At 38.4% G+C, this 115,343-nt stretch carries 119 protein-coding genes and 6 pseudogenes; 33 read left to right on the top strand and 92 right to left on the bottom strand.

The window, feature by feature from the left end:
* Nucleotides 1–306: 306 nt before the first annotated feature.
* The 5 genes from ACFO3D_RS16660 to ACFO3D_RS16640 all read right to left on the bottom strand — a co-directional run bounded on the left by ACFO3D_RS16660 (nucleotide 307) and on the right by ACFO3D_RS16640 (nucleotide 3,203).
* Nucleotides 307–684 carry a KGG domain-containing protein gene (locus ACFO3D_RS16660; protein WP_390298736.1) on the bottom strand — a complete coding sequence of 126 codons (378 nt, stop codon included), beginning with the start codon at nucleotides 682–684 and terminating at the stop codon, nucleotides 307–309.
* Between the two features lie 119 nt (nucleotides 685–803).
* Entirely contained in the window at nucleotides 804–1,151 is a 348-nt protein-coding gene (locus ACFO3D_RS16655; RefSeq protein ID WP_390298733.1) for a KGG domain-containing protein, read from the bottom strand.
* Between the two features lie 86 nt (nucleotides 1,152–1,237).
* Nucleotides 1,238–1,549 carry a general stress protein gene (locus ACFO3D_RS16650; RefSeq protein WP_390298730.1) on the bottom strand — a complete coding sequence of 104 codons (312 nt, stop codon included), beginning with the start codon at nucleotides 1,547–1,549 and terminating at the stop codon, nucleotides 1,238–1,240.
* A 205-nt stretch (nucleotides 1,550–1,754) separates the two neighbouring features.
* Complete coding sequence (locus ACFO3D_RS16645; RefSeq protein ID WP_390298727.1) at nucleotides 1,755–1,913, bottom strand: hypothetical protein; 159 nt, start codon at nucleotides 1,911–1,913, stop codon at nucleotides 1,755–1,757.
* A 27-nt stretch (nucleotides 1,914–1,940) separates the two neighbouring features.
* On the bottom strand, nucleotides 1,941–3,203 hold the full coding sequence (locus ACFO3D_RS16640; protein ID WP_390298724.1) for a hypothetical protein: 1,263 nt from the start codon (nucleotides 3,201–3,203) through the stop codon (nucleotides 1,941–1,943).
* A 216-nt stretch (nucleotides 3,204–3,419) separates the two neighbouring features.
* On the opposite strand from ACFO3D_RS16640, the gene ACFO3D_RS16635 reads away from it, so the two are divergent.
* On the top strand, nucleotides 3,420–4,154 hold the full coding sequence (locus ACFO3D_RS16635) for an ABC transporter ATP-binding protein (protein WP_390298721.1): 735 nt from the start codon (nucleotides 3,420–3,422) through the stop codon (nucleotides 4,152–4,154).
* Nucleotides 4,151–4,909 (top strand): ABC transporter permease, encoded by a 759-nt coding sequence (locus ACFO3D_RS16630; protein WP_390298717.1) that lies wholly within the window; start codon nucleotides 4,151–4,153, stop codon nucleotides 4,907–4,909. The genes ACFO3D_RS16635 and ACFO3D_RS16630 overlap by 4 nt, the downstream gene beginning before the upstream one ends.
* A gap of 6 nt (nucleotides 4,910–4,915) precedes the next feature.
* On the opposite strand, the gene ACFO3D_RS16625 is transcribed toward ACFO3D_RS16630, so the two are convergent.
* From ACFO3D_RS16625 to sspO, 3 genes are all read right to left on the bottom strand, one after another.
* Complete coding sequence (locus ACFO3D_RS16625) at nucleotides 4,916–5,533, bottom strand: NUDIX hydrolase (protein ID WP_390298714.1); 618 nt, start codon at nucleotides 5,531–5,533, stop codon at nucleotides 4,916–4,918.
* A 233-nt stretch (nucleotides 5,534–5,766) separates the two neighbouring features.
* Nucleotides 5,767–7,020, bottom strand: coding sequence for a YeeE/YedE family protein (locus ACFO3D_RS16620; RefSeq protein ID WP_390298711.1), 1,254 nt, complete (start codon nucleotides 7,018–7,020; stop codon nucleotides 5,767–5,769).
* 136 nt (nucleotides 7,021–7,156) lie between these two features.
* Nucleotides 7,157–8,194, bottom strand: coding sequence for a small acid-soluble spore protein O (gene sspO / locus ACFO3D_RS16615; protein WP_390298708.1), 1,038 nt, complete (start codon nucleotides 8,192–8,194; stop codon nucleotides 7,157–7,159).
* Between the two features lie 163 nt (nucleotides 8,195–8,357).
* Here sspO and ACFO3D_RS16610 point away from each other — a divergent pair, with 163 nt between their 5' ends.
* Together ACFO3D_RS16610 and ACFO3D_RS16605 are read left to right on the top strand one after the other, a co-directional pair.
* Nucleotides 8,358–9,242, top strand: a complete 885-nt coding sequence (locus tag ACFO3D_RS16610) for a GNAT family N-acetyltransferase (protein WP_390298705.1) — start codon at nucleotides 8,358–8,360, stop codon at nucleotides 9,240–9,242.
* Nucleotides 9,243–9,665: 423 nt separating this feature from the next.
* Entirely contained in the window at nucleotides 9,666–10,253 is a 588-nt protein-coding gene (locus ACFO3D_RS16605; RefSeq protein ID WP_390298702.1) for a cell wall hydrolase, read from the top strand.
* Nucleotides 10,254–10,301: 48 nt separating this feature from the next.
* On the opposite strand, the gene ACFO3D_RS16600 is transcribed toward ACFO3D_RS16605, so the two are convergent.
* Nucleotides 10,302–10,955: a Type 1 glutamine amidotransferase-like domain-containing protein gene (locus ACFO3D_RS16600; protein ID WP_390298699.1), complete on the bottom strand. Its 654-nt coding sequence runs from the start codon at nucleotides 10,953–10,955 to the stop codon at nucleotides 10,302–10,304.
* A gap of 57 nt (nucleotides 10,956–11,012) precedes the next feature.
* The gene (locus ACFO3D_RS16595; protein WP_390298696.1) at nucleotides 11,013–11,291 is read right to left on the bottom strand and encodes a DUF3231 family protein; all 279 of its coding nucleotides are present in this window, start codon (nucleotides 11,289–11,291) and stop codon (nucleotides 11,013–11,015) included.
* Between the two features lie 880 nt (nucleotides 11,292–12,171).
* Between ACFO3D_RS16595 and ACFO3D_RS16590 the strand changes: the two genes are divergently transcribed.
* The 3 genes from ACFO3D_RS16590 (at nucleotide 12,172) to ACFO3D_RS16580 (ending at nucleotide 14,304) form a co-directional block, all read left to right on the top strand.
* On the top strand, nucleotides 12,172–12,843 hold the full coding sequence (locus tag ACFO3D_RS16590) for a 5'-methylthioadenosine/S-adenosylhomocysteine nucleosidase family protein (RefSeq protein ID WP_390298693.1): 672 nt from the start codon (nucleotides 12,172–12,174) through the stop codon (nucleotides 12,841–12,843).
* Nucleotides 12,844–13,232: 389 nt separating this feature from the next.
* Nucleotides 13,233–13,523 (top strand): hypothetical protein, encoded by a 291-nt coding sequence (locus ACFO3D_RS16585; protein WP_390298690.1) that lies wholly within the window; start codon nucleotides 13,233–13,235, stop codon nucleotides 13,521–13,523.
* A gap of 307 nt (nucleotides 13,524–13,830) precedes the next feature.
* The gene (locus ACFO3D_RS16580) at nucleotides 13,831–14,304 is read left to right on the top strand and encodes a DUF4367 domain-containing protein (RefSeq protein WP_390298688.1); all 474 of its coding nucleotides are present in this window, start codon (nucleotides 13,831–13,833) and stop codon (nucleotides 14,302–14,304) included.
* Nucleotides 14,305–14,551: 247 nt separating this feature from the next.
* On the opposite strand, the gene ACFO3D_RS16575 is transcribed toward ACFO3D_RS16580, so the two are convergent.
* Complete coding sequence (locus ACFO3D_RS16575) at nucleotides 14,552–15,115, bottom strand: sugar O-acetyltransferase (protein ID WP_390298685.1); 564 nt, start codon at nucleotides 15,113–15,115, stop codon at nucleotides 14,552–14,554.
* A gap of 230 nt (nucleotides 15,116–15,345) precedes the next feature.
* Nucleotides 15,346–16,572 (bottom strand): GNAT family N-acetyltransferase, encoded by a 1,227-nt coding sequence (locus ACFO3D_RS16570; RefSeq protein ID WP_390298682.1) that lies wholly within the window; start codon nucleotides 16,570–16,572, stop codon nucleotides 15,346–15,348.
* Nucleotides 16,573–16,703: 131 nt separating this feature from the next.
* Between ACFO3D_RS16570 and ACFO3D_RS16565 the strand changes: the two genes are divergently transcribed.
* Entirely contained in the window at nucleotides 16,704–17,030 is a 327-nt protein-coding gene (locus ACFO3D_RS16565; protein ID WP_390298679.1) for a four-helix bundle copper-binding protein, read from the top strand.
* 230 nt (nucleotides 17,031–17,260) lie between these two features.
* On the opposite strand, the gene ACFO3D_RS16560 is transcribed toward ACFO3D_RS16565, so the two are convergent.
* The 8 genes from ACFO3D_RS16560 to ACFO3D_RS16525 all read right to left on the bottom strand — a co-directional run bounded on the left by ACFO3D_RS16560 (nucleotide 17,261) and on the right by ACFO3D_RS16525 (nucleotide 22,072).
* Entirely contained in the window at nucleotides 17,261–17,827 is a 567-nt protein-coding gene (locus ACFO3D_RS16560; RefSeq protein ID WP_390298676.1) for a GNAT family N-acetyltransferase, read from the bottom strand.
* A gap of 27 nt (nucleotides 17,828–17,854) precedes the next feature.
* Nucleotides 17,855–18,403, bottom strand: coding sequence for a GNAT family N-acetyltransferase (locus ACFO3D_RS16555; protein WP_390298673.1), 549 nt, complete (start codon nucleotides 18,401–18,403; stop codon nucleotides 17,855–17,857).
* Nucleotides 18,404–18,424: 21 nt separating this feature from the next.
* Nucleotides 18,425–18,922 carry a GNAT family N-acetyltransferase gene (locus tag ACFO3D_RS16550; RefSeq protein WP_390298671.1) on the bottom strand — a complete coding sequence of 166 codons (498 nt, stop codon included), beginning with the start codon at nucleotides 18,920–18,922 and terminating at the stop codon, nucleotides 18,425–18,427.
* Nucleotides 18,919–19,452, bottom strand: a complete 534-nt coding sequence (locus ACFO3D_RS16545) for a P-loop NTPase family protein (protein WP_390298668.1) — start codon at nucleotides 19,450–19,452, stop codon at nucleotides 18,919–18,921. The genes ACFO3D_RS16550 and ACFO3D_RS16545 overlap by 4 nt, the downstream gene beginning before the upstream one ends.
* A 19-nt stretch (nucleotides 19,453–19,471) precedes the next feature.
* Nucleotides 19,472–20,035: a GNAT family N-acetyltransferase gene (locus ACFO3D_RS16540; protein ID WP_390298665.1), complete on the bottom strand. Its 564-nt coding sequence runs from the start codon at nucleotides 20,033–20,035 to the stop codon at nucleotides 19,472–19,474.
* A 25-nt stretch (nucleotides 20,036–20,060) separates the two neighbouring features.
* Nucleotides 20,061–20,648: a GNAT family N-acetyltransferase gene (locus ACFO3D_RS16535; RefSeq protein ID WP_390298662.1), complete on the bottom strand. Its 588-nt coding sequence runs from the start codon at nucleotides 20,646–20,648 to the stop codon at nucleotides 20,061–20,063.
* A complete protein-coding gene (locus ACFO3D_RS16530) occupies nucleotides 20,638–21,192 on the bottom strand; it encodes a CBO0543 family protein (protein WP_390298659.1) in 555 nt (184 codons plus the stop codon). The genes ACFO3D_RS16535 and ACFO3D_RS16530 overlap by 11 nt, the downstream gene beginning before the upstream one ends.
* A gap of 679 nt (nucleotides 21,193–21,871) precedes the next feature.
* Nucleotides 21,872–22,072: a hypothetical protein gene (locus ACFO3D_RS16525; RefSeq protein ID WP_390298656.1), complete on the bottom strand. Its 201-nt coding sequence runs from the start codon at nucleotides 22,070–22,072 to the stop codon at nucleotides 21,872–21,874.
* A 130-nt stretch (nucleotides 22,073–22,202) separates the two neighbouring features.
* Here ACFO3D_RS16525 and ACFO3D_RS16520 point away from each other — a divergent pair, with 130 nt between their 5' ends.
* Nucleotides 22,203–22,583, top strand: coding sequence for an SLAP domain-containing protein (locus ACFO3D_RS16520; RefSeq protein WP_390298653.1), 381 nt, complete (start codon nucleotides 22,203–22,205; stop codon nucleotides 22,581–22,583).
* A 188-nt stretch (nucleotides 22,584–22,771) separates the two neighbouring features.
* The gene (gene helD, locus ACFO3D_RS16515) at nucleotides 22,772–25,063 is read left to right on the top strand and encodes an RNA polymerase recycling motor HelD (protein ID WP_390298650.1); all 2,292 of its coding nucleotides are present in this window, start codon (nucleotides 22,772–22,774) and stop codon (nucleotides 25,061–25,063) included.
* 336 nt (nucleotides 25,064–25,399) lie between these two features.
* On the opposite strand, the gene ACFO3D_RS16510 is transcribed toward helD, so the two are convergent.
* The 10 genes from ACFO3D_RS16510 to ACFO3D_RS16465 form a co-directional block, all read right to left on the bottom strand.
* Nucleotides 25,400–25,840 carry a YkgJ family cysteine cluster protein gene (locus ACFO3D_RS16510; protein WP_390298647.1) on the bottom strand — a complete coding sequence of 147 codons (441 nt, stop codon included), beginning with the start codon at nucleotides 25,838–25,840 and terminating at the stop codon, nucleotides 25,400–25,402.
* A gap of 4 nt (nucleotides 25,841–25,844) precedes the next feature.
* The gene (locus tag ACFO3D_RS16505; RefSeq protein ID WP_390298645.1) at nucleotides 25,845–26,072 is read right to left on the bottom strand and encodes a hypothetical protein; all 228 of its coding nucleotides are present in this window, start codon (nucleotides 26,070–26,072) and stop codon (nucleotides 25,845–25,847) included.
* 179 nt (nucleotides 26,073–26,251) lie between these two features.
* The gene (locus ACFO3D_RS16500) at nucleotides 26,252–26,614 is read right to left on the bottom strand and encodes a DMT family transporter (protein WP_390298643.1); all 363 of its coding nucleotides are present in this window, start codon (nucleotides 26,612–26,614) and stop codon (nucleotides 26,252–26,254) included.
* Nucleotides 26,607–26,936, bottom strand: a complete 330-nt coding sequence (locus ACFO3D_RS16495; protein WP_390298641.1) for a DMT family transporter — start codon at nucleotides 26,934–26,936, stop codon at nucleotides 26,607–26,609. The genes ACFO3D_RS16500 and ACFO3D_RS16495 overlap by 8 nt, the downstream gene beginning before the upstream one ends.
* Before the next feature lie 34 nt (nucleotides 26,937–26,970).
* On the bottom strand, nucleotides 26,971–27,513 hold the full coding sequence (locus ACFO3D_RS16490) for a TetR/AcrR family transcriptional regulator (RefSeq protein WP_390298638.1): 543 nt from the start codon (nucleotides 27,511–27,513) through the stop codon (nucleotides 26,971–26,973).
* 105 nt (nucleotides 27,514–27,618) lie between these two features.
* On the bottom strand, nucleotides 27,619–27,777 hold the full coding sequence (locus tag ACFO3D_RS16485; protein WP_390298635.1) for a hypothetical protein: 159 nt from the start codon (nucleotides 27,775–27,777) through the stop codon (nucleotides 27,619–27,621).
* A gap of 202 nt (nucleotides 27,778–27,979) precedes the next feature.
* Nucleotides 27,980–28,333, bottom strand: coding sequence for an aspartate/glutamate racemase family protein (locus ACFO3D_RS16480; protein ID WP_390298632.1), 354 nt, complete (start codon nucleotides 28,331–28,333; stop codon nucleotides 27,980–27,982).
* Nucleotides 28,278–28,424, bottom strand: a complete 147-nt coding sequence (locus tag ACFO3D_RS16475; RefSeq protein ID WP_390298629.1) for an aspartate/glutamate racemase family protein — start codon at nucleotides 28,422–28,424, stop codon at nucleotides 28,278–28,280. The genes ACFO3D_RS16480 and ACFO3D_RS16475 overlap by 56 nt, the downstream gene beginning before the upstream one ends.
* Nucleotides 28,421–28,663 carry a hypothetical protein gene (locus tag ACFO3D_RS16470; RefSeq protein ID WP_390298626.1) on the bottom strand — a complete coding sequence of 81 codons (243 nt, stop codon included), beginning with the start codon at nucleotides 28,661–28,663 and terminating at the stop codon, nucleotides 28,421–28,423. The genes ACFO3D_RS16475 and ACFO3D_RS16470 overlap by 4 nt, the downstream gene beginning before the upstream one ends.
* 183 nt (nucleotides 28,664–28,846) lie before the next feature.
* Complete coding sequence (locus ACFO3D_RS16465) at nucleotides 28,847–29,248, bottom strand: hypothetical protein (protein WP_390298623.1); 402 nt, start codon at nucleotides 29,246–29,248, stop codon at nucleotides 28,847–28,849.
* Nucleotides 29,249–29,370: 122 nt separating this feature from the next.
* On the opposite strand from ACFO3D_RS16465, the gene ACFO3D_RS16460 reads away from it, so the two are divergent.
* Together ACFO3D_RS16460 and ACFO3D_RS16455 are read left to right on the top strand one after the other, a co-directional pair.
* Nucleotides 29,371–30,246 (top strand): ATP-binding protein, encoded by an 876-nt coding sequence (locus tag ACFO3D_RS16460; protein ID WP_390298620.1) that lies wholly within the window; start codon nucleotides 29,371–29,373, stop codon nucleotides 30,244–30,246.
* A gap of 14 nt (nucleotides 30,247–30,260) precedes the next feature.
* Nucleotides 30,261–32,180: a vWA domain-containing protein gene (locus ACFO3D_RS16455; RefSeq protein WP_390298617.1), complete on the top strand. Its 1,920-nt coding sequence runs from the start codon at nucleotides 30,261–30,263 to the stop codon at nucleotides 32,178–32,180.
* 63 nt (nucleotides 32,181–32,243) lie between these two features.
* Here ACFO3D_RS16455 and ACFO3D_RS16450 read toward each other — a convergent pair whose 3' ends face one another.
* From ACFO3D_RS16450 to ACFO3D_RS16440, 3 genes are all read right to left on the bottom strand, one after another.
* Nucleotides 32,244–33,713, bottom strand: a complete 1,470-nt coding sequence (locus ACFO3D_RS16450) for a potassium/proton antiporter (protein ID WP_390298614.1) — start codon at nucleotides 33,711–33,713, stop codon at nucleotides 32,244–32,246.
* Nucleotides 33,714–33,828: 115 nt separating this feature from the next.
* Complete coding sequence (locus ACFO3D_RS16445) at nucleotides 33,829–35,502, bottom strand: ABC1 kinase family protein (protein ID WP_390298611.1); 1,674 nt, start codon at nucleotides 35,500–35,502, stop codon at nucleotides 33,829–33,831.
* A 121-nt stretch (nucleotides 35,503–35,623) separates the two neighbouring features.
* On the bottom strand, nucleotides 35,624–36,043 hold the full coding sequence (locus tag ACFO3D_RS16440; RefSeq protein ID WP_390298608.1) for a pyridoxamine 5'-phosphate oxidase family protein: 420 nt from the start codon (nucleotides 36,041–36,043) through the stop codon (nucleotides 35,624–35,626).
* Nucleotides 36,044–36,189: 146 nt separating this feature from the next.
* Between ACFO3D_RS16440 and ACFO3D_RS16435 the strand changes: the two genes are divergently transcribed.
* On the top strand, nucleotides 36,190–36,561 hold the full coding sequence (locus ACFO3D_RS16435; protein ID WP_390298605.1) for a DUF1360 domain-containing protein: 372 nt from the start codon (nucleotides 36,190–36,192) through the stop codon (nucleotides 36,559–36,561).
* Between the two features lie 74 nt (nucleotides 36,562–36,635).
* Nucleotides 36,636–37,562, top strand: coding sequence for a prenyltransferase (locus ACFO3D_RS16430; protein ID WP_390298602.1), 927 nt, complete (start codon nucleotides 36,636–36,638; stop codon nucleotides 37,560–37,562).
* 106 nt (nucleotides 37,563–37,668) lie between these two features.
* On the opposite strand, the gene ACFO3D_RS16425 is transcribed toward ACFO3D_RS16430, so the two are convergent.
* From ACFO3D_RS16425 to ACFO3D_RS16375, 11 genes and pseudogenes are all read right to left on the bottom strand, one after another.
* Entirely contained in the window at nucleotides 37,669–38,421 is a 753-nt protein-coding gene (locus ACFO3D_RS16425; protein WP_390298599.1) for a phosphotransferase family protein, read from the bottom strand.
* A gap of 113 nt (nucleotides 38,422–38,534) precedes the next feature.
* Nucleotides 38,535–39,338: a class I SAM-dependent methyltransferase gene (locus ACFO3D_RS16420; protein ID WP_390298596.1), complete on the bottom strand. Its 804-nt coding sequence runs from the start codon at nucleotides 39,336–39,338 to the stop codon at nucleotides 38,535–38,537.
* Nucleotides 39,339–39,353: 15 nt separating this feature from the next.
* Nucleotides 39,354–39,740 (bottom strand): VOC family protein, encoded by a 387-nt coding sequence (locus ACFO3D_RS16415; RefSeq protein ID WP_390298592.1) that lies wholly within the window; start codon nucleotides 39,738–39,740, stop codon nucleotides 39,354–39,356.
* Between the two features lie 551 nt (nucleotides 39,741–40,291).
* Nucleotides 40,292–41,276 (bottom strand): annotated as a pseudogene (locus ACFO3D_RS16410) (beta-ketoacyl-ACP synthase 3).
* Between the two features lie 235 nt (nucleotides 41,277–41,511).
* On the bottom strand, nucleotides 41,512–42,357 hold the full coding sequence (locus ACFO3D_RS16405; RefSeq protein WP_390298589.1) for an alpha/beta fold hydrolase: 846 nt from the start codon (nucleotides 42,355–42,357) through the stop codon (nucleotides 41,512–41,514).
* A gap of 136 nt (nucleotides 42,358–42,493) precedes the next feature.
* Complete coding sequence (locus ACFO3D_RS16400) at nucleotides 42,494–43,021, bottom strand: hypothetical protein (RefSeq protein WP_390298586.1); 528 nt, start codon at nucleotides 43,019–43,021, stop codon at nucleotides 42,494–42,496.
* Between the two features lie 133 nt (nucleotides 43,022–43,154).
* Nucleotides 43,155–44,165 (bottom strand): aminoglycoside phosphotransferase family protein, encoded by a 1,011-nt coding sequence (locus tag ACFO3D_RS16395; RefSeq protein ID WP_390298583.1) that lies wholly within the window; start codon nucleotides 44,163–44,165, stop codon nucleotides 43,155–43,157.
* 375 nt (nucleotides 44,166–44,540) lie between these two features.
* Nucleotides 44,541–44,702 (bottom strand): annotated as a pseudogene (locus ACFO3D_RS16390) (winged helix-turn-helix transcriptional regulator); the annotation flags it as partial.
* 286 nt (nucleotides 44,703–44,988) lie between these two features.
* Entirely contained in the window at nucleotides 44,989–45,555 is a 567-nt protein-coding gene (locus ACFO3D_RS16385) for an NADPH-dependent FMN reductase (protein ID WP_390298580.1), read from the bottom strand.
* Between the two features lie 11 nt (nucleotides 45,556–45,566).
* Nucleotides 45,567–46,625, bottom strand: a complete 1,059-nt coding sequence (locus tag ACFO3D_RS16380; RefSeq protein WP_390298577.1) for an LLM class flavin-dependent oxidoreductase — start codon at nucleotides 46,623–46,625, stop codon at nucleotides 45,567–45,569.
* A 30-nt stretch (nucleotides 46,626–46,655) separates the two neighbouring features.
* A pseudogene (locus ACFO3D_RS16375) lies at nucleotides 46,656–47,717 on the bottom strand (LLM class flavin-dependent oxidoreductase).
* Nucleotides 47,718–47,836: 119 nt separating this feature from the next.
* Here ACFO3D_RS16375 and ACFO3D_RS16370 point away from each other — a divergent pair.
* On the top strand, nucleotides 47,837–48,184 hold the full coding sequence (locus tag ACFO3D_RS16370; protein ID WP_390298574.1) for a winged helix-turn-helix transcriptional regulator: 348 nt from the start codon (nucleotides 47,837–47,839) through the stop codon (nucleotides 48,182–48,184).
* Between the two features lie 492 nt (nucleotides 48,185–48,676).
* A complete protein-coding gene (locus ACFO3D_RS16365; protein ID WP_390298571.1) occupies nucleotides 48,677–49,120 on the top strand; it encodes a GNAT family N-acetyltransferase in 444 nt (147 codons plus the stop codon).
* 114 nt (nucleotides 49,121–49,234) lie between these two features.
* On the opposite strand, the gene ACFO3D_RS16360 is transcribed toward ACFO3D_RS16365, so the two are convergent.
* From ACFO3D_RS16360 to ACFO3D_RS16350, 3 genes are all read right to left on the bottom strand, one after another.
* Nucleotides 49,235–50,380 (bottom strand): MFS transporter, encoded by a 1,146-nt coding sequence (locus tag ACFO3D_RS16360; RefSeq protein WP_390298568.1) that lies wholly within the window; start codon nucleotides 50,378–50,380, stop codon nucleotides 49,235–49,237.
* Between the two features lie 309 nt (nucleotides 50,381–50,689).
* Nucleotides 50,690–50,920: a hypothetical protein gene (locus ACFO3D_RS16355; protein ID WP_390298565.1), complete on the bottom strand. Its 231-nt coding sequence runs from the start codon at nucleotides 50,918–50,920 to the stop codon at nucleotides 50,690–50,692.
* Nucleotides 50,921–51,075: 155 nt separating this feature from the next.
* A complete protein-coding gene (locus tag ACFO3D_RS16350) occupies nucleotides 51,076–51,486 on the bottom strand; it encodes an Lrp/AsnC family transcriptional regulator (RefSeq protein WP_390298562.1) in 411 nt (136 codons plus the stop codon).
* Between the two features lie 128 nt (nucleotides 51,487–51,614).
* Here ACFO3D_RS16350 and ACFO3D_RS16345 point away from each other — a divergent pair, with 128 nt between their 5' ends.
* Nucleotides 51,615–52,394, top strand: coding sequence for an MBL fold metallo-hydrolase (locus ACFO3D_RS16345; protein ID WP_390298559.1), 780 nt, complete (start codon nucleotides 51,615–51,617; stop codon nucleotides 52,392–52,394).
* A 502-nt stretch (nucleotides 52,395–52,896) separates the two neighbouring features.
* Here ACFO3D_RS16345 and ACFO3D_RS16340 read toward each other — a convergent pair.
* The 7 genes from ACFO3D_RS16340 to ACFO3D_RS16310 form a co-directional block, all read right to left on the bottom strand.
* A complete protein-coding gene (locus ACFO3D_RS16340) occupies nucleotides 52,897–53,493 on the bottom strand; it encodes a hypothetical protein (RefSeq protein ID WP_390298555.1) in 597 nt (198 codons plus the stop codon).
* Nucleotides 53,494–53,680: 187 nt separating this feature from the next.
* Nucleotides 53,681–54,880 carry an alanyl-tRNA editing protein gene (locus ACFO3D_RS16335; protein ID WP_390298552.1) on the bottom strand — a complete coding sequence of 400 codons (1,200 nt, stop codon included), beginning with the start codon at nucleotides 54,878–54,880 and terminating at the stop codon, nucleotides 53,681–53,683.
* Between the two features lie 54 nt (nucleotides 54,881–54,934).
* Nucleotides 54,935–55,528 carry a YdcF family protein gene (locus ACFO3D_RS16330; protein WP_390298549.1) on the bottom strand — a complete coding sequence of 198 codons (594 nt, stop codon included), beginning with the start codon at nucleotides 55,526–55,528 and terminating at the stop codon, nucleotides 54,935–54,937.
* A 414-nt stretch (nucleotides 55,529–55,942) separates the two neighbouring features.
* A complete protein-coding gene (locus ACFO3D_RS16325) occupies nucleotides 55,943–56,929 on the bottom strand; it encodes a hypothetical protein (protein WP_390298546.1) in 987 nt (328 codons plus the stop codon).
* Between the two features lie 601 nt (nucleotides 56,930–57,530).
* Nucleotides 57,531–58,775 (bottom strand): MFS transporter, encoded by a 1,245-nt coding sequence (locus ACFO3D_RS16320; protein ID WP_390298543.1) that lies wholly within the window; start codon nucleotides 58,773–58,775, stop codon nucleotides 57,531–57,533.
* Nucleotides 58,776–58,944: 169 nt separating this feature from the next.
* On the bottom strand, nucleotides 58,945–60,333 hold the full coding sequence (locus tag ACFO3D_RS16315) for an MFS transporter (RefSeq protein WP_390298540.1): 1,389 nt from the start codon (nucleotides 60,331–60,333) through the stop codon (nucleotides 58,945–58,947).
* Between the two features lie 37 nt (nucleotides 60,334–60,370).
* A complete protein-coding gene (locus tag ACFO3D_RS16310) occupies nucleotides 60,371–61,237 on the bottom strand; it encodes an alpha/beta fold hydrolase (protein WP_390298537.1) in 867 nt (288 codons plus the stop codon).
* A gap of 226 nt (nucleotides 61,238–61,463) precedes the next feature.
* On the opposite strand from ACFO3D_RS16310, the gene guaC reads away from it, so the two are divergent.
* The gene (gene guaC / locus ACFO3D_RS16305; protein ID WP_390298534.1) at nucleotides 61,464–62,447 is read left to right on the top strand and encodes a GMP reductase; all 984 of its coding nucleotides are present in this window, start codon (nucleotides 61,464–61,466) and stop codon (nucleotides 62,445–62,447) included.
* Between the two features lie 88 nt (nucleotides 62,448–62,535).
* Here guaC and ACFO3D_RS16300 read toward each other — a convergent pair whose 3' ends face one another.
* The 4 genes from ACFO3D_RS16300 to ACFO3D_RS16285 form a co-directional block, all read right to left on the bottom strand.
* Nucleotides 62,536–63,054: an SRPBCC family protein gene (locus ACFO3D_RS16300; protein WP_390298531.1), complete on the bottom strand. Its 519-nt coding sequence runs from the start codon at nucleotides 63,052–63,054 to the stop codon at nucleotides 62,536–62,538.
* A 106-nt stretch (nucleotides 63,055–63,160) separates the two neighbouring features.
* Nucleotides 63,161–63,472 (bottom strand): ArsR/SmtB family transcription factor, encoded by a 312-nt coding sequence (locus ACFO3D_RS16295; RefSeq protein WP_390298528.1) that lies wholly within the window; start codon nucleotides 63,470–63,472, stop codon nucleotides 63,161–63,163.
* 118 nt (nucleotides 63,473–63,590) lie between these two features.
* Nucleotides 63,591–64,112 (bottom strand): LURP-one-related family protein, encoded by a 522-nt coding sequence (locus tag ACFO3D_RS16290; RefSeq protein ID WP_390298525.1) that lies wholly within the window; start codon nucleotides 64,110–64,112, stop codon nucleotides 63,591–63,593.
* Between the two features lie 118 nt (nucleotides 64,113–64,230).
* Nucleotides 64,231–64,845, bottom strand: a complete 615-nt coding sequence (locus tag ACFO3D_RS16285) for a DUF4352 domain-containing protein (RefSeq protein WP_390298522.1) — start codon at nucleotides 64,843–64,845, stop codon at nucleotides 64,231–64,233.
* Nucleotides 64,846–65,116: 271 nt separating this feature from the next.
* Here ACFO3D_RS16285 and ACFO3D_RS16280 point away from each other — a divergent pair, with 271 nt between their 5' ends.
* On the top strand, nucleotides 65,117–65,383 hold the full coding sequence (locus ACFO3D_RS16280) for a DUF1292 domain-containing protein (protein ID WP_390298519.1): 267 nt from the start codon (nucleotides 65,117–65,119) through the stop codon (nucleotides 65,381–65,383).
* A gap of 239 nt (nucleotides 65,384–65,622) precedes the next feature.
* The gene (locus ACFO3D_RS16275; RefSeq protein ID WP_390298516.1) at nucleotides 65,623–66,930 is read left to right on the top strand and encodes a S8 family peptidase; all 1,308 of its coding nucleotides are present in this window, start codon (nucleotides 65,623–65,625) and stop codon (nucleotides 66,928–66,930) included.
* A gap of 121 nt (nucleotides 66,931–67,051) precedes the next feature.
* Here ACFO3D_RS16275 and ACFO3D_RS16270 read toward each other — a convergent pair whose 3' ends face one another.
* Nucleotides 67,052–68,104 carry a metal ABC transporter solute-binding protein, Zn/Mn family gene (locus ACFO3D_RS16270; RefSeq protein WP_390298513.1) on the bottom strand — a complete coding sequence of 351 codons (1,053 nt, stop codon included), beginning with the start codon at nucleotides 68,102–68,104 and terminating at the stop codon, nucleotides 67,052–67,054.
* 638 nt (nucleotides 68,105–68,742) lie between these two features.
* On the opposite strand from ACFO3D_RS16270, the gene ACFO3D_RS16265 reads away from it, so the two are divergent.
* On the top strand, nucleotides 68,743–69,252 hold the full coding sequence (locus ACFO3D_RS16265) for a YfiT family bacillithiol transferase (RefSeq protein WP_390298510.1): 510 nt from the start codon (nucleotides 68,743–68,745) through the stop codon (nucleotides 69,250–69,252).
* Between the two features lie 138 nt (nucleotides 69,253–69,390).
* Here ACFO3D_RS16265 and ACFO3D_RS16260 read toward each other — a convergent pair whose 3' ends face one another.
* The 5 genes from ACFO3D_RS16260 to ACFO3D_RS16240 form a co-directional block, all read right to left on the bottom strand.
* Nucleotides 69,391–70,719 carry a D-serine ammonia-lyase gene (locus ACFO3D_RS16260; protein WP_390298857.1) on the bottom strand — a complete coding sequence of 443 codons (1,329 nt, stop codon included), beginning with the start codon at nucleotides 70,717–70,719 and terminating at the stop codon, nucleotides 69,391–69,393.
* A gap of 256 nt (nucleotides 70,720–70,975) precedes the next feature.
* Complete coding sequence (locus ACFO3D_RS16255) at nucleotides 70,976–71,845, bottom strand: phosphorothioated DNA-binding restriction endonuclease (RefSeq protein WP_390298507.1); 870 nt, start codon at nucleotides 71,843–71,845, stop codon at nucleotides 70,976–70,978.
* A 56-nt stretch (nucleotides 71,846–71,901) separates the two neighbouring features.
* On the bottom strand, nucleotides 71,902–75,174 hold the full coding sequence (locus ACFO3D_RS16250) for a helicase C-terminal domain-containing protein (protein WP_390298504.1): 3,273 nt from the start codon (nucleotides 75,172–75,174) through the stop codon (nucleotides 71,902–71,904).
* Complete coding sequence (locus ACFO3D_RS16245) at nucleotides 75,171–76,841, bottom strand: phospholipase D family protein (RefSeq protein WP_390298501.1); 1,671 nt, start codon at nucleotides 76,839–76,841, stop codon at nucleotides 75,171–75,173. The genes ACFO3D_RS16250 and ACFO3D_RS16245 overlap by 4 nt, the downstream gene beginning before the upstream one ends.
* 88 nt (nucleotides 76,842–76,929) lie before the next feature.
* Entirely contained in the window at nucleotides 76,930–78,132 is a 1,203-nt protein-coding gene (locus tag ACFO3D_RS16240) for a DUF6361 family protein (protein WP_390298498.1), read from the bottom strand.
* Nucleotides 78,133–78,474: 342 nt separating this feature from the next.
* On the opposite strand from ACFO3D_RS16240, the gene ACFO3D_RS16235 reads away from it, so the two are divergent.
* On the top strand, nucleotides 78,475–78,873 hold the full coding sequence (locus tag ACFO3D_RS16235) for a (deoxy)nucleoside triphosphate pyrophosphohydrolase (protein ID WP_390298495.1): 399 nt from the start codon (nucleotides 78,475–78,477) through the stop codon (nucleotides 78,871–78,873).
* Nucleotides 78,874–78,893: 20 nt separating this feature from the next.
* On the opposite strand, the gene ACFO3D_RS16230 is transcribed toward ACFO3D_RS16235, so the two are convergent.
* A complete protein-coding gene (locus ACFO3D_RS16230) occupies nucleotides 78,894–81,707 on the bottom strand; it encodes a DEAD/DEAH box helicase (protein WP_390298492.1) in 2,814 nt (937 codons plus the stop codon).
* Nucleotides 81,708–81,911: 204 nt separating this feature from the next.
* On the opposite strand from ACFO3D_RS16230, the gene ACFO3D_RS16225 reads away from it, so the two are divergent.
* Complete coding sequence (locus tag ACFO3D_RS16225; protein ID WP_390298489.1) at nucleotides 81,912–82,922, top strand: HRDC domain-containing protein; 1,011 nt, start codon at nucleotides 81,912–81,914, stop codon at nucleotides 82,920–82,922.
* A 131-nt stretch (nucleotides 82,923–83,053) separates the two neighbouring features.
* On the opposite strand, the gene ACFO3D_RS16220 is transcribed toward ACFO3D_RS16225, so the two are convergent.
* The 6 genes from ACFO3D_RS16220 to ACFO3D_RS16195 form a co-directional block, all read right to left on the bottom strand.
* Entirely contained in the window at nucleotides 83,054–84,256 is a 1,203-nt protein-coding gene (locus ACFO3D_RS16220; protein WP_390298486.1) for a hypothetical protein, read from the bottom strand.
* Nucleotides 84,246–85,094, bottom strand: a complete 849-nt coding sequence (locus tag ACFO3D_RS16215) for a hypothetical protein (protein WP_390298483.1) — start codon at nucleotides 85,092–85,094, stop codon at nucleotides 84,246–84,248. The genes ACFO3D_RS16220 and ACFO3D_RS16215 overlap by 11 nt, the downstream gene beginning before the upstream one ends.
* A gap of 3 nt (nucleotides 85,095–85,097) precedes the next feature.
* Nucleotides 85,098–87,032 (bottom strand): hypothetical protein, encoded by a 1,935-nt coding sequence (locus ACFO3D_RS16210; RefSeq protein WP_390298481.1) that lies wholly within the window; start codon nucleotides 87,030–87,032, stop codon nucleotides 85,098–85,100.
* 310 nt (nucleotides 87,033–87,342) lie between these two features.
* Nucleotides 87,343–87,810: an NAD(P)/FAD-dependent oxidoreductase gene (locus tag ACFO3D_RS16205; RefSeq protein WP_390298478.1), complete on the bottom strand. Its 468-nt coding sequence runs from the start codon at nucleotides 87,808–87,810 to the stop codon at nucleotides 87,343–87,345.
* On the bottom strand, nucleotides 87,807–88,961 hold the full coding sequence (locus ACFO3D_RS16200) for a flavin-containing monooxygenase (protein WP_390298475.1): 1,155 nt from the start codon (nucleotides 88,959–88,961) through the stop codon (nucleotides 87,807–87,809). Before ACFO3D_RS16200 ends, ACFO3D_RS16205 begins: the two co-directional genes overlap by 4 nt.
* Nucleotides 88,962–89,004: 43 nt before the next feature.
* Complete coding sequence (locus tag ACFO3D_RS16195) at nucleotides 89,005–89,925, bottom strand: alpha/beta hydrolase (protein WP_390298472.1); 921 nt, start codon at nucleotides 89,923–89,925, stop codon at nucleotides 89,005–89,007.
* 752 nt (nucleotides 89,926–90,677) lie between these two features.
* Between ACFO3D_RS16195 and ACFO3D_RS16190 the strand changes: the two genes are divergently transcribed.
* The 5 genes from ACFO3D_RS16190 (at nucleotide 90,678) to ACFO3D_RS16170 (ending at nucleotide 93,159) form a co-directional block, all read left to right on the top strand.
* Complete coding sequence (locus tag ACFO3D_RS16190; RefSeq protein ID WP_390298469.1) at nucleotides 90,678–91,169, top strand: DUF2975 domain-containing protein; 492 nt, start codon at nucleotides 90,678–90,680, stop codon at nucleotides 91,167–91,169.
* A 10-nt stretch (nucleotides 91,170–91,179) separates the two neighbouring features.
* Nucleotides 91,180–91,395 carry a helix-turn-helix domain-containing protein gene (locus ACFO3D_RS16185; RefSeq protein ID WP_390298465.1) on the top strand — a complete coding sequence of 72 codons (216 nt, stop codon included), beginning with the start codon at nucleotides 91,180–91,182 and terminating at the stop codon, nucleotides 91,393–91,395.
* A gap of 94 nt (nucleotides 91,396–91,489) precedes the next feature.
* Entirely contained in the window at nucleotides 91,490–92,290 is an 801-nt protein-coding gene (locus ACFO3D_RS16180) for a DUF817 domain-containing protein (protein WP_390298462.1), read from the top strand.
* Nucleotides 92,291–92,444: 154 nt separating this feature from the next.
* Entirely contained in the window at nucleotides 92,445–92,972 is a 528-nt protein-coding gene (locus tag ACFO3D_RS16175) for a hypothetical protein (RefSeq protein ID WP_390298459.1), read from the top strand.
* A gap of 19 nt (nucleotides 92,973–92,991) precedes the next feature.
* Complete coding sequence (locus tag ACFO3D_RS16170; protein WP_390298456.1) at nucleotides 92,992–93,159, top strand: hypothetical protein; 168 nt, start codon at nucleotides 92,992–92,994, stop codon at nucleotides 93,157–93,159.
* A 265-nt stretch (nucleotides 93,160–93,424) separates the two neighbouring features.
* Here ACFO3D_RS16170 and ACFO3D_RS16165 read toward each other — a convergent pair whose 3' ends face one another.
* Nucleotides 93,425–93,601 carry a hypothetical protein gene (locus ACFO3D_RS16165; protein ID WP_390298453.1) on the bottom strand — a complete coding sequence of 59 codons (177 nt, stop codon included), beginning with the start codon at nucleotides 93,599–93,601 and terminating at the stop codon, nucleotides 93,425–93,427.
* 147 nt (nucleotides 93,602–93,748) lie between these two features.
* On the opposite strand from ACFO3D_RS16165, the gene ACFO3D_RS16160 reads away from it, so the two are divergent.
* A complete protein-coding gene (locus tag ACFO3D_RS16160; RefSeq protein WP_390298449.1) occupies nucleotides 93,749–94,600 on the top strand; it encodes a DegV family protein in 852 nt (283 codons plus the stop codon).
* 56 nt (nucleotides 94,601–94,656) lie between these two features.
* Here ACFO3D_RS16160 and ACFO3D_RS16155 read toward each other — a convergent pair whose 3' ends face one another.
* Nucleotides 94,657–95,592 carry a nucleoside hydrolase gene (locus ACFO3D_RS16155; RefSeq protein WP_390298853.1) on the bottom strand — a complete coding sequence of 312 codons (936 nt, stop codon included), beginning with the start codon at nucleotides 95,590–95,592 and terminating at the stop codon, nucleotides 94,657–94,659.
* A gap of 181 nt (nucleotides 95,593–95,773) precedes the next feature.
* Here ACFO3D_RS16155 and ACFO3D_RS16150 point away from each other — a divergent pair, with 181 nt between their 5' ends.
* Nucleotides 95,774–96,172 (top strand): SRPBCC family protein, encoded by a 399-nt coding sequence (locus tag ACFO3D_RS16150; RefSeq protein WP_390298447.1) that lies wholly within the window; start codon nucleotides 95,774–95,776, stop codon nucleotides 96,170–96,172.
* A 137-nt stretch (nucleotides 96,173–96,309) separates the two neighbouring features.
* Here the strand turns inward: ACFO3D_RS16150 and ACFO3D_RS16145 are convergent, their stop codons facing one another.
* From ACFO3D_RS16145 to ACFO3D_RS16130, 4 genes are all read right to left on the bottom strand, one after another.
* Complete coding sequence (locus ACFO3D_RS16145) at nucleotides 96,310–96,795, bottom strand: DinB family protein (RefSeq protein ID WP_390298444.1); 486 nt, start codon at nucleotides 96,793–96,795, stop codon at nucleotides 96,310–96,312.
* 394 nt (nucleotides 96,796–97,189) lie between these two features.
* On the bottom strand, nucleotides 97,190–97,822 hold the full coding sequence (locus tag ACFO3D_RS16140; RefSeq protein WP_390298441.1) for a type 1 glutamine amidotransferase family protein: 633 nt from the start codon (nucleotides 97,820–97,822) through the stop codon (nucleotides 97,190–97,192).
* Nucleotides 97,823–97,896: 74 nt separating this feature from the next.
* On the bottom strand, nucleotides 97,897–98,859 hold the full coding sequence (locus ACFO3D_RS16135) for a helix-turn-helix transcriptional regulator (RefSeq protein WP_390298438.1): 963 nt from the start codon (nucleotides 98,857–98,859) through the stop codon (nucleotides 97,897–97,899).
* A 347-nt stretch (nucleotides 98,860–99,206) separates the two neighbouring features.
* Entirely contained in the window at nucleotides 99,207–99,344 is a 138-nt protein-coding gene (locus ACFO3D_RS16130) for a hypothetical protein (protein ID WP_390298436.1), read from the bottom strand.
* Nucleotides 99,345–99,639: 295 nt separating this feature from the next.
* Between ACFO3D_RS16130 and ACFO3D_RS16125 the strand changes: the two genes are divergently transcribed.
* Complete coding sequence (locus ACFO3D_RS16125) at nucleotides 99,640–100,038, top strand: hypothetical protein (RefSeq protein ID WP_390298433.1); 399 nt, start codon at nucleotides 99,640–99,642, stop codon at nucleotides 100,036–100,038.
* Nucleotides 100,039–100,291: 253 nt separating this feature from the next.
* Nucleotides 100,292–100,519: pseudogene (locus ACFO3D_RS16120) on the top strand (alpha/beta hydrolase); the annotation flags it as partial.
* A 118-nt stretch (nucleotides 100,520–100,637) separates the two neighbouring features.
* On the opposite strand, the gene ACFO3D_RS16115 reads toward ACFO3D_RS16120, so the two are convergent.
* The 9 genes from ACFO3D_RS16115 to ACFO3D_RS16075 all read right to left on the bottom strand — a co-directional run bounded on the left by ACFO3D_RS16115 (nucleotide 100,638) and on the right by ACFO3D_RS16075 (nucleotide 105,998).
* Complete coding sequence (locus ACFO3D_RS16115; protein ID WP_390298430.1) at nucleotides 100,638–101,381, bottom strand: ferredoxin--NADP reductase; 744 nt, start codon at nucleotides 101,379–101,381, stop codon at nucleotides 100,638–100,640.
* Between the two features lie 262 nt (nucleotides 101,382–101,643).
* Nucleotides 101,644–101,838: a hypothetical protein gene (locus ACFO3D_RS16110; RefSeq protein WP_390298427.1), complete on the bottom strand. Its 195-nt coding sequence runs from the start codon at nucleotides 101,836–101,838 to the stop codon at nucleotides 101,644–101,646.
* 232 nt (nucleotides 101,839–102,070) lie between these two features.
* The gene (locus ACFO3D_RS16105; RefSeq protein WP_390298424.1) at nucleotides 102,071–102,271 is read right to left on the bottom strand and encodes a hypothetical protein; all 201 of its coding nucleotides are present in this window, start codon (nucleotides 102,269–102,271) and stop codon (nucleotides 102,071–102,073) included.
* A gap of 123 nt (nucleotides 102,272–102,394) precedes the next feature.
* Entirely contained in the window at nucleotides 102,395–103,093 is a 699-nt protein-coding gene (locus ACFO3D_RS16100) for a DJ-1/PfpI family protein (protein WP_390298420.1), read from the bottom strand.
* Between the two features lie 164 nt (nucleotides 103,094–103,257).
* Entirely contained in the window at nucleotides 103,258–103,695 is a 438-nt protein-coding gene (locus ACFO3D_RS16095) for a GNAT family N-acetyltransferase (protein WP_390298417.1), read from the bottom strand.
* Nucleotides 103,696–103,847: 152 nt separating this feature from the next.
* On the bottom strand, nucleotides 103,848–104,174 hold the full coding sequence (locus tag ACFO3D_RS16090; protein ID WP_390298414.1) for a hypothetical protein: 327 nt from the start codon (nucleotides 104,172–104,174) through the stop codon (nucleotides 103,848–103,850).
* A gap of 210 nt (nucleotides 104,175–104,384) precedes the next feature.
* Nucleotides 104,385–104,807, bottom strand: a complete 423-nt coding sequence (locus ACFO3D_RS16085) for a hypothetical protein (protein WP_390298411.1) — start codon at nucleotides 104,805–104,807, stop codon at nucleotides 104,385–104,387.
* On the bottom strand, nucleotides 104,804–105,673 hold the full coding sequence (locus ACFO3D_RS16080; RefSeq protein ID WP_390298408.1) for a permease prefix domain 1-containing protein: 870 nt from the start codon (nucleotides 105,671–105,673) through the stop codon (nucleotides 104,804–104,806). The genes ACFO3D_RS16085 and ACFO3D_RS16080 overlap by 4 nt, the downstream gene beginning before the upstream one ends.
* Nucleotides 105,651–105,998, bottom strand: a complete 348-nt coding sequence (locus ACFO3D_RS16075) for a PadR family transcriptional regulator (protein WP_390298406.1) — start codon at nucleotides 105,996–105,998, stop codon at nucleotides 105,651–105,653. Before ACFO3D_RS16075 ends, ACFO3D_RS16080 begins: the two co-directional genes overlap by 23 nt.
* 1,246 nt (nucleotides 105,999–107,244) lie before the next feature.
* Here ACFO3D_RS16075 and ACFO3D_RS16070 point away from each other — a divergent pair.
* Nucleotides 107,245–108,467, top strand: a pseudogene (locus tag ACFO3D_RS16070) (IS110 family RNA-guided transposase).
* A gap of 136 nt (nucleotides 108,468–108,603) precedes the next feature.
* Here the strand turns inward: ACFO3D_RS16070 and ACFO3D_RS16065 are convergent.
* The 6 genes and pseudogenes from ACFO3D_RS16065 to ACFO3D_RS16040 form a co-directional block, all read right to left on the bottom strand.
* A complete protein-coding gene (locus ACFO3D_RS16065; protein ID WP_390298403.1) occupies nucleotides 108,604–109,059 on the bottom strand; it encodes a DinB family protein in 456 nt (151 codons plus the stop codon).
* Between the two features lie 290 nt (nucleotides 109,060–109,349).
* The gene (locus tag ACFO3D_RS16060) at nucleotides 109,350–109,850 is read right to left on the bottom strand and encodes a GNAT family N-acetyltransferase (RefSeq protein WP_390298399.1); all 501 of its coding nucleotides are present in this window, start codon (nucleotides 109,848–109,850) and stop codon (nucleotides 109,350–109,352) included.
* Nucleotides 109,851–110,042: 192 nt separating this feature from the next.
* Entirely contained in the window at nucleotides 110,043–110,696 is a 654-nt protein-coding gene (locus tag ACFO3D_RS16055) for a uridine kinase family protein (RefSeq protein WP_390298396.1), read from the bottom strand.
* Between the two features lie 461 nt (nucleotides 110,697–111,157).
* Nucleotides 111,158–112,045 carry a protein phosphatase 2C domain-containing protein gene (locus ACFO3D_RS16050; RefSeq protein WP_390298393.1) on the bottom strand — a complete coding sequence of 296 codons (888 nt, stop codon included), beginning with the start codon at nucleotides 112,043–112,045 and terminating at the stop codon, nucleotides 111,158–111,160.
* A 364-nt stretch (nucleotides 112,046–112,409) separates the two neighbouring features.
* Nucleotides 112,410–113,483 carry a hypothetical protein gene (locus ACFO3D_RS16045; RefSeq protein WP_390298390.1) on the bottom strand — a complete coding sequence of 358 codons (1,074 nt, stop codon included), beginning with the start codon at nucleotides 113,481–113,483 and terminating at the stop codon, nucleotides 112,410–112,412.
* Nucleotides 113,484–113,723: 240 nt separating this feature from the next.
* Nucleotides 113,724–115,197, bottom strand: a pseudogene (locus ACFO3D_RS16040) (UDP-N-acetylmuramoyl-L-alanyl-D-glutamate--2,6-diaminopimelate ligase).
* Nucleotides 115,198–115,343: the final 146 nt, after the last annotated feature.

The following is a 115,343-nucleotide window of genomic DNA, read 5'->3' as shown; positions in this document are numbered from 1 at the left end:
GACGTGAATTCTTCCAAAAACACCGCTCATCGACCTAATGAACGGTCGAACAAAGCGAGAACCCTTCCTAAACACCGCTCATCATCATTATAAGAGGTCGAACGAAGCGAGTACTCTTCCAAAACACCGCTCATCAACTTGATAAGCGGTCTTCTTCCCTACGGCTCCACTAATTCTGAAAAGGTTATACACTCTTCCCCGCAAAAAAATCAGGCTGTGATATGTGCTATCACAGCCCGAACGTTTAACTCTATTATTTTTCTGCTAAATGCTTGACGCTAAAATTACAAGTTGTTATGGTTGTAATTAACGGCGATCCTTACGCCTGTTACTGTTCCCAGAGCGTTGACGGGCACGACGGTTTCCGCCTTTTTCACCAATCTCTTCATAGAATTCCTGGTCATGATTGCGGGAAGTGGTGTTTCCGCCTTTTTGACCAATTTCCTCATAGAATTCCTGGTCATGGTTTTGGGAAGTGGTGTTCCCTCCCTTTTGACCAATCTCTTCATAGAATTCTTGGTCATGGTTCTGGGCGGTAGTTTTGCCGCCTTTCTTACCTATCTCTTCGTAGAACTCCTGATCATGGTTACGTGCTGTTTTTTCGCCGCCTTTTTTACCTGCTTCTTCAAGGGTCATTTTCCCGTTATCATTGTTGTTATAATTCTTTTTGTTGTTACGAGCCATTCTTAACATCTCCTTTCAGAGTAGTAGGTTTTTAGCGTTATAATGCTTTTTCAACAACACTCACAGACCATATCACTCGTTAAACGGAATTTTAAAACTTTATTCAAGAAATCTTCCCGTTATTTATTGTTGCGGCTGCTATTGTTGCTTTGGCGGGCACGTTCTTTTCCGCCTTTTTCACCGATTTCTTCATAGAATTCCTTATCATGGTTCTTGGAAGTTGTTTTTCCACCCTTTTGACCAATCTCTTCATAGAATTCCTGGTCGTGTGTTTCTGCAGTGGTTTTTCCACCTTTTTGACCGATATCCTGATAGAATTCCTTGTCATGATTTTGTGCAGTGGTTTTGCCGCCTTTTTTACCAATCTCTTCGAAGAATTCCTGATCGTGATTCTGTGCGGTAGTTTTGCCGCCTTTTTTACCTGCTTGCTCTACTGTCATGTTCTTGTTGTTATTGTTCTTAGCCATTCTGAACATCTCCTTTCGAGTTTAAATGATTAAAGCTTGCACATAATTTTTGTACCCACTGTCTGGAAACTTTAAAACATTCTCTTTTAAGAATTGTTTCGGTTGTTATTCTTGCTGTTGCTACGGCTCATATTGCGACTTTGACGGGCGCGTTCTTTACCGCCTTTTTTACCGATCTCCTCATAGAATTCCTGGTCATATTTTTGTGAAGTTGTTTTTCCACCTTTTTGACCGATGTCTTGATAGAATTCTATATTATGGTTCTTCGCGGTGGTTTTGCCGCCTTTTTTACCAATCTCTTCGAAGAATTCCTGATCGTGATTCTGTGCGGTAGTTTTGCCGCCTTTCTTACCTGCCTGTTCTAGTGACAGATTGCCTCTATTATTTCGTTTAGCCATTTTTAACAGCTCCTTTCAATAATAATAGGCTTTGTCATCGCCTTACAGTAACTAGATTTCCGCTTAAGCATTCAGTTAAACATAATTTTATTAGAAACATAGATTTATAACTACGTTGAAATAATAGGAAATATCGCCTAAAAACAAAAGCCCCTCCCCTTCCAAATAACAGGAATGGCCCGGATTCCTCCGGGCCTTCTACTGATTACTCTGTATATTTCTGCGTCATTTTATTGAATATCTTTTCGGTAGTGACCTCTTTTTCCTTCTTTTCCTTTTCTTCAAGTTCGAGTTCCAGCCGATCCTCATCGGACAATCTGAAAAAGTTTTCCTTCTTCTTGGACTTTTCTTCTTTAGGAAGCATTGCCATTAGCTCCTTCTATATTGGATTTTACAAACGGGCATTTATTTCCGAGTCCACATAATTCTTGCGTTTCATCCAGATAAATCCGTCGCCTTTTGTTATCACTGCCACATCAATTGGCGGTCCGACAGATTCAGTTGCTCTGGTTACCCTACGTTTAAAAGACGTAAGGTTAATGAGTGCTTCTGTCATTTCAGCCAACTCTTCCTTAGGCAAAGAACGAACGACACCCAGTAAAGGATTGACATGGTTGTTTTGCTGGTACTCTCTGACAGAATCCTCAATGGACTTATACATATCATTACCCATTTTTACCAGGTCATTAACCTGCTCGTCCGTAAAATTTATCGGCAAATGCTCCTGAATTTGTTCGTGGTAACGACCAAGCACATTATCGATGATTCCGAAGATTGTATCTTTCATGGTTGGTTCAATCCCTTCGATAAAGGAATCAACCATTTCAGTCTGGGCAAATGCCGTTATAGTTGCCGTTCCATCTTTTCTGTCCGATGTATAACTTATTTTCTTTTCCCGGAGTTTTTTATATTTAAGCTGTCCGAACACAAACCCTTCCAGCCGGTAATTCAAGAGATGCGGAAATATTTCAGACTCACCATATCCGGCTATCACTAGACCGGTGCTGCCAAGGCTGAAATAGTTACTTTTCACTGCTTCAAAGGCAAGTTCTTTCAATTTTTCTTCAAGAGAAGCAGGGATTTCATACCGTATAAGGTTATCCTTTATTTCCATGATCAACGAACCGAACTTATCACGGAAGGGAGCATACTCAATATCCAGATAATCTTCCTCCTGCTCCCTATACGTATTAATATTGCGCTCAACACAACCAGTCAGCCATTCTGTTACCGTTTCTGAACTGACTTCCTCTCCTTCTTCTTCTTTGTCACTAATATTTTCCTCTACTTCCCTTACGACTCGCTTCAATACATCAGAAAAAGTCCGATAAATAATAACTTCTTCCATATCGGGATGTTTAAAACGCTCATCTTGCCGCAGAAAATCCATAAAATCTTCCACGTAATACGAAAGATCATTAAATTTCCTGTCTCCCAGATACTCCCTATACGATTTAATAATGACATCCCATGGGACTTCCATAAATGAGGCTGCGCCGTATACCATAATTCCAATGGGGTGATCACTGGACAACGAAAATAACTTGTTTGCGGAGTTATAAATCTTTTGAATTCCTTCACGGCCGCTTGTAATGGCACTATCAGCTGCCAGCGACATTCCGAGTTTGTTCATGATCACTACTTCTGCTGTCATCTCACACCCGCCTTTTTTCCTTGATATAGACTATTTATCACTACCGGGCAAAATTGAAACAGTGAAAAAAAATTGCGATGCCACCTGAAATTCCTATCATTCGATAGTAATAATAAGCAGTGGTATATTACAATCGGCCCACACTGCAAAAAGGTAGCAACTGATTTAACTAAAAGGTTATACTTTTTAATGAAGCTCTAACAAGGACGTGACACTATGACTACAGAGGAGAAACAGACCGCAGTCCGGTTTGAACAGGTGAATTTTTCCGTTGGCGGAACACATATTCTAAAAAACATTTCTGGTTCAATCCGCAAAGGTAAAATCACGACACTTGTCGGCCCATCGGGGGCAGGAAAGACATCACTGTTCCGTTTATGTAATGGAATGCAGTCACCCGATACAGGCGAAATTCTTATTGAAGAAAAAAATATCAGTGATTACGATCCCGTAGTATTGCGAAGAATGGTAGGCATTGCCCTGCAGAGCGCCACGATGATTCGGGGAACCGTTGCAGAAAACCTTGCCCTTCCGCTCGAATTGCAGGGAAAAGAATTACCGAAAGACGATGCAGCTGAACTGCTTAACATTGTGGGATTAGAGGAGAATCTGATGAACCGAAAAGCAAAGGACTTATCAGGCGGACAGCGGCAGAAATTATCAATTGCTCGGACGCTCGTTAATCGTCCGCAGATTCTGCTGCTTGATGAAATCACATCTTCCCTTGACCGGGTATCACAGCAGGATATCGAAGAATTGATCATCCGGATTAATAAAAAATACGGTACTACCATTATCTGGATTACCCACAGTCTGCAGCAGGCACTCCATATCGGTGATTTTACATGGGTTATGATGGCCGGTGAAGTAGTGGAAACCGGAGAAAGCAGTCTGCTTGAAAATCCGCAGAATGATCGTGTCCGCCGGTTTGTGAAGGGGGAAGTTGAATGAGTTATCTCGAACTTGCACTCACACTCATTTTCGTATTAATTCCACTTTTACTATCCAAAACACTTAATCTTGGACTTGAAAAGGATACATTGATTGCAACGATACGTTCGATCATTCAATTGCTGGCTGTCGGTTACGTTCTTCAGTTTGTTTTTAATGCGGAAAACTGGATATATATCGTTCTGATGATAGCCCTGATGATTGCGGCAGCGGTTCAGAATGCCCGGAAAAAAGGTGCTTCCATCCAGGGTATTACTTGGAAACTCATTGTAACCTTTATTTTTATCGAGATACTGACACAGGGGATTCTGCTTGGCTTGAACATTACCCCTCTCACCCCCCAGTATGTAATCCCAATCAGTGGGATGGTTATCGGGAACTCTATGGTTCTCTCGATTCTTTTCCTGAATCGGTTTACCGCTGAAATGGAATCACGGCATGATGAAGCAGAGCTTGTCCTATCACTCGGAGGAACACCGAAACAGGCAATCCATAACCAGCTGATCGCTTCCATCCAGGCAAGTACCATCCCTACAATTGAAAGCCAGAAAACAATTGGGCTGGTGCAATTGCCGGGTATGATGAGCGGGCAGATAATCGCTGGTGCAGACCCTGTCCAGGCAGTATTATTCCAATTGCTGATTTTATTTTTATTGTTAACAACCGCAGTGGTAACAAGCGTTATTCTTGGTTATCTGTCGTATCCGACTTTGTTTAATGATCGCATGCAGCTGTTAGGAATTGAAAAAGAATAGGGATAACTAGTCCCTGATCAATTCCGCAAAATGAGAAAGGATTCTGGCGGTGAGTCCCCAGATAACATAATCATTATAAATATAGAAGTATTCCTCAATTTTACCGGTGCGCCAATTGTAGTTCTCACCACCGACAATAAGGTCAAATGGAAAATCATCTTCTGGCTTTACCGAAAGATTTACATGATGGATTACCGGTTCGGTTTCGAGGAAAAATTTAAGCGGAACAGTGAACACTTCCCCTACCTCAGCGGGATTCGGCTCGATTGAATCAGAATTATGAATCATTCCGGCAAATGGGTACACAATCATCCCAAACGGTGAGACCATATAATCGAGGGAATGCACATCCGAAATATCTTTTCTGGTTATTCCCAGTTCCTCGGTTGTCTCCCGGACTGCTGCATCGGCAGGACTCGCATCACGCTCGTCGATCCGGCCACCAGGGAAACATATTTCTCCCGGTTGCCGTCGAAGGGTTTCGGCCCTGGTTTCAAAAAGCACGTGGATTCCTTCATCTTTTTCTATTAGCGGCAGAAGGACCGCATATTTGGTGAACTCTTCACTGCCAAGAATGACAGGTGAGTGGTTTTTTATCTTATTAATAATAGTATCAGGTTCCATCTGCACACCTCCGTAATAGATATGTTATTCATTTTAACATTAGTTTGCAATTTAATAGAAAAAAATCAATTATCGGCTTAATGAGAGGTCGAAGGAAGTGAGAAGCTCTTCCAAACGCCTCTCATCCACTTGATGAGCGGTCGAAGTATCAATCGTAAAACTTCGGAGAACGAAAAAGCATCATGCAGCGTAATCAGCTACATGATGCTTTTTCATAATATCTTGTAAAACTTTTAACAGAACGAGTCTTTCGGTTTTGGTACAGATAATCCAAAAATCGGTCTTAGATAAAGCGCGATGAAAGTTCCACCAAGCGCCATGATTCCCCAGATGTAGCCATGCAAACTGAAGGAAGCAATTCCACCAAAATAAGCACCGATGTTACAACCGAATGCCAGACGTGCGCCGTACCCCATCAGCAGTCCGCCGATTACAGAAGCCGCCGCATTCTTACCAGTTATTTTATTGAATTTGAATAATCCGCCGGCAGCAGATGCAAGAAATGCACCAAGAATAACGCCGAAGTTCAGAACAGTGGTAGTATCGGCAAAAATAGATGAATTGAGTGCTACCGCGTTGGCACCCTGCCAGTATCCCCAGCCAGCAACATCAACGCCGAAAACCTGAGCAACTTTAGAGCCCCAAAGTGCAAATGCAGAAGTGATACCCCATGGTGCTCCACGAGTCATCAATGTCAGCGCATTAAGCACGGCTAGAACGATTGCTGCTGCAAATAACGGCCATGAGCCACGGAAAATCCGTTTCCAGCCTGATGTTGACGGAACAGGGGCCATTTTAGGTGCTCTGCGATTCTTTTCAATCCTAACCGTAATCCAAGCAATAAGACCAAATAGAATAATAGAGACAAGCCATGCTCCTCCATATCCAAGGCCTGTGGAAGTTGCCAGCGATACTGGCTGGTAGGATGGCAGATCTTCAGTCCAGAAAGGCAGGTGGGCTGCACCCACTGTCGCTCCGACTATAAAGAATAGCAGTGTGATAAACATTACCGAACGACCGCCGCCGATTGCGTACAGCGTCCCTGATGCACATCCTCCGCCAAGCTGCATTCCAATTCCAAACATGAATGCTCCAACGAAAACACTAACACCGATAGGAGACACATACCCGGCCACACCGTCTCCAAAGAAAGAATAGCCAAATGCCAAAATCGGGGCAAATAGGGTCACCGCTACAGCAAGCATCAGCATATGCGCTCGTAATGCTTGCCCGTTCCCCACTGACATGATTCTGCGAAAGGCTGAGGTAAATCCGAATCTGGCATGGAATAATGTATATCCAAGCAAAAGTCCAATAATCAACAGTAATGGCTGAACAATATTTTGTGTAAATATTAGATAAATCAGTAATACGGCACTGACAAGCAGTCCACCGATTATTAATTTGGTTTGCGGTTTATTTAAATCAGTATCGCCCCGTTTAACCGGGTCTCGTACTTCACTGACAGGTTGAACTTTGGTCGCCATGCAAACCATCCTTTCCTGATAAAATTAGTATGAATTAATACATCAATATATAATACCGACTTCTTGTGTTTGTGTCAAACGTAAAAAAACACAGCATCCGGTGGGCTCCGAAATACTGTGGATAGTACTCAATGTATTAGTGACGTTTTTTGGTTTTCTTATTATTATACTTTTCTCGCGGGGTTAATGGCTCATTGGCGAATTCATGATCAAATTCCTTCGACAAGTCCTTCCTCACTGCCTGCTCATCACTTTGTGAGTTACCCTGTTTTCTACCTGATTTTTTTCCCACATCACACACCTCCATACCACATAGTTTGCGTAAATTTGGAGTGGTTATTCGAATAGCAGGTCTATTACGCGTGGGTTTTTTGGTGTTCATAGCAATATACTTTACCGTTGAATTTCTTGTTTGACTGGCAATAGCGATTAACTTTTTCTGAAACAACTTTATCACAAACACAGCATTTTGCGGCAGCCTGTTGAGTTCCTTACTTTTATTTGCTTTATTTGTGTGTACATCCCTGATTTTTTTATCCGTAATATTTATCTTCTTAAGCGTACTATGTATTTTTGCGATATCTTTTTCTGTAAATAAAGGCTCTTTATATGTCATTTTAGCAATGGACAGTTTTCGCTTAATAGTTTCAGTCAAATATAAATCATATATTACAATTTCATCCGAAGATATTTCTCTTAAATCCATCCCAATTTTGAGTGTACATCGCTTTGTAAAAGAAATTACAGAAACAAAATAGCGATGAAACTTGTTGTCAATATAAGGTTTTAATGCTTCGATATGTCCATAGTTTTGCAGAACCGGGCTCATCATCTTAAATTTTCCATTAACTAGCCAGGTCTTTCTCTCCCTGCCACCATAAATTGTCCCCTGATAATTCTTTGTCTCAATAACAAAAATACCGTATGACGTAATAACAATGTGGTCAATCTGCGAATAACCGGTGGCTGACTTAGGGTTCTCTACCATAATATCTGATAAGTATTTATATTCCTTTGGGAACTGGGATAACTGAATATCAATTTTATGTTCGCCGATCTCCCCTTTTCTCGTGGCAATTCGGTTATTGTCCTTGCTATTGGGAGCAGTGGAACGGGTCTGTCTTTTTGCTGTTTTTACTTCAGCTTTCTTCTTAAATATATCTAATATCCCCATAATGAAACTCCCTTAATCTGTTTGTCCATTATATCGGCTTATTTATATTATGATTTAGGAATAACTCTAAAAATTAATATGAATTCAATTATTTTGTTTGCTATCATATAACCATTTATAATAACTATGGGAATAACAGATAATCAGAGAGAGTGAGATACATATGAGCATAAATATACGACAATTGAATCAGTCTGATTACTCTTATTTGGAAACGATGCAGACTGGAAAAGATAATGATTACGTACTTCAGATTTTTGACCGGCTTATAACCGGTAATAACCGTCTATTCGGCTTATTTCTCGACAATCAGCTGGTCAGTGTCGGAGGTTATTCTATTTTCGCCGGCAGGTATGCGATGCTGGGAAGATTAAGAAGTGACTTGCGCTTTCGAGGTAATTCTTATGCGTCCAAGTTAATGGCATACATGCGGGATGAGGCATTGAACCTTGAAGAGGTTCAATGGGTTGGTGCCAATACCCAGGAAGAAAATTTTGCAGCACGAAGAGTAATGGACAAGAATGGATTTAAAACTTATTCACGATTACATGGGGCAATGACAAAAGACACATCAGCTCTGGAGTCAGGCACCAATCCGTGGAAACCGATCCAGAATCTCCAACGAAAAAAAGATTGGCTTAACAAAATGTATCCGGCGCTATCCGAGGTTTTTCCATATCAATGCTTTTATCCTTTTCCAGTATCCAGCGATTTGTTTCAGGATGAAGAGGTGAACCAATGGTCCTTTTATGAAAATGAAACCGGGAGTCGCGTGGTTATTATAAAAGAAGACCAGAAAAAATACCATTTTCTCCAAACTATTTATCCATGGGAAGACATCGATTCGCAGCCTGGATTATGGGAGACCATCTCCCGAGAGTACCGGGATATGACGGAACGGAGCGAAGATGAAACCTATATATGGCTGGATATGACTAAAGAGCAGGCTAACCGCCTCCCCACCTATCATCAGTTTAAACTTCCATCTCCCTGGATTCTCCATGGTGTCAGCAAAGCGGAATGGTTAACGATGAAAAATATAAGTTAGACTTGAAAATAAGCCGGAAGAGTGAAAATGCTCCCCGGCTTATTTTTCAGTGAAAATCGCACCCCTTCTCCCTCAATAACTTATTCACCCAGCTCCGGTCTAGCATACCATTATGAATTTCTTCCAACGTTTTTTTCTCAGATTCACTCTGGGCCTTTGCAAGACTGAGAACCTGTTTGTCGTTCTCAACCCTAATTGATGTTACAATCATGTAACACTTGTTAAAGACGGACCTTAATATTCCAATCAAACCAGACATTAGAACTTTTAACACGAAGGAAAATATTCCCTGCAAACGCTTGGTTGCTTAGGTAATCTAGCATATGCCGTTTGTAGGAGCAATAGTTAATTTTTGGTTAATGCCAGAAAATATTACATTTAGTAGTCTTTTAGTATAAGTAAAAATACTAGGAGGCTGCCTCATTGAATAAATTAAAGAAACTTTTACCTGTATTTATTCTTTCATTTACCATATTAGCATTACCGGCTGGCGCCGATGCTTCTACCTATAAAGTCCAAGAAGGTGACACTTTCTGGACCATTGCAAAAAATTTCAGCATATCACTTACTAATCTGCAGATTGCCAATCAGCAATCCGGCAATCTTATTTATGAAGGGGAAACAATCTATATCCCTGATTCTGTTTCCTATGAAAATAAGAAACTTTTAGCTAAACTCGTTCACGCTGAAGCAAAAGGCGAACCGTACGCTGGAAAGGTTGCAGTAGCTACTGTCGTCCTCAACCGTGTGAATCACAAAGAATTTCCTGATTCAGTCAAAGGTGTTGTTTATAAAAAAGTCCAGGGCACCTATGCGTTTACTCCAGTTAAAAACGGTGCAATTAACCAAGGATATACTGCCGAAGATATGCGTGCCGTAAATGAAGCCGTTGCATTTAGAGGCCAAGGTGGTAATTCTATTTACTTTTATAATCCGGAAACCGCAAGTAGTGACTGGATTTTCACCCGTGAAGTTACCAAAACAATCGGTAACCACCGTTTTGCAAAATAAGTAAGGAAAGCCAGACCCAAAGAAGCTGAACTCCATTTTTACCGGAGGTCAGCCTTTTTTACTTTCATTGATGAAAGAATATACCTTTCCTCCATCGGTCTCTTTCCTTATCTCGTTTTGAAAATAAATCCCTGCTCCATCATCGATTCCATAGCCAACCGGGACACCTGTCCTGTTGATTGCTGCTTTAAGATTATTTTCTTCCTGCCATGTGGAGTAATGCGCACTAATTACACAATTATGTATGAGTCCAAGCCCTTTCAGAAAAAGATGTTTCTTTTCCCTGTTATCAACTGGTGCAATTACGCAGTGTGCAGGACTGATCAGTGCTCCAGCTGAAAATCCGGCAACAGGCGCACCACTTTGGTACATTTCTATTATCCGAGTGCCAATTTCTGTTTCTACAATGGAATTTCTGTACCGCTCTGTGTCTCCTCCGCCAATAATAATTCCTGTACAAGTTGAAAGTTCGTCCACTAGTTCACCAGGATTCTTAGAGAGCGGAAGATACGCAAAATCAGGAATTCCATTTTCCTGAAGAACCCCTGTATAATTTACCATGTATTCCTTCCATCCATCTCTTTCGATAAATAAGACAGCGACCTTTCCCCGTTCATTCAAAGCACATTCAGCAAATCTTCTGCCCAGTCTGTTCGTAAAAGGAGGTCCCGCTCCGAACATGAATAAATGCCTGTCTCCCATAGTCTTCTCCCCCTGTTTTTTTAGCCTACTATAGCATTTAACATAGCAATGTCAACATTAATTTCTCCGGTCAAGCGTTTGCGGCGGCTTCTCCATCCAACCATTCTTGATAGCGAGCTTAGCGCCAGAAATCTCGTACTTCCCGACACGGGTAAGCAGTTCTGTATACTCTCCCACCAAATCACTACGCATACTTGTCGCAATCCCTTTTCCCAAACTGGTCATTGATATAGTGATAAGTGCTGAACTTATTCCCATCATCAACTTTTCCGAAAATGGCGCCTCTGTACTGTCAAGGACGATGGAATCCTCCCCAAATGATGAGTGAAGATGCAAAGTTTAGTGTAGTACTACTGTCCGCTCTTAAATAAAACCCAACATTCCCCATATTTAACGGGTTCGGTTTTGGAGTACAAAATATAAAAAAACAAACCTTTTAGCAGTCCAATTAACATACAAATTGGACTGCTTATTTTTTTTGATTTAACAACGCTTATACAAGAAATTATAGCAAATCGAAAACCTAATTAGCAGGTGTTTTAGCAAGATGACAATAGCTATTGTTAACTGCATAATTCGGTTGCTAAAATGCTCTCCAATTACGTGGCTAACTTTCCATAAAAAATACAGGTAAAATGGATATTTATGTTAAAATAATAATATGAATGTGAATAATCGTACTTAAACTCCCATGAAAATAAAAACTATTGAAAATCTAAAAAAGTGCATATTTAAATTGACCCAACTAAATGTTTTTTTAAAAAAGGCTGAGCCTGAAGTAACCTTTGTAAAATTGTATTGAATGTAATTGATCTCTTCCTTCTATGTTTAATAGAAATAATTAAGCAGGCTGGTGCAAAAACCAGATTAGGATTAATCTCCCATGAGTGCTACCCATATAAGGTGCGACAGTCAGTGATGCACCGTGGTCGTTGGAGTCAGACTAACGGATGGGCTCTACGGCACCATAGTTCATCGACCTTCTTCGCCAGCCGTACAATAAAGTATAGACAAAGACATACATTTTCATGCTCTGTGGTGCAGGGCTGGTCTTGCGCTGCATGTGTGACTAACGGGCAGGTTAGTAAAAAAAGGATATTTACATATTAATAACGAATTGATGATGAACACAGTAAAAAAGGATAGTGATTAAAAGAATTCAGACCGTGTATAGACATTCAATAGTGACAAATTATATTTGTAGGGTGATAAGTCGATGATAGGAATAAGTATTGCAACGAAGTGGGAATATGAAGCGACATTGGAATACTTTAGCATAAAAGATAACGAACGTTTCGGTTATCCTTATGGCGAGTATTTCACAAGAACAATTAATGATACTGAACTTGTTTTTTATAGTACCGGTGTAAGAAAAGTAAATGGTGTTGGTGGTAATCAGTATATGATTTCTAAATTTAATTTAACTAAAGTAATCGTTGCTGGAACATGTGCAGGAATAGATGATAAATTCAGTAATTTGGATATTTTTGTACCCGATAAAGCCGTTCAATATGATTGCACAGTAAAAGAAATTGAGCCTCTTATTAAACAATCCTTCATAGTCGATATTGCTCTATCAAAATATGGAAATGATTTTTATACCGGAACAATTGCCACCGCCGATAAAGCACTAGTTATGTGGAAGGACTATTTAGAACTTAAAGAAAACGAAATAACAATAGCCGATACAGAAGCGGGTGCAATTGCTTATATCTGTAAGAAGAATGATGTTGAATGCATTATCATTAAAGGAATATCTGATTTTCCAACAGATGAAAGAAACTCTGATAAATTCGAATCGAACATTGAACAAATTAATGTTTATTTAGAAAACACACCCAAAGTTATGAACAAAATATTTGGCGAATATTTAAAAAGATTTATTTAAATAAATTTAAAGTTAATAGAAAGATTATGATTGTTGATGAAACTTGTCTTTTATTGAACTATCGTTCTACGTTAGTTCCAAATCCATTATTTTTTGTGCTTACGGTAAATATATTGTAAGACCATTACACATATCCCCATTATAATAAAGGCAGGAAAGTTGGGGCGGAATACTTTACTTGCAGATAAAAATGGTGAATGGACAAAAAAGATAACTCAACTCTTATTAAGCTAAAGGGTGCTTTAGTGGAACAAGGAGTTGTCGATTGGCTGGCATCTCCTTCTGTTGAAGTAACGGAGCAGGATTATGGAACAAGGGGGGTATCAAATGATTAAAAAAGGTTGATGCTATTTCTGTTAATCGGATTATACCTGACTGGATGCTCAGAATTGTATTCAGAAAGTTCTAGTGGGTATTATGTAGGGGAGAGTGAAAATTGGAAGGTGGTTTATGATAGAGATAAAAACTTGATTATCGAATACATTGGTGATGGGGCAATTCCACAAGAAAAAATAGAGTTATCCAGGAAATTTAAGGAGATGAAATTTACCACGCCATTTCACCTATCTGAAGAAGGAAAGAAGACTATTGATTTTCAGTTTAGCGAAGAACCAACCAGCTATGAAATTACTATACAGTGGAAAGAACATATCGAAAGTTTGAGCTTAAAAGAAATGTAAGTAAAGTAATCGCCTTATGTTCTTCAACTAAAGAGTGCAAGAGTTAAACAAGAGATCATCAAATCGATGGTCTTTATTTTTATGAAAAATGGTTGGAATATTATGTTAATATTGATTTATGACGATCTTGTGCTAACGGGCAGGATTGTTGAAGAAGGATATTGATATAATGTTCAATTTAAGGAATATAATTTATTTGCGATAGTCTGCTTTAATTTCAAAGATCAAAATTCGTTTAAGGTAATTGGTAATTTTATGGTAAAATGAATGTATAGTGATTAAATATTTAAAAAACGAGGGTGATGATGTGAAGAAAGTATTATATTTATTGATAACAGCTGGGATGCTGTTGGTTGGTTGTGGAACAAATGGGAATAAAAACTTGGATTTAGTTTCTTACGATAATGCTGAGATTAAATCTGAGATTAAAAAAGATGATTTCCACCCTAAATTACCCACCGAAGTTCCATTTAAAGTAGAGGATGCAGAAGCATCAGCAGACCCTTTCAATGATAAGATGGTAACTGTTGATTTTTTTGGCGAAGGCAACCACCTAAGTTTGACAATTTTCAAAGGAGAAACCAGTTATCAGGATGACAACGAATACGAAGAGGTAAAAATCGGCGAAATTAAAGCAAAGTATAGGTTAAATAAAGCTGATACCAAAACACTGAAGTGGGAAGAAAATGGTATTAGCTATAACCTAGGTTATTTAAGTCAGCAGTCTGAAGAAAAGGTCACTAAAGAAGAATTGATGGCTGTAGCGGAGTCCTTCGAATAACCGATTCACTGAATGATTAAAAGAATCTAAACAACGAATATGTGCTTGTTGCACTAAAGGGTGCTTTAGTTCAACAAAACAATGTAAAACAGAACGCTTGGATAATTTAATATTCAAGCGTTTTTCTTTACCTATTGTAATGTTTATTACTTTGTTAATCGGTGCGATAATTCTGTTGTTATTTCGTCTTCTAAATACGTTTTTGTACTACAGAATCGAACTACTTATCCCCATATTGCCCTCCTTTTTATTCAACAGCTATCCGCTTAATAACTTGAGCAGGATTTCCGCCAATGACCACGTTATCCGGTACATCCCTGGTCACTACAGCACCGGATGCGATGACCGAATTGTCACCAATTTTCACACCAGGATTAATGACAGCTCTTCCACCAATCCACACATTGTCACCAATTGAAACAGGTTTTCCGTATTCTGCACCTGTTGCCCTCGCCGTAGGACTTAGCGGATGGGTTGCTGTATAAATATGTACACCCGGTGCCATAAGACAATTATCTCCAATCTTTATTTCACAGACATCCAGGAAAACACAGTCAAAATTGGCAAAAAAATTCTCGCCCACGTGAATATTATAGCCATAATCACAGCGGAATGTTGGCTCAATAAACAGATCGTCGCCGGTAGTCCTAAACAGTTCTTTTAAAATTTCCACTCTCTTTTCCGGCTCTTCCTCGGTTGTTTGATTTAAGTGCCTTGTCAACCTCCTCGCAAATTCTCTTTCTGCAACAAGCTCCGGATCTGCTGCATTATATAATTCACCGATAAGCATTTTTTCTTTCTCGGTTTTCATCGTATATGCTCCTTTCTATGGTGAAGACGAGTTGGCTTGCCGTCGTCTGGTTTACTGTAGATTCACTCAGTCTACCGTAGATTTCTATCTCCTATTTCCGCTCAATCAGTCCTAAGATCCTAGCTGCCTTAATTCAAAACCTACTATTTTCCCCATGAATTAACCCTCCTTGTAACTGAAGTATCCATTGTTAAAATTCGACTTCCATGGTAAAAGTCCTTCTTTGAATGTTAAAAAGCCTTCGTAACAACTGGAAGATTGTCGGTGCTGAATAAAGAGGTGAGTGTTCGTACGTAACTAGATTCCGACAACTCTGACAGTCCCCATTTTTGCAGGGTTCTCAAGTTTACAGCTCCCATGACCAGCGAAGAGAACTCACTGACATTTATCTTTAGCTCCACATCGTATATACCTTCATTCCGTACTTCCTTAAGAGTACCCTTAACCACGTCGATAATTATCGCTGAACTATTCTGCGGGAAAAACTCATCGGTAATGCTCAATTTTAAACTTACTGTCTCCCTGCCAAATCGGTGACCTTTCTCCATCAAATCCTTGAAGAATCTCTGGCCATTGATAATACGGAACATTACGCCAGCCCCCAGATGTGCAATATGCTTAGGCTCCACGTTTGAGGGAAAATCAGTCATCGGGGTTTCCTTGCTCTCCGGTGAATTAACCATATGGATAATGTCATCGTGGTTGGAATTTATGATAACGTTGCTAAACTGGTCAGCCTGACTATGCAGGAACGTGGAGAACTCTTTCATAACTAAAGGTGTTTCGAAAAAAAGTTCATGAATATGCAGCTCTTCTTCTTCGGAACTGAATACCATGTATCCTTTTAAATTTCCGTCCTCTATGTATCCAATGACTCTTCCAAACTGGAAAGGTCTCCCCAGCTCACGCTCTGTATTGGGCCTCCTTGTCATTCCATGGGTAATTGCATAAATTCTGTTGTAACACTCACGAACTTTCTCTCTATCCTCTATCGAAAGTTCTTTTAAATGCTCTTTCGCCCGGAAATTGATAAATTCCCTGGGATGCATATGAAACTGATAGGATTTGGTACCCATGCCAAAGCCCATTTTTCTATAAAAAGTAACTTTAAAAGGGTTCAGCATAACGATATTGGTTCCTGATTCATCATACTCCTTAAGAAAATACTGCATAAGCTGATAAGCATTCCGTTCCTTCTTATGTAGCAAATCCACCGCAATCATGCCAACCCCACCAGCGGCAATTTCTGTGCCATTGAAATTCATTCTGAAATCAAATGTTCGCATCCCGGCAACAAGCTTATCGCTAGCATAGACACCATGAAGGTTCTCGTCAGGTGACACATTAATATGAGCGGCCAACCATTTCTCAGCATTAAGCCCCGGATAAGCCCCGTTTGCCAGTATTGCGAAGTCATCGTATTCTTTCTCAGTTAATTTTCTAATCTGCTTTTTCATTGGTTTCTCCCCTTTTTATTATCCCAGTCATGAATGGGACACGGTGCCTGTCCCCCTGTCCCTAACGTTTAGTAAGGGAATACTGGGGGAAATACTATCTATGTAAAAAAATTCACAGGAGGTTTTTTAAAATGGCTCACGAACAACATCAGCAATTACTTCAGGCATTACACGAGTGCATGGAGGAATGTAATCATTGCTTCAACGCATGCCTACAGGAAGATGACGTTAAAATGATGGCAGAATGCATCCGTTTGGACCGTGAATGTGCAGATATTTGCTCTTATCTTGAACAGGCAATTTCAAGGAAATCTCCATATGTATCTGAACTTGCTTCTGTATGTGCCAAAATCTGTGAAGACTGCGGAAAAGAATGTGACAAGCACGATTCTGAGCACTGCAAAAAATGTGCAGAAGCTTGCTTCAAGTGTGCGGAAGCTTGCAAAAAAGTATCCTAATAAAAATACAAAAACTGCCCGGATTGGTTTCCCCCAATTTTGGGCAGTTATTTATATCAACTAGCAGCTAACCCGTATACGTGATCAGCCCTAAACCTTGCCAAACATAACGTTGCCCATATAAAAAATATTCTCCTCCCTCCAGCTTATTGACACTACGGGTAACCAGGACCCGGGAGAAAGGAAGATTAAGCTATTTTACTCGTGGGGCCTAGTTCTCCTGCAGATATTTAGCCTGCCTTGAATTCCTCACGCAATATAGAGTACAGATTTAGATCAATATGCTCGCCCTTAACGAACATCCCTTTTCTGATTCGCCCTTCATACGACATACCGGATTTCTCCATCACCCGTTGAGAGCCAATATTTTTTACAAGACACTTAGCCTGAACCCGTACCAACTCCATATTTTCAAACCCAAACCGAATTACCGCATTGGCGGCTTCTGTTGTCAATCCCTGCCCCCAGTATTTTTTTGCCAGAACATAGCCGATTTCGGCGGTCTTATGTCTCGGGTTCCATGACAGGAAATTAATTGTTCCGATAAACTGCCCGCTTTCTTTATGCTCAATTCCCCATGGTGCAAGCTGGCTGTTTTTGTATTGTTTTAAAATAAACCCAATAAACTCTCTCGTATCGGCAATCGAACTGTGTGTATTCCAACTCACATACCGCGAAACTTCCGGATTGGCTCCATAGATATACATTTCCTCTGCGTCACCAGAGGTTACCTTCCTGAGAATGAGCCGCTCCGTCTCCAATATCGGCAAGTCGCTGAATATGGCCTCTATCTTCATACGTAATCCCCCAGTATCAGTTGTAATTTATTTTTTATACCAGTTCAGAAAATCTTCTTTATAAATTGCGTTTAATACGCATGGCTCACCGGTCTGTTCTTCTATTTTGCGAAGCTCCTCAGGAAATTCCTTCTCAACCCCAAGCCGAATATATGGTATTTTTCCCTGTGATTTTTGCGAACGCTTATTAGTAGCTTTTGCACCAGCAAAAACATGGTCAAGTTCCAACTCGGTAAACGCAGTGTGCAAAATTTTATTTTTTGCCGCTTGATTATAGCCCTTTCCCCAGAACGGGTGACCAATCCAGGTTCCAATATGGCAGTTCTTATTTAGCTTATCAATGTCCTTTAGCGTTATAACCCCTATAAGTTCCTGATGTTCATTTAATATCATTCTTGAATAATGGGTTTGCTTCTTCTCTTCTTCCAGGATGAATTCGATAAAACCGATTGTTCCTTCAAGTGATGTCTGCTCGTCAGTTAGACCCAGTGCATCTTTCACCTGCCATGCTGATGAAAGTCTGGACATGTTTGCAGCATATGTTCTGTCATGTGGAATTAGAGTAACATCAGCCATTCTACATACCTCCCCTATGTTTTACAGAAGCTTGCTCATGTAATATTCGTCGAGATACTCACCATTTATCATTAAGGAATCGCGCTTTGTCCCTTCAATTTCAAATCCCATCTTTTGGTAAAGGGCTACTCCGCCGTTATTCTGGGCAACAGTCGTGAGTTCCAGCCGATGGATATTCTTTGTTTGAGCCCATTGTTCCAGCTTTTGAAAAAGTGCCGTACCGACTCCCTGTCCTCTATATTCTTCGAGGACCCCAATTACCAGATAAGCGGCGTGTTTGTTCCTATTTGCATTACCGCCAATAGCCATCAAATAACCTGCTAATCGCTGATTATCTTCGGCAAGAAAAATGGAAGAGTTCTTCTCGTTTTTCATCGCGGTAATTCTTTTCTTCATTCTTGTTGAATCCATATCCCGTTCACCGGGTTCCCAGAGCATATACGCTGAACTTGATTCCACTGCATTTGTAAGTTCTGCCAGTGCGGCTGCATCCGCTTCTTTAACTTCCCGTACAATCATCCGACTCCCCTGCTCTCCGATTGCAAGCTTTGTATGTATTCGTTAATCTGCCGCTTGCTTTTCAACGTAATAACTTTCTTCCCCTCGGCCGTAAAGTTACTCAGCCGCTCAGCCATTTTCAGCTTCCTGGAGCGGTAGGTAGTTAATATGAATTTTACAAACTCCCAGTCCAGTTTCTCCCGGCATCCTTCACCCATATCAGGGCGGGTCTCCCCTATATTCGTAAGCCAGCGTTTAATTACACGGTAAAAACAAACGTGTAAAGGTAATTCCAGATAAATTACTGTGTCACATTTTTCAGCCCGGATAGAAAATGTGCTGCTGTAGTTTCCTTCGACGATCCATTGCTCTTTTTTCACGATTTCCCGTTGCCTTGCTGCAAATAACTCCTTGGGTGCCTCTGTCCAGCCCGGCTCCCAGTGGAGGACATCGAGGTGATAAACGGGAATCTCCAGTGACTCCCCAAGCTTCCTCGCAAAGGTGGATTTTCCCACTCCAGCAGAAATGCCGATGACCATAATCCGATTCATTTCACCCCCTCCAGCGCTATCAGTCTCTTATTTTCGCGTAAATGCACGTATCCCTCAGTTCGTTTCCATCAACCGAAAGATCATCGTTTTTCAGTGTCGCTTCCAACTCATACCCCAACCTCTCCGGAATCGCCCGGCTCCTGACATTTTTGCGGTCACACCTGATTTCCACACGGTTGGCACCAAGTTCCCTGAACGCAAATGCAGTGATCCCTTCCACTGCTTCTGTCGCATAGCCCTTTCCACAGTGCCTAGTCACCGCCCAGTACCCGATTTCAAACTTCGGAACGTCCCAGTCGATACGGTTCAAACCGGAAGAGCAGACAAGCTGGCCTGATTCTTTCTCAAAAACAAGTAATCTCAGACCCTCGCGTTTCAAAAAATTAATGTGCGCATTACGGATATTAACTTCAACATCCTCTTCTGTCTGGTCCTTTTGCGCAAACGGCAGCCATGGCCTCAGTTCATCGATTGATTCACAAATAGCCTTATGCACTACTCTGCCATCTCCCGGCTTTGGCATTCTGATTAGTAATCTCTCAGTCTCAAATTCATGTGGAAAATCTAATAGTATCGGATTCAAAAAATTTCCCCCTTCTAAACAACGGTCAATCAAGACCTATATTGGTCTGATTCAGATACTTGCCCATAATTAATTGCGGATTGTCTTCTGAAAGAACTGGGACATCATTCTTGATGACTTCCCAGCCTTTCTTGGCATAAAGGCCGATTGCCGGTTCGTTATCAACTGCAGTTGTCAAAACTGCGGTCTTATGGCCTGTCTCCCCCAGCAGCATATCGTGAAGGTTACTCGCCAATCCCCTGCGTTTATAATCCGGATGTACTGCAAGCTCAACAAATTCAAAGCAGTCACTTAACCACCGTTGAGCTTGTTCATCGGGTAACTGTGCCGCTAGTTTTTCCCGGTAAAACTGCCCAGGCTTACTCGTATATCCATAAGCAACTCCAGCGAGCATTCCGTCTTTATGATGTGCCTGAAACCCGACAAACCCTTCATAACCAGTATGTTTACGAATAGTTGCAAGCGCCTGCTGCTTTGATGAATCCTCTTCCTGGAACGTCACAAAATACAGATCAGCGATTGCTTTCAGTTCATCTTCTCCCTCACCAAAAGGACTGATAATGTAATCCCCCAGTATCCTTCTTCCTTCCTGAAAAAAACCTTCAAGCGGCATCTTCTATCCCCCTCGCTTTCTCAGTAATGAATTTTGCAATAAAACCAAGTACGATGTAATAAAGAAACGAGTAAAAATAATTCCAATTAATGTAGTAAACAAGCTTTAAGGCATGGGCTAGTGGTTCTCCGATAAACGCAAAAAGTATTGCCATACCTAAAATTCCTAAACTGAATGCCTTCCATGTACGGAAATACTGGTATACCAGCATAAAAGCTACGGCAACCATGGAAAAATCAAATGCCATCGCCCTCGGAGTAATTGGTATAAGTTCTACTGGATACATCCAAAACCCCAGATCGATACCTACTGAATCTAAATATGTAGTAGCAATTATAACAAGCGTACCAAACAATAAAAGTTCCAGAAGAATTTTTCTGTCATATACTATCAGCCAGATAATCCATGGAACAATCAGAAATACAACCAGAATCCACCAGTTCCATGAGAATAACTCATAATCCAGCCAGACCTGAATATCGGTTTCCGTGTGCTGGTCTTTTAATTCACTTGTTCTCCAGGAATTTTCCATTTTTATATCCATTGATAGCTGTCCTTATCCATTGTATTTACTTATTTAATCTGTGTTATAAGGACGTAATTTATTCGCTTAGGATAACAGCGCTAAGACAATGAATGTTAGGGCAGCGAGCTTATTTATAAGATAAGAAAATAAAAGCATAGCCTCAAGGTTAAGTATCAGTCACGCCGTTTCTTCCTAAAAATTGATAATTGTTTATACATTTTAACAGAAGTATGTTGGAATGGTTAGGGGTAAATTCGTATATTTGTCGGTTTTTTTTGGATTTGCGCTGTATTATCTTCATATGAGTGACCGAATGAAGGGCCGAATCCTGCAAATTGGCGCTCATCGCACTTATGAGTGACCGAATGAAACGGGAAATCCTGAAAATCGTCACTCATCGCACTTATGAGTGACCGAATGAAGCGGCGAACCCTGCAAATCGGCACTCATCGCACTTATGAGTGACCGAACGATGCGGGGAATCCTGCAAATCGGCGCTCATCGCCCTTATGAGTGACCGAATGAAGCGCGGAATCCAGCAAATCGGCACTCATCCCCCTTATGAGTGACCGAATGAAGCGGCGAACCCAGCTAATCGTCACTCATCGCACTTATGAGTGACCGAACGATGCGGGAAAATCAACAAATTGGCGCTCATAGAGGTAGGAACGAGGGGTCAGACCCCTCGTTCCATCACTTATGGAGAATCCTCCAATGTAGCTTTAGCGCCCATATCTTCTTTTTTCTTTTTAAATCCTTTATCGAGTTGTCCGGCGTTTTCAATATCGCCCGACATACTGTATCCTTCGATTTCAACATTGCCTGTTGTTCCATACAGTCCCATGCCGCCAAGTTCCGCGTTTACATTTTCTTTCGTTTTCTTTTTATCCTCTGCCATCTCTCTCACCTCCATCCTCCGTAATATTCCCGGTACAAGTGATGCTATCCGAAGTCTTTAAAACATTGACAGCATTTTTAAATTACACGCATAATTGGTAAAAGTACTATACAAGATTGGAGTGTTATAGATGCAAAAACTTAAATTCCACCCAGCATGGGAACGCACCTTGTCAGCAAAAGATCGAACTCAGATAGAAAGTATTTTTCAGGACTCTAAGCTCTCCAGTGAAGAGCAAATTCAATTCACACCCGTCTGGCAGGCCACCAATTATAAAAAAGAACTTCTAATTACCGTTCTGATCCACAATACTGGCAAAACAGCATTCACCTTCGACAATCAAAAAATGGCCTACACCCAAAACGGTGAGACCATCGCCGAATCCACGTTTACCCTGCCTGTTTCTATTCATGAACAAACAAGTATGCCGTGGACATTTATTTTTCCAACGGGAAGTTTTTCGAAAAAAGAAACGTACCATAGCGGCACCTTAGCAATGAAAGACTTTTGACTTTCCTATTAAAAAAAGCCATAAAAAAAACAACACCTAAAAAATGTTGTTTGAACCCCCAATATATGATAAACTAATCCAGTGGCTATAAATTCATGATAACACATATTTAGAGCCTAATTATACTATATCATCTGGCATTTAGAAAGTCAACAAAATAGATAATTTTTAGGATTGGGGTTGGTGGAATGAGTCGTGAAGCCGAACAGAAGCGGGTAAATGAAGTAATAAAAGAAATCACCAAGAAAGAAGAAAAGCTATATACTAAAGGATCAGGATTAAAAGACACCATCATTAACTTGCGGGAAAACTTCTGGGACGATGTCACTGTCAATCTCGAGGAACTCGACGATATTATCGAAACACAAGCGAGCATTAAACAACAGGCAGAATTGCTGATTGAACGTGAACAGGTTCACGGCAATATCGACAAGGAACTAAAGAAACTCAAAAGATTAAAGGATTCTCCATATTTTGGACGGATTGATTTTAGGGAGAAGCCTGATGATGAACCCGAGTACATTTATATTGGCACCGCCTCCATGATGGATCAGGAACAGGAAAACTTTCTGATATACGATTGGCGTGCTCCCATTTCCAGTCTTTATTATGACTATGCTCCAGGTTCAGCACAATATAAAACAGTTGATGATACCATCACCGGTGAAATCACATTGAAAAGACAGTTTATTATTAGAGACGGTAAGATTAAGAGCGTGTTTGATACAGGGCTGACTATTGGGGACCAGCTGCTTCAGGAAGCCTTGGGTGATAATGCAAGCACCTCAATGAAATCTATTGTCGCAACCATTCAAAAAGAACAGAACAAAATTATTCGGAATGAGCGGAGCAACCTGCTGATTGTACAGGGTGTCGCTGGTAGCGGGAAAACATCTGCCGTCCTGCAGCGTATAGCCTATCTGTTGTATCGTTTCCGGAATGAATTAAACGCAGCCAACCTGCTTCTCTTTTCACCGAACCCGTTATTTTCAAGTTATATTGCAAACGTCCTTCCTGAACTGGGTGAAGAAAACATCAGTCAGTCGACGTTCTATGATTTTTTAAAGAATCGGATTAGCAACGATATTACAATTGAATCACCATTCGCTCAAATGGAATATACGCTCACCGCGACCAATCGGCCAGAATTTGGTGCAAGACTTGCAAACATGACCTATAAATCCAGTCTCGAATATAAGTCACTGCTTGATCAGTATATTGAAGACTTAGGCCATGAGGGAATCCACTTCCGAAACATTACATTGCATCAGGAAACACTGATTTCCAAGGAGCAGATCAGCGAGTATTTCTATTCCATCGACAAGGAGATATCGCTGCCAAACCGAATGGAATCTGTTGCCCGTTGGCTCCTTCAAACATTACGGAAAGTACAACAGGAAGAAAAAAATAAAGACTGGATCATAGAAAAAGTGGAGCTCCTTGATAAGGACGATTACCTGGAGGCATACCACGCCCTCCAGCGCGACGATGGAGACGAGACAGTCCAGGAAGAGGACTTTTTACGAAAAGAAGTTGTGAAGCGGCAGTTCGCACCGATTAAGAAGCGCATAAAACGTTATGCGTTTGTAAATATACTGGCATCATACCGGGAACTCTTCCGAACCTGGGAACCACTGGAGCGCCCTGATGACTGGGAGGAAATCCGCTCCCTGACTGCAGCCAGCCTATCTAAAAAATTACTGACCTGGGAAGAGGCTGCCCCGTATCTTTATTTTAAAGAAAGGCTGCTCGGTGCCTCCAATGACCGATCTGTACGTCACTTATTTATTGACGAAGCGCAGGACTATTCTGCATTTCAGTTTGCATTTATCCGGCATCTGTTTCCGTACACACGAATGACCTTACTCGGTGATGTCAACCAGGCAATTTATGCGTACTCAGCCGACGAGAATCCACTTATACCTGACTCACTTGAACAGAACCATGAGAGAATTATCCTTAACAAGAGTTACCGTTCGACTAAACAGATTGTGGAGTTTACGCAAAAATTTGCGCCTCACAATACTTCGATTGAGCCGTTTGAGCGTGACGGCGACAAGCCGCAAGTTATTAAGCCGGCATATAACAGCAACATTACTGAGACGTTAATCAAGGATATCAAACAACTGCGCCAGAAAGGTCATGAAACAATCGCACTCATTTGTAAAACAGCAAAAGAAAGCAGCGAGCTATTCCAGACACTAAAGGACAAGGTATCCATCCGGGAAATAACCGAGCAGACATATACATTTGAAAAAGGCCTGCTCATCTTACCTGTTTACCTTGCGAAAGGCATCGAATTTGATGCTGTGATTATCCCTGATGCATCCCAAGAAAATTACGGTCAGGAATCAGATCGGGGGCTTTTCTACACTGCATGTACACGAGCAATGCATGACCTTCATGTCGTAACTCCCGGGAAACCGTGTAAGTTTGTGAACGAAGCAAAACAGGAAACATTTGAAATTACCAACATATAATACAAAAAGGCGCCGGCTGGATTAACTTTCACATCCCCGGCACCTTTTTTATGCTTATAATACATTTGATAAATGGAGAAACAATGTATCTCAGCTACGGAATATACTTCGCTATAGATACCGATCCAGCGGAGAAAATACATGGAGACTCCTGCGGGAGGAAAGACATCGGTGAGACCCCGGAGGGCGTAGCACGAGGAGGCTCACCAGCCGCCCGGCGGCAAAGGAAACACTGTTCAAGCTATAGCTTGAACAGATGTTGATCTTGCACCCGGAGTGGTGAAAGCGTAATGTATTTCCGGAGCGATGTTTTTTATAAAACAACCGTAAAAATAATCATTTCGGCTGAAACCAGTTTGCCAAATAATCATGTGCATACACATCATTCGGATACTCAATAAAAGCTGTATTCTCTTCTTCATATAGAAACTGAAGAAATTCATTCAGCGCACCCATATATTCGTTATATAGGAATTCGAAGCTAATTGTTTCTTTTGGCATTGGATTCTCTTCGCATACTTTTGGATCGGTATAGTTCATATACGTTCTGCAAGGAATCGGACGGACCTCATACGCCATGCATGTATTTGTTTTTGTATCAAGCATCGGGCATGGGACAAGACTTTTCCGGTACGTCAGCTTAAAGTCCTCATCCGACTCAAAATCGAGTGAGGTTATCTCAACAAGACGCTCCCCATAGTTTTCATAATACGAAGACAGATGCTTCTTAATAGCAATTCTTCGCTCTTCCAGGAAATTCACGATTGCCTGCTTCATCAGCTTAGCTTTCCATACCATTAATGATAATGGGAAAATAACAACAGAACGCGCACCCCATCCGGCAGGTCGCCTCAAGTCCGAATGTGTTTTCCATACCGGTAATTTCACCGCTTACTGTTTCAAGCAGCTCCGTAAAACTTGCGAGTAACTTTTCTCCATCGATTTCATATTCATTCGTCAATCGGTCACATTTGGCCTGAATCTCTTCGACGGTCAGGTATTTTTCCATCGTCCTACTCCCATTCCAAAATCACTTTATCTATTGTTAACTATTTTACGGAAAAAGTAAATCGGAGGCAGTCCAACATTCGCCAGCAGGATCTCAATCAAGAAATTCAACCTTATCACGTTTCTCTCTCAAATTTAATCACTGGGTTATCCTTTTTAAGCCGGAGTATAAAAAATGCATTATGGATTTTCCCTCTCTTCTGTAACATCAGAATCACCGCTGAAATGATTCAGTGCAGCCACCCCGCCCACTACAAGCATAAGCCCCAGTGTCCGGTAAATATTAAATTCTGCATGAAAGATGACTAGATCAATTAACGTTATAAGAGCGGTTCCGAGACCTACCCAAACAGCATAAGCAATTGAAAGCGGCAGCTGGTCAAGTGACCGCCCGAGAAAGTAAATCGAACCAGCCACACCAATAGCTACCGCAATATTAAACGCCATATTCGTAAAACCGTCGGATAATTTGATGCTAGTCGTCGCAGACACTTCAAAGAGAATCGCGAGCAAAAGATACAATGCACCACTGTTTTTAACCATGTGGCAGCCCCCCTCCGGTATTTAATAGGACGACTCCGAGAACAATAACTCCCATCGAGGCAACTGCCTTCCAATTTGTTTTCTCTTTAAAAAGAAACACACCAATAAGTGCGGCCAAAACTACCCCAATTCCGCTCCATGTCGCATATACGACACTAACCGGAAGTACCTTAACGATTACTGACATTAAATAAAATGCAAATAAATAAATAATCACAGCGAGAAAGCCCAATCCTTTTCTCCGAAAGCCATGTGATTTTTTTAGTGTAATATCGCCGAGGCAACCAACCACAATAGCCATTAGCAGCAACAAATACATCATTAGGACCACTCTCCCTGCCATTCAATAAAATTTTTTAAGTCTCTTTTGTCCATGAAAGTACTTCTGCCAGCACTTTCTCCTTTAGTTCTTTTTTAAGCGGTGCAAGTCCGAAGAGTTCGGCGAACCACAAACCATCCATTGCCAGCCGTGCAATAGTAGGATAAACAGGGTCATCGTTATCGTTCTCAATATTCTCCTGCCACTGGTTATAATGCTTTCTCCAGTTCTTAAGCAGTTCTGGATTGGTGAACATGGCAGCCAGCAGACCCTCACTCATTTGCAGCCCATCGTTAAGTTCCTTTGTGGTGGCCTTAACATAAGCTCTGCTCCATCTTCCATGCGAATCCTCATCCGCATCGACCAGGTCCTGCAGTTCATCCATATAACGGTTTGTCAGTTCTTCAACCATCCCCTTGATTAGGGCTTCCTTGGTTGGAAAATGATAAAGCAGACCACCTTTACTCACACCCGCTTTATCCGCAACGCGTTCGAGCGTTAAACGCTCTACGCCTTCTATTTGTACAATATCTGATGCGGCTGTTAATAGTTCTTGCCGCCTAGAGTTCTTATTTCCCATTTCGCTTCACTCCAATGCATTCTTTCTATTTTAACTATACCGTCTGGACGGTTTTTTGTCAATCTGAAACAGGCATGCCCGCATTTGCAGACATGCCCATGATCACTAGCGTTTCCGCTTATTCTTTTTCCCGTTTATATTCAGAAACTCGCTCTCTTCGGCAAATTCAGCGTCGTTCCGTTCCCGCTTCGGTGTTGTATCATACTTGATGACATTACGCTGTTTTCCTGTATCACGGTTGCGGTTCTTATTTTGCTCTGACAAAAGAATCCCTCCTATTTTGGTCGGTTCTGTGGAATCTTATGGGGTGTTTTCATATCGTTCAGTTCCTCTTTGCTCTTGTTCTTTTTCTTTTTACCTTTGCTCATGCGTATCCCTCCTTCACCAAATAGTTTTTGCTAGCACTGTAAAAAAATTCGGCAGAAATAAAGACCAGAGTCAATGCCCTGATCCCGCGTTTCGTGTACTATTTAAATGTTTCTTCAACCATCTTATCCACATGGATTTCGGTTGTATTTAAGAGTGTCACATCAACATCATCATCGTTCAGGATCATTGGCAGCTCTGTACATCCGAGAATCAGGCTGTCTAACCCTTCCTCCTTGACCATCTTATTTATAATTTTCAGGAAGGCTTCTTTTGTGTCCTGCTTCACGATACCATTCTCGAGTTCATCGACGATCCGCTGATGGATAAACTGCTGTTCATCCTCGCTCGGCACCACAATTTTTTTATCACTTTCCAGAAATGGTTTTTTGAAAAAATCATGCTCCATCGTAAACTTTGTGATTCTTAAGCCCTTGTTTATCAGCCTTTTCATATGTCGCTTCCACAATACTGTACATCGGCACATTTACTTTCTTCTGTACTTCGTCAAACACGATATGCGGAGTGTTCGCCGATATAATCACAAAGTCTGCTCCAATATTCTCGAGTGTTTCTGTGCTGCTTCTCCGACATAGTCAATCAAATCGTCAATTCTGTCCTCGCTGATAAACTTGAAAATATTGTACATATTGATACTGTTAATAAAAAGTTCAGGCAATTTCTTCTTACTATTAACCCGGTCCTGGTATTTATGAATAAAGGACTGATAATACTCCACTGTCGATTCAGGTCCAAGTCCACCGACTATTCCTGCTCGCTTCATCGTATCCCTTCCTTTTTCCGAGTATTTACATCAAGTTTATCATAAATAAATCAACTTGCATGGCCAAGACTTCGGAAAAATCAATCTTCCTGTCACACAACAGGCTGATTAATCGGCATCAGGGCGTCAGTTCCACCGATGAGCGAAACACCACTATTCATGCATTGTGTCAGCGCAATGTGACTAATGCTCTTTCTTTTTCAGTACATCCTTGATTATTTCAATATGTAGTGCAGCCCACGCTTTTTCCTTAAAATGAAAGATTGTGCTTACCGTTAGCAGAACTAAATAAATAGAAACAAACACCGCCCAAATGATTGTTCCATTATTAAATAATACATCCTGGATTTTATCCGAGAACAAAAATAAAAGCCACGGGATTGACGTGACAAAGATAGGGATTATTCCGGTGCCGTTTTTCTCCTTGATCATACGGTATAGAATCAGCTTTAGCGTTTCTTGGTCAATCTTTTCGTAAAAAGATTTAATCTCCGCCGCTTCCTTTAATTCCTTGTTCGATCGAATATCCCGTTGGCGCCGAAGTGTTAGATATATTCGATGGGCATCCCCACGATAAGAAAACATATGCCGCTCCCCTTTCCTATATCTTAGGATGTGAAAGAGCCTCACCAACCATGCATCCGACATACACAATCTTTGTCATCCTTAGCAATAACCTTTAGAATATCCCTGAAAGGAGCATACTCATGCAAAACAACTATAATTTACCTGACAAAATAAACGAACTTTTAAATACGGCGAAACGACCTGATGACCAGATGTTTCAGGAACTGATCCGGGAAGGCGGCTATGTTCCACCGAACACCGACCTGCTGACTGACGCAATCACCGCGCTCAGTATGGGGAAGAATATTCTTCTTAAAGGACCAACGGGTGCCGGAAAAACAAAATTCGCCGAGACGTTATCGAATTTATTTTCCCAGCCGATGTTCAGTGTCAACTGTTCCGTTGACCTTGACGCCGAGAGCCTGATGGGCTTTAAGACACTTGCATACGAGGACGGAAAACAGGTGATTGAATTTGTACCGGGCCCCGTGACCAGTGCCATGAACGGCGGCACATTTCTATATATCGATGAGATTAACATGGCTAAACCGGAAACCTTGCCATTAATTAATGGTGTTCTTGACTACCGGCGTACCATAACGAATCCATTTACAAATGAAATTATTACGGCAAATGAAGGCTTTAATGTTATCGCGGCGATTAACGAGGGCTATGTGGGCACTGTACCGTTGAACGAAGCACTGAAAAATCGCTTTATCGTAATCGATGTGCCATACCTGGAAGGTGAGCAGCTGAAGGATCTGATTCGCACTAACACCCGTCTTCATGACAGCCGGGCTATTGATTTGTTCGCCACCTTTTCCAATGACCTGATTCAGGCTGTTTACCAGGGAAAACTATCTGAAGATGCCGCATCCATCCGGGCCTTGCTTGATGCATGCGACCTTAGTGTTGTGATTCCGCCGAAACGAGCGATTATCCGGGCCATTGCCGACAAACTGGAAGAAGAACGCGAACGTGAATTTGTCCGGAATCTGGCCGACACGTTGTTTTAGATAGGAGGTACACCATGAAGTTTAACCGTTGGGATGATTCTAAAATCGATACGGATTTATTTCTGCAGCTGCAGGACCTTGCCACTATTCTGTCCAGCAAGCCCGAACTCAAATATGAATACCGGCATGGTTCATTTATCGATATCATCAACGATAAAATGTCAGGCAGCCATCTCTGGGATGTGGCAGACCCGGTTGTAAAAGAATCCGGCTATAAGACCGATGTGTTCCTCCGGGCGCTCGGGACGTTACGTGACTCGCACATTCCGTCCCTAAAACATTTTTTGAAAATAACCACTGAATCGCGCATAGAGAAATTCGCTATCCAGCTCGTCACCTTACTGGAGGATTTACGACTAGAGGAATATATCATTAAGGCCCGACCAGGAACCAAAAGGAACTTTTCAATTCGGCGCAATTATCTTCGGCATTATTTTTCCACCCAACTTGAAACAAATGTAACCCGGGGCTATTCGCTCGATGAACTGTTCTGCCTGTTCTATCTGCTGCTGCAAGCCGATAAACCCGATCCGAATTTCCCGCGGGCAAATCAGCACCAGGTTGAACAGCTTGAAGCATTGAAACCTCTCCTCTACCAGGTCTTCGAGGCGAAAAGTACACGTGATATCACCAAGGTCGCTGAACAAATTGTACGCACACTTGACGAGCAGTATACCGACATGATCAATACGTACTTCGCTTTTCCGATATCCAGCGTGGAAAAATTTGAGATGAACACATTGTTTGATGAGCTTACCAGGACGGATGAACTCGAAAACGAGGATCAGGAAGAGGTCGACCAGGATGACAGCGAGTATATCGATGAGAAATTCTCTACCTGGCATCGTGAAAATCAGAACAGTGACCGTAAGCAGACCTTTCTGCAGTTTGAGCTGGAAGTCGGTACAAAGACGAATATTATGGGTGGCGGCACCCGTGAGACCGAGGATGCCGATCAGGCGATGGGAACCATTCAAGGTGCGTCGGGTCAAAGCAAAAAGAACGACTACTCGGACGTCGAGTCGCTTGAGAAGCAGGCTGAAAAGCAGACCGGGCAATCAGCCGAAACCCCGTATGGTGAGGAAAACAGAAACGCGGTTGCCATTGATAAGCCGGCAGAACTTCCATCCACCGACGATGAACTGGCATATAGGGAGGCAGTAACAACGATTGAAGCGCATAAACGACGGCTGTCCACAACCATTGAAAAGGTGCTCGAACATAAAAAGAACGCCCCCCGAAAAGATTTGGCATTCGGACGACTGTCTAAAAACCTTCTTCCTATCATAACGGAGGAGAATCCGCGCATATTTTATAAAAAAGACCTGGAATCCAAGGACATTGACGCTTCCTTCACCTTGCTCGTTGACTGTTCTGCTTCGATGCACAATAAAATGGATGAAACCAAGCGCGGCATCGTTCTTTTTCATGAAGTGCTGAATCAGCTCCGCATCCCCCACTCGATTGTCGGGTTCTGGGAGGATGCCAACGACGTGAAGGAAAACTATCAGCCTAATTATTTTCACCGAATTCAATCGTATTCCGATTCAGTGTACCAGAATACCGGGCCAAAAATTATGCAGCTCGAGCCACAGGAAGACAACCGGGATGGCTTCAGTATCCGCGTTGTTACAGAAGAGCTGGCTGCACGACGTGAAAAGAATAAATTCCTGCTCGTGTTCTCGGACGGTGAACCGGCGGCTGCCAATTATGACCAAAACGGAATTATCGATACCAACCTCGCTGTATCAGAAGCCCGTAAGCAGGGCATCGACGTGATTGGCATGTTTTTATCGGATGGTGAAATCGATGAACGTGAGGATGCAACAATGCGAAATATATACGGAAAAGAACGCCTCATGGTCCCAAGTGTCGCCGAACTGCCTGAACACTTTGCTCCATTATTGAAACGATTACTGCTAAAATCTGTTTGAGGAAGCGGGACAGAGTGCCTGTCCCAAAAAATCCTGTCACACGAATAAAGTGTGACAGGATTTTTAATCTATTTTTAGTGCTTTTCCTCTTTTATCACGATGTCCAAGCAGCATCGCTTTTGCTTTTTGCCGCTTCTCCTTGTCGGACAGTACATACAGGGTATCCCCTTTTTCGATAACCGTGGACCCGGTTGGCGTTAATAGCTTCTTGTTGCGTGTAATGCCGATAATCAACGTATCGTCCGGCAGTTCAATATCGGTCAGCGGCAGACCTACCGCATGAGAGCCCCGCGGCATCGTTACTTTGAGAATTTCTGAGTCGGTTGTTCCAAGGTTTATTAGTTCAACACTTGGGTTTCCTTCATCTTCTTCAACCGTCAGATTCAGCTTCTCAGCAATCCAGGAGATGGTACTGCCCTGAATCAGCGCAGATATTAAAACAACGAAAAATACGGTATTAAATATCAGATTACTTGTGTCAAGTCCGGCAGCAACAGGATAGGTGGCAAGTACAATAGGAACCGCACCTTTTAAACCCGCCCACGAAATAAATAACTTTTGCCGGACATTATACTTCATAAACAGCATGCTGATGAACACGGCAATCGGCCGGGCAACAAACATGAGAACAACCGCAATCAGGATACCTTCCCAGATAACTTCTGTAAGCTGTTCGGGGAAAACAAGCAGACCCAGTAAGGTAAACATCAGAATCTGCATCATCCACGCGAAACCTTCATTGAACCGCAAGATGGAGAATCGGTATGTTAAATCACTGTTTCCGACAAGAACAGCCATCACATAAACAGACAGTAACCCGCTCCCGCCCAGAAAATCTGTCACAGCATACGTGAAGACTGCTGCTCCCATTGCAAGTACAGGATACAAGCCTGAAATATCCAGCTTGATGTTATTGATAATCATGACCGTTATTTTACCCAGAATCAACCCCAAGATTAATCCCAGCCCCATTTGGAGGACAAATCCCCAAACTGCAGACCATGCTGACATATCAGGCACGAGAATCATTTCAATCAGCATTACAGTAAGAAATACCGCCATCGGATCATTGGAACCGGATTCCGCTTCCAGCGTTGCTGTCAAACGTTTATTAAAGTTTTTGTTTCCCAGTACGGAGAACACCGCTGCTGCGTCTGTCGAACCTACAATCGCACCGAGGAGAAGCCCCTCAAGCAGAGAAAAGTCAAGAACATACATAGAGATAATACCGGTTATGAAAGCAGTAATCAAAACACCTAAAGTGGCCAGTGAAATAGCAGGACCGACAATTGGTCGTATTCTGGTCCATTTTGTCTGGGTACCACCGTCAAAGAGAATAATAATTAAAGCAAGCGTACCAATGAATTGAGTAAGTGGAACATTTTCAAAGTAGATGAAATTGTTAAGGAACATACCACCCAGAAGGAAAAGAATCAGGGAAGGCAGTCCAAGACGTGAAGAAAACTTCGTAGCCAACACACCAACAATCAGCATAATGGAAAGCAAAAGCAATAAAGCACCAATTAATCCCATGTCAACAACCCTTCAAATGAAATTTCTATCTATTTCAATTATAGCATAAGGGGGACAAGGGGTCAGGCACCGTGTCCCCGTAGGGACGTGGTGCCTGACCCCTTGTCCCCCTCTCCTACATCCGGCCTGATCGAATAATGGTAATAACCATCAGTACAAACATCAAGCCGGCCACAATAGCGCCTATTTCGATGATTGGTAGCTCCCAAATCATGGTATTCTGTCCGAGTATCGCAAATCCTACTATAAGACCAGCCATCAGGATACTGAATGCAAGCATCAAAATGCTGAATGAAATACGGTTACTGATTCTGTCGAGCCGGTGCATTATCCGGTCACTTTGCCGGATGTTGATATCAAGTCCTATTTTACCTTTCTTGATAACAGACATAACATCTTTCACATCTTTTGGCAAATCGGTAATGATATCAACATCTTCCACCAGCTCATTCAGAGCACTTTTGAGCATTGTCTTAGGGTGGTATTTCTGCCGCAGTAATTTCCGTGCAAAAGGTTCAGTTGCACGCATAATACTGAATTCCGGATCCAGCCTCCCGAGCACACCTTCAAGCGTTAATATCACCTTGCTGAGAATCGCCATGTCGGAAGGAATTTCAATATGGTGATAATACGCCACATTGAAAACTTCTATAATAATCCGGCCAAGGCTGAGATCCTTCAGCATGACATTTTCATAACTTCCATGCAGCTGTTCAAGATCACGCTTGAGCGCCTCTACGTCAGTTTCTTCGGGGATCAGGTCCATCTTGGAGAAGGTTTTCACCATCGCCTGCGTATCGCCCTTATGCAAATTAACGATAAGGGATGCAAAATTCCTCTTTAGTTTTTCACTGATTTGACCCACTTCACCAAAATCCAGAAATGCAATCGTGTTCTTCGGCAAAATAAATATATTACCGGAATGCGGATCCGCGTGGAAAAAGCCATGTTCCATGATCTGCTTAAGCATTGCATCTGCCAGTCGTTTGGCAATGACTTTTCTATTATAACCCAGTGCTTCCAGCCGCTCTGCTTCCGATATCTTAATCCCATTTATCTTTTCCATCGTGATGACCTTTTTGGTGGTAAATTCCCAGTAAATCTCCGGAACCTGAATGTGGACCTGATGTTCAAACTCATCCGAAATCCGCTCTCCGCTCCGTCCTTCCATTAAATAATCCAGCTCATTCCGCAGTGAGCTGGAAAATTCATTGATTATACCCCGAACCCGGTAGCGCTTTGCCCAAGCTGTCCTTTCCTCGAGAATCCGACCGATTCCGTGAAGGATTTCCAGGTCCGTTTCCATTTTGGGCCTGAGACCCGGACGCTGAACTTTCACCACAACTTCGTCCCCGGTAAATAGTTTAGCGGTATGTACCTGACCGATTGACGCTGTTGCCAGCGGTTCCGGATCAATGAATTCAAATAAACTCTCGAGCTCACCTTCCAGCTCAGTCTCAATGATTTGTTTAACGTGCTCAAATGGAATAATCGGTGCGTCATCCTGCAGCTTTTCCAGCTCTGTCGTAATTTCCGGTGGGAGTGCATCATGACGTGTGCTTGCAATCTGGCCAAGTTTGATGAATGTGGGGCCGAGATCCTGCAAAGCTTGGCGAAGTCGCTTTCCAATACTTTTCAGATTTGTATTTAATTCTGTAGTCTCCATCCCTTGTGCCAGTCCTCGGTCCGCTACGCCGATTCGAAAAAGAAAATGACTGAAGCCATTCTTCATAAACACATTTACAATTTCCTGGTACCGTTTTGTGTGTCTGATTTTTTTTCCGAGCATGTTCATCAGCTCCTAATTCGTTGCCCTGGTTTCAGATGGTTACCTATTTCCTTTTTACTAAACTGTTAAACACAGAGCAAACACCGCCATGAAATGGGACGAGGGGTCTGACCCCTCGTCCCTACAATTCCAGCACTTTTGGTGGCTGTCCTTTTTTATTCATCAGTCTGATCTGAATCGGCTGGATTTCCAACACAATATAGCTTGGATCCTCAGGGCCCTCGAACCATGGTTTCATATGGTCATTCCACAGCTTTTTCTTAATCTCATCTGAACTGCTGATTGCGACTTTACCCTCGTACTCTACATACTCATCACCAATCCCTTGGCCTTCATAACCCAGCAGAATGTGGGTATACGGATTTGCATCCAGCTCTTCTGTTTTATGGGTTTCTTTGCTCGTTGCCGTGTAAAGCTTAAGCTCCTCTGCAAAGAAGGTCATATACCTGGAATGCGGCTTATTCTGCTGAACAGTCGCCATCGGTCCCACATTATGCTCATTCAGTATTTTCTCGATTTTCGCTTTGACATTATCACTCATTTTATCCACTCCTTTTAGTACACAGCTTAGTATTCCTAAGGTTAAAAAAGATAAACACTCCGCTGGGACAAAGTGCCTGACCCCTCGTCCCGTTTAAATCCGTTGTTTCGGGTCAGACTAATATAAAAACGGGAAGGGTCTGTTTTATGGAACTGGATATATCCTGGATGGCATTTATTATGCTGATACTAGCCAGCTACCGGCTGACACATTTGATTGTCTTTGATAAAATAACTGAATTTATCCGCGAACCATTCCTGATCACCAAAAAAATATCGGCTACTGAAACCAAAAAAGTACCCAAATCAAAAATTGGTTATCTGCTGACCTGCTATTGGTGTGCAGGTGTCTGGAGTGCTATTTTTCTCGGTACTATTTATCTTTGGATTCCGAACCTTGCACAGTACCTGATTTTCATATTAGCGATTGCCGGCGGACAAGCAATTCTTGAGTCATTTGTTGGGGTAAATATAAAGCGAACTGCTTTGTACGCGGAGGAAACGAAAGAATTGAAATAAGAATAAAAACGCTTACTGTTCATCAAAACAGGGTATCGGTCCACAAGCAATACATAACAAAGGAGTTAAATCCGATGTCCCAATCAATCCTATCAACGATTAAGGATGGCTGGATTCTGCTGCGACTGATAGCAGTAGTTTCCTCAAGTATAACCACCATCGTATCCACCATGCTTCCCATCTACCTGTATTACACATTTTCAGAAGAAAAATTGTTGACCATATTCCTTGTCCTACTATTTGGAGCTTTTTTGATTCATGGTGTGCTCACCCATATATTGAACGACTATACGGACCATAAATCAGGCACGGACGAGAACAGTCCTGCCATTTTGTCCGGTGGCAGCCGTGTCATCCAGAACGGAATACTGTCTGCCTCCACACTATGGGTTATTGGCAAATGGCTAATGTGTATAATTGGAACACTCATACTAGCACTTTTTCTTTTTGACTATTGGGAAATCGCAATTCTGCTGGCAGTTGGTTTGTGGTCAGCAGTAACTTACTCGCTCCCCCCATTTCGGTTCAGCTACCGCCCGTTTATCGGAGAGTGGCTATCCACGTTCCCGTCTGTTCTTGCACTCGGACTTGGCGGAGCGTGGCTGATGTTCAGTACAATCCCAGTTTGGGCCTGGCAAAACGCTGTCATTAACGCACTATTTTGCATTGCCTGGGTAATGGTCCATCATGTCCCAGATCGTCACGCTGATGCGGGGGCCACCCCCAGGAAAGAAACAAGCGTAGTCTGGGCGAGTGAAAAATTTGGTCAAGCATTCAGCCGTCTCCCAGCCCTGTTGTATTTCTCGCTGACCGCCTTATGTGCAGTGTGGCTTGGAACAGAACGCATCTGGGGGGCAGTAGGAATGCTGGCGTTAACAGGAACGGCTATCTTTCTAGTCTTAAAAATGCAGGTTGATGACGATGAGCAGGTTTCTGCTTATGAAAAGATAATTCTGATGCTAGCTATGATAAACGGACTCTGGATTGGACTCTTTATTTAGAATAACGCTCAGAGCAAATGAGCGTTTTTTCACCTTTTCATAACAGGTATCCATAACAGGGATTGAAATGATACTCCCCCAATCCGTGCCCGCACATGTAGGGTGTTTATTCTTTATAGGCGTGATTTATAATTTCCATAAGACCTTCAGAATCTTCTGTTAATACATTTTCAGACAACCTTGCCCCAGCGATAATAGGCGCCCATCGAAAAATGTCAGACTTAGACAGCCCACTTTTTTTGCAGTAAAGTTCCATATACATATCAGCTAAGTCCACTGAGTAGTATGAGTACAATAGGTATGTTCTATATACATCGGCACGTATATCTCCTGCACTCGAATCAACCCAATCAATTATTGATACAGTATAATCCGTCATAATCAAATTAAACAAATGGAAATCACCATGACAGAGTCTATTTTCAAATTTCATCGAATCCAATCTTCGTAGTAAAAAATCCTTCAGCTTCTCGTCTAAAATATGGCATGAATCAATTTGCCGATGTAGTTTTTCAGACATTGGTTCAAGATTGGAATCGGGTATAACCTTATGGATTTTTAGTTGAATATCGACTGAAATACTCATGTAGTATTTGGCTTTCCTACTCTCTTCAGAAAGCAGATCGCCTAAAGTCTTTCCCTTCACATGTTCCATTATAATAGCCTGATTTCCGTCTATCGTGGTGACATCCAATACTTTAGGTACAGAAAGCCCGCATGAATAAGCATATTTTTGCTTATTGGCTTCGTATGCGGATTCTGTATCAGGTAAATTGTCATTAAAAATCTTAATAATTTTACCGTCATAAAGGTAGATTTTCGCAGTATTCCCTTTTGCTATCGGGGCACCTAAATTCATTGGACTTCTCTCCAGTTCATAGATTTAATTACTATGTTTTTCTTCAGCTACTGAACAGATAGATTTCGATTCCCTAAAAGTTTAATTTTGTTACACCTAACTGGAAATCGGTATTATTTTTTCCGCCCTATATATAACAGATGAGTAGAGATACCGAGTAAATAAGGATCAGCTGCTTTATCAATAAGGAATTTAATAACTTCTTTCTCTTCGCCTTTTTCCTCCCAATAACTCCAACTCTCTTCAGTTAAGATCGCCCCAACATTAGAACCTAGTAATTCCAAGCTTTCAAAACCTTGTGACTCCATGAACGGTCTTATTTTTTCAATATTGAAATAGTAAGCCCCTGTAAAGCGCCCTTCATCCGAATGATCAAAACATCCTTTTTGGGAGAAATGATTGATAGTCTCCATATTATCATTAGGTTTCCAATGTTTAGGGTATAAAAGGGATGTAAATATATGTCTTATTCTCGACATAAACGCTACAAAAACCAGCCCTCCCCTTTTCGTAATTCTATTCAATTCGTTGATTGCCTTGATGCGGTCACTCTCGTCTTGTATATGATACATAGGGCCAAGCATTAAAGAAGCATCAAATTGATCACTATCCAACATCCTAAGTTCTCTTGCATCTGCTACCATAAAATTGTTGAACTTGTAACTTAGATCCTGTTCAATCGCTTTTTCTTTTGCCAGGTCCACTAACCTTGGGGATAAATCAGCCAAGGTGACATTGTAACCATGTTTTGCTAATTCCATTGAGTATTTTCCTGGTCCTGCTCCAATATCTGAAATGTGGCCTTTAGCAGGCAAAAAATTCTTTATGTAGTGCCAGTTGACCTGAAATTCAACAGGCTCCCTATCCAGTCTTCCCCATTCATCAAACTGATTGTAATAGCTGATAACTTTATTCATAAAAGCCCCCGATAGTTATTTCATTATGGTACTAATACGTTCTTTCTCTGCCACCTTATCCAAATATTCAAAGAATCCTATTCGATTCCCCCATGGATCAGCAAAGGTTCCCCATTTTACAGGAACTTCGTCGCGCGAGTATATTTCAAACATATCGATGTTCAACTCCCGGACAAGCCTCTCCCTTTCGCCCTCTATATCAGATACACCAAAACGCATTGGACCACTTGCTTGCGATGGGTCGCCTTCTGCTACCTGCAGCCAGCAGCCAGTGATAATTTCCCATTCCGCAAACCCATCATGGGGTATGAAATCTGGCTTCCTATTAAATAATGTCTGATACCAGTTTTGTCCTTCTTTTATATCCCGAACTCGAACTTGGTTAGTCATTTCAAAAATCAACGTAACCCCTCCTACGAATCTTCTATTAATATAGTTCTATATTAATAGCTAGAATACCTCCCGGCGCATTAAAAAAGTAAGTCAATTAGCCATGACGAGTTCCGGTACAAATCATGATTGTTGTACAAATCTTGAAAATAAAACCGCATGAAATCAAGATTTCCAATTTATTCATTATGAGGTTTTGTCCCAGCCTCTTTTTACATATAAAAAATACCTCCGTATTATTGAGCTATTTCTAGTATTTATTTATTATCACTTATTAAACTAAAACTACCACGTTAGTGAAGAATTTATATTGATCTATAAATATAGAATTTTCATATTTCATTCTTAATAAAATCAATTAACTTACCCAGTCATATCTGAAGAAATACTATAAATAGTGTGGGTGTTTTGAAGGGTCCTTCAAAGTTGAGGATTGTTCCTTTACTTCTAGCCATAAATGAAAATCATTTTTAATTTGTAAACCTTAAATAGTAAAAGGAATTGCCATATTTATACCCCCTTGCGTTCCACCGTTGCACCTCTTAGTTTAATAACATAACCCTCTAAAGTGTCCATTTAATAAGTAACCCTGCGTGGGCTAAGCCACCACCAAATCCATATAATAAAACTTTTTCCCCATTTTGGAGTTTTTTTTTCGGAAAGGCCTTTATCTAATGACAATGGTATTGTCGCAGACGAGGTATTTCCATAATCCACAAGGCTATATAGTGTTTTATCAATAGGATAATCACTTTTTTCACATATAGATTCAATCATCCTCAAATTGGCACTATGTGGGGCAAACCAATCAACATCATTTAATGAAAGAGAAGCATTTGCCATTACACTTTTCATTCCTGTTGGAACGGTAGAAACAGCCCATTTATAAACCTCACGCCCATTTTGTACAATCTTTTCACTATCGACTAACTTCTCTTCAAACATATGATGTGAAAGATTTGAACAATATAAATTTTTCCCTTTTTCTCCGTCTGAACCTATATAAGAAGATAAAAAGCTTGGGTTTTCATCATCAAATTCTACAAGAACAGCCCCTCCTCCATCACCGAACAAAATACAAGTCGTTCTATCCTCATAATCCGTAATTTTAGATAGTGTTTCTGCTCCAATAACAAGAATTTTTTTATTTAAACCAGAAGTTATCAATCCATTGGCAATATGCAAGCCGTAAGTGAAACCTGCACAAGCCGCATTTAAATCGATTGCGCCAGAATTCCTTATGCCTAACTTTGCTTGAACAATAGAAGCTACACTTGGAGTTTTAAAATCAGGAGTCAATGTACAAACAATAATCATATCAACATCTTCCACAGTTTTCTCAAAGCGTTCCATTAAACTTTTTACAGCCATATAACTGATATCGCTTGTAAACTCATCATCATTTGCTATCCTTCTTTCTTAAATACCAGTTCTTTGAACAATCCATTCGTCACTCGTTTTAACTATTTTTTCCAACTCTAAATTTGTTAATCTTCTTTCAGGAACATAAGAGCCTATTGCCGTAATTCGGGCTTTTGATTTAGACATTACAGTCACCTCATATTAATTAAATTATTATTTTTCATTTTAACACTTACTATTAAGACTTGGTACTAATTTTAAGCAAAAAAATCTTTTTCTACATAATTAGGTGTTGTTTGTAAAGTATGTTCTTATCTTAAGATAGTCTTTAATTACACATAGCGTATTTCTTGCTAAACAATTCTACCTTTATAGTAGAACAAAGATGCTGAAATCCTGTTGTATTAAAGCACCATTTAGCTCAACAAGGAGGTTCAAAAAAATTTCTTGCAATCTCTATTATTTCGCTGGGCTTTTCCACTAATGTCCAGTGACCACACTCTTTAACCTCAGTCAATTTAGCGTGGGGAATATGTTCTAATAACAGGCTTTTTATTAAGTCTGGTGTTAAAATATCATGACTGCCTTGGGCAATGAGGATGGGAATATTTTTAATCTTATCCACCTTATTTGTTAAGTCATAATTCTTAATAATGTCTTTTCCAATTGCTTCATTTACAATTGTATTCATCGTTGTTTTCTGTTTTCTCTCTAATGCTTTTTCAGAATAAACGTAATATTTATCTAAAACTTCAAAAATTTTTTCTTCTATGGTTGAACTACCATTTATATATTTTTCCTCCAAGTTAAGTAACTTGATTTTGTCTTCGTCAGCTAATCTTTTTTCTAATTCTTCGGCAAAGATAGTAAACCCTTCTCCGGTGATCCCTATTGCAGCAGTTAACATTATCTTATTTACTCGTTCTGGATAGGAAGTCGCATAAAGTAAAGCAAGTATCGAACCCCAGGATTCACCAAACAAATTTACTTTTTTTATTCCTAAATTTTTGCGAAGGTATTCCAGCGTATCTACTTCACCCTCCATAGTGTATTGATTATTTTCGGTTGGATAAGATTCCCCACATCCTCTTTGGTCATAAAAAATTAACTTGAACTTCTGGGATAACGGTAAAACATGAGGAAGAAAAAAACGATGCTCGCTTCCAGGACCTCCGTGTAGGAAGACAATGGCTTCTCCATCACTAATTATGTGTACGTGGAGTCCGCTTTCGCTTTTTAATTTATTCAATTTTATTTCTTGTTCCATAATTACTCCTTTCCCTTTTTAATAGGTTATCTTTTATGTAAATGTTGTTCTTTTCTTATTAAAGTAAACTGTCTTTATAGTAGAACAAAATTTTAGCATAACAAAGAACGCTTATTAAAGAATTGAACTCTTCAGTTTAATAACTTTCCAATACTTTTCCTTCTTCATTAAGAAATTTTAACTCATTCTTTTCAAATTCCTCCGAACCTAATCCATGAAACAACCATGCTTTTATTTCTTTTTTTTCTAAGCGGATTATATTAGCAACATGTGCACCCAGTTGTACCTTAGCAACCTCGGACGGTGCAAATCCAATCCGATAGCCGTTACGCCCTATTGAACTTCCACTATTTCCTTCAGCAATATCCCCAACGCCAACCATTTCAGTATATTTCCAACCATATTTATTTTCATTTAATATTGCTACCGCTAAGTAGTTCTTAGGTTTATCCACTTTAGAATAAAAAAAGACATATGATACATTTTCGTCTTCAAAGATTTTCGTATCAATAACCTTCAAAACCTCAAACTTTGGTTCTTCTAAATTATAAATAGCCTCTTCTGGTGTGACGTATGAATTATACTTTTTGTTGAAATCTAAAAAAACAAAAACACCTATTGTCAAAATAAGTACGGTTATAATACCAATAATAACTTTGTTCATCCTATTCTCCTTTAATTTAGTAGAAATAAAAATAATTAAGAAACCTGTTTCGTTAGTGCAATAAGCCAATTTCTTATTAAAAAATCGCACCCGTTTTTTGAAAAAATATATATTTCAATAATCCAGTATCTCTTTAATTAACTTTCAGGTTTTCTATGTAATCAGTATATCCCTTCGCCCAATTCGAAAATGAAAGTTTCTTGTTCCAAGTCACGTTATCAGTTGCCCAAGCACACCCCCAGTCCAATACAAGTTGCTGTAACAGATGCACTTTTAATCGTTCAGTAAATGATTCTTGGTCATTGGAACATTCCAAATAACTAAATATAAAATTCTTCGCAAGTAATTTTTCTTCCAGTGACAAATACCATAAGACCATTCTAGGTAAGTCTGCAATCGGGTCACCAAAATATGCAGTCGTAAAATCGAATAATGCTTTAAAACTCCAACCCTTGACACCTTTTTCAAGCAGAAAGTTATCGGGTTTAAAATCACCCATTACAAAACTTGCTAAAGATTTTCTAGCAAAAGCTTTTTGTGAACTATCCAGTATCCATTCAACCCACTTAACATCTTCAAAATTTATTAAAGAATACTTTTTCGCATCTTCAAGCCAATATCGAATCCGTTTATATAGCCATTTTTGATAAGATCCTTCAAAGCTCCGAACAGTTTGATTAATTGGTTCATATTCACCATAATGGAGAGTTCTCCAACTGTGTAATTTCGCCATCGTCTTGCCGAGTAGTTTTGCGATATCTATCTTTTCTTTTTGAGTAAGGTTAACTTGTATATAAGGATTATTAATATGCACACCAGTAAAACGAGGCATTACTGAATAACTCCACCCGAAAATATCTTCAGACATATCGACTCTATAAGGTAAAGGGACGGGTATGTTTGTTCTCTTATTTATATTCTCAACAAAAAATTTTTCTTCCAGGAATTGTCCATCATATATTGGATTTCCCTTAAGAACAAAGTCGCCATTTGTTGTTGAAACGAATATAGTCTGCCCCATAACACCTCTTGTGGGCCCCTCAAGAGAAAGCAATTTTCCAAGACTAAACCGATTCAGCATCAACTGAATTTGCTTATCATTAACCTCAATCTTGTTTGATGCAAAGAAAATTTCGGTCGTCATTGAAACACCTCCTAAACAAGCTTTGTTTGACCTTCTTATTCTATTAAACTGCGATTTCAGTCCAATATCTCCATTCTTAAATACTAACATAATATTCCAAAAATACTATTGAGTTTTTACAAAAAAAAGACAATCAGTTTAATGATCGTCTTTTTAACTCTTGAACCCTAAAATTGAAAAAGAAAAAGTTAAAGATACTGAATCCACTTATGTCCGTATGGAAATTGCTTATTTAGAGAATCTTTTAACTAGACCTTTTCTTCAGGTAATAGTGATGGAAGTACTGTTTGAAAATCTTTAAAATCCTTTTCTCTAATTTTAGAACTTCCAGCCTTATATAGAAGTTGTGTTTCTGGTCTTAAATAGGGTATCCCCTTATATTCGAACAGGATTCATTGGGATTATTTCTCGATTAATAATTCCCTGTCTCTCCAATTCCTTTATTCTTACGGATAACATTCTTCCGCTTATACCTAAGGAAGATTGAATAGTGTGGAACCGTTGTTTTCCATTAAGCAAAAGACAAATAATCAATCCATTCCATCGTGACTATGGCCTATCTTAAATCTGTCATTTTTTAACCACTCCTATGATTCTTAGTTAAGGTGTATGTCGTACATGTTTACAATCACCTCTTCTCTTCACTGCTTTTCGAATAAAAATTAAAATCATTGGAAGTTGTGGAGATTAAAAAAGGCAGGACCCCTACCAGATTGATAAGTGCCCTGCCTTACGTATTAAAATGGATTGGCAGCTTATTTTGCATGTTATACGTCTACTTTTCCTTCCATGCTGTTTCCTGATTTATCGCAATGATTACTCGTTAAAAACCATATGATGCCTCTTTTTCTTCACGAATCTTTGTATAGGTTTCAGTTAGCACAACAGTGTCTTCAACCAACCGGTCAATTCGGAATAGCACATCATCATTTGTAATTTCCATTCTATGGAAATCTTGTTCTTCAACAAAAACATACGTCTGAACAATTTGTGCCTTCATATAGCCCAAAATAGGTTTTAATTGGTTTTCGGCAATTAAATAATGCTTCGAAGAACCAGCAGTAACGATCATACTGACTACTTTGTCCTGAAATGCATTAACAGGTAGTAAATCAAATATATTCTTCAACGTAGCTGGTATAGAAGCTTGAAAGATAGGCGTTCCAATAATAATGGCATCAGCTTCCATGATTGTTTTTGTTACATACCCTGTGTCGCTCTCATATTCTAAATAATTCCGTCCATCACTAAACTCCACATCATATTCTGCTAGATCAATCAATGTCGTTTGTGCGTCCGGATATTTTTCAGTAATGGCTTTCTTCGTATAATCCATTGCTGTTCTCGTCTTTGAGCCGACTTTCGAACCTGATAATAGTACAACTTTCATATTCTCAACTCCTATTTCTTTGCTGTATATTTTTTGATTGCAGGTAAAATTTCATTACCGATCAACTCAATATTTTTCATTAATTTATCAAATGGAACACCACCGAAATCCATTTGACCAATATAACGCTGATGTCCAAATAGTTCATGCTGGTAAAGAATTTTTTCAATGATTTGCTGTGGACTACCGACATTCATGACATCTCTAGTATCGGCACTCTGCGCAAATTGCCGCTTAGGATACTCTTGTCCGTTAATTAGTTTCAACCCTTGGTTAACGTGAGGATATACCTCTTTTTGTGCCTGCTGTGTCGTTTCAGCCGCATAGAAGAATCCGGCAGTCGAAATCGGCAGCTCAGAAGGGTCAAAACCATTTTGTGTTGCAGCCTCACGGTATGCATCAACGGAGTATTTAAAGCTAGATGCCGGTCCACCTAGATTAGCAAGGAACATGGGTACACCGGCATAACCAGCTTTAATAGCACTTGCAGGTGGCCCACCAACTGCACGCCAAATCGGCAATGAACCGTTTTGCGGACGCGGAATAACCTCAGCATTTTTTAATGGAGCTCGGAATTGTCCATTCCAATTGACAACTTTCTCTTCATTAATCTTTAATAGTAGCTCAAACTTTTCTTCAAACAACTCTTCATAGTCGCGAAGATTGTAGCCTAGTAAGTCAAAGAGACCCACTCTTGATGCCCGGCCGGCAATTATCTCCGTACGGCCTTTTGAAATCAGATCAATAGTCGCGAAGTCTTCATATACCCGAACCGGATCTGATGTACTGATAATGGTAGAAGAGCTCGCTATTTTAATTTTTTCCGTTGCTTGTGCAATTGCTGACAAAACAACAGAGTGTGCCTGTGTTGCAAAGTATTCTTGGTGACTTTCCCCTACACTAAAGAAATCGATGCCTGCCTGCTCGGCTAACTTGGCTAGTTCTATTATTTCATGAATCCGCTGTTCAGCAGAGATTCGCTCTCCTGTATTCGGGTCTGGAATATGATCCCCCAATGTATATATTCCAAATTCCAACCCTTTGCTCGAATCGATACGATATTTTTCCATTTATTTCTCAACCTTTCTTTTGTAAATATTTTAATAACTTCCTTTTGTCGCTTTACGTATAGCAGGAACGACTTCTGTTGCAAATATCTCAATCATTTCCTGTATCTTTTTAAAGGGCATCTTTCCATGGTCTATTTGTACAATAAACCGTTGATGTCCATACAACTCATATTGATATAGTATTTTTTCAATAATTTGTTGAGGGCTTCCCACCATGATGGCGTTTCTCACACTTGTTGCTTCCGCATATCTATCTTTAGGAAAAGGAGTTCCACGCAATTGTGTAAACGTATTATTAAGGTACGGATAGTATTCTTTAAGCGCGGTTTGAGAGTCTTTATCCAAATACATCATGGTTGCCATCGCCACTGGGAGCTTGGTAGAATCAAAACCTGCTTCAGTTGCATTTTGGCGATAGGCATCTACGGTATGTTTAAACACACTGGAAGCTCCATAAAGAGCAGCTAAGTGCATCGGCATACCTATTTTACCTGCTTTGATTGCGCTGGCCGGTTTTCCTCCTACAGCTCTCCAAATTGGCAGTTGCCCGGAAAGTGGTTTCGGGAAGATCTCTGCTTCGTTTAAGGCTGGACGAAATTTCCCACTCCACGTGACTTGCTGCTCGCTATTTAATTTCAATAGAAGATCGATTTTCTCTTCGAACAGTTCCTCAAAGTCTTTCATATCATAACCAAATAATTCATAAACTCCATATCTGGATCCACGTCCCGTAACGATTTCGGCACGACCGTCGGAGAGTAAATCCAAGGTTGAAAATTGCTCATATACACGAACTGGATCATCTGCACTTAAAACGGTCGAGGAACTAATCAGTTTTATCTTTTCTGTTGCAGAAGCTATTGCCGCAAGAATGGTAGGAGTTGATGAGGCGATAAAATGTTTTTGATGACTTTCTCCAACACCATATACATCAAGCCCTGCATCTTCTGTAAGCTTTGCCATGGCAACCATCTCTTACATACGACTATGTTCACTCATTATTTCTCCAGTTCTGGGATCTGACACATGATCTCCTAACGTATATAATCCAATTTCCATACCATTAGTTTTGTTTATCCGAAATTCTTCCATATTTTTTTACTCCTTTCATCAATCTCTTTATAATGTTATTCTAGAATATATAAAACAAATTGATAAGTACGCACTTTAAAGTGGTATAGTATACAAAAAGATACTATGGAGGAGATATAATGGAAAAGGTACCAGAATATTGTCGTGTTGAAGATGCTTTAGGCATTTTAGTTGGTAAGTGGAAACCGATTATTTTATTACATTTACTGCAGGAAGGTACAAAACGCTTTAGTGAATTGAAACGAAGCATGCCCGGCATTACACAAAAGATGTTAACGAAGCAGTTGCGAGAATTGGAAGACGAGGATATCATTCAGCGCGTTGTATATCCGCAAGTACCTCCAAAAGTGGAGTATTCCATTACAGAATATGGAAAAAGTTTAGAACCAATTTTAGAAGCAATGCATGAGTGGGGAACAAACCATACACTGCATAAAAACCGTAAACTAAAGCAAAAGAGCCTTTAAATAGAATTAAAAGGTATGATTTTTACAGAGATTGTAAAAACCATACCTTTTTTTATTAAGAGTTATAAAATTTTATCTCAGGGTATTCTTTTATAGTTAAGTGAGATTTTGAAGACCTTTCTTCCGCTAACCCGCCCCGTCCAAGAAAATATTATTCATAATCTTATATTATCATTTTACCATTTACCTTCAAAGAGTAGTTCATCAATAATCAACGAACCACTTAACCGCTAAATAGTAAAAAGTGTTCATTTTTACTTGACTCTTACAAACGGTTTTTTACCCTAATTAAAATAAAAGATACTGTTATTATTGATACTAATCAGAGTAGTTACTTGCCTATGCTCATAATACCTCCCCAATGATAATCTCTTGTTTTACAATAGCTATCCTTTAGCTGAATAAGAGAACACAATGTTGTATTGTAAAATTTTCATTTTATTGTAAACTTATACATATATAAAGGTATTTAATGAAAAAGGGGAGAGGAAAATGTCGCTAATAGTTCGTACAGTTGAATCCAAAGATAAAAACCAATTGACTGAATTAATGTATCAATACATCGTAGATTTTTACAAAAGACCAAAACCATCAATTGAAAAGGTACATAATTTAATTGAAATGCTATTAGAAAAAAACAAAGGTATTCAATACGTCGCTGAACAAAAAGGTACACTTCTAGGATTTGCAACATTGTATTTTACTTTTAGCACAACCAAGGCAGATAAAATTACAGTAATGAACGACTTATTTGTTGTTGAAAACGCAAGAGGCACAGGTGTTGCCCAAGAACTATTTAAATCCTGTGAGAAATTTACAAAAGAAAATGGATATGCACATATGTCTTGGATAACGGCAAGTGATAATAAACGTGCCCAACAATTTTATGAAAAAATGGGTGGTTCCATTGGAAACTGGTTGAATTATTCAATATAATAAATAAATGACCTTCTTTAATTAGGAAGTCATTTATTACTAACATCCCTCGTTACTTCAGTGAATAAAGGCGAATACCATTGTCGAGTATTCTCCCCGTTAGGAAAAAAGGAATTAACTTTTAGTTTCTTGTACCTTTTGGGTACTCAGTACAAAACTAATAATTGCTGCGACGCTACAAACATAAGGGAGTAGTGAATACCCCCAATTAGATATGACATAACTTCCAATTAATGACCCAATCGTAATACCCATATATAAAGCCGTATTATTCCATGCCATAACAGTTCCTCGTTCATTTGGATACTCCAATGCTAATCTTGCTTGGTATGATGTAAACCCTGCATACCCCACCAAAGCCCATATAAACAGCAAGAAATAAATCCAATCGCCTGATGTGAAAAATATTCCTAAACCAATCAGGGTTACTGACAAGAAAATTAGCGTAGCCTTCGAAATTTTCCTTTCTCCAAATTTATCAGTTAATTGACCGCTTGTTAAACTTCCTATTACAGCTCCGACACCATAAAAAGTAACAGCTAGAGCGATTTCTGAAGAGGAAAAACCATTTTCTGAGTGAAGAGCAGCTCCCAAATAAACATAAAGGGCATACATCGAAATCGCCCAAATGGTGGTAACACTGACAGAGCCAAGTGTTCTTAACAAATCTACTCCTAGTAGATTTCTGGTTAAATAGCTATCAGAAACTTTTTTCCATATTTTGAAATTTACTACCGCCAGTATAGCTCCTACAATTGCCATTACAACAAATACTGAACGCCATCCAAGAAAGTGCTCTAATACCGTTCCGACTGGTGCACCAGCCCAAAGAGCAGTTAAATGTCCTGAAACAACAATCGAAAGCCATGTTCCTCTTCGGTTTGATGGTGCAATATCACCAATGATTGCGTATATTAAAGGAGTTATGGAAGCAACGGACAAACCTGCTAAAATACGGCTAACAATTAGCCATAAAAATGATGGAGCAAATGCGGTAAGTGCATTTGAAATAGCGAATAGAATTAAGCCGAATATAATAAACCTTCTCCGTCCTTTTCTATCGGAAATCCACCCAAGTAAAGGAGCCGAAAAAGCATATGTAACCGCAAAAACAGTTACCATCCATCCAGTGGTCGCTGAACTAACTTTATATTCTTCTGAAATGAACGGTAACAATGGTGACACCACAAATAAGTCAGTACCCATCAGAAACAAGGTTATCCAACCGACACTTAACCTTATCTTCCCTTGTAACTCCATTAAATCCCTCCCATTTGTTATATATATGTATATTTTCAAAGGGACATAAAAAGAAATGTACAGTGGAAGATCTTATATTGTTTCTTTATACTGCTTCGTTAGCTCTATTAAAATTCTTTCTCAAAGTCGCCTGAAATCAAGACATTTGTTGCACAGTATGAGTCAAACACGAAGAAACGATTACTTAATAAACGGAATCACCTCCGTAATTAGTGTCGTTGTACTGTAAAGCAATAGATCTTGTTATTAATTTAAGGTCTTGTACTACTAAGGAGCCCAGTTAAGTGAATTGTAGGGGTTGCTGATCTTCTAATTATCATCCGGTTCATTTATACTGCTGGCAACTAATAATAAAATACCTAATACACAAACCAACATATCAATGCTTACGGCAATTCTAGATAAACTGGAGTTGTTTCCATTTGCTATCTGTATAATCACAGCACCTATAAGTAAAGACATACAAACTATTAAAATCCCTGATACTCTGTAAACTAATTTCCTCACAATATCCCCCCACTGGACTGCTCGTTTATACAAAAAGCCACCTCTTATTAATCAATCGTCAGCAAATAGGTAAGCGTTTGAGGTTATCTCCAGCTTTTCCCTTGCTACAATAATCCAATCTCTTATTAAACCTTCGCTCCCGTTTGTTTAAGTATATTTCTTCTCTTACTCTCTGTTTTATTAATTGATTATTTGTCAATAACAATCGATAATTTATAGTTAGCATACTTGTTTAGCTCTTCCAAAAATTTATTCATTAGTTCATTAGATTGAAATTTACATTCAAGAAGATAACAGCCATCTCCACTGATTTTATAATTACGTACAAGGTATTGTTCTTGAGTTTTGATGAAAGATAAATATGATTGATGGTTAATGTTCTGTATAATGATAGTTAAAAAAGCATGTATATAAAATCCCAGTTTGACTTGATTTAATTTAATAGTATATCGTTCAATAACTCCACTATCCTCTAATTTCGCCACTCTAGCTGAAGTAGCCGGTCCAGTCAAATGGACTTTCTCTCCCAACTCTTTCATTGTAATCCGACTGTTCTTAGACATTTCATTTAAGATCTTCACGTCCGTATTATCTACCATTTATGTAACTCCTTTCATTAATAAAGTCAAACGACCAAAAGACTTTGTTTAGCCCCTGTATTGTTTAGTTGGTCATAGTTTAAACTAAAAAAGTACTTTAAATCAAAAAAGAAAGGGAGTTAATGATTATGAATATACATCACATTCGTAATGCAACAGCAATTGTAGAATATGCTGGCAAAAAGTTTTTGATTGATCCAATGTTAGCGGAAAAAGAAACTATGCCGCCTTTTGGAACTGGTGTTGGTTTACCCCCAGCACTAAGAGAAGACCAAAATAATCCTTTAGTAAGCTTACCGACATCCATCGATAATATTATATCTAATATTAATGCTGTAATTATCCCCCATCTGCATCCTGACCACTGGGATGATGCTGCAAGAAAAGCGTTGCCAAAAGAAATAAAAATATTTGCCCAAAATGATGACGATGCGACAGAAATTCGAAACGCTGGTTTCATAAATGTGGAGGTCTTACAAGAGAATACAGTGTTTGAAGCTATTCAATTGATTAAAACAAAAGGCGAGCATGGTAGAGGCGAAATCTTAAAGCATGCTGGTGAAGTGTGTGGCGTTGTCTTCAAACACTCAAATGAGAAAACACTATATTTTACTGGTGATACAGTATGGTATGAAGGAGTTCAGGAAACCATCGATGAACAAAAACCGGAAATCATTGTGGCCAATGCAGGAAATAATCAATTCCTTGTGGGTGGTTCTCTTATCATGGGGAAAGAAGATTTATATGAAGTGTACAAGGCTGCCCCTGATACAAAAATTATTGCTGTTCACATGGAAGCTGTAAACCATTGGGGACTTTCCAGAGATGAATTAAAAAGCTTTATTAACGAAAAAGGAATCTCCTCTAATGTGACAGTGCCTGATGATGGAGAATCTTATTCATTTTAAGATCCAAACCGTCGTAAGAAATTTAATTTTAAGGAGATTATCGCTAAGTCAGTTGAATCAAACAGAGACTTAGTTCGCCGTTTGTTTAAAACAATAGAATAAGAGAATTATGATGCATTTATTAAAACTATAGTTGCTGAAGACCATTTAGTAGCAGTCTGTTTTATATTCGAAGGCACTCATACGGACACCCTATTTTTCGGTGTGTTCCTGCCACAGGAAATAAGGTTAGATTCCCTCTCATGATACTTCTGATAATTTCTTAAGGTGAAATTATTGAAAAAGATCTCAAACGTAAATGACATTCTTCCGCTAAAGGCTTAACCAATAAAGATAAATTAATATGTGTTCGGTCAGAGACCCTTAAGGGGGTCTCTTTTTTATTCATAAAGGGTTATTCGCCCACCAAGAATATTCATATCTGTTCTAAACGTACACCATATAATTGCTATCCCTTGTTAATGTACTCGTTTGCTGAACAAGGATAGTTTGACATTTAATATTAATAACTTTTATTTCTTACTGAATCCCATGGTACTTCCTCACCATCTATATCTACTGCTTTAACAATCTCTATATCATTTAAATCTGATTCTGGATAAAGCTTATACCATATTGGTGGGAATCTAGTTGAATCAATAATATTTGCGTGCGCTTCTTTCATATTTTTCCTTAACACAATTGACTCCACATCAGAATCATAAACAACGCCCCAGTATCCAGAGAAGTCCTCAGAGCTTAGGCCATTCCAAGAATAGGGAGAATATGCTCCAGGATGCAATTCTATTGATGCTTCACCTGACATGTTTTCTACTCTCCAATTACCATTCCATTTTTTCTTAATCAGAAACGCATTAATAGAATCAAGACTTTTGTTTAATGTAAATACTAAATAAAAATCCTCCTTTACTTGGATCTTCTCAATTAAATCCCCTTGATTACTGACTTGATTTTGATCGCTTGATGTGTATTGAAAGATTGATTCTTCTATTGTTTCTCCGGTAACGTCCGTGCCAGTAAACCCATATCCTTCTGTCCAGTACCATCCCACTATTCCCAAAACGATAATAACAAAAAGAGCAATCATTTTTTTTATCACAAGACTCTCCTTTCCGGGTATTATCATTTAAATTGACTATGATTACTGTTAAAAAATGCCTATCAGTTTATTATACAATTTGATAGGCATCTTGGCTTGCACTTTTAAATTTCTGTAATAGGATAAAGACCCCTTTAAACTAATCATATACACTCATCGTTGGTTGTCTCCCTGCTTACTCACCTAATTACATTTTACTTACCAGTCGCTCCATTAATTCCTGAGCTTTTATAACTTTCTCGCCGCCTCCCTGGGCAACGGAAGCATTTCCTCCGCCTTTTCCGTTTATGTCAGGTAACACTTGCTTAATCAAATCGTTCATATTAATCGCCACAGCTTCACCCCGAGCACACACGAGTTGGAGTTTGTCCGGATTTTCGTTAACAAGCATCACTAGTACCTCGCTTGATTTATCGGCGATAGTTTTCGCGAGCGATTGTAACTCAGGCATTGGCCGGTTGGAAAAAATGGCCTTGATGATTTTCTGATCTCGATGAATCTCTTCCTGGTCCAAGAGTTTGTCAGCCTCATATTCGATCAGCTCAAATTTCAGCTCACTGATTATTTTTTCCAGCTCTTTATTTTGTCGCAACACATTAGCTGCAGAGTTGTTTAACTCTTCCTGCGGTGCATTCAATGTATCGGTAAGTCCCTGGACAATCTGATGTTTCGCTCCAAGTTGCTTCAGCACCCTGCTTCCACACACAAAATAAACCCGTATCTTATTCTTCTTCTGTTTCTCCCAATGTAATATCTTAATCGAGCTTACTTGCCCGGTTGAATCAGGATGCGTGCCGCCACACCCGTTATAGTCAAACTCAGGAATAATAACCAGGCGAATATTCTCGGAGACGGATAAATCCTTCCGCAAATGGTACTGTCCAAGCTCCTCCTTGGTCACCCATTTTGTGTCAATCGGTCTGTTTTCGAGAATTATTTCATTCGCCGTATTCTCCACTTGCTTCATTTCTTCTTTAGTTAAGCCTTTAACCTCGAGATCAATCGAGCAAGTTTCTTTTCCCAGGTGAAAACTGACAGTCTTGTAGCCTAAATTGTCCTCGAATGCAGCCGAAAGAATGTGTTGCCCTGCATGCTGCTGCATATGATCAAACCGCCGCTCCCAGTCTATTTCACCTGTATATTCGTTATGTATTCCAAGAGGCTCCGCAGTATAATGGCGTACTTCTCCTTCAACTTCCTCGACATTAAGAACATTTACCCCATTTATTGTTCCCATATCATGCGGCTGTCCACCACCCGTTGGATAAAATGCTGTCTGATCAAGAACCACATAGGAACGACCCTCTTCATCTGTACCGCTTCGTACTGACTTTGCGCTAAATGAACGTATGTATTGATTCTGGTAAAATAATTTTTCAGTTGCCATGTGTGATTCTCCTTTATGTCCCTTTTGCTACTAAGTTTTTCTTAATTGTATTATTTACTCATCAACCAGCGCCCCTTGATTTACATAACGAATAACCTTTCTCACCTCCGCGCTAACTCGTTCTCTTCCCTTTTTACTAAGGAACCAGTTATCCTTCCTGGTGATACTATCATCAGCCGCGCATAGGCTGAATTCAATCCATTCGGGCATATATGTTTTAAGCGTCAAATTAAGTCTTCTCATATGATAGGAGGTTGTAACCACCAGTAATCTTTTAAGGTTATATAAATGGAACGACCGGTCCAATACCATCAGGGATGCAAGTACATTTTCCAGCGTATGTAACGATTGATCCTCCACTAAAATATCTTCTTCCGGAATTCCCAGTTCGATTGCTTTATTCTTTAAAAGTATTGCCTCCGGAAGTTCACTTCCATCCCACTTCATCCCGCCCGAAAACAATATCTTCCTGGCGCGCCTCTGCTTATAAAGCTCTACCGCCTTAGGCAACCGGTACTGGACAGCTTTACTGCTCCCTGCGACAAAAATGCAATCCCCTGATTGCAGATCGTCCTCGATTCCTGTAAATAACAGGTTTGTCATTTGCTTATCTGTTAGTTTCTCAGCGCCCAGTTCTGATATATACACGTTCCACCTCCATATATACTTTTCAAGATATATTGAGCTAAGTTTATCATAAGTATATTTATCCACAAAAAACAAGAGATACCAACCCAATTTGGATTGATTCTTCATTTGGCATTTAGTTTACGTATGAAGCGGCAGTAAATTCTTTGAAAAAAACCCTATAACATTTTAAATAGTAACCTTTGTATTTAGGATTCTTACTTTGAAATATTCTGGGACAAGCGCGCCTGAATGTTGAAAATCATCATAACTTAAAAATTGTTATAAAAGTAGGTAAGTCCTTCATCAACTAGCGAAATCAACCCGTTGAGTATTATCGCCGGTCCTTCGTAAGCAATCGCTACTCAAAACAAAAATAAGGATAAGGCGATCCATCTCTCGATGATCACCTTATCCTTATTCTAAATTTATCTTTTACGAATTATATTGGATAGATGAGCTAACTTCGATGCCTGCTTCAATATCATTAGTGTTCTCATCTGTTTCTTCTGTACCCTCTTCAGCAGGTTCTTCTTCCTCTTCAACTGTTTCTTGAACTTCTTCTACTGGAGTAAGCAAACTAAGACTACTTTGAAGTGTGTATACTTCATTCCGTGCCTCTTCTATCTCCTCTTCTATTTCTAATGCTTCTAAGGATTGAGGATCAAGCTTATTATTGGTTAGACCAGATAATTCGTTTTCTACACCATCTAATCTATTATTTAGCGAATTGAGGTCTCCCTCAATAGAATTAATTTCTCCTTTAGTAAGTTCACCATTTTCCAATGTTGTAGAAATCATTTGTGCTTCTTCATTTATGGAAGTTAGTTTCTGGTCGATTGCTGCTTCAATATCAGCAATGTTCTCATCTACCTCTTCCTCTGTTTCTTCTGTACCATCTTCAGTAGGTTCTTCTATGTTATCTTCTTCCTCTTCAACTGTTTCTTGATCTTCTTTTACTGGAGCAAGCAAACTAAGACTGCTTTGAAGTGTATATACTTCATTCCGTGCCTCTTCTATCTCCTCTTCTATTTCTAATGCTTCTGAGGATTGAGGATCAAGCTTATTATTGGTTAGACCAGATAATTCGTTTTCGACGCCATCTAATCTATTAATCAATGAATTGAGGTCTCCCTGAGTAGAATTAATTTCTCCTTTAGTAAGCTCGCCATTTTCCAATGTAGTAGAAACCATTTGTACTTCTTCATTTATGGATGTTAGTTTTTCATCAATCTTCTCTATTTTTTCAATGGTTTTTTGGTCCTTGAAAATAGTTGCTTTTACTTCCACTTGTGAATTTTGATGTATTTTCACCTCGGTTTTATCATTTTTTTCTTCTGCTTGTGTCTCCCCAGCATTAACCCCTACTGTTAGTCCGAGCACTAAAGTTGGTGCAGTAATCCACATAATCTTTTTCTTCATAAATCGCTACCTCCTATAGTAGATTGTTTAATTTTGGTACAATCATCTCTTACCTTTAATTGGCAGGTTCTAAACTGAATTCAGCTATTTAAATTTCTTTTAACATTAACTTTAAGAAAACGAAATATGTCTATTTCATTCTTCTTGATTCAAAGAAAGGATAACGCCTTAAATAAAGGCGTCGGATGAAAAGACTATAATTAAATGAAAAATTATTTTACGGATATATTACAATACTTAATATTGGAATACATAAACAAATTAAAAACCTTCCTTATTGGAAGATTTTTTCCTAAGTATCTTGTGCCACTTATTTTGAAGTTATTATTTACTTGCAACATTATGTAACCATTCTGTATAGATTCGCGCAAAAAATGACAGTATACAAATACGGAGGTGAATATAGTTGCCTAGAAAAAGTAAGTCCCCACAAGACACAGTCAAGTACAGCATATGGGAGACAAGAACGGATAAAAGTCAGCGTCAGTCCATCGAAAACTCTCCAATAATTAACGAGGAGAGCTCCCCCGGTTCCAGGAAAGAACAAGATAATAAAGATTAATGTAATACTGCTTCAAATTAGGAAAATCCTTAATTAATTTTATTTTACTTTTAAATCTTTTTCGAAGTCGTCTTCTCGGTAATAAGACTCTTTATCCCGCTTGAGTACTGAGATAGAAAAAATTAACGATGCAATCAGCATGACAAGAGCCATAGTAACAATAGTGATCCGTAGTGAAACAAGATCTGCTGTAATCCCGATTGCTAGTATAAATATTACTTGTAGAGCACTTTGTATTAACTGGTAAATGCTTGTTACCCTTCCCATCACTTCAACTGGGACATTGTTTTGGTAGAAAGTCATAATTCCTGCATTCAAAATCACATTAAAGAATCCCAGAATTACAAACCCAACCACAATTGATGAAAAAGACCAAGAAAATGAGTAAATAACGTAACCAATTGTCATCATAATTAGTCCAATTGAAATCATGTATCTGAGTGAAAATTTATTAGAAAAAATCGACAGTAAAATAGCACCGATTACAGAACCGATTCCAGTAATACTAATCAACAAGCTATACTCAAATTCAGAAAGGCCTATTACTTTTTGAGTAAAAACCACTTCTTGTGCATCCATTGCAAAACTAAAAATCATAACCAATACAAAACCAAGATAAATAAAAGATACATATTTGTTGTCCGACATGAATTTCCGAACGACAGTAAAGTCCTGCCTCACTTGTGAAACATTAAGCTTCGGAATTGTTTTTTTATCAATATTCTCTTTTTCAGGAAGAAATAATAATAAAATTGCTGATATCACAAAGAATAACGCATTCAGCCATAAAGTTATTTCAACAGAAGTCAGAAGTATTAATGAACCACCGATTGCAGGACCAATAATAAACGCTCCTGAAACAGCAAATGAAAGAATTGAGTTGAACCGTTTTCTCTTTTCTTTTGGCACAAGTATCGCAACGTAAGTCGTTGATGCTGGATTGAAAAAAGCATTTGCTACGCTTAAGACAACGAGAATCCCGTATATTACCACCATGTTTGGTGCGAATGGGATTAAGCAAATAAAAATTCCTCTAATTATGTACGTTACTTGCATTACTTTTCTCTTACTACGGTAATCAATGAAGCTTCCTGTCCAAAGCTTTGTTAAAATATTGGTTAATGGCCCAATAATCCAAAGCCCTGCAACCGCTGTTGCTGAACCTGTAAGTTGATATACAATGATATTAATCGCTACTATGTAAATAAAATTCCCGATGCTTGAAATTCCAATCGAGGACAATAATAAGACTGAATCTTTCCAACCACTAATATTCCTACGCATACGCTATCTCCCTATATGTATTTCCTTCTATCTCCTGCATAGTATAATTATTCCATACTTCAATACTAACATTATATTCCAAAATTATTTAATTTTTTATACAATAAAAAGACGATCAATTTGATGATCGCCTTTTTCGACTCTTAGAATTGCCAATGCCTCTATTACTCTAGTTTAATCCTTTCTTTCCCCTCTTCCTAAACACCGCATAAAAGAAAAGACCATTCAAGACCGTCAGCCCAACAAATCCTATAAACACATTACTATAGGCTACTGCACTTCCCTCGGCAATCGAGAATGGGTTCAATCGGAAATCATGATTATAGTCCAGAATCTTACCAAGAATGGCACTTCCGAATGCACCGGCCATGAAATTGACTAGGTTATATATCCCCATTCCAACCCCTGTTTCATGATCAGGCAGAACTTCTGATATCAGATCAGCAGTCGATGTCTGTACAAACGGAAATGCTACAAAGCTAGTAATAATTACAATACTGACAATCCAGGCAGGACTTCCTACGAAGGTTGAAATCAACCCGAAACCTACAATCATGAGCCCGAATGCAATATACAGCACCAGCTTACTTCCCTTTCTTTCCGTAAGAGATCCAACCAGCCTTCCTACAACCGCAGCAATCATCGCTCCCGGGAAAAGCACAAACCCGATATATAACGGCGTCAGGCCATTTACTTCATTCAACATTAGCGGGATAACAAACATCTGCCCCATCATCGTAACAATCGCAAAGAACCCTGCGATAATCGTAGTCCGGTAGGGTACATTTTTAAACAAGTCCGGGCGGATAAACGGTATATCGCTCGTCTTAATCCGCCAAAAGAATATCCCAAAAAACACAATGCTGACACCAAGGCACCACCATTGGACCAAGGTAATAAAGAGAATAAGTGTCGCCACCGCGATCGCGATAAATACAGCGCCCGGTATATCTACCTTCCCTTCCTGCTTTTTCTCTTCCGGCATCCAAACACGGAAAAACGGAATAGTGAACAGCACAAGGGCCGAGATAAGGAATAAATATTGCCAATTCAGCGCCCCCGTTACAAATCCGCCAACTACCGGTCCGATCCCGGACGAAAATGCCATTGTACTGGAAATAATTCCGAGTACCTTACCCCGCTCCCCAGGAAAATAGCGCGACGGAACAATAAACGCCAGCGCCAGAATGGAAGATGCTCCTGTTGCCTGCACCATCCGGGCAATCACCACCGTGAGAAAATTAGGCGCAAAAAATCCAAAAATAGAACCTACCGCAAACAAACTCAGTCCTACGGTAAGCAATGTTTTCAGCGGATATATATCAGCCAGTTTCCCGTACATCAGTGCCCCAATCGCATACAGAATTATATATCCTGTCACCACCCAGCTGACCTGGGAAGGCAGCAGCGAAAAATAGTCAGCGATTGCAGGTACGGCAATCATGAACATGGTTCCATTCATCACCGAAAATAATAGTACCGAACACATCAGGAAGATTATTTTCTTTCGTTCAGATCTTGTTAATTTATGTGAAAAGTGTGATTCTGCTTTAGTCACTTCTATCAATCTCCCTTATTCGTGTCTAGCAATTATTTCAGGATATTTTATGTTTTATAAGAAAATTAATCAGGTTAGTGTTCGTTTCATTTGATGACTTACCTAGCCAGATTAAATGCCCCCATGCCTCCAGCATACAAAGTTCAGAGGTTGGAATGTTTTCATACGCATGAGTTGCGTGTTCTACTGACACAGAGCTATCATTTTTGCTTTGCATAATAAGCGTGGGGGATGAAATCGATTGTAAATCTTCAGTAGTAATCTCATCAACTTGTTCCAAATCGATAAAGAATCCATGACCCGATCTTTGGCGGTTATTCATTCTTCTTATTGCTTCCACATCATTAGTATCTATTTCCCCCCTTGCTTCAGCATGTTTTAGCGTACTGAATGATGGAAACATCAGCTTAAAAGTCATGAACGGAAATAAATTACTTATTGTAGAAATTAACGACCAGGTAGCCTTTTCAATGTTCGGGTGGAATAAAAGTTTTCCAGCTTTATATTCTACATCCTTGGGGGTAAGCCACTCCTTCGTAACCGCTGACTGCAAGGTAAGTGTTTTTACATATTCTGGATAGAGAGTAGCAAAATAAATCCCACTGGGTCCTCCAGCGGAGATTGCAATAACATGAACTTTATCAATATGTAAATGGTTTAACAATTTTATATAATGCTCGCATGCAGTCTGAAGATTTTCCCCGATTTCCTTGGAGGTATTCCCATATCCCGGCCGTGATGGAGTAATAATGGAATAACCCCTTTTAATCAGAAAATCATAGCCAAATTCTTCATAACAATTGGAATGACCTCCGTGCATGACAAGAACGGGTTCCCCCTCCCCAACAATCGAATATTCAAGTGAATTACCATTAATCTCCATATCCCCAAGTAATCTTTCCAAAAATGGCCACCCCTATTTCCTAGAATTGAAATCAGACAGTTACATATGCTTAGCATACATAAGATAGCTAATGAATTTCCAGTATGGCGATTGGGACATTAAGCCTCTCCCACCCGAGCGTTTCCAGAATTAACTTTGACATTATCATAAAAATACTGTAAATTAAACAATAAACGAACATTTAATTTAATTAATTAAAAATAATTCGCTTTTAGGAGTGAAACCGATGGAAAACGTATTTGATTATGAAGATATACAGCTTATTCCCGCAAAATGTGTAGTAAAAAGTCGTTCGGAGTGTGATACTTCCATGACGCTCGGTGGCCATTCATTTAAGTTGCCTGTGGTACCTGCAAACATGCAAACAGTAATAGATGAAAATATTGCTACCTACCTGGCAGAGAACAACTACTTTTACATCATGCACCGTTTTGAGCCGGCTACTCGAATGGATTTTGTTAAAAAAATGAAAGAACGCGGCTTGCTCGCTTCGATCAGTGCAGGGGTAAAAGGTGAGGAATATGAATTCGTACAACAACTGGCAAACGAGAAGCTCTCACCAGAATTCATTACTATCGATATTGCTCATGGACATTCAGACTCCGTAATCTCTATGATCAAGCATATCAAACAGCACTTACCAGAGAGCTTTGTAATCGCTGGTAATGTTGGTACACCGGAAGCAGTCCGGGAGCTTGAGAACGCCGGCGCAGACGCTACTAAGGTTGGAATTGGCCCTGGAAAGGTATGTATTACCAAAATTAAGACCGGATTCGGAACCGGCGGCTGGCAGCTCGCTGCCTTACGCTGGTGTGCAAAAGCTGCAAGCAAACCGATTATTGCTGATGGAGGAATCCGCACACCCGGGGATATCGCGAAATCAATTCGCTTTGGCGCCACGATGGTTATGATCGGCTCTCTATTTGCCGGGCACGAAGAATCCCCTGGTCAAACGGTTGAGAAAGACGGAAAGCTATTAAAAGAATACTTTGGATCCGCATCGGAATTCCAAAAAGGCGAACGTAAAAACGTGGAAGGGAAGAAAATGCACGTGGAACATAAGGGTTCGTTGCAGGATACGCTTACCGAAATGGAACAGGATCTGCAATCTGCCATCTCGTATGCAGGAGGAAACAAACTGGAAGCGATCCGGAACGTGGATTATGCCATTGTGAAGAACTCCATTTTTAATGGGGATAAAGTGTTTTAATTATAACGCTAAGATATACCAATCTCCGGAGATCAATTTTCAATGATCTCCGGAGATTTTTTACGGTAATATAGTAAGGTTATTCTGATTAAACCCGCTGCAGCTGTCCCAGGTAGTCATCAAGACATCTGTAGTGGGAATCGGTTCCTTCCACAACACCCATGTCAACAATTTTCTTCAGAGCCTCTTCTGACTCAAATTGTGACCGACTAATGAGTTTGGTCTTTCCACCTTCTTCAACAAAATCCATTGTGCAGTAAGTTTCCGGCATACCGTCGGCTCTATTACCTTCTTCATCCGAGAAAACATCAATGTAAACAATTTTTTCCGGTTTATTGATTTCCTTATAAAATGTTATGCCCCATGATTCCTGACCATAAAAATCTCCTTGATCTTTATCAATGCAACGCATACAATAATGCCAAATACCTTCTGGCTTAAACTCAAATTGACGGGTTTCGGTTTCCCATCCTTCTGGTCCCCACCATTTATCCAAGTGTTCTGCCTCTGAAAACATTTTAAATACGAGGTCCCGTGGTGCATCAAACACCCGCTCCATCACCAAGTCTCGGCCTTCTTTTCTGTGCTTCATTTTACTTTCAGACATTTAATTTCCTCCTTCAAATTTTTTATAGCACAAAATACAATGAAACCCCTTTCATTTATTGATTTTAAAAAATAACATCACAGCTCTTTAGCGGTGCTGCTATTTCTTACTCTCCATCTTCCTTCTCCTGCAGTTTCGCCAGATAATCGTCCAATCGGTCGAATCTCTCCTCCCAGAGCTGGCGATAAGATTTCAACCAGTCATCTAACTTCATGAAGGGCTGAGGTCGCAACCTATAAATTCTTCGGTTAGCTACCGGTTCTACTTCAACCAGCCCCGCTTCACTAAGTATACGGAGGTGCTTGGAAACCTGAGGCTGACGAAGCTGAAGTTGTTCGGCGACTTCCCCCACAGTGCGCGGTCCGTCACGCAATAATTCAATGATGTTTAAACGATTAGATTCAGCTAGAGCACTCATGATCTTTTCCATATTTTAAATATACCCGAACAGGAATATTCCTGTCAAGGAATATTTAGAAAATTTTTATATTCTATGCTCGACATTTACTTTTTAATTGCTGAGTCGTTATAATTTATCACGATCCTCCAACCGCTCCACCGCTCGCTCCAGCAGAATTGTTCCGTTTAATAATCATATTGACTCCCATCACTACTGCTATAAGTTCCTCATTTGATAACCCGGAAGAATTATTGCTTAACTCAAATGCCGGCGATCGAAAAAACCCATTAACACGTTTAAAAGTTGCAACCAACTCTTCATTGGTATTTAGAATGTCATAGTCCCTTGATAAGGCCTCCGATCTAATTTTGAAGTCTCCATGCAGATAGGAATGGTAGACAAACTTCTTTGAGAAAAAGGCAAAACGCTGTTTAAGTTTACCGACCTCCTGGTCATCCTGATCCTTCACGACCCAACTGCGGGACAGGAAAGGAAAAGAAGCTTTCATCACTACATTTCCTTCTGTATTCAGAATATCTACACTTGATGAAAATGCACTTTTCAAATCAAGCGACCCGATATTTTCTTGATCGCCATTAAAAATTTCTGTTTTCCCAGCAGAAAAGAAATTATCTGTAAAATAAATTGATTCCTCCATAGTATCCCCTCTCTGGCGTTGTTACTACTATATACGAAATACCATATACTTAAGTTTCACTGCTTCCTTTTTTTAAAAAAACACGACCACCCCAGAGGAGCGGCCGCGTCCAAATTCTTTATTTTAGGCTTATTTCAATGCTTTCCGTACCGAAGAATCCGGTCTGACAGTGAAGAACCGAGCCTTCTAGCTTAAGATCCTTTGGTACTTCGAAGACAACCTTACCTGATTTGCTTAGACCTGGATTGATTTGTGTCAGGAAGAAGTCACCCATATTATCACCCATCGCCATCATGACCGCACCGTCAGTGATCGGCTCGTAAGTTGTTCCGTCTGATGACTTGATCTTAAAATAGCTGGAATCGACAGTGAGTGGTTCCTTTTGATCATTTTTAACAGCCACATCAAGGATGACAAACTTGCCACTCGTTGTGGCGTTCTCAACAAACTCATTTCCGCTGTCAATTTCGCTGGTTGTTTTCACATTTTCAACTTTAAAGCCAACGTCTGCAACAGTTGCGGTCTCACCTACACTAGCCTTTTTCACATTTTCCGTCTCGCTTTTATCGTTCTCTTGCTGGTTGTTGTCCGAAGTCTGTTCCTGATCCGCTTTTCCACTGTTTCCCGATGCAGTATCCGGTGAGTCATCCCCACCAGAAAATAAAGCTATAACAATACCTAGAACAACAAGTGCCCCAATAGCAGTTAAACATCCTGTAAATAATTTTTTCATTCCAATTCCCCCTTAATAGTATGATTTCATGCTACCAGGTATGGTGCACAAATAAATGCACACCCTAAGCGTGAATTATGAAGAATCTCTCTCCCAACGAATATTTTGTAAGTTTATATACGTATGAAAGGACTTCGGTGTGGAATCTGACAATACATAAATTAGTCTATCAATCGAAAAACATTATAGGAGTTGAAATGTAAAAGTGTATTTATTTTCCACTAAGGGAAAGGATAATAACCAAGTTTTTGCCATAAGGAGGAAAATTTAAATGGATGAAATTAAAGTAGGCGAGGTTTTTACAATCACCGATGAGTCAGATGAAGAACATTCAGTTGAAGTATTGTCCAAGGTCACTCTGGAAAATACTGATTATATTGCTGTCAGCTTCGTCCAGGACATTGAGGAAGAAAGCGAAGATGATATCGATATCTTTTTCCTTAAAATAGACAAAGATGGCGACTTATCAGCAATTGAGTCAGATGAGGAATTCGACCGAGTATCAGAAGCATATGACGCTATTTTAGAAGAGGATTAGCAACGAATAAAGAAATAGGCTATTGAAAAGCCATCTAAGTCCCCACTTAGATGGCTTTTAACTTTTTGCTTCTAGTTCCTTTTTACATGTTTGCTTTCAAAAGATAGTTAACTTATCCTATTGTCTCCATATATCAAACTTGATACGCTAGAATCGAAGGAAAATTTAAAACCTTCAAAAGACTATTTGTTAACTCCATGAAAATAACAGTTGCTTATTTAAAAAAGGAGGAGAACAATTTGACAAATCGAAAGAGCGTTTGGTTTGAGGAGACTGGAAGAAAATTAGACCCTGGTCTGGTGCAACAATTATGGAACAACCGAAAGGCAGACCCCAGCGAAACCAGCACAAATGAAATTCCGGTAATTCTCTATTTAAGGAGAAACTGTAATGCCGATTTAAAAGAAGATCTCAGTAATACATGCAATTCCGAACCCCACAATAAGCTTGAAACAGATCTCCCAATCATCCATGGGATGAAAGGCCATTTAACACCAGGGATGATCAAACAAATCAAAGATCATGACGCGGTTGATCGTATTTTTTATGATCGGGAAGCGACCTCTTTTCTGGACATTGCCCGCGATCAGGTTGGCGCTGCAGAGGTTCAAAAGGAACTCGGTTTAACCGGAAAAGGTGTAACGATTGCGGTGATCGATACAGGGATTCACCCGCATGAAGACCTGACAAGCCCATCCAACAGAATTATCGCTTTTCATGATTTTGTAAGTGGAAAAGAAGACCCCTATGATGATAACGGGCACGGAACCCATTGTGCCGGCGATGCCGCTGGTAATGGCCATCTATCCGATGGGAAATATATCGGTTCAGCACCAGAGGCCTCTGTTATTGGATTGAAAGTATTAGATGAAAATGGCAGCGGCAGATTATCGACTATCATTGAAGGGCTGGATTGGTGTATCAACCATAAGGATGAACACCAAATCCGAGTCGTTTCCCTTTCACTCGGAGCTTTGGCATTTGAATCTTTCCGGGATGACCCACTATCAATAGCTGTACAGGAAGCATGGCAAAATGGCATCGTGGTATGTGCCGCAGCCGGAAACAGCGGTCCATATCCATTCACAATCAGCACTCCAGCTATCAACCCATTCATTATCACAGTTGGTTCTGTCAATGACCAAAACACTCTGGAACGAGCCGATGATGTCATAGCAAACTACTCAAGCCGAGGACCTTCCATAGACTTTTTCGTGAAGCCGGATGTCTATGCGCCTGGCACCAATATCATTGCTCCTTTGGCACCGGGGTCGTCACTGGAAAAACAACTTCCGGAAATGATTGTTGATGAGGATTATATTCAATTATCCGGCACATCAATGGCAACACCAATCAGTGCAGGACTGGTAGCACTTATGCTGGAAGCTAACCCAAACCTAAGCCCAAATGATGTCAAAGCTATCTTAAAAGCAACTTCAGAGCCTACCCTCGATGACACCTGGGGAAATATTCAAGGGGTAGCCGCTGTTGAAATGGCTAAAAATTATCAAGAAAAGACTCCTTTGGAAGCGGGTCAGGATGGATAAAATGCAATAAGGAATCAGAGTTTTTTGCTCTGATTCCTTTCCCTACTCTTACGGAAAAGAAGTATTGAGAGAAACAAGGATAGACACAAGTATCTTCCAACTAATCCTTAAAATGATAACTTTATTTTGTAGCTTTCTCCAGCACTTGTAAATTTTTTTTCATAATAGAAATGTAATCCTCGTTCTGTTTAATATCCTCATCTGTCAGCACAGACAAGTTATGAATATACAATGCCTCTGCGTTAATATGCTCCTGAATGATTTTCGATACCTTGTCAGTAATGTTTTGCTCAAAAATCACATACTCAAGTTTGTGCTTCCTCGCAGTATCAACAATGTTGGTTAATTCTTTCTGTGATGGTTCTTCACTTGACGAGAGGCCACTTGTGGCAATCTGTTCAATTCCGTATCGTGCTTCCCAGTAGCCATACGCCGCGTGAGAAACAAGCATCTCTAGATGTTCGTTATCCTTCAATGTTTCTGTAAACTGTTTATCCAACGCAAGTAAATCTTTTTTCAGTTCTTGATAGTTTTGCGTGAATACCTCTTTATTTTCCGGCTGCAAATCAATTAAATTTTTCTTTATAATTTCTGCAACTTTAATCATACGCATTGGGTCCAGCCAAATATGGGGATCTTTATCACCATGATGAAGGTCGTCGTGAGAATCCCCTGTGTGATCCGCTTCCCCATGCTCTGCATCTTCATCTCCATGTTTGTTTTCCTCATCCTCATGATCTTCACCCTCATGTTCATGAGAATGTGAACCCTGCTCTTCGTCATCGCTGTGTTGCTCTCCATCTACAAGAAAAAGCTCCTCATGTTTACCAATTTCTATTAACTTTACATCCTGGTCTGACAGCGCATTCGCCATGCTTTCCGAAAAGCCTTCCATGCTCTCCCCCATATACACAAATGCATCACTCTCGGCTATCGCGGCCATTTCCTTTGAGGCTGGTTGGTATGTATGCGCATCCGCCCCAGATGGAAATACTGATTTAGCCATTATAGCATCCTCGCCAATTCGCTCAACCGCATATTGAATTGGATATACTGTTGTAAAAATCTTTATCTTTGAATTTCCACTGGTGGAAGAATCCTGTTTTGCAGATACGCAGCCCACTGCAATCATCCCCACTAAAATTATCATAAGCAATATCTTAAATCTCCCCATTTCTTTTCCCCTCTCCAATTGGTTTGTGAGCAAGAAGATTATATCGTAATGATTACGATTTGTAAATAGGAATGATTACGATTTATTTTTATAACTATGTATGTTCCATTTCAGTACCAAAAGATAAAATTTTCATAAGACCAATGAAGTTATATACAATTATCAGGTATATTCATTGCAATACCAATTACCGAAGGGGATCGGATCACATATTAGAAAGAAATCCAAATCTTAAACCAAAAGAAGTGAAAGCTATCTTAAGGGCCACTTAACAACCCGCCCTGGATAACAGTTGCGGGGATTATTTAAGAGAAGCTACTGGCGATGGTCAAGAATTATCAGGTAAAAACTCCTCTCAAAGCGGGTCAGGAGGGGTAAACATACAGCGAGAAATCAGAGTTATTATGCTCTGATTCCTGTTCCTATCCTGCTTAATGTTGAACTCCCAACGATATATAAACAATCTCAGAAACTGGCGCTTATCCAGATAAAGGATTAGCGCTTTCTTTCATAAAAGGGCCAGTTTCTTGAATAACACTTAATAAGGTAATTAGATATTAATGTTAGAATATAACGAGAATTTATGAAATAATTTATGTGGTTAATAAATAAGCAAAAAAAGAAAAGGAGGATTGAAAATGGAAGTAAAATATCCAATTGGGGAATTACAGGTTCCTGAAAATGTCACCTTAGAAAATATTCAAGAATGGCTAAAGGAAATCGACATTTACACGGATCGATTAAGAGAAACTGTTGACTCATTAAGTGATGAGGAATTAAGTAGAACATATCGTGATGGCAGTTGGACAGTTCGTCAACTTGTTCATCACATTGCAGATTCTCAATTGAACATGTATCAACGTTTGAAGCTGGCCTTAACAGATGAGAATCCAACAGTACCAGCTTTTGACCAAGAAAAGTGGGCTATTCAACCGGATACAGAACATCCTATAGAAAGTTCTGTTAAAATGCTAGAAGGTTTAAATGAGCGCATCGTATCTTTAGGAAACAGTTTAACTGAAAAGCAATTAAATCGTGCTTTTATTCACCAGAATAACGGTAAAATAACAGTTGCAACAAAAATTGCAAAATTAGCTTGGCACGAAGAGCATCACCTAGCCCATATAAAAATCGCATTATCAAATTAATACAACATTTAGAATGGGCTTATCGAAGTTCGATAAGCCCATTACCTGATGCCGTTAATTCGTAAATACATTATGGTTAATGGTAAATCTAGTCACAATCGCTGACAACCACCAGCTTCAGTTCATTTTATTTTCAACTTATTTACCTCCGTTTTTACCCTTCCGATAGAATCCCTCCATCTCCTCTTCAGGAACAAGACCACCGCCTGTCGCCCAGGCAATATGTGTCACATTTGCGGAATTGATGGAGTGATCCTTCATGTAATCCGATTGCGCAATTACACCTGGTCCTACAAGTCCTGCCGTAGCTGAAGGTTCAAGATAAATCTTTTCATTATCAGCCAGTAAGGTAAGCAATTGAAATAAAGTTGGATCTTCGACTGTATAGATTCCGCTTACCAATTGATCACTAATAGATGACGCAAACTGCGACGGCCTTCCTACCGCTAGACCATCTGCTTCAGTTTTGGTATCAAGACCGAAATCCTGGACAGAAACTTTTTCCATCTCTCCCGTTACCAAGCCAATTAATACTGCTGGCGAATGTACTGGTTCGACAAAGAAGCAATGAACGGAATCTCCAAAAACTTGTTTTAATCCGAATGTAATGCCGCCTGGTGCCCCACCTACCCCACAGGGAAGGTAAACAAACAATGGGTTTTCAGGGTTCACTTTAATATCTTTTTCGTCAAGTTGCTTTTTCAAGCGGAGTGCAGCTGTGCTGTAGCCAAGAAATAAATGCTTGGAACTCTCGTCATCAACGAAATATCCTTTTGGATCCGCTATTGTCTTCTCCCTTCCAGCAGTAATAGCCTCACTAAAGTCTCCTTCAAACTCATAAACGTTGACTCCCTTGTCACGAAGAAGATTCTTTTTCCATTGTTTTGCATCACGGGACATATAGACAGATACAGTAAACCCAAGCTTTGCAGACATGATTCCAATGCTTAAGCCTAAGTTTCCTGTTGAGCCAACCCCAATACTGTATTGCTGGAAGAATGATTTAAATTCCGGACTCGAAAAGACCTCATAGTTCTCATCCTTAGTGATTAATCCAGCCTCGATTGCCAGTGTCTCTGCATGATGTAAAACTTCATAGAAACCACCTCTGGCTTTAATCGATCCAGCAATTGACAGTTCATTGTCACATTTTAAATAAGAGTCCCCATCAATTTGAGAAGAATACTTTTCTCTCATTGCATCTTTCATATTAGCAATATTTGCTAGAGGGGATTCGATGATTCCACCTGTCTCCAACGTTTCAGGGAATTCCTTCTTCAAAAATGGAGCGAATCGTTGCCAAAGCTGTTCAGCCTCATTGATGCTTTGCATATTTAAAGATGTTGCATTAAGTTCACTTGCTGATTTCAGGTTTGGATTCAACCATAAAATTGGTTGCTTCTCAATAATCTTTTTTAGAATTGGTGATTGTTTTTGATAAGTTTCTATATCATTTTGAGAAAAAATTTCCCTCGCCCCCTTTTATAAATAAGTGTGCTTATTATTCTATATATTTATTCTAAAGTCTTAGGCATGGAAATTACTAATAATAAGGCTGCGTTTTTAACTGTTTGCGGCTGGTCACCTCCCACAGTGTCAATGAATTTACATACATTTTTGATGCATGTAGCCCCTTCCGTTGGAGAAATAAGAGAGAGGTACCCTAGAAAGGCCCTCTCCATTTTCATTACTTCAGAATATCAGGTAGGTACTGCCTTCAACCTTAGATGACATATCTTTCCGGTCCTTTAAATACTTCCCTTACATGCCAATCCAAATAGGAATTATGAGGGGTGTAAACTGTTTCGATTGGCTTCCTTACCATCTGACCATGAAAGCTCAAAAGCATTTCTTTAAAGCCTTGGGTGCCATGTGCATCTTGGGATACAATCATCCTTCTATCTTTTGATATGGTGAATACTCCCCTATCAAATAACTTATGGTGGAGTGAGCACAAAGCTAATCCATTCTCTTCCTCGTCTGGACCACCTGCTTGGTGCCATTTAATGTGTGCGGCTTCCACTCCAACCAATGTATGAGCTAATCGAACGTTAAACCCGCAGATTGCACAACTATATCCGTATGCCCTAAGGATTCTCTCTCTGAAATAAGGATTGCGTTTCCTTTTCCTATAAAAATTGAAATCCAGACCAACAGATTCAATAATATCTTCATGGATAGTTTCCGGGAAATGCTTATCTAATATTAGATGTGCAATTTCCTGAAATAATTGTTGATTTGCTTTTAAATGGTCAAAAACTTCTTCAGTAAAACCCCCAGCAACATTATTGGCAAGTAAGAGCTTGTTACTTGGATTTCTATAGTTTACTTCCGCGTTTAATTCCCAAATGCCGTCATTCTTTAATCGAACAAAAGGCTCCTCCGGATGATAGGATTTCCTAACGGGACCATATTCTCTTAGGAGTTCTATTAACTTTTCCCTTACAAATCCGTACTCCAAAAACCTTGAATTATTGGACTGGATTTGAACAAGAGCAAGTAAAATCAATAGTGGCTTATGCGGTGCTCGTTGATCCCCTTTTTTCCATATAGTTAGACTGTCTATTTTCTCTTTTAATTCGGGTATATTCATTTACCTACACCACACTAGCTTTTAATTTTTCCTCATAACTAGAGGATTAGCTTCATTTAGCTATATTGATGTTCTTTTGAAAAGGGACTTAAATTCATAAACAGTTCCTTTAACTGATTCTCGTCAATATCATTTTTAAGCAAATACTCAAGCAAATCTTCTTGGCGTGCTTGTCCAAGACTTAATCTATATAAAGCCAAGATTTTCATAAGTCTATTGTATTTAGCACCATCCCGGCTGAGTGGATACAATGGAAATATTCTTTCAATATTAATTTCTTGATTCCCAGCCAGTGACCAGAACGGAACCAATTCTGAAGTTTCTGCATCCCTTTCCATTTGGTTGGCTGCTGCAAACATTTCCTGCCATACATTTTCTTTAAAGGTGATTTTGCCGTATTTGTTAGCGATATTTTGTCTGATGTTATGACCTTTATAACGATTGATTCTGCCATCACGCTGCTCCAAGTCAATTGGATTAGAAGGAAGATTCCAATGCATGATTTTACGGCAATAATAATGGAAATCTAATCCTTCTTGCCCTATCGAGGTGGTGGATAAGACAAATGGACGGAATGGAGAGTTAAAGGATAGCCTAATATTTTCTTTCCGGTTAAGTGTGTTATCTTCATTCCGAGTATCGTAAAAACCAACTGCATAATTTGTTCTTAATTTAATATACTGATTACCTTTTTTCTTAGCATTAGAGATGCGGCTTTTAAATGTCTTATACGTATCGACATTGTAACTAGCAGTGTGTGTATTTAAAGTTTTGATCATAGTCTTAATTAGTTGCTTATTTCTCCCATGTAGTTCGACCTTATTTAATCCGCCTTCTTCCAGCAACATATGCGCATACTCGTCAAGCATGGCCTGAATATTTCCATCAACACTATATTTAAGAATATTTTTCCAATGGGCACGGTGTTCCTTTTCACCATATTCTAACTCGATAATTGAAGTCGCTTCCTGGGTATTAAAGCGATCCATAATCGTCTTCGCTAAAAAAACTGCATAAGGGAATTCTCTATCATCCGGATTCTCAAATAACCTTAATACGCAAACTGCGGGAGAAGCTAAGACCATATTGGTTAATACATCCAATAAATCATCTGGTTGTTTCCCAAGCACAAGTCTTTCCTCATTATGGAAGATTTTTCTTAGCTCCTCAAAATGTTTCTCAAGTGCTACTTTGTCATGTGTACCAGTATCTTCTTCGTTATCATTTATAGTTGATAGTAAACTATCCTTATTAAACCATTCTTGAACTGATTCCTCATTTTTGTCCATCATTAATGGGGCAATATAATACCACCGTTCATCCTGCCTAGAAAAATTCTCACTTGATTCATACGTTATTTTATTTAGCAGTAATTGAAGGTTGTATTTAATATCCTTCTTGATGTCTTGCAGCGTAAGGTTTCTGTTCAAAGTTTCAATTGGATTGAACAATTTGGACAAGGTAACAGAAGGATACATTAAAGTTAAATGATTCATGTTAGCCGGAATATTATCCTTCATAGCAAAAGTTATCCGTGGTTGTGGAAAACGTCTTGGATGGAAGTATTTGTGAACCTTCGAACGTCGTTTCTTAGGAATTCTCTTAACCAATTCTCCTACTGTTAACCGTTCCGCATCATAAGATAAAAGTGTCGCAATCGCACGTGGAACCATCTCCCAGGCTGAAAATACTAAGACCTTTGAAAACCGCTCTTGTTCGAAGAAGGCCCCACCAAATTCATAATATGGCAAGGATGGTGGTATCCACATTAACCGTTCCGCACCTTTTGGAAATGCCACCTCTTTTAACTTTCTTAATCTAGCATTGGTCTCCCTCAATTTTCCGTATTTATCGATAGACTTTTTATCGACCCACAAATGAGGATCATTAGTTAACTCATTAGGATTTTCCATGAAATTTCGTGCTATCTTCTGCTTCAACTTATAACGGTCCATGAACGACATCAGAAACGGAGCCGATTTCACGTATTCCGCCGGCACCTTATCCTTCAACCCTATATTTCTTAGGAGCTCATCCATTTTAATATAAGATAAAACATCATCCTCGGATATTTCTAGAGGTTTCTCATCAAGAGAAGCTTCTGAAATTTCGTTTGAACCCTTTTCTAATATACGCTCGGTTCTTGCAATGCCTTTATAGAGACTATTTTCTGCCTCATGCTTTTTTGCAATTACCATAGCAAAGTCTTGTTCGGTTATTTGACTTAACGCATAGGAAAAGTTTCCCCAAACTTTTTTAAAGTGCTTATTATGCTGGGGTTCTTTCTCAAAAAGAAAATCCGTAACTTGCATGAACTCCTTATAATGCTCATCGCTACCAGTCTCGGTAATTTCTTCGAGTGTTGAATAAGGCTTATATGGAGTAGCGGATAACAATAATATCTTTACATCATTCGCATCGGCCTTGGGACTATTAAAAAATTTACTGGCAAGCATAGCTGTTTCACTTTCTCCATCAGCATTAATAAGTTCCGGAAATCTTTGAAATTCATCCATTATTACAAGGTCGGCATCAATCAGGTCAACACTTATTTCGGCCATTATTTTTCGTAGCTTTTGAATAACCTTTGCTGCACCATTAACTCGCTTCCCAAGCTCCCATTCTTGCTCAATAACATTACACACTTTAATAACGTCATCAAGTAGAGATGGATTTTGTTTAAAAGAGTCATCCACTTTCTCTAACATGACTTTTAAATATTGACCATCACTCTTTAGGTTACAAACTTCAACCCTATCTCCGTATACCTGCTTCCAATACTCCCAACTTCCAGTGGCTTTATCGACCATTAACTTATCTAATTCATTCAGATAAGGATTTAAAGGTGTATATTTATTTAGCACCGAGAATATCAAAGCTCGTTCTAATACACTCCCGCATCCCACTGTCATATCAAAAGACGTTGAAGGGGTCAGCGGGATAAGTTGGATGTAGTTTTCCTTAATCTCAGGATCAAAGGTGTCCTCAAAGATTTTAATATGCTGCATTGATAAACGTGTATCTGACATTCCGGCTAATGTAACACGTTGATCAATTTTCAATTTTGAAATGTTTTGACCTGCAATATTGGCGTTAGAACAGACATATACAACCTTAAATAAATCATCATGTAAGCGTTCTTCATGATACCTCGCTATCTTGGCTATTACTCCTCTTGCTACCATAGTCTTTCCAAGTCCTACCTCATCAGCTACCAATACACGTGAGTATTCGTTCGTAAACAAATGATGTACTCGTTCCACTGTTGCTCTTTGGAAGTCTTTCAAACCAGAGAGAATCTCCTCTTCTTTTTGCACTAAGTCAATCATCTTTTCACCTTCTTTGCTGCACTAATGAAAGTTTGATATAAATGTTGGAATTCTGTTGGGATGATGTCTTCGTTTTCAATAATACGTATTATGTTGTCTACATCCTCAAGTTTTTCCGGTGATTGAGCGGCTGTTTTAAGCATATTTTCATAAAGTGCTGGATAATCCCCTGTATCCATACCCCACTTCCCGGTACCTAGATTTTTTTGTTCAAGGTTTTCCAACATGGATAGTAAGAAATCATCTGATAATAAAAAGGCAACATATTTTAGAAAAGTATGCGAGTCTTTAATGATTGAACGAAAAATCTCTTTCTGACGTTCCTCGGGGATTCCATTGGTTTTAACCTTGATAACTCTTTGGACCTTTTCCCCGTCCTTTGTTGCCGTTATTTTATAAAAATTTCCTAATTCTAATAAGCTAATGTTCTCAAATAGGGTGTCTTGCTGAAGTGGCAGCTCTTTTGAACTCAACAGCGGACCAATCGTAAAGTCACAACCTTCAGGAATATCATCAAAGGTTACTTGTAAAGAATAATTATCATTTTCTTTTATAACAAATGCACTCCGTTGTATCCTACAAAGCTGCTTTATCCCTTTTTGTAATTGATTAGTTAAGTCAGATTCAGTCTCTTCTTGTTCCGGAATGATTTCAATTCTTTCAAAAGGATTTTCTTCATCTCCGAACATATCCTCTAAAAGATCTGTAATCCTGAAGCCGTGCTTTTTATATTTTAGCTTCAATAAAAACTCTACATTTCCGCTAAATGCGTTCCTTGAGCTGTTGGCTGATCCAATGAAAATATGATGTTCGTTATATTTTGTTCTGGCATATAGCTTGGCATGGATATCCTGAAGCTCAGTTATTTCACCTTCATCAATGTCGCCACTAATTGCACTTTCCCCATCGATAATTGAATCCTTCAAAGTGAACACTTCAAAATCCAAAAGCATTTCTTCCGTAAGCTTGTGTAATTCTGTTTTTCTTGTAATCAATACTTTTTTGGCGTTGCTTAAGGCAAGTTCATTTAATTCAGAAATAATGACTTCACTGATAAAGGGTGATATTACTATCAGCTGATGGTATTTCTCAAATATACCTATCTCCGCTTTCTCGTAATCTGTAATTCCAAGAGGACAGAAATCAAAATCAGGAATATGTTTATTTGCTGGGTCAAAATGTATGTAATCTAGTTCTGAAATAATTTGCTTGATTTGCTCTTTCTTCTCATTTTCCCCTGTGAAATTAACCAGATAACGGAAGAACTCAACTAAAGGTTCATTCTTAGATGTTTTAGTATCACCCTTCTTCCCCTCAAGCGCTACCGCGATATCCCAGCTTCGATCAAATGTTAAGTTACGTGATAGCACAAGCAATCGAAATAGTACCTCGTTGTCATTATTCTTATACTTAATAAGCCATACTTTCGGGTGAAAAGATTTATTATTTTCCAGGGCTACTTCAAAGACACTGTCTTCCATCATAGCGAAGATTGAATTTTGGTTTTGTGGTATTTTAATCTGTCCTGCTTCACAAAAGATTGCAAATTTATCTGCACCTCGTCGTAACCCTTCCAGAACATATATAGGATCATCTTGAAAGGTTTGGTCCATCTCCTCTGACAAGCTTAGTGCTAAAGGAACACCAACAAGTGCCTCTAAGTCCAATGAATACGTTGTTCCGATTGCAAATTCAACCTCGAAGCCTGACGGTGGAGTCAGCAATTCGGAGTAATTAAGTCGATTTTCAGCAGGTTTAAGCATTGTTATCCCCCAATCCTGCAAAAATGTCCTCGATTATTACTTTTGCGTCCTTAAAGCGATATTGGAGTTTAGAGGAACCAACCCAAGATCCAGCTTCATACGTAAAGTTTTTGGAGTTCTGTAATTTTGCACGGTCTCTTGATTTAAGTTCAATTTCCCGCTTTATTATAAGCCGATCTATTGTTTTTTCATCTCCTGACAATAGCGCTTTCTGCCATTCACGTAAAAATATGATCAGCTTAGAGTTCTTTATATGTAGACGATTGATTATATCCATGTACGAGAAAGACTTAAACTCTTCTTCAACGAACGAACTATTAAGCCATTCAGACCATTTCTGTATAGCTTCCTCATTTTCACCATCTGATAGAATCACATTATAGCGGATATTTGCCCCTGCGATAAATTTATTAAAACGTTTAGCCTTGTTGTAATCCTCATATATACTCTCAGGTAAGGAAAACACTTCTCCAATCGCCTCAAAGTCATTAATCATGTTTAGTTTGTCTGAATCCTGTGATAACAAGAAAGAAAATAAGCTATCCTTTGATTTCTCTGCCGACGTAATCCGTCCTTTTAAGAAGTTTGCTTCATCAAACGTAAGTTCCATGGAAAGTGTATCTTTCCAATTTGACTCTGGCAGAATACAACGCCAGAACGTACTTGAATACTCCCCACTTACCAAACCTGCATCATCTGTTTCCTCATTTCCAAAGGACTTAGCTGCATCTTTTTTGTTCTTCATCCTGAAAATCGCTTTCGCATAATTATCCAGTGATAGTGATCCATGTTTAAAAATCTCAAACGTTCTTAAACCATTCCAATAAATGTTTGAAGGCTTACGTTTAAGCTTTCTACCAGCCCGAGCACCAATCACACCACTACTCGAACCTTCCCTATTTAATATTTCAATCAAATCAACTTCCGCTTCACCAAGTTTTTCAATCAGTTCTTTCGGTGTCGAATGATTGTCCTTCTCCAATTCCATTAGTAAATATGGAACGATAAAGAAATACTTTGCCCTCGTCTGGATTGTTGAAGTGCCAGGAAATAAAATATCCGCAAACCCATCACGAATCAAACCAATTCCCAACTCATCCACTGCCCCAGGTTCAGCAAGAGCATGTAGAACCGCCATGACCTTGTCTCTATGTTCACTCGAGTAATCAATCCAACCTAGTTTCAAAGCATTCAATTTATAGTGCCCCTTTAATTTCCTGTTTGATTTTTTTGAAATATCAATATCATTATAATAATTGTATAACACAATATAGGATGTTTATTATGTTCCCCTACCTTCAGTTTATGGCTCATAATTACCTCAGATAATGCACTTAAGGAGGCATTGGAATCTACTTTTACCTAATATTTTTTTCATAAAATATTAGATTTATAACTAATTTTCACACAACAAGCATCATATTACAATATCTCCAATTGCAACATACAGAAACCAAACAAAAATAATAGATAATTGAATACCTGCTACTAACTCCCCTGGTTATTGTGATAAGATAGTTCTTGAAAGGTGGTTCCCATGAAAAAAACAGTAAAAGTAGTAGCAGCTATAATAGAAAATGAAAATGAAGAAATACTATGTGCACTCCGCTCCCCGGAAATGTCGATCCCAAATATGTGGGAATTTCCTGGTGGAAAAGTCGAAGAAGGCGAAGACCTACATACCGCGTTAGAACGTGAGATTACAGAAGAGTTCTCTTGCACAATCAAAGCGTCAGAAGTTTTCAAAAAAAATGTTCATGAGTATGAGAAATTCATTATCAACCTTATAGCTCTTAAAGCTAAGCTAATTGAAGGTGAACCCACTTTAAGCGAGCATTCAAAGTTTGTATGGTTAAAACGCGAGAACTTAAAGTCGTTGGTTTGGGCTCCGGCTGATATCCCTGCTGTAGAGCAATTAGTAAAAGAAGAAGTATAGTCCTCTTCAATTGAAGAAGACTATACTTTCTTTGTTAGCTCCGTATAAAGTTGTTGTGGAAGAGTATTCTCTAGCTCCATCTGAACTTCAATTGGACGTTCATTTTTGTAAGATATGGTATTCCCTTTACCTATATAAATGTAGGGTTCCACATTATTCTTTTCAATCTCTCTATATTTCCGGACAAAAAGATGAAGATTAACCCCTCTATCCTGGTTAAAAATAATATTTTTACCTTGCTCGGTACCTTGAGAAGTCTTGTTTGGTGTTTCCCATTGAAAATGATTACGATCTATAATTTTGTCATTATAATTTATGCTCTCCTTTATATCAGCTTCCTTATGCAAATCAATATATAGGAAGTAATCATTTCCATTTGTTAATAGTCCGGAGCCACGGAATGCACTGTGGCTCTTTCGGTAATTAGACAATAAAGCGGCATCCATCATCTGATACTGCTCATATAGCTTTAAATGTGGCACCCCATAATATTCCTTCCCAAATTCCCTTTCATATCGGAACATACCATATTCAATAACATCCTTGATGTATCTTCTATAAGGAGGGTTTCTTAGTAATTCATCAAATGTAAGAGATTTGCTTAAACGCTCTCCATTTAAGTTTGCCAACTTGGGTGTTCTCTTTTTCTGTGTATCATCAAAAAAGTTCTGGTTTAAATACTCCATAGCATGATCTACACTAACGTCATCTACGGTCTTAATCCACTTTAAGATCTCTAGTTTAGCCTCATTAAATGTTATAGATTGGTTTTCCAGTAGGTAGTTCAACATAACAAAATCATAGATTCGCTTTAGTGGCAGCATGCTAGAAAGCCATTTCAATGCCTTCTCAAATGTCTCATTTGCGAGTAACTGCTTAATTTGTTGGTCCTTCTCTACTTTTGCCACAAAGTTTAAATATGACTTTTCCTTCTTAATAAATTTCACAGGATCAGGTGCCCCGTAGTATTTATAATAATCCATCAATAAATCTGGAACACGTCCACTGTTCATTTTTTTAAACTCAAAATATTCTTCTTTTAAATATTTCATCGAAGTGAATTTTTCTTGATCAATTTGAGCCAATATCCGTTCCTGTGATACCTTATCCATTTGGATATGAGTAGCACCAGGTAAATGAGCAAAACCGGTAGAAATTGCTACCTTCAAACTTTCTTTGTCATAATAACGACTTCCATTTAAGGCAATAGCAATTAAAAATGTCTTCGTATGATTTCCGATAAAATCCAGTACGGTTAAAAATGACTTGTCTTCGTATTTTCGTAGTCCTCTGCCTAGTTGTTGAATGAATACTATTGGAGAGTTTGTTGGTCGAAGCATTAGTACAGTATTGACTGATGGAATATCGACTCCCTCATTAAAAATGTCTACCGTAAAAATAACCTCTAACTCATTTGTCTCATCTTCCAGTTCTCTTATACAAGCTTGTCTTACAGGTACAGAATCATCGCCTGTTAAATACGTACTATGGACCCCTCGTTTATTAAATTCTGCCGCCATATAACGCGCATGTTCCTTACTGGCACAAAATCCTAAACACTTTCGGGTTTTTCCATCATGCCCATAGAACCTCATCTTCTCAATAATAAAGTCCACTCGTTCATTCACCTTAAGCCGCTTTGTAATTTCATCCAAGTTGTCAACAGATACATCACTAAGATCAATCTCATCAATGTCTGTTATCCCAAAATAATGAAACGGAACGACAATATCGTCATCTAACGCATCATGCAATCGAACTTCGAGCGCAACATTAAAATCAAAAATCTCAAAGATTGATTGACTATCTCCTCGCTCTGGCGTCGCAGTCATCCCTAACATAAAATTAGGATCAAAATAATCGATTACATGTTGATACGTATCCGCAGTAGCATGATGTGCTTCATCATAAATGATGTAATCAAACTCCTCTGGATCAAACTGTTGATAATACCGTGATAGCGTTTGGATAGTTGCAAAGATGTAATCAGCATCAAAATCTTTCCTTGTACCAGTTAACATCCCGAATTTTATTTTCCTATTAGGCAGTAGCTTTTCATATGTTTCTTTTGCCTTACTCAATATCTCTTCGCGGTGAACTATAAAAAGAAGTTTCCTAGGCTTCAAGTTTTTAACATCAAAGGCAGACATATACGTTTTACCCGTTCCCGTCGCGGCAATCACTAATGCCTTTTTCTCTCCAAGTGTCCTTAGCCTCTCCAAGTTTTCCATTGCTCGCTTTTGCATGGAATTTGGAACTATGTACTCAGCTTTCTCATAGATAAGAGATTTGGAGGAAGCTACACGATTAATGTTCTCAAAAAATTGTTTGTAGTCCTGTAAGAAGAAATCATCGACAATTGTACTTCTATTCCATAATCCGTGGAATTCAGAAATCACTTGCTGGATAAAGGTTGTGTCATGTTTTGAAATGATTTCAACGTTCCACTCTACGTTACTTTTTAACGCGGTTTGGGTTATGTTAGAAGAACCGATCATTACTTTGAAATAATCTTCATACTCAAATATGTAAGCCTTCGTATGGAAACCTATATTTCGTTCAGTAACAAAAACTTTTAAATCAACATTCTCAAACTCTCGTAATTTGTCCAAGGCTTTCGGTTCAGTAAAGTTTAGATATGTAGAGGTTAATACCTTCCCCTCTACTCCTCTTAACTTAGCTTCCTTCAAGGCATCCAGTAATAGTTGAAGGCCGCTGAAGTTTACAAACGCTACACTAAAATAAAATCGTGTACATGTTTCTAAGGAAGACGTTAATTCTTTCAGTAAATTAGTTTGATCTGAATTTACAATTAAGTTATTTTCTTTCTGCATATATTAACCCCCGAAACTGATGGATTGCATTTACGTTACAGGTTTATTCTACCAAATAAATTGATAATTTGTAATTATTCTTAAAGAAAAGGTACTCAAATATGTTTTTTAGAACTTTTCTACAAGTTTTATTCTAAGAATCTTCACCATTTATTGCCAATATTTGCTATAATATTTACATATTACTTTAAGCGAGGGTATAATATGTCATTCCTTAAATCTACATATAATTTGTTGACCGACAAAAGGGATATTAAAGAACCTGTAATACATAAGGAATTCAATGAAAGATCAGAGACCATTCGAACTTTAGAGCAATTGGCTAAGAGCGAAGATTCTAGTATTAATCAAAAAAAGGTCAAAGACCACCTAAAGCTTTTTACTATTGGTCAAACCGGAGAAAAAAGTGTTTTATTTGAACTTCGGAACTCAATGCTTCCTATAATTGTGCTTCATGATGTATATATTGAGTTTGAGGATTATGAAGCCCAATTGGATTTTGTCATTGTGACACATAAGTTTATTCTAGTCCTGGAAGTTAAAAAGCTCTTTGGCAATGTTAAAGTCACCGATAAAGGTGAATTCCAGCGTGTTATAACAAGAGGGAATAGAGTCGTTAATAAAGAAGGAATGTACAGTCCTGTTAGTCAGACTGAACGACAAACTGCCATACTAGAGAAGTGCCTGAAAGCCATGGGTGTGATAAAAAAGTGTCCTATCCGTTATGCAGTCACCTTCGCAAACCCAAGAACTATCCTGGAGGTATCTAAAAAAGCTCCTAAAGAAATTCAGTCCCGAATAATCCGCCATGATCAGATAAAGTCTTTTTTAACAAGAGAACTAGAGGAAGAATCTACTGTATTCATGATGGATAACAAAATAAATAGTATCGCTGATGCAATTAGAGGAATTTGCACCGAAAAGCCATTTAATAGAGAGGCTTACTTGCTAAATCGGGAAGGCTTAAATAAAGTTGCCGCTACCATTAAACCTGTACAAAATGATGAAGAACTAACTAAATCACTAAAAGATTTCCGTCTGGGACTTTCGAGAGAACTTGATGTGAAAGCTTTTTATATTTTCACCAATAAAACATTGGCTGCTCTTGTGGAGCACCGTCCAGAGACCATGGACCAGCTTTTAGACATTGAAGGAATTGGACCTAAGAAAGCTCAGGAATTTGGAGAGGAAATACTTAAAACAATTAACTCTTAACATACTTAAGGCGCCTGTTGGTTACACACTATGGGTTCTTCTTTTTAATGTATTACATCCGACTTATAATTACCTAATTTTTTAGTAGAGTACAATAAAAGGAGTGCATAATTTGCGCTCCTTTTTCTAAATTACCTCTCATACCAAAACCAGGCAGGTCTATATTTCGAAGCTCTACCACCAACTGGTTTATATCTAAAACGTATCCCTTCATCTTCTAGGGGTTTTAAATATGCCTCAATCCTATTATCACCTATTACCCAAATAGATCCACCTTTGCTTCTACGATCCACATACTCAAGATTATGTTCCTCCAAATAAGCAAGAAGTTCATCCTCCTCTCCAGACTTTATTTTTTCCTTTAAGTCTATAGTTTCTTTGCCCTTAATAGATGGTTGGACAACTTGAGCTTTTAAATCTTCTTTCAAATCCGTACCGCCGTCCACACCTTCTCGGGAAAAAGCATTTGACTCAAAGAAACTTTTCTCTTGATAGGAATACTCATAATTAGGAACTAAAGCTTTACCATCTTCTTTACTAAGTTTTTCGATTTCCATTTCATCTATGAGATGTTCTTCGTGTGAATAGCCTTGAGATATATCATAGTAATAGCTTAAATACTCCACAAAAAGTCTCTTAAGCTCTTCTTTATCAAGCATCGGAGACATCACTACCGGATAACTTTTATTAAATTCAAATATAACTCTTCTTCCGACACGTTCATCATCCCCAAGATCTTCACGGCCCTTAATTTTGGTCTTCATCACCTTAGAAAGTTGAAGTTCATCTATAATACTCAATATATTCACTAGAAATTTATCATTCCGAAATATCTCATACTTAATGATGTAATTATACAAATCAAGGTTCTCTATAATTAATTTATAAAACCTTTTACGTTCATCTTCACCACGAATATTGTCATTAATATATTGGGCTCCTAATATGGTTTTATAAATATAATTCTCCCAGTCGAATTTTTTCAGAACAATATTATAAAACTTGCTTTTTTCACTTCTAATATCAGGATAGTTTTGTAGAATATATTCTCGTTTATGAGTTAGCAGTAATGAATGCCAGAACGTTTCATCAAGTAACAGATCTCTATCCGTGTTTAAATAGGAGTGGGAAATTACTTGAAATGCTTCGAGAAAATCTTGCTTTTTTTCTTCTTCACTTCCTTTACCCATATATATTGGGAAATCAAGCGCTTCTCTAATATAGACTACTTCCTTTGAGAAGTAGTCCTCCTTTTCACTTATTTTTCCCTCCAGAAAATCTTGATATAAGGTATCATCTGTTTTATACCCTTTAGCGAGCAGTTTAACTTCCATCCGTAACTAACCCCCCTAATGCAACAGTATACTTTTCAATAATGCGGTCAGAGATCTTATAAATAACTTCATCGATATTATCCATATTCAATTCTGCAACCATTTTTTTCTTCATCAAATTATATAACTTCAAATCCAAAGATCCATCAGGCTCCTGTATGTCTTCTATATCGACATCCCCATCATCACTATTATTAATGATAAAAGTTTGAAGTGCTTTAGATAAACCTGCATAAATATAAGGATTATTTAGCACATTGCTTTTAGGAAGATGGTTAAACTGGAACTCAGGGTTTTTATAATGAATTACAATAGTTTCCTGTCCGAGCTCCACTTTTATATCCGACTTCAAATCCTTATCTACTCTTTTCTCAAAGAGATCAAAGGGTTTTGTAATACTGCCATCAAATACAATTACATTTGAATAACCTAATAAAGAAAACTTAGGGACGTTCACTTCATCTCTGAATTGGATATAGAATTCATTTAAATCGTTATTACTCCCAAAATTAATTTTATCCAACGCCTGAATATGCAATTGAATAGACGTCCGTTTATTAAGCGAAATGCGAGACTTATGAATTTCCACAGTTTGTTGGCTTGGTTGCAGCTTATAAAATTTATTATCCTTCGATTGAATGATAAGGATTAATTGGGCCCTTCCTCGACTGATTTGCTCCCTCATAAACTCTGAATCTATTTCATAGTCAAAGTGAAAATGATAAAAATCTGCATTCTCGCTGACGTTGACATCTAAATCGAAATAATTGGCAGCATAGCTTTGAGATGTATTGGATAAGACAGGATATGGAAAGTTGGCATCTTTTCTGTATATCACCTCTTACACCTCCACATAGTACACGAACTTTAATGAACGGTTATATGTTTTTCTTATTTTTAGCTGCAGCTGGGCAACTCCGTCTTTAATTTGAACACCTTTAATAACATTTTTTCGATAATCGCAGGTTTTGCCCACGTTTACATCTATAATATCCTGGTAGTTGTTTTGTATTTTAAATTCATTTTTATACTCTACACCCCTTCCATCAATGAGGGAGAAGGAAATATCACATGTTTTTGATTCACCTAGTTGGTCGCTTTTAGAGAAATCAAATTTGATCATTTCTTTATTATTTAATATTACTCTCTCTACCATTTCAGGATGTGCGCTATACCGCTTTTTTTCTTGTCCATTAGTATTATTAATTTCATCGTTACTTTTTTGCCATTTTAATGGGTCTCGTTTTCGCTTAGGGAAATCTTTTTCATATTTGATTTCCTTTCCCTTTTTTTCTCTCTTATCACGCCTTTCCCTTTTAGACTGTTTACCAGTAGATTTAACTAAGGATTTACCTTTATTTATTTTCACTGTTCCTAAAGATTCCTCTAAGTCTTTTCTAAATTGTGTCTCGACCACGTACAGAATATCATCCGTATTCATTGACCCGTCTGTAGGATTATTTTGTTTGATTGCCTCTTCGATAACTCCCTTAATCTCTTTAGATAAATTATTGATAAATCTCGTAGCAAGTCTTTTTAACTTTGAATCGCTAAAATGATCTTTGGATAATTTTGTATGCGATTCATTTTCCAAGGATTTTAAATAGGCATCTTCTTTGTGCCCACCTATTAGCACCGCGTTAAATGGTTTAGTAGCGTTACCTGTAACTTTAAAGTCCTCTATCTTCATACCTATTGTCCGAACAACTGCCACTCTTCCTTTGGGAATTCTTTCATCATATCTAAAATAAAGATGAAAATTATAGTCCTCTTCTCCATTAGATACAGTAATTTTCTGAGAAGGTGCTTCGAGGTAAGTATCAAGATATAGTGGAGTGAATTCTTTCTTTGTGTCTGTAATGTCCTGATTATAATAATCTTGATTTTTTACATAATCCAAAATTGTATCTTTCTTGATTTTGTGTTCATTCACATGAACTTCTAATTTATTATTTAAAATAGATACGAAAAAGCTGTCACAAATACTTTTTATTATATCCTTTTCATCATCGTATTCTGCTCGAAAATAAGGAATGATGATTTTTAGTCCTCTTGTATCCTTTTGAAATACCTCGTGGAAGTTATTCTCATATGGATAAAACTTAGAGCTGTTATCATGGTACACTTCTATATCAGTAAAATAACCAGTAGATCTATATGCTTGTTTTTCGTGTACATGCTCAATTAATTGAACGGTACCACCTAAATGCTGATCTCCCTTTTCATCACAGTTCGCAAAATACATAACGTTTAAATCAGAAGCAGCATTTGATGCAATCTTACCTACTCCATGAGAGCCCCCTCTTGAAACTTCCACTTCATCATTATCTTGAAAATGAACTCCTTTATTATAGGCATAAATCCCCCACGTATCCTGTTTGGACCCACTCTGCCCATTACATGCCCCCGTTAACCCTCTTGTGTTTATATCTTCAAAAGATATATATCTGACTTCATCCTGGTTTAGTTTATTTTTCATGTGGTTAATCGTTTCAATCGTATAACTATTACGACCCTCCAAATTCATAATACGTTCTTTCACTTCTTCAATACCGGGGATGTCATTTTTGTTAATACTTCCTGTTTTAATTTTTATTACAACAGGTCCGTCATAGTTATATAACCTTCCATCAAGTGAGTTTTGTATATTTTCTCTTGTTAATCCATTTACTCTCATGTTAAAAAAACGTTCTAGCGATTTATTGAAGTTTGACTCTTCTATATTAGGAATGGGTGAAAATTTCCACTTTTTATCTTTAAGTTTCTGTAAATTCAAGTTGTAAACCTCCTCTTTATTGATCTTTCAATATAAATAAGTGAAAACTTATGTAATAAATAAATGGAAAATTAACTAAATAATCTTTAATTAGTCAAAAAAAATCCTAATAAGTAATATTTTACCATAAAATTGCATTTTTAGAATTGTCCTTTTTCGACCTCGATTATAAATAATAAGAAGTGCAATATAATGCACTCCTATTAGTTCTTGTATATATTAATCGGAATGATTGAACCAGAAATTGATTGCAAAGCAAAAAACCCTTGGATAAATATCCAAAGGTTTTTTCCTTTTGCTATAGCAATCTCTAATCTTCAGATAAAACAAACCCCTCATACCCCTTAATAGCTACCTCATCACAGATTTCACGATAATTTCCCACCCCTCCAACATAGATAGGAAATCCTTGTGGCTTACCTTTAATATTTGCCCCCGTATACCAGGATTCTGTTTTAACATAAAGGGTTGATTCAGCCACTTCCCTGCAGTGCTTGCTCCAATTATCTTCAGATTCTTGATCGGCTTCGAAAACTGCAATATTGTTATCGTGAAGGTACTCTATGCAATCGCCGATCCATTCAACATGCTGCTCGATGGATACAGGCATGTTACTTAGTACAGAAGGGCTTTCCGGGCCTGTGATCATAAACATATTTGGAAATCCGGTAGTTGCCAATCCGAGATATGTTTTAATCTGAGTTCCGTTATCCCACTTATCTTTAAGGGCTTGACCGTCTCTACCGCGGATATCCATTTTAAACAAGGAGCCAGTCATGCCGTCATATCCGGTTGCGAATACGAGAGCGTCCAGTTCATACTCTCCGTCGAGGTGCGGACTCCTTTGGAAGTGATTTCTTCAATCGGTGCATTTTTTACATCTACCAGGCTGACGTTATCACGGTTGTAGGTTTCGTAATAATTTGTGTCCAGAATTGGCCGCTTTGTAGCGTAATAATACGTTGGCGATAGTTTCTTCGCTGTTTCTGGGTCCTGGACGGTCTCACGTATTTTGGATCGCACGAATTCACCAGCCGTTTCATTGGATTCAGGGTTTACGAGTATATCCTGATACGCACCGAAGAATCCGATACCGCCGTCCTTCCAGTGTCTTTCATATATTTTCTGGCGGTTTTCCGGTGTATCTTCAATCGCCGATGGAGGACCCGGTTCCACAGGGATTCCACCGCCGGATTCCCGCATTCCCTTTTTAAGTTCTTTAAAGTTAGCTTTGACCTTGTTGTTGTATTCCTCGTCAAATGGATGATTTCGGGCTGGAACACTGTATTGTGGTGTCCGTTGAAAAACAGTCAGATGCCCAGCTTCCTCCGCAATGACCGGGATGGCTTGTACACCACTTGACCCCGTTCCAATAACGCCGACTCGCTTACCCGAAAAGTCCACTTTTTCATGTGGCCAGTGACCGGTATGATACCAATCGCCTTCAAAGTTTTCGATCCCTTTAAACTTCGGTATGTTTGCTGTTGATATACAGCCGACCGCGGTTATGAAGTAAGTTGCTGTCACGGTGGTTCCGTCATTTTTTTTAACTCGCCAGATATTCTTGTCTTCATCAAACTGAGCAGATTGAATACGTGTGTTAAACTCAATATCCTTGCGAAGATCAAGTCTGTCGGCCACGAAGTTCAGATACTCGAGTATCTCCGGCTGTTCCGGAAAACGGGAGGACCATTCCCACTCGTTATATAACTCCTCAGAAAATGTGTAGTTATAGTAAATGCTTTCTGAATCACACCTTGCCCCCGGATACCGGTTCCAGTACCATACTCCGCCTACGTCCTTTCCCGCTTCGTAAACCTGTGTGGAGAACCCGGCTTCCCTCAAACGATGAAGCATATATAAACCGGAAAACCCTGCACCGATGGCGATTGCATCAAAATCGGCATGCTGGTTTCTTGTCTTTGACATTTTTAGCCTCCTCTTTTCTAGTTAAGGCTTTCTCATCATGCTGCTAGCGAAGAAAGTTACTTACTTTTTCAATCGCGCTGTGAATCTGATTCGGGAATACCGCCATGTTTGTAAAATAACCATGGACGATTCCTTCCTGGCAGAAATACTCTGTTGGCACGCCAGACTGGCTCAGTTTATCCGCATATGCTTTTCCTTCATCCCTTAGGACATCATTTTCACAGGTGATCACGAATGCTGGCGGAAGACCGTCCAACTTGTCAGCTCTTAATGGTGCAGCATAAACATTCTGCGTATCTGCTTGGTTATTTACATAGTGATCGCCAAACCAGATCATTAATTTACGATCCAGGCCGAACCCTACTGCGAACTCTTTATAGGAACCTGTGTCATAGCTTAGGTCCGTTACCGGGTAAATCAGTACCTGTGCAGAAATTTCAGGTCCTTTCCTGTCTCTTGTCATATGTGTCAATGCAGCTGCCAGGTTTCCGCCGGCACTATCGCCTCCAACCACAATATTGGAATCGCTTACATTTAATGACGATGCATTTTCTTTTACCCATGTCAAAGCTGCATAAGCATCTTCTACCGGTACAGGGAATTTGTATTCAGGGGATAGACGGTAGTCCACTGATACCACTACATGTTTTGTCTTATTTGCCAGTACGCGACAACTCGGATCGGATATTTCAATATCGCCCAGCACCCAGCCGCCTCCATGGTAATAAACAAATACAGGGAACGGGCCCTCTCCTTCAGGTGTATAGATCCTTACTTTAATCTCTTCACCCTGATAACCGGGGATCAGCTTGTCCTCCACTTTTGCGACAGGCTCCAATTCTAGCTCGGGAACCGGTGCCTCTGCCATCATATTCCTTACACTTTGCGGATCCATTTCATGCATGGCCGGCATTTGATTAAAGGCTTCCAAATATGCTTTAGACTCAGGGGATAGATTTGCCATCGTTCAACATCCTCTCCAGATTAATAGATAGTAAATTTTGTTCCTTACATAACTATATGATTTCAAATTCCGAAATATTATTAGAAAAATAAAGTTATATAGATCTTTTATTTACTACTATTTGGATAAGAGCCTCACAACTTTCCCTTTCTTCCTATCAAAAGTGACTTTCCAGCCACATGAATGGAATTTCTATACCGTGTAGATTGTAATTCCCTCAGGTATCTTCCCCGTTTTGATAATGAAATCTTCCATATCATTGTTATCATATCCCGGAAGCTTAATTGTATAGTAGACTTCTATCTGGTTACTCGTTATTATGCCAAGTTATCAATCGTGTCATCACACGCGTTATACAGATAGTAATCATCCTCAAAAAAAATTTACAACGACGTCAAGACCAAGTATCACCCCAGCTGATAGTTAATCTGATGGTTTGCAAACTCATAGAAATGGGTGATTCTCTCAACGTTATAGGGTGTGTCTGTTACTACCCGGAATTACACACCCTCAATCAAGTATTCCGAATTCAGAATAAAGGCATCCTTCTTTTCCCCTGTTTCCATAGATATACCTCCTGTTATAATTTTTTCATGCACCAGAGAGTATTTCTTTTAAATAAGGAATGCTCTTTTTCTCTGTCTAAATCGCCAATAACAATAATTAAATAACTTAAATCAATAATTTTTTATTGATTATCGATAAATAATGTATTATAATCAAATCAACAATAAATAAATGAGGTGTTTTTTATGAAAAGAGGTTCAACACTCTTTTTAAAGTTAGCTGTTATTTTTATCGGTTTACCAGTTCTTGCTTTGTGCATATTTTTATTGCCTCAGATAGCAACTGAAGCTTTTACACATGCACAAGAAGGTTCGGAACTTGCCTATGTGGTATTTGGTATTTTATTTGTCATGTATGTTTCAACGATTCCATTTTATTTCGCCTTGTATCAATCGTTTAAGCTCTTAGGCTATATTGACAAGAAGCAAGCTTTCTCGGAACTCTCGGTAAAAGCTCTAAAGAAAATCAAAAACTGTGCCATTACAATCAGTGGTTTTTATACGTTAGCCCTTCCATTAGTCTTTATGGTTGCGCAATGGGATGATGCACCAGGTCTCGTATTGATTGGGATGGTCATCGTTGGTGCTTCAATGGTTATCGCAGTCTTTGCTGCTGTGCTCCAAAGACTTTTAAAAGATGCCATTGATATAAAATCAGAAAATGATCTAACGGTCTGAGGTGAATAATATGTCAATTATAATCAATATTGATGTCATGCTGGCTAAAAGGAAAATGAGCGTAACAGAACTTTCAGATCGGGTTGGAATCACAATGGCTAATCTTTCTGTATTGAAGAATGGAAAGGCAAAAGCGATAAGATTTTCAACTTTGGAGGGGATTTGTAAGGCGTTAGATTGTCAACCTGGAGATATTTTGGAGTACCGAAGTGATCAAGATGGCTAAGATTAACATGGAAATGAAAAAGGAATTCTGTCGGTGAACCTATGTACATCACCCTAAGTTCATTAGGATTTAAAAAAGACTGGAGGCAGAAATTATGCAAGCACTAAAACAACTCGTCCGTTTTGGTTGGGAGCAGGCCCTCTCTTGTTTGTTTCCTGTCGTTATTTTTGCCTCTTTGGCTTTGACACAATTCGTATCACTCCCCTTCCTGCCAAGATATGATTGGCTGCTCATTATCTGCCTTTTGATGCAGGTATGGATGGTGCGTTCGGGACTTGAAACACAAGATGAACTTAATGTTATAACGTTGTTCCACCTAATCGGACTTGCGCTCGAACTCTTTAAGGTACATATGGATTCCTGGTCCTATCCGGAAGAAGGATATTCTAAAGTTTTCGGTGTACCTTTGTATAGCGGATTCATGTACGCAAGTGTAGCGAGTTATCTTTGCCAGGCATGGAGAAGATTGAAGGTTGAACTGATTAAGTGGCCACCGTTTTTGGTAGTTGTCCCTCTTGCAACAGCAATATATTTAAATTTTTTCACCCATCATTATTGGATTGATGTCCGTTGGTGGTTATCCGGACTTGTAATTATCGTTTTTTGGCAATCATGGGTAACATACGAAGTCAATGGGACTCGCTACTGTATGCCCCTTGCCCTTTCTTTTGTGCTCATCGGCTTTTTCATATGGATAGCCGAAAACATTGCAACATACTTTAGAGCTTGGGAATATCCATACCAAACCGAAGCATGGAGTCTTGTTCATTTAGGAAAAGTAAGTTCTTGGCTTTTATTAGTCATTGTCAGCTTTCTTATAGTAGCGACATTAAAACAGGTTAAGGGAGAAAATTCTACTAGGACAGAAACTTCTTATAAAATAATCGGCTCCTAGTAAAGTGACGAATTTCATGTAAAAAACAAAAGATCGGCACAATGTGTCGGTCTTTTGTTATGTAGGTTTGTTTAGAGTTTTCAACATATTATATGGAATATTATGTTAACATTGAAAGTATAGTAGCCTGTGATTACAGGGGAGGAAATTAGTTTTGAAGAAACCCATATTAAGTTTTTTGTTAGGATTACTGCTTCTAGTGTTATCAGCCTGTTCCCAAGATCCAGAGTTTGAACTGTATAAAGGCAAAGCTTTAAGCATAGCAGTTGTCGGGGAACCACCGAAAATTAAAGAAGAACAAATAAGTTTCAGCAAGATATCTTTTCATGAATTGGAGAATAAGGATTTAAGCGGTTTCGATGCAATCTTTATAATGGAAAAGAACCTCCGCCAAGCTGCTGAAGATCAATATGCGGAAGTTTACTTAAATTCTACGGTTCCCTTCTTTTTTATAGCGGCTAAAAGTCATGTTCCTTTTACGGTGAAAGAAGAGGTATATAATGAATCTTGGGCTTGGTCACCCGGGAATAGCTATGCTGTTGGGGTCCATAAGTCTCAAGGGGATGACTCATTAAACAGCTGGGGATTTGGTTTATATAACGATGAAAAGACAGAAGAACACATAAAAGAAATGTACTCGAGAATTTTTAAAGAGTTAGGAGAACTTTTAAAACTGCATTAGGGATACGAGGAGGTATATTATGGAACTAATCATTATGTTTGGTGTAGCTATAGTAGTGGTTATTTTAGCCGGAATAGCTATTATTGGTGGATTGACGGAAAGGGTTAAAAGGCCAACTGGTGAACTAAAAGAGCAAATTTCTAACCTCGAAAAAAGAGTAAATCATTTGGAAGATAACAATAAGTAGTTTTGTTGTATGGCCCTGTTTGGCCAGCCAAATTGTTTTGTAGGAACCTCATTCCGTTATCTCCCTAAAATTACCTTGTAAAAGCATGATTTTTGATCCTGATTCCGCTATTCCCCTCATACGTCTTCAAATTCTATTGTTCTGTGGTATTAACGGAACTAGAATCCTATTAACCCCTGTCGGCCTCACTTTATTCCCTTTTAACGGAACCAGGAGCCGCTCCGGAATTTACTCTCTAAAATATACGCGGCATCGGTATCTTTTATTAACCGCCTATTTTTCTACGTGTACTACTCGTCTTTTTTGCTTGCTGGCTTTGCATACGGTGGTTAGCACCATTCATTTGGTTTTTATTTTTATTATTATTAGCCTGTGCTTGTTTCTTTCTCTCCAGTTGCTGCTGGAATATTTCTTTCATACTAAGTTTCTTTTCTTCAGACATTTAAGTGTCTCCTCTACGTTTTCTATTACCTTCTTATTATATATGAGAATTGTAATTGTGGTTAGTTTTATTTACTATTTAATGTATAGTTAGAGTAAGATTAAGTAAGAACGGTAAGGGGATTGACTATTTGAAAGGGGATGTATTATGAGAAGGATTATTTTATCGACCGAGAGCGGAGCTGATTTACCGCAGGATTTTGCGGAAAAACATGAAGTTCAAGTGGTTCCTATGCACGTCATCATGGATGGGCAGGATTATTTGGATGGTTCGTTACCCGTACAAGATATTTATGATTATTATGACCGCACTAAAAAAATACCCTCTACAACTGCTACAAATGCGCATGAGTATCATGACTTCTTCACAAAGATACGAGCTGATTTTCCTGATTGTATCATTATTCATATTGGCTACACATCAAAGGCATCTGCTTCTTTTCAAAGCGCGGTAATTGCTTCTGAGGATTTTGATGACCTCTATTTGATTGACGCGTTGAACGTTACCGGCGGATTAGCCGCTATTGTAATGTATGCTGTTAACCTATTGGAAAATGAACCCTCAATTGACCCTGATAAATTGATAGAAAAAATTGAAGCAATAATACCTAAATCAAGGCTTGCATTCGTTCCAGGCAGCCTGGAATTTTTACGCGCAGGTGGACGTGTAAGCAATGTAGCGTATCTCGGAGGAGCTTTGTTGAAATTAAAGCCACGCATTGAATTAATTGATGGAAAACTTGTTTCTACGAAGAAGTATCGAGGAAAAATGAATGTGGTCGCTGAAAAACTGATGCAGGATTATTTAAATGACTATAATATTGACCGGGAACAGCTTTATTTTCAATACTCAATTGGACTGGATGAAAGTATAAAACAAAGGATGGACGAACTCGCAAAAAAGAATGGCTTTAAAAATGTAAAATGGATGCAAGCAGGCGCAATGATTTCTACTCATGCTGGTCCTGGCGGCTTCGGAATAGCAGGTTTGGAAGTGTAATTAAAATAGTAAGCTGCTAAAGTATCGGCAGCTTACTCCTACTATCCTAAGAGTGATCAACTTCCTTCCGGCAACATCACCTTACGAAATTCTTCAATAAACGCTTCGTAATCAAGTTCGATGGCAATTCTGATTTCCCCTGGTTTACTTGATGGCCGGATATCAACATAGGACATTCCCTTTGCGTCTGTAGTTTCAATTACATTTGGATCGAGATATGTGTATTCTGCGATAGAAGGATTTTTAACAAGTATAATAGGCACAACATCATGTATAGGAGCCCCTTCAAGTTCGGGGTTTCTTTCTTTATAAAACGCGTAGTAGTGCTCAAAGATAGGTTCGATCATGGATGCGTAAATATTGTTCTGATTCGCAGAAATGGCTTCTACGATTTCCGGAGTGAGAATAGCGGACTGAGTTGCATTTAAAGGAACTATTGTCAGGTTATGTGCAAATTTAAATACGACATTGGTCGAAGCGGGGTCACCGTAAAAATTAGCTTCCGCCAGCGGTGTTACGTTACCCGGAATAAAGAATGCACCGCCCATTATATAAAAAGATTGAACCATATTCATTTCATTAGGGAATAAATTAAATGCAGTTGCCAGGCTGGTTGAACGACCTGTATCCACAATAATTAGTTCATTTCTAAACCTTTCTATAATAAGCCGAATCGTGTCAAAGGGATACGTATAATATTGCATGTTACCCGGCGGCTTTATCGGACCTATCCCCTCCTCCCCGTGGATGCCCGGGTAAAATACTGACCCTTCCTCTCGCACTGGTTGTGAAGCACCAGGAATTATAGGGATGTCAAATCTATCCGCTAATTGGACTATGTAGGCTGCATTGGCAGTGGCCTGGTCTTTTGTCACGTTCCCATAGCTGGTGACGATGCCAACGAGTTCGATGTCTGGATCCAGCATGGCATACATAATTGCAATTGAATCATCAATTCCAGGATCACAGAATAAAAGGATTTTTTTCGCGATAGTATACTCCTCCTTTCCATTCTAAATATATTCCATAAAAAATGAATCATACCGAACAGGAAGTACCTTACAACGTGGAAATTCATCCCTTGATTCGTATATAAGTAAATTACAGTAAATACTTCAGATGTTATAATAATTTGTAACACTAAAAATGTTATTTAATGATGGAGTTTTAGCTATGGAAAAAGAAAAACTACCTGATATTCATAAAACGGTTATCCTTGATGCTTCAATTGTAAAAGTATGGAAGGCTGTTTCCACTTCGGAAGGAATTGCAGGATGGTGGATGCCGAACACTTTCGAACCTGTATTGGATAAGGAATTTATTCTTCACGCAGGTCCATATGGTGATTCACCTTGCAAAGTTACCGTACTCGATCCTCGAAATCGTGTCGGCTTCGACTGGGATAAAGGCTGGCACCTTACTATTGAATTGAGTGAACTGGAAGATGGAAAAACAGAATTTTCCCTGGTTCACTCCGGATGGACTCCAGAACAAGCGAAAATACGAGAGACCATGAACGGTGGCTGGGAAAAAATTGTAAAAGAGGATTTACCAATGTACCTTGAATGTTAGTTGCGGTCAACAATCCTAAACATGCTTTTTTCATGCTGTTCCTTCCCCCTAGTCGCAGTCCGTTAAAATTGCTTGCCTAATGGAAATCTCAAGAGCTGAAATTGCGGAATTTCACTCGATAGATCGAATAAAAAAGATTACTTATTACTACGATACCAGCTTTTTTGCAACTTTCGTATATAAACGATTTGACCAATATGGTAGGCGTTATGCGTAATACCATTTCCTAATATCTCGTGCCATTTTGCTGGTACCGGGAATCCTTTTACGTCATTTTCGAGTTGTTTCTCGTTTAGTAGATCTTGCCATTTCAGCAGTACCTCTAATAGCCGCTCGCTTAATTCATTAAACGTTTTGTTTTCTGTAATAATAAAACTGTTATCATTATTTTCAATTGACGGAACAGATTTAAAATCCGACTTCTGGTATCTTGTTTGCCATGTTTCATTCCAGTAAATTAGATGTTGCACAATTTCAGCGATACTATGACTATCTTCAGTAGGCTTCCAAAATGCTTCTTCCTCTAATAAATTTTCAACTGCTTCTGTAAATGGAAGATACCAGCTAGGATCATTAGCATTTGCTAAAAATTGATCTAATAGCACATTTTGAACATGTGGCATGTATTTCATCTCCTTTATAATAAAGGTACAGAGATCTTATAAGTAATTTCACTTCTTCTTTTAATCTGATTACTAACTTCTATTTATCTCTTTAAAATTCCTCTTTTTTTACCATTATTGGGGTTCTTAAACATAAATAAAGGCACAATTCTTTACTTAAGAATAGCACCCGATAGTTTAAGTACATTTGTTCACAAACCTCATATTCTCCCTGTCAAATAAATTAACTTTCTAATAGGGGTAGCATCAGGAAAATGCGGATTTTACAATGATAAGGAAATTCCAAATTAAAAAGCCCAACTTCTCTGCAAAACAAAATAGAGAAAGTGAGCTTTTCAGTTACTTCATTATTTTTATTTGAACTAATATAAAACTGCTAAGTTGATTTTTTAGCTCAGCTATTTATTGAATTCATTAACTGGAAGAAGTATTCAGGTTTATGAGTCTTATTTAGGTTATACCATGAATGTAATGTATCTGGTGCAAATACATCTAACTTTTTCAGTACTTCCATCGTAAATTCCAGAGGAGCTATTCCTGATGCAGTAACTAAATTTGCATCAGATACCGCAGATTCCACCTCATAGAACTTTTCTCCTTTATAGTTAGGACATACCATTTTAGTATATTCTAAGTTATTACTTGTATGCTTTCTAGTATCCAAGTATCCCATATTCGCGAGGGCATCAGTTGCACCACAAATTGCAGCAACAATAGTGCCAAGCTTTAAAGCTTGGCCAATTCTCTCCAAGATAGGTTGATGAATTTCTTCATTCCAAGTATTCCCACCTGGCAAAATTAAAAGATCTTTACTCTCAAGAATACATTCATCAAGGGAAATATCTGGTTTTATGCTCAGTCCTCCCATAGTAGTAATCATTTCTTTATTAGCTCCTACTGTAATTACTTTTAAAGGTGCTAAACCTTTTTTGAAATATCTACCTGAGTTTAGTTCAGCAATTAAATATCCATATTCCCAGTCCGACATTGTATTAAATACATAAAGAAAAACTTTTTTTGTTTGCATCCAATAACACTCCAATCACATTTAATATGCCTAATATAACATAACTTCCCTGACACCTAGCGTCAGGGAAGTTATCAAATTTGATGAAATTTTATTAATTCCGACAGAACTTCAATAAGTCTTTTCTTAAGACTTATTGGCTCAATAACTTGAATAGATTTACCATACGGTAAAAGTAAATAAGGTACATATTTATGTATTATATCCTTTTCAAGAAAAAATACTGCTTGATTTGAAGTCCGTTCTTGTAAATAATGTCCTAAAAACCAATGTTGGCAAATATCATCCAACGCACTTGTATTTCCATTAATAACTAAAGAAATAATCCCTTCTTTTTCTTCTATAGTTGGAAGAAGGTTTTTCATAAAAAAGTCACGTGCTGAAAAATTTTCTGGCTGGTTAAACTTATTTTTGGTTAGCATTAGACTTTCAATTCGATCTACTCTAAAACTACGGATATCATTCCTGAGATGACAAAATCCAATAAAATACCACTTATTATTCCAATAAATAATTCTGTACGGATTAACCAATCTATACTTTGATTGCTCTTCGCCACTTTTATGATATAGAATTTTTATAGAGTATCCGTCAGCTACAGCCTGCTCCAACTCCTTCAAAAAAGGTTCCATAGCGAGGGAACTTAATCGACTTATTACTTCAAGACTAGTTAAATGTTGATTTATCTTTGTTTCCTGCTCTTGATTCGAATATTTCCTTAGCTTTGAAATAGCCCTATCTAGCGCTTCACCACCATAATACCCGGCTTCTTCTGCAAAAATAGCAGCGTGAAATAGCGAGGTTTGCTCCTCGAAATCAAAAAAAAGAGGAGCTTCAATAAAATTGTTCAATAAAGTGTATCCACCATTATGTCCCGAGTCTGAAATTATAGGTACACCACTTATTGAAAGTGTATCAATATAACGATACACAGTCCTTATATTAATCTCTAACTTTTCCGAAATTTGTTTCGCAGTAATTTTTTCACCTGAACTAAGCATCCTTAGAATCGCTAGCACATTGTCAATTTTAGCCATAGAATCAACCTCTATATGGAAATAAATTTATTTTAAAATAATACTAAAAACATTACCTATTCATTGAATTTCTATTTAAATGTGTTGGGGCATTACAAAAAAACGCCCTCTTATTAAAGAAAAGCACCCTTTAGTTTAATAAAAATATTTATTCCTCATCTGATTTGTTTCCTTTAGTAGTTTTTATATATGCTAAAAAGAAGATTAAGAAAACGACACCGACCAATAAACCTATCGAAACCAAAAAATCCAATTATATCCCACCTTTAATTTGTTTTTTAACCATATAAGTAATTATACTTAATTAAGAATCGCACCAGTTACTTTAGCAGAGTAATTAACCTATTTTATCTATCTAAAAACTTCTCTAATCTATATGCTATAAAAATGACTGCTCCCGCCCCAGCACCTACCATTAGACCCTCCGTTAAAAAACCAATAATTGCCCCTATTAAAACAAATGTTGTGAGTTGTAATTTCATCATAGACTTTTGCCCCTTCTTTCCTAAGTTAGTTCCCCAAGTTTTTTCCTTATTCTACTAAACTGTCCCGTTAGCTTAAGTACATTCTTTCACAAAGTCATTTAAAAGCGAACCCCTTGTTGCACAGTATAGGTCTGCCATGCATTCAATTTGATGATCTCTTGCTTATACTTAGGAGGCTGGTTAAACAAGCAAATCAGGTTATCGTTAAATAAAATCTAAATTAACCTGATTTATACAGTAACATAACCCAAGCTGAGAGAATACTATACTGATGTAAAGAAAGGAGAGGTATTTAGTGAACAACAACATTCAAATAAACCCTCATGAATTTCAGGAAGGTTACCAACCTGAACAAATTAAAAGACTATGCAAAAAGTATATGAACTACCATGTCATAGGACAACTAAGCGATGGATCACAGTTTGATGGAATTATCGATAGCATGGATGAGGAAGGTGTGACCATGTTAGTCCCAGAAGAAGTTGATGCAGGACAAATGAATAGAATATTTGACTATGGATATGATTATAACTACGATTACGATGAATATGATGATTACGGAAGACCTCGCAGGAGAAGATTCCGTCGATTCCGCAGACAACGTTTCCCTTTTCGCTTTTTTAGAAGATTATTCCGTTTCCCATATTACTACCCTCCGTATCCCTCGTATGGATACGGTGGAGAATACTATTAACAGCCACTTTAAATAATGATTTAAGGCAGTTTAAATGCTGCCTTTTTATCTGGAGTTGTACCACCAAGTATGAAAGCTTTAAAGAATACTATAACATTACATTCATAAAAACAGATAATATTGAACTCTCTTAATGTAAAGAACTCTTATATACAGTATCTGCAACAAAACATTGATATAGTACGCCTTTCTCACTGTTTACCTGTATTTATCGAAAAGGCGTTTAAGGACGTGACTTGGTAATGATGTATTTAATAATTTTATAACTAAAGAGTTACTACCATGGATTCAGAACAATTATAATGTGAGTCATGATCCAAAAGATATCGCCTTATGTGGGGCGAGTTTGGGTGGTTTAGCAGCATTTTATGTCGCATTAAACCATTCAGACCTATTTGGTAATGTTTTATCTCAATTGCCTTTATATTTTAGCGATGCTTCTTTAGCAGCTTCATCTCTGTATTTTATCCAATCCCGTTGATCTTCACTTATTATGATTAGGTCTTGTCATAACTCACTTTTGGTATTTATTATGTGGACAATTATTTAAGTAAATCAGGTTGAAATTGGTCTATTATATTAAAAAATAACCGTTACGATTAATACCCTGAAAATTCCTCTACCCGAATGTTGTTATTCTCCACTCCCACCTCAATGAGCATGTTACGCAAGTCTTTAACCATGCCGGGAGGTCCGCATAGATAGTAGATCGGCGCTTGAATATCTGATACATACTTTTTAACCATAGTTTCATCAATCAAGTCACTTTCTCCACTCCACTCACGCGGGTTGGCATCAGTCATTATAGGTACAAACGTAAAATTGGTGTTCTTTTCGGCATAGCCATTTAAATCACTCATAAATGCCGCCGTCTCAGGCGTTTCGTTAGAATACACCAGAGTTAATTTGTGGGGGAGTTGGTCATATGTTGCTTGCGCAATAATGCTTCGTACCGGCGTGATGCCGATACCGCCGATTATAAATACGGCCGGTATCAATTCATCCTCATGCAAAGTGAATTCCCCTCGTGGCTCGTCAAATTTAACCTCAGTACCAACAGTAAAATCTTCTATCCATTGTTTAAAAGCAGAATCAGATATACGGGTCGCCGTCATAAGACGTTCTTCATATGGAGCCGACGCAAGTGATAAAGCACGCTCTTTAACATCCTCGTCAGTCACTTTCGGCTTGTTTAATGTCATATCACAATAATGTCCAGCTTTAAATGTAAAACCCTTTGGCTTCTCCCAGTAAAAGGCCATTGTGTCAGTTGCTATCTCTTCTTTTCTAATCAATTTTGCGGTGTATTTCGGGTCCATATGTGCTATTTCCTTCCCTCTCATAGAAGTCATCTTGTATCCAGTCTAGAACAACTCTTGCCTGGAGCCTTTTTCTATTCTTTGCATCCTTAATTGGTTATATGCACTGCTGTTGTGTTGGATATAATTGGGGACCCATAACTTAAAAAATCCAAATCATAGGTTAGATAACAAGCGAATTAGAGATACAAGTAACACGGTGAATAACACACAAGAAAGCTTGAGGGGATTTTTTTCAACCCTTGAAGAATCGCACTCGTTTATTGAAGTTTGTTGATGAAGAGAACTATTTGTTTTGATTTTCAGAAAACCTGGTACTCAAGTAAATAATTATGCCTCCAATTAAAACGGCAATGACGTAATAAATTTCTAACCCTAAATCAATACCCGCTGGAAATGACTGTTCAGTAGAGATACCAACAATCAGAGTACCTACTATGACTGCTATACCTACGATTAGAAAGAACCATTTTAAGAACATACTAATCCCCCCCTTCGTTCCATCCATATTAGTTAAATCACTATACAACCCATTAGCACACGGGCGTTACAATCTATATTAACATAATATTCCAACTATTTTTCATTATAATAAAGACCATCGAATTCGATGATCTCTTGGTTTGCTTTTGTCACCAGGTAGTTGAAGAACTTGCGTCAAACGCACCCGTTACTTTAATAGGAGTAACCTACTCCTTTTTTGAAGGCATTTGTCAGCCACCTTCTATACAAGTCGCAGTAGAACTTCCAACAACAGAATTTAACTCTTGAAGTAGTGATGGTAAAATTTCCGTTCCCACTAAGGTTTCTAAGGTGTGTTTGGTAATAGGAATATTGTATTTACTAAAGATTTCTTCTGTTTCTGACCAAACTTCAATAATTGCGCTTGGTGACATATTGGATTGTATAACCATTTCAGCAGCCTCCTTTTGTACCTATTTTATCGTCTAGTTATTAAATAATCCTGCCTCGTTAGTACAATAATGGTTTATTTTTCACTAAGCACCCGTATGTTGAATGGTATTTTGTTTATTTGGCTATTTCATCATTTTGAGGATGTTTCTTGAGTTCTTGAGCATTCCAAGTAGTCCCAGTCCTTTTTTCGCATCTCTAGTTAATTTCTTATTTGCGCATTTTAAGACATTTTCCTCGGCGTTAGAATAATTACCAGAATCAAAAATAGGTTGCGGATCATATTCTATTGTGAGTTGAATAGCCTTGGTTTCTTCTTCTCCGACAATTTTATTTGATAGATATAAAGCCATATCAATACCAGCAGATACTCCTGCAGCAGTTATATATTTACCTTGTTCCACTATTCTTTCCCTTACAGGAATAGCACCAAAATTACTTAATAATTTTATTGGTTTCCAATGTGATGTTGCTTTTAATCCTGACAGCAATCCAGTTGAAGCCAGTAAAATAGACCCTGTGCATACAGACGTAGTCCATTTTGTACCTTTATCTATTTCTCTAATCCAGTTTAATATGTTCTCTTTTTCCATTTCTTTCATAAACCCTACGGGAGAACCTGGTATGACTAAAATATCTGCATAATTAATATCATCAATACTATACTTAACATTAATGTCAATGAATCCAGAATCAGCCTTTATTTCACCTGCTTCTTCTGCAACAAATAAAACTTCAGCATTAGTCATATTTCTTAAAACTTCATATGGACCAATAGCATCAAGCATAGTCATTCCATCATATACATAAATAATTATCTTCATCACTTGCCTCCTTTAATATTTCCTTCTAATAAATTCTAATCTCTTCTTCAACAATCCTGCCCAGTTAGTTCAATAACCCGATCTCTTATTAAACAATCGCACCCTATAGTTGAACAAGCTATCTTTCCTTTAACATTAGCTATCCGTTAATGAAAGAAGATTATTTATAATGAAATACTCATAGTAATAGTTCTGTTTTTAAAGCCCAGACTTTCATATATCTTAATTGCTTGATTTCCATCAAATACGCTTAAACGAATTTCGGAGTATCCTTCTTGTTTCAATTGTTCAACGCCTATTTTAATCAATTGTTTTGAAATACCTTTACCTCTGTATTCCTCTATAACAAATAATTCATAAATAAATCCGAGTGCCTTATCTGAAAACTGGTCTTTACTTCCTCCTATAAGAATCCAACCCGTTATTACATTGTTTTCAGTTGATATTAAATAATAACTCCCCTTCTTTAAAAGAGGTTCTACCAGTTGTTTTGCTTTTTCAATCGTTGGTTCTGCTTCACCTAAAGTTCCCTCAAATATCGCTTGTGGAGAAAGTGCTAATATCTTTTCAATTTCTACCTCATTTGGTTTTCTTATGTCCATTTATCATTTCAACCCTTCCAACAACTTTTAGAATATAACACATTTATTCAATACACTTTTATGTAAATATGGGATTCCTTTTTCAACATAACTGCCCGTTAGTGCAATAAAAAAAAGCAGCTAAAACAACTCTTGATCTTAAACTAATGCCCTTAAGAAGGAATACTCTTTCTCTCTTTTGAAAAACTAAATATTGCGATTACTAAACAAACCATGCTCAATGCCCAAACAACTCCAGAAACACTTACCTGGAACGAAATCTCTTCTGAAGCCATGGGATGATTGTAGTCAAAAGCAACAGCCTTTAACGCAAAATACACTGCAACAGATACTAATAACAAATGCAGTAATGTCCAGATGTATCCCCAACTATTATTTTTATTATTAACCCAAAGTGACACAGTAACTAAGATTGCAATCCCCATAACAAAAGAAAAACCACCAATTAACAAACCCATTACTTCCTGTTCTAATGGCATAAGATCACACCCCCCCAAATAAAATTTCTTGTTAAACAATCCTCCCACGATCGTAATATAAGGTTAACAGATTTTACTGGTTGACCATTTTTTATATGGTTTTATTATAACAGTAGCCGGGGTAGAAGGTCTCTGTCCGCGGGACATTAATCCCGTACACAAACGAAAAAGTATGTAAATGAACTTTATTCATGCCCACCAATTATATATTTACTTTTTCATTGCATTCGTATTGGTAAAACCAAATGGAGGAGACACTACCTTTTCTAATTTAAGAATGTAAGGGGTAAAGGAGCCATGTGTTCCATCTATTATTATCGCTTCTCCATCAGTCTCTTTTGGCTGCAGACTATATTTCACATCATAACCTCCCATCGATGCATCTCTACCAACAAATTCAACAGCAACTTGTTCATCTGGCTCGGCTAAAATAAAAGCGTAAGTATGACCTTTGTGCGAAAACATTCCCGTCCCACCTGGACCCATGAGATGAAAATCTTCCTTATAATCTTCAGGTAAACGGTCATAACTAACAATTTCATAAGCTATCTCTCTATTGCCAAAATCGATAAAAAACAAAGCGAAGATTGTGATTACAATAAATGGAAAGGTACTCTTTTTAATTCGATTCAATTTTCCCCCTCCCTTGGTTTTGCAACCAATCGATTGATCGTTTCTTTCCATTGAATGAATTGTTGATTGGAAATAACTTGCTGTAAAAAGGCATACAAAAGAATAACATTCATAGATATAACAGACCACTCAGCACTCGATTGAAATTTAGCAATAACTAAAGCAATTAAAAGCATCGCCCAGTACTGAAACGTAGCATTACACATTCGCTTCCAGACAGATACATAATTGTTACCACTGACCAATTGAACTATTAAAATAATGTACCAGAATATATGTAGTGTAGGGAATTCATAAAGTCCGTTAAGTCCTGCTAAACGATTCCAATCTAAGCTGAAGATTTCACTGAGGTAAAGTTCTAATGTTAATGGTGCGCCATGCATTTGAGCTAGAAACTGCAAGAATATGAAGTAAATAGGGATGAATCCGATAATGGAAAACAGCCAAAAGGTTTGTTTTTTTATAATAAATCGATGGATAAAATAAGCGACTACTAAAGCTTGGATTGATGCAACAATAAAGTACGGTTGAAAGTATGCTCCAATTAGTAGCCCCGGTCCGACAACACTTGCAATCAGGCAGATAATTCCGATGAGTATCTCTTTAAATAAATGATTTTTCATGGAGCTTGGGTAAGTCTGATTTACTTCTTCCTGCAACATTTCAACTGTACCAAATTGGTCAATCACAGATTGAATTGCTTCTTTTTCATCCACATTGTCCCTGCGAAGTAAATCATAATGATCATAGAGATGCTGCTTCCATTCTTCCTCTAGTTCTTTCTTTTCTATTTCATCTAGGCGTAATTCTTTGGTGATTTTCTTAACATAACTATCAAACTCCTTAATCGATACTTGTTTTGACATTCACATCACCCACAATCCGATGCATTACTTTTTGAAACAGACCCCACTCCTGCTTTTGATCAGATAATGACTTTTTTCCTGCAGTGGTAATTCGGTAGTATTTCCGGCGTGGCCCATCACTTGATTTTTGCCAATAGCTCTCTACCAAACCAGCTAATTCCAGTCGCTTTAAAGCTGGATATAACGTTCCTTCCTTGTAACTCAAATAGCCTTCACTTACCTGGTGGACTTTCTCGGTAATTTCATAGCCGTACATTTCTTTTTCCGAAAGTAACGATAACAGAATAATACTCGTACTCCCTTTTAACAATTCAGTTTTTCTCATTTGGTGCACCCTCCTACTCTATATCGTATTACTACTTACTGTATATCGTAATACTATATAGTGAATAAATCAACACTTTTTTCAAAAAAGTCCAGGTACAACTGTCTGATAATCTGAGTTTGAAAAATAAAGAGTCATATATATGAGTTATAACACCTTTTTATATTAAAGCACCCGTTTAGCACAATAACTAATCATCTTTGCCAGTTGACATGGCCTTACTATTCCATCTAATTATTAACTACCCTATAAATAACAGACATAAATATAATTGCTATATCTCTTCCAAAAGCCAAATAAATAGCCTAAAACCAACGAAAAGATAGTTAATACAGTGTTAACCCCAAAAAAGAAAGGTAATTTCACCTTTCTCAACTTTATCCCCTATAGTTCATTTTAAAGGGTATTTTAATTTTTGTACTTTAAAGCTAAACTACTTTGGGTGAGAACCTGAGGTCTATTTTCGTATAGTTAGTATCTGAAACCTAATGCAAAGTCTCCAAATCAATAAGTGATCTTCCGAACGAAGTTCATAACTTAGAAAAAGTGTTTTCATTTGATAAAAAAGTCGACGAGAACACCAAAAATGCCACCTTATAGATAACTACCACTGATGAATCCAATTCAAGAACAAAACACTCAAATACGATGGAGAGGTTATTAATTATACGTGTGGTGATAATGTATATCAATGTAAAATGCTAACCACCTATAGTGAATCGCTCCCCCCCAAATACGCCAGCTAAAGCAGAGCTGCAGCAGTGCACAACAAGCAACGGAGATCCTGCACCAGGTTTTAGCATTGTAAGGACGGATTCTGAGTTTTATTCCCAGGTTAAAAAGGAATTCGAGGAACAACAATAAAATGAAAAACCATTGCAATTAACACCATAATCAACAATGAAATCATCATAAAAAAGGAGCTTGCATATCCAAGTTCCTTTTTCCTATGATTGTAACCTCTTATTCAACTAAACGCCCCCTTTAGTCATCCATGTAGCGCAAGACCAGCGCTACACCACAGAGAATGAAAATGGACATGATCTGGCTATACTGATTCTACGGCTGGATGAGGAAGGTCGATCAACTATGGTGCGTGAGAGCCCATCCTTTAGTCTGACTCCTTCGACCACGGTGCATCACAGACTGTCGCTCCCTCACGGGAAGCACTCATGGTAGATTAATCCTATTCTGGTTGTTGCACCAGCCTCAAATAATAATTTATGCCGTAGAAAGGATGTTTTCAATGGATGTAATCATTGAAAGAGCCTGTGGTATGGATGTTCATAAAGACAACATTACTGCATGTATCATCATTCCAGAAGGAAAGGAGATTGAAACATTTTCAACTAAAACGGTATTCCTAATTAAGTTAATTGACTGGGTTAAGGAACACAGGTGTACCCATGTTGCAATGGAAAGTACAAGTGTCTACTGGAAGCCTATTGTCAATTTACTAGAAGCAGAGGATATTGAATTTTTAGTTGTGAATGCCCAGCATATTAAGTCTGTCCCTGGGCGTAAAACTGATGTAAAAGATGCTGAATGGATTGCGAAACTTCTTCGTCATGGATTACTTAGAGCTAGTTTCATTCCAGACCGAAACCAACGAGAACTACGGGAGCTCGTTCGTTATCGTCGGAGTATTATTGAAGAACGTGCCAGACAACATAACAGAATTCAAAAAGTCTTAGAAGGAGCAAATATCAAACTAGGTTCTGTTGTTTCCGATATTATGGGGGTATCAGCGCGTGATATGCTTCGTGCAATCGCCGAAGGCGAAGATGACCCTGATAAACTAGCAAACTTTGCAAGACGAACAATGAAAAAGAAAAAAGAAGATCTTAAACTCGCACTTCAAGGCTATATTAGTGAGCATCAACGGTTAATGATTAGTACTATTTTAAACCATATTGATTTTCTTACAGAACAAATTGATATGTTAGATCAAGAGGTTGCTAATAGAGTGAGTACCCATCAAGAAGATGTAGAAATATTAGATTCAATTCCTGGCATAGCAACTCGTATGGCTGAACATATGCTTGCAGAACTAGGTACTGATATTAAGAAGCCATTTCCAAGTGCATCTCAAATGTGTTCATGGGCTGGATTAGTTCCTGGAAATAACGAAAGTGCTGGGAAACGGAAATCTTCTAGAACTAAAAATGGAAACAAATACTTGAAATCAGCTTTAATTAAGCAGCTCATTCTGTGCGAGGATCTAAAAACTATCTAGGAGCGCTTTACCGACGTACTGCTGCGCGAAAAGGTAAAAAACGGGCAGGTATTGTTGTTGCTCATGCAATATTGCGAATCGCCTATTATCTGTTAACCCGTAAAGAAATGTATGTAGATTTAGGCGAAGACTACTTCGATAAGCAAAAACAACAGTCTATTGTTCGGCATTCACTACGAAGATTGGAAAGTCTAGGTTATACTGTATCACTTATAGAACCAGAAGCATCTTAAACTGATCCAGTAAGTTTCAATAAACCTTGAGAATTAGGCGCTCTCCCCTTTTTTAAAAAACGAATGAGCTGCGTCTTCTTTAGTATTGCCTTTTATCCGAAGTTACAGAAGTTAATTTTCATGGTAGTTGAAGAATTTATCCTTTTACACCGCCTTTCGGGTTCCATGTGTCTTGTAACTTCCTAATATATAGAATCTGTCCAGTATGGTATGTTGTATGGATAGTAAGGTGGGCAAGCTCAGGTGCAAAATCATCAAGTTTCTTGGCTTCAACCTCTTCTACAACATTCTTCCATTCAGACATAATATCATTTATCCGCTTAACCGTGTCATTCCAATTTAATTCCTCTTTATTTCTAAAAGTATTGTTATCTTCATTTCTTTCGTTTGGTATGTCTTTAAACCGATTTAAATAACGTTGATTATAGAATATTAGGTGATTTACTATTTCAAAAATAGAGTTATTTGTTTCACTTGGTTTCCAATTTGCTTGTTCTTCGGTAAGACCATCAATTGAGTTTAGTAACGATACAAACCAAGTGTTTTCGTGACAGGCATTTAACTGTGCTAATAAAATACCTTTAACATTCATCTTTTCTTATGTCCCCTTTATTTGAATAATGTTCTTATTGACTCACTCTTGTACGTATTCGACAATAAACGAATATGTCCTTTCTACCTAACAAATCTGCATCTGTTAATTGAATAATTTATAATCAATTACTTACGATGTAAATGCTTAACCTGATTCAAGAAATTGGTCCAATGCTATTTAGATTCTAACCTTATCCCGTTCTTGCGCCCTATTCTGGAAGAGCAATATAATGATTACTGCAAATAGCTTGTTAACTAAAGCACCCGTAAGTTGAATAAAAAATGACTTCATATCTTTCTGGAATGTCTTAATTTAATATACGTTGGATTTTCTTCTGGAACTTTTTCATATTGAAATTTGAAACCTTTGGCTTCATAAAATGGAATTCCTTTCATATTTCCTTTTTGAACAGACACCCATTGCTCTTTGGCTCCATATTCTTCTTTCTGTTGTTTCGTAACAGCATTCAATAATTTAGTGCCAATCCCTTCATTTCTTCTTGTAGGGTCAATGTATATAACGAATAATTCTCCGACCTCTTCATCTATCATTCCTCCGCCTGCTGCACCAACTACTTTTCCGTTCTCAACGGCTACAAAATATCCACCCCAATCACGATTAAATTCTGTTAATTCTCTTAATATTCTCTCGTGACTATAAAAATCTTTTATCACTCTTTCAATCCACTCTTTTGAGTGACTTTCCCCATATGTCGACCAATATCCCCTAATACATACGCTTGAAATTCCTTCCACGTGGCTTTCATTAGCCTTCATAATTTTTATCATATTTTCTCCTTTTTTCTTTTTTAAATATCCTTTGGAAGTAACTTAACTATTAAACAATCCTGCCCGTTAGCTCAATATCTCTATCCTTTTATTTTAACATAATATTCCAAATATAGGATTTAGTTTGTAAATAAAAAAAGACGATCAAGTTGTTAATCGCCTTGTTTAACTCTTGCACCCGTTACTAAAATTTCACAATTTAATTAAATCATCTTTTTCTAGAAAATATTCTTCATCAGAATTTTTTAATACAATATCAAAATTTTGATGATAAGGATGCATAAATAATTCATATTGAATTCTACGCTCTTCATGAGATTGCCTTAAAAAATCTATATTTATTCCTCTTTCAGCAACATCACGATATGACCTTCTTGTAAATTCTGTTTCGTCATCCGTATATAAGTAAACTCTTAAGTCTAATAAATTTGGATTAGCAAATGCAACACTCATGCCTTCTATAATATTTACTTTGTTTTTTGAAGAGATTAAATTACTTTTCTTATAGTGGGTACCTATTGTATAAATATCTAAACCATCTCTAATCATATGTATGTCTCGTTCTAAGGCTGATATATTATGAGCCCCTGGGTGACAAGCTGTCATCTTACAATAGTGATTTTCATTTTTGTATTCGTAATTAATAACAGCGTACTTCCTAATATTAGATGAGCCAATAATATATGGAACAATATTAATATAATTTACATCACTTTGTCCTATTAGTTTTATAAGGTTATTTGCAAACGTTGTCTTTCCAGAAGCACCATGACCCGAAATACCAATTATGATTTTCCTTTCTTTACTGCAGACCAATTTAGCTATCTTATTTAATATCTTATCCATAATTCCCCACCTTTTTGTTACCTTTTTTTGATATATTAATTAAAGAATTCTGCCCCTTTAGTTTAAGTGAATCGTCTCACAACCTCTTGCAGATTTCACTTTTAAGACAAAGAAAACATATCATTAACCCTGATTAGCTTTTGACATATCCCTATTCTGCAAGACTCCCACTTCCACTCCTTTGGTAAATCGACTTTCTTTTTAAGCATTTTTATTTGGCCATCACCAATAGAAGTTAGTTGAGCCTAATTCCTAAGGTAGCCAAGGTAGTCGGCATAGGCGACATCAACAACTAATGTTATAGGAGTCCTCCATTCGGGAAATAACGGCTGGCGAACATTCCACCAGTGGAATAGAGAGTTTATTTCCCTTACTGATCCTCTCTTTCTAACCTATGGAAGATGATTCTTCTTGACTTATATGTTTCTATTACTCCACCTTTAAATATTCCTAAAGATAGATTAGAAATCAATTAATATTCCTGCCTTGTCATCAGACTTTTTAAGTCTCGGAAATCGCAAACACTCAGGGTCGGAATCTTCCAGTTTAATAAGATCTTCGGCATACTGTTTTAGTCCTCTGGAAAGAATCATGTGTGCCAAGTAATCCCAGTAACTTTCACTCTCTTGCACACATTCTTTTGAAGGAAACAATCCATCAGTAGTAACAATAAGGTGCTTTAGGCCGTTTCTGTTTATTTTTCCATATTCGATATATTTAATTGCATCATTATCTCCATTTAACACCCCGTACCCATCTGGAGTGTTGCTTCTATTTCTGTTGGAGATTAAAATATCTTTTACATATTTCTTTAATTCTTCCTGCTTGTCTATCCCTTTATGTATAAGCTCTCTCCACTTATTTATAGCCAACTCCTCTAAAGGCTCTGTCTGTACTCGGGTTAATGGTCTTACTGAATCATCTTGATAGATAGCAAGAATCATACAATCCCCCGTCTGTATAAAATCTATACCGCTCGGGGTAATTTTTATCAAGGCTAAAGCAGTACCCCATAACTGTTCCTTCCTCGATAAATCAATGTCATACTCTTTCATCATATCCTGTACTCGGGTGTTAATGATCGAAAAGTCATTCCGCAAGTTACTGTAGCTACTAAGCTCTTCAAAATATCTTCGCACTTCATTAGAAGCTATATAGCCCCCTGTAAGGTTGTCCCTACTAGTAAACGGAGTAATAGAAGAAACACCATCTGCTACCCCGTAAAGTGAGATACCATCATTCAAAATAACAGAGTCCTCATTAAGCTCTCTCACGCCTCTATAAATCACAGATTTTACTTTGATTCTTCTCCCTCTCCTTTCAAAGACTATTATAAATGGACTCTTCAATACCTGGCATCAATCTATATATAGATCTTCCAATTATCTCTTCCATATCGCTTTTCAGTGTAAAATACTGCATCCAATCTGTCTCTCATGTACCTCTACTATATCCACCTCAATTTTTTTACCTTTAATTCTGGTTAATTGTTTGAATATCTTGCCGTTCAGTTTCTTCTGCTTTACGGACAACAGTTTAAAAGTTCCACTTCCATGAGGAATTTCCAAGGTAGGTCTTTTTTATTGTTACTCGCTTCAACAACGCAGTTAAAGTAATAAAATACAAACCCTTAAGTTATCACAAAAATACAGAGAGGGGTCCTTTCCTGTTCGGGAAAAGCGCCCGATTGCGGCAAAGGCAAATCAGTTATTACTATATAGTAGAACATAAACTTTCTAACTCTTTTAAACATAATGTTAGTCTTTTATTAATAATATTCTTACTTCCCATTTGCTGTATCGTCTTATAACTTAATTCACTTTTATTCAATATTTCATAGTGGTCATATGTTTCTAATAATGTCCATAAGATACATTCGTTCTTTAAACATTTAAGCCAAATTTCATTCTCACCTATATAACCATTAGTAAAACCATCTGCAATTTTACTCAGAATGCTACAATTTTGATCATAAGCGTTATTTCGGTATCTTGGTGCGGTAGAATAGGCTGGAAGAAGAAATTTGTAACAAAAAATAAAATACCCTGCATATTTCAAATCAAAATCTACCGTTGGAAATGGATCAATTAAAGAAACTTTATCCGAATTAAGGATAATGTTTTCTGGCGTTACATCTTGATTTACTAATGATAAGTTTTGTTGCTTATTTCGCCTGTTTTCAATTAAGTTTAGTATCTTATCAACCATTGTATTCCTATCAATTTTTAAATCGGTAGCAATTAATTTATTCAGGATACTTACATAAAAATCGTTATCATTTTGCCAAACTCGGTAAGCGTTTTGTTGCAAATTACCTTCAAGGTGTTTACCATTCCATAATAAATTACCACTGCCCTTTATGCCAGGGTTTTTACTATGCATTACTAAAAAGAATTCTCCTAACTTTTTTCCAATTGTATATGCTTCAAAATTGGTCAGACTTTGAAGCGGTTTTCCCTCACCCATAAAACTTTCGACTGTAAATACTAATTCTTCATCTATGAAATACTTAAAGAATGAAGGGCATATGTCAAAAGAGCACTGATTAGCCTGTTGATAATAAGCCTTTGAAGATTCATATTCAGTAATCAGGTCCAGTTCATCATATTCTAGAATTTGACCATAAGCCTTTTTCTTCTTTATTCTTAATACAATGTCATCTTCAAAATCCCTCTGTATTTTGTATACGTCGTGCCAAGCACCTTCACCAATTTTTGAAATGTGATCTATCTTCACATTTTTTAATTTCAATTTTTTAATGGAATTATGGAGATCATCACTTTTCATTTTTAATATCCTTTCTAAAACGGCTTGAACCTAACCGAACTGTTACCTGAATTTAAGCAGGCTCTTCACAATATCTAGATATTTTTAACATAGATACCTAACTAGCCTGTTAAATTTTATGCAACAATCTGGCCCGATTGTTGAACAAAAAATAATAACCACTCTTCATTAAATAAAGACCATCGATTTGATGGTCTCTTATTTAACTATTGCTCCCGTTAGTTAAATAAGGTTTGAATTCTATTCTTTGAAAATAGCCTTTTTAGCAATTTCCTTATCATCAAAATGAATTATTTTTTCTTTTAGTATTTGATAGGTTTCATGCCCTTTACCAGCAATTATAACAACATCATTTTTAGCTGCTGCTTTAATTGCTTTATAAATTGCTTCTTCTCGACTTTCTATAAAATCACATCCTAATAATGAAGTTTTATTTATTCCCTTTTCAATATCCTTCATTATCTTAATGGGATTTTCAGACCGTGGGTTATCAGAAGTAACAAAAACCAGGTCACTGTACCTGCTTGCAATTTCACCCATAATTGGACGTTTGGTTGCATCACGGTCACCACCACAACCAAAGACAGTAATTACGTTACCATCGGAAAAACCCTTGATTGACTTTAGTACATTTGCTAACGCATCAGGTGTATGAGCATAATCAACCAAAACCAGGGTGTCTTGACCTTGATCCACTACTTCCATCCTACCATCGATACTTTTTAATTGAGATAGACTATTTTTAATGCTTTCCAGCGGGACTCCTTCGATTAGAGCCGCAGTGATTCCTGCTAATGCATTATAAACATTAAATAAACCTACCAACTTAAGGTCGATCTCGATGTCGCCTATAAATGACGATAACTGACGTACCTTTTGCTGTCATACTTATATTTTTTGCAGTCACATCGGAGTTGTTTTTTATTCCATAAGTAACAACTTCCGCCGAAGTAACTTTCGTAAAATAGTTAATAGTCGGGTCATCTGCATTTAAGACAGCATATTTTCTTTCTTCCTGTTTGAAGGTATTGCCTAGTTTAGAGAACAAATGTCCCTTTGTATTTCTGTATTCTTCAAATGTTCCATGGTAATCCAGGTGATCTTGTGAAAGATTGGTAAATACAGCGGTTCTAAAGTTACATCCCAAAACCCTTTTCATGTCTAATCCTTGAGATGTCACTTCCATCACACAGTATTCTGAATTATTATTACTCATTTTCCGAAGGTTCCGTTGTAGTATTGGGGGCTCTTGGGTATTAATATCTGTGGGGTATATTTTACTATTCATTTTTATGCCGTTATTTCCCATCAAACCTGTTTTGAACCCATAGTCTGCAAAAATTTTATCAACTATGTGAGAAGTTGTAGTTTTGCCGTTTCTTCCAGTAATCCCTATTAGTTTCATTTCATGTGATGGATAATTAAAGAAGTGTGATGCGATAATTGACATGGCATATCTGGCATCTCTTACAAATATCTTTGGCACATTAACCTCTACATCTCTTTCGACAATTAGTGCTGCTGCACCATTTTTCACTGCATCTTCTGCATAAAGGTGCCTGTCTTCTAAAAAACCTTTAATTGCAGGTACACAAATAAATAAATTACCTTTTTCTATTTTTCTTGAATCCATTTGTAACCCAGTAATTTCAATTTCCATGTCTCCTATTGTACTTTTAACCATGAATAAAGCTGCTAGTTCTTTTAACTTCAATAGGTTCACCTCTTTAAAGCTTATTTCGTAAATCTCATAACAATTTAAACATTATATTCTAGGCTCTTGTTAAACTAACCTGCCCGTTAGTCACACATGCAGCGCAAGACCAGCCCTGCACCACAGAGCATGAAAATGTATGTCTT

It is taken from the genome of Virgibacillus kekensis (assembly GCF_042654125.1).
GTDB classification, from domain to species: domain Bacteria; phylum Bacillota; class Bacilli; order Bacillales; family Amphibacillaceae; genus Lentibacillus; species Lentibacillus kekensis.
The sequence above is the reverse complement of the archived record's forward strand: the minus strand, read 5'-3'. Positions and strand labels throughout refer to the sequence as shown.

Excerpts from the sequence above, each read along its gene's own strand:
- ACFO3D_RS16625 (WP_390298714.1), bottom strand. The coding sequence starts at position 5,533 with ATGGAACCTGATACTATTATTAATAAGATAAAAAACCACTCACCTGTC.
- ACFO3D_RS16400 (WP_390298586.1), bottom strand. The coding sequence starts at position 43,021 with ATGAACAAAGTTATTATTGGTATTATAACCGTACTTATTTTGACAATA.
- sspO (WP_390298708.1), bottom strand. The coding sequence starts at position 8,194 with ATGGGGATATTAGATATATTTAAGAAGAAAGCTGAAGTAAAAACAGCA.
- ACFO3D_RS16565 (WP_390298679.1), top strand. The coding sequence starts at position 16,704 with ATGGCTCACGAACAACATCAGCAATTACTTCAGGCATTACACGAGTGC.
- ACFO3D_RS16075 (WP_390298406.1), bottom strand. The coding sequence starts at position 105,998 with ATGAGAAAAACTGAATTGTTAAAAGGGAGTACGAGTATTATTCTGTTA.
- guaC (WP_390298534.1), top strand. The coding sequence starts at position 61,464 with ATGGAAAACGTATTTGATTATGAAGATATACAGCTTATTCCCGCAAAA.
- ACFO3D_RS16205 (WP_390298478.1), bottom strand. The coding sequence starts at position 87,810 with ATGACTGGCTCCTTGTTTAAAATGGATATCCGCGGTAGAGACGGTCAA.
- ACFO3D_RS16150 (WP_390298447.1), top strand. The coding sequence starts at position 95,774 with ATGGAAAAAGAAAAACTACCTGATATTCATAAAACGGTTATCCTTGAT.
- ACFO3D_RS16265 (WP_390298510.1), top strand. The coding sequence starts at position 68,743 with ATGGAAGTAAAATATCCAATTGGGGAATTACAGGTTCCTGAAAATGTC.
- ACFO3D_RS16235 (WP_390298495.1), top strand. The coding sequence starts at position 78,475 with ATGAAAAAAACAGTAAAAGTAGTAGCAGCTATAATAGAAAATGAAAAT.
- ACFO3D_RS16620 (WP_390298711.1), bottom strand. The coding sequence starts at position 7,020 with ATGGCGACCAAAGTTCAACCTGTCAGTGAAGTACGAGACCCGGTTAAA.
- ACFO3D_RS16335 (WP_390298552.1), bottom strand. The coding sequence starts at position 54,880 with ATGGCAACTGAAAAATTATTTTACCAGAATCAATACATACGTTCATTT.
- ACFO3D_RS16575 (WP_390298685.1), bottom strand. The coding sequence starts at position 15,115 with ATGAAAACCGAGAAAGAAAAAATGCTTATCGGTGAATTATATAATGCA.
- ACFO3D_RS16290 (WP_390298525.1), bottom strand. The coding sequence starts at position 64,112 with ATGGAGGAATCAATTTATTTTACAGATAATTTCTTTTCTGCTGGGAAA.
- ACFO3D_RS16145 (WP_390298444.1), bottom strand. The coding sequence starts at position 96,795 with ATGCCACATGTTCAAAATGTGCTATTAGATCAATTTTTAGCAAATGCT.
- ACFO3D_RS16200 (WP_390298475.1), bottom strand. The coding sequence starts at position 88,961 with ATGTCAAAGACAAGAAACCAGCATGCCGATTTTGATGCAATCGCCATC.
- ACFO3D_RS16080 (WP_390298408.1), bottom strand. The coding sequence starts at position 105,673 with ATGTCAAAACAAGTATCGATTAAGGAGTTTGATAGTTATGTTAAGAAA.
- ACFO3D_RS16180 (WP_390298462.1), top strand. The coding sequence starts at position 91,490 with ATGCAAGCACTAAAACAACTCGTCCGTTTTGGTTGGGAGCAGGCCCTC.
- ACFO3D_RS16420 (WP_390298596.1), bottom strand. The coding sequence starts at position 39,338 with ATGAATAAAGTTATCAGCTATTACAATCAGTTTGATGAATGGGGAAGA.
- ACFO3D_RS16460 (WP_390298620.1), top strand. The coding sequence starts at position 29,371 with ATGCAAAACAACTATAATTTACCTGACAAAATAAACGAACTTTTAAAT.
- ACFO3D_RS16550 (WP_390298671.1), bottom strand. The coding sequence starts at position 18,922 with ATGATTGTACGGGAAGTTAAAGAAGCGGATGCAGCCGCACTGGCAGAA.
- ACFO3D_RS16465 (WP_390298623.1), bottom strand. The coding sequence starts at position 29,248 with ATGTTTTCTTATCGTGGGGATGCCCATCGAATATATCTAACACTTCGG.
- helD (WP_390298650.1), top strand. The coding sequence starts at position 22,772 with ATGAGTCGTGAAGCCGAACAGAAGCGGGTAAATGAAGTAATAAAAGAA.
- ACFO3D_RS16590 (WP_390298693.1), top strand. The coding sequence starts at position 12,172 with ATGATAGGAATAAGTATTGCAACGAAGTGGGAATATGAAGCGACATTG.
- ACFO3D_RS16505 (WP_390298645.1), bottom strand. The coding sequence starts at position 26,072 with ATGGAAAAATACCTGACCGTCGAAGAGATTCAGGCCAAATGTGACCGA.
- ACFO3D_RS16440 (WP_390298608.1), bottom strand. The coding sequence starts at position 36,043 with ATGAGTGATAATGTCAAAGCGAAAATCGAGAAAATACTGAATGAGCAT.
- ACFO3D_RS16220 (WP_390298486.1), bottom strand. The coding sequence starts at position 84,256 with ATGGAAGTTAAACTGCTCGCTAAAGGGTATAAAACAGATGATACCTTA.
- ACFO3D_RS16630 (WP_390298717.1), top strand. The coding sequence starts at position 4,151 with ATGAGTTATCTCGAACTTGCACTCACACTCATTTTCGTATTAATTCCA.
- ACFO3D_RS16250 (WP_390298504.1), bottom strand. The coding sequence starts at position 75,174 with ATGATTGACTTAGTGCAAAAAGAAGAGGAGATTCTCTCTGGTTTGAAA.
- ACFO3D_RS16650 (WP_390298730.1), bottom strand. The coding sequence starts at position 1,549 with ATGGCTAAACGAAATAATAGAGGCAATCTGTCACTAGAACAGGCAGGT.
- ACFO3D_RS16255 (WP_390298507.1), bottom strand. The coding sequence starts at position 71,845 with ATGAATATACCCGAATTAAAAGAGAAAATAGACAGTCTAACTATATGG.
- ACFO3D_RS16425 (WP_390298599.1), bottom strand. The coding sequence starts at position 38,421 with ATGAATTTAGGTGCCCCGATAGCAAAAGGGAATACTGCGAAAATCTAC.
- ACFO3D_RS16130 (WP_390298436.1), bottom strand. The coding sequence starts at position 99,344 with ATGATGAAATTACAACTCACAACATTTGTTTTAATAGGGGCAATTATT.
- ACFO3D_RS16280 (WP_390298519.1), top strand. The coding sequence starts at position 65,117 with ATGGATGAAATTAAAGTAGGCGAGGTTTTTACAATCACCGATGAGTCA.
- ACFO3D_RS16380 (WP_390298577.1), bottom strand. The coding sequence starts at position 46,625 with ATGGAAAAATATCGTATCGATTCGAGCAAAGGGTTGGAATTTGGAATA.
- ACFO3D_RS16535 (WP_390298662.1), bottom strand. The coding sequence starts at position 20,648 with ATGCCGCTTGAAGGTTTTTTTCAGGAAGGAAGAAGGATACTGGGGGAT.
- ACFO3D_RS16470 (WP_390298626.1), bottom strand. The coding sequence starts at position 28,663 with ATGAAGCGAGCAGGAATAGTCGGTGGACTTGGACCTGAATCGACAGTG.
- ACFO3D_RS16645 (WP_390298727.1), bottom strand. The coding sequence starts at position 1,913 with ATGCTTCCTAAAGAAGAAAAGTCCAAGAAGAAGGAAAACTTTTTCAGA.
- ACFO3D_RS16345 (WP_390298559.1), top strand. The coding sequence starts at position 51,615 with ATGAATATACATCACATTCGTAATGCAACAGCAATTGTAGAATATGCT.
- ACFO3D_RS16490 (WP_390298638.1), bottom strand. The coding sequence starts at position 27,513 with ATGGGAAATAAGAACTCTAGGCGGCAAGAACTATTAACAGCCGCATCA.
- ACFO3D_RS16405 (WP_390298589.1), bottom strand. The coding sequence starts at position 42,357 with ATGGAACAAGAAATAAAATTGAATAAATTAAAAAGCGAAAGCGGACTC.
- ACFO3D_RS16100 (WP_390298420.1), bottom strand. The coding sequence starts at position 103,093 with ATGAAGATAATTATTTATGTATATGATGGAATGACTATGCTTGATGCT.
- ACFO3D_RS16190 (WP_390298469.1), top strand. The coding sequence starts at position 90,678 with ATGAAAAGAGGTTCAACACTCTTTTTAAAGTTAGCTGTTATTTTTATC.
- ACFO3D_RS16295 (WP_390298528.1), bottom strand. The coding sequence starts at position 63,472 with ATGAGTGCTCTAGCTGAATCTAATCGTTTAAACATCATTGAATTATTG.
- ACFO3D_RS16570 (WP_390298682.1), bottom strand. The coding sequence starts at position 16,572 with ATGAAAAAGCAGATTAGAAAATTAACTGAGAAAGAATACGATGACTTC.
- ACFO3D_RS16525 (WP_390298656.1), bottom strand. The coding sequence starts at position 22,072 with ATGGCAGAGGATAAAAAGAAAACGAAAGAAAATGTAAACGCGGAACTT.
- ACFO3D_RS16640 (WP_390298724.1), bottom strand. The coding sequence starts at position 3,203 with ATGACAGCAGAAGTAGTGATCATGAACAAACTCGGAATGTCGCTGGCA.
- ACFO3D_RS16500 (WP_390298643.1), bottom strand. The coding sequence starts at position 26,614 with ATGGTTAAAAACAGTGGTGCATTGTATCTTTTGCTCGCGATTCTCTTT.
- ACFO3D_RS16225 (WP_390298489.1), top strand. The coding sequence starts at position 81,912 with ATGTCATTCCTTAAATCTACATATAATTTGTTGACCGACAAAAGGGAT.
- ACFO3D_RS16555 (WP_390298673.1), bottom strand. The coding sequence starts at position 18,403 with ATGGCTGATGTTACTCTAATTCCACATGACAGAACATATGCTGCAAAC.
- ACFO3D_RS16115 (WP_390298430.1), bottom strand. The coding sequence starts at position 101,381 with ATGAGAGGGAAGGAAATAGCACATATGGACCCGAAATACACCGCAAAA.
- ACFO3D_RS16285 (WP_390298522.1), bottom strand. The coding sequence starts at position 64,845 with ATGAAAAAATTATTTACAGGATGTTTAACTGCTATTGGGGCACTTGTT.
- ACFO3D_RS16480 (WP_390298632.1), bottom strand. The coding sequence starts at position 28,333 with ATGAAAAGGCTGATAAACAAGGGCTTAAGAATCACAAAGTTTACGATG.
- ACFO3D_RS16560 (WP_390298676.1), bottom strand. The coding sequence starts at position 17,827 with ATGAAGATAGAGGCCATATTCAGCGACTTGCCGATATTGGAGACGGAG.
- ACFO3D_RS16655 (WP_390298733.1), bottom strand. The coding sequence starts at position 1,151 with ATGGCTAAGAACAATAACAACAAGAACATGACAGTAGAGCAAGCAGGT.
- ACFO3D_RS16165 (WP_390298453.1), bottom strand. The coding sequence starts at position 93,601 with ATGTCTGAAGAAAAGAAACTTAGTATGAAAGAAATATTCCAGCAGCAA.
- ACFO3D_RS16610 (WP_390298705.1), top strand. The coding sequence starts at position 8,358 with ATGAGCATAAATATACGACAATTGAATCAGTCTGATTACTCTTATTTG.
- ACFO3D_RS16445 (WP_390298611.1), bottom strand. The coding sequence starts at position 35,502 with ATGCTCGGAAAAAAAATCAGACACACAAAACGGTACCAGGAAATTGTA.
- ACFO3D_RS16135 (WP_390298438.1), bottom strand. The coding sequence starts at position 98,859 with ATGGCTAAAATTGACAATGTGCTAGCGATTCTAAGGATGCTTAGTTCA.
- ACFO3D_RS16635 (WP_390298721.1), top strand. The coding sequence starts at position 3,420 with ATGACTACAGAGGAGAAACAGACCGCAGTCCGGTTTGAACAGGTGAAT.
- ACFO3D_RS16065 (WP_390298403.1), bottom strand. The coding sequence starts at position 109,059 with ATGAATGTTAAAGGTATTTTATTAGCACAGTTAAATGCCTGTCACGAA.
- ACFO3D_RS16450 (WP_390298614.1), bottom strand. The coding sequence starts at position 33,713 with ATGGGATTAATTGGTGCTTTATTGCTTTTGCTTTCCATTATGCTGATT.
- ACFO3D_RS16385 (WP_390298580.1), bottom strand. The coding sequence starts at position 45,555 with ATGAAAGTTGTACTATTATCAGGTTCGAAAGTCGGCTCAAAGACGAGA.
- ACFO3D_RS16105 (WP_390298424.1), bottom strand. The coding sequence starts at position 102,271 with ATGGTTATACAATCCAATATGTCACCAAGCGCAATTATTGAAGTTTGG.
- ACFO3D_RS16170 (WP_390298456.1), top strand. The coding sequence starts at position 92,992 with ATGGAACTAATCATTATGTTTGGTGTAGCTATAGTAGTGGTTATTTTA.
- ACFO3D_RS16110 (WP_390298427.1), bottom strand. The coding sequence starts at position 101,838 with ATGTTCTTAAAATGGTTCTTTCTAATCGTAGGTATAGCAGTCATAGTA.
- ACFO3D_RS16140 (WP_390298441.1), bottom strand. The coding sequence starts at position 97,822 with ATGCAAACAAAAAAAGTTTTTCTTTATGTATTTAATACAATGTCGGAC.
- ACFO3D_RS16430 (WP_390298602.1), top strand. The coding sequence starts at position 36,636 with ATGTCCCAATCAATCCTATCAACGATTAAGGATGGCTGGATTCTGCTG.
- ACFO3D_RS16510 (WP_390298647.1), bottom strand. The coding sequence starts at position 25,840 with ATGAAGCAGGCAATCGTGAATTTCCTGGAAGAGCGAAGAATTGCTATT.
- ACFO3D_RS16370 (WP_390298574.1), top strand. The coding sequence starts at position 47,837 with ATGGAAAAGGTACCAGAATATTGTCGTGTTGAAGATGCTTTAGGCATT.
- ACFO3D_RS16270 (WP_390298513.1), bottom strand. The coding sequence starts at position 68,104 with ATGGGGAGATTTAAGATATTGCTTATGATAATTTTAGTGGGGATGATT.
- ACFO3D_RS16185 (WP_390298465.1), top strand. The coding sequence starts at position 91,180 with ATGTCAATTATAATCAATATTGATGTCATGCTGGCTAAAAGGAAAATG.
- ACFO3D_RS16365 (WP_390298571.1), top strand. The coding sequence starts at position 48,677 with ATGTCGCTAATAGTTCGTACAGTTGAATCCAAAGATAAAAACCAATTG.
- ACFO3D_RS16090 (WP_390298414.1), bottom strand. The coding sequence starts at position 104,174 with ATGCCATTAGAACAGGAAGTAATGGGTTTGTTAATTGGTGGTTTTTCT.
- ACFO3D_RS16495 (WP_390298641.1), bottom strand. The coding sequence starts at position 26,936 with ATGATGTATTTGTTGCTGCTAATGGCTATTGTGGTTGGTTGCCTCGGC.
- ACFO3D_RS16300 (WP_390298531.1), bottom strand. The coding sequence starts at position 63,054 with ATGTCTGAAAGTAAAATGAAGCACAGAAAAGAAGGCCGAGACTTGGTG.
- ACFO3D_RS16320 (WP_390298543.1), bottom strand. The coding sequence starts at position 58,775 with ATGCGTAGGAATATTAGTGGTTGGAAAGATTCAGTCTTATTATTGTCC.
- ACFO3D_RS16325 (WP_390298546.1), bottom strand. The coding sequence starts at position 56,929 with ATGAAGAAAAAGATTATGTGGATTACTGCACCAACTTTAGTGCTCGGA.
- ACFO3D_RS16545 (WP_390298668.1), bottom strand. The coding sequence starts at position 19,452 with ATGAATCGGATTATGGTCATCGGCATTTCTGCTGGAGTGGGAAAATCC.
- ACFO3D_RS16195 (WP_390298472.1), bottom strand. The coding sequence starts at position 89,925 with ATGGCAAATCTATCCCCTGAGTCTAAAGCATATTTGGAAGCCTTTAAT.
- ACFO3D_RS16095 (WP_390298417.1), bottom strand. The coding sequence starts at position 103,695 with ATGGACATAAGAAAACCAAATGAGGTAGAAATTGAAAAGATATTAGCA.
- ACFO3D_RS16055 (WP_390298396.1), bottom strand. The coding sequence starts at position 110,696 with ATGGATAAGATATTAAATAAGATAGCTAAATTGGTCTGCAGTAAAGAA.
- ACFO3D_RS16060 (WP_390298399.1), bottom strand. The coding sequence starts at position 109,850 with ATGATAAAAATTATGAAGGCTAATGAAAGCCACGTGGAAGGAATTTCA.
- ACFO3D_RS16455 (WP_390298617.1), top strand. The coding sequence starts at position 30,261 with ATGAAGTTTAACCGTTGGGATGATTCTAAAATCGATACGGATTTATTT.
- ACFO3D_RS16360 (WP_390298568.1), bottom strand. The coding sequence starts at position 50,380 with ATGGAGTTACAAGGGAAGATAAGGTTAAGTGTCGGTTGGATAACCTTG.
- ACFO3D_RS16395 (WP_390298583.1), bottom strand. The coding sequence starts at position 44,165 with ATGACGACCGAAATTTTCTTTGCATCAAACAAGATTGAGGTTAATGAT.
- ACFO3D_RS16160 (WP_390298449.1), top strand. The coding sequence starts at position 93,749 with ATGAGAAGGATTATTTTATCGACCGAGAGCGGAGCTGATTTACCGCAG.
- ACFO3D_RS16230 (WP_390298492.1), bottom strand. The coding sequence starts at position 81,707 with ATGCAGAAAGAAAATAACTTAATTGTAAATTCAGATCAAACTAATTTA.
- ACFO3D_RS16045 (WP_390298390.1), bottom strand. The coding sequence starts at position 113,483 with ATGAAAAGTGATGATCTCCATAATTCCATTAAAAAATTGAAATTAAAA.
- ACFO3D_RS16530 (WP_390298659.1), bottom strand. The coding sequence starts at position 21,192 with ATGGATATAAAAATGGAAAATTCCTGGAGAACAAGTGAATTAAAAGAC.
- ACFO3D_RS16350 (WP_390298562.1), bottom strand. The coding sequence starts at position 51,486 with ATGGTAGATAATACGGACGTGAAGATCTTAAATGAAATGTCTAAGAAC.
- ACFO3D_RS16520 (WP_390298653.1), top strand. The coding sequence starts at position 22,203 with ATGCAAAAACTTAAATTCCACCCAGCATGGGAACGCACCTTGTCAGCA.
- ACFO3D_RS16600 (WP_390298699.1), bottom strand. The coding sequence starts at position 10,955 with ATGGGAGACAGGCATTTATTCATGTTCGGAGCGGGACCTCCTTTTACG.
- ACFO3D_RS16660 (WP_390298736.1), bottom strand. The coding sequence starts at position 684 with ATGGCTCGTAACAACAAAAAGAATTATAACAACAATGATAACGGGAAA.
- ACFO3D_RS16435 (WP_390298605.1), top strand. The coding sequence starts at position 36,190 with ATGGAACTGGATATATCCTGGATGGCATTTATTATGCTGATACTAGCC.